The sequence below is a fragment of the Clostridia bacterium genome, assembly GCA_017620395.1.
In the GTDB taxonomy this organism is placed as follows: Bacteria; Bacillota; Clostridia; order Oscillospirales; family RGIG8002; genus RGIG8002.
The window spans coordinates 1-115,343 of sequence record JAFZQJ010000022.1 but is presented as its reverse complement, the minus strand read 5'-3'; the positions used below and the strand labels follow the sequence as shown (position 1 = coordinate 115,343).

The 115,343-nt window shown below is 53.7% G+C and carries 94 protein-coding genes and 2 tRNA genes (1 of these 96 running past the window's edge); 47 read left to right on the top strand and 49 right to left on the bottom strand.

The genetic code is table 11. From position 1 onward, the window contains the following. A protein-coding gene (gene gltA, locus J5441_04580; GenBank protein MBO4934430.1) for an NADPH-dependent glutamate synthase crosses the window boundary here: on the top strand, nucleotides 1-217 show its final stretch. The gene continues 1,166 nt to the left of window position 1, outside the view; the window shows 217 of its 1,383 coding nt (coding positions 1,167-1,383); the start codon falls outside the window, past its left edge; it ends in the stop codon at nucleotides 215-217. Nucleotides 218-286: 69 nt separating this feature from the next. On the opposite strand, the gene J5441_04575 is transcribed toward gltA, so the two are convergent. Further along, nucleotides 287-1,426: a citrate transporter gene (locus J5441_04575; GenBank protein MBO4934429.1), complete on the bottom strand. Its 1,140-nt coding sequence runs from the start codon at nucleotides 1,424-1,426 to the stop codon at nucleotides 287-289. Between the two features lie 183 nt (nucleotides 1,427-1,609). Here J5441_04575 and J5441_04570 point away from each other — a divergent pair, with 183 nt between their 5' ends. Continuing rightward, nucleotides 1,610-2,911: a hypothetical protein gene (locus J5441_04570; protein MBO4934428.1), complete on the top strand. Its 1,302-nt coding sequence runs from the start codon at nucleotides 1,610-1,612 to the stop codon at nucleotides 2,909-2,911. Continuing rightward, nucleotides 2,912-5,068, top strand: coding sequence for an RNA-binding transcriptional accessory protein (locus J5441_04565; protein MBO4934427.1), 2,157 nt, complete (start codon nucleotides 2,912-2,914; stop codon nucleotides 5,066-5,068). It begins immediately after the preceding gene. A 52-nt stretch (nucleotides 5,069-5,120) separates the two neighbouring features. Here the strand turns inward: J5441_04565 and J5441_04560 are convergent, their stop codons facing one another. The 12 genes from J5441_04560 to J5441_04505 form a co-directional block, all read right to left on the bottom strand. Continuing rightward, nucleotides 5,121-5,645 carry a SpoIIIAH-like family protein gene (locus tag J5441_04560; protein MBO4934426.1) on the bottom strand — a complete coding sequence of 175 codons (525 nt, stop codon included), beginning with the start codon at nucleotides 5,643-5,645 and terminating at the stop codon, nucleotides 5,121-5,123. A gap of 35 nt (nucleotides 5,646-5,680) precedes the next feature. Then, a complete protein-coding gene (locus tag J5441_04555; protein ID MBO4934425.1) occupies nucleotides 5,681-6,241 on the bottom strand; it encodes a hypothetical protein in 561 nt (186 codons plus the stop codon). A 5-nt stretch (nucleotides 6,242-6,246) separates the two neighbouring features. Then, nucleotides 6,247-6,726 carry a stage III sporulation protein AF gene (locus J5441_04550; protein ID MBO4934424.1) on the bottom strand — a complete coding sequence of 160 codons (480 nt, stop codon included), beginning with the start codon at nucleotides 6,724-6,726 and terminating at the stop codon, nucleotides 6,247-6,249. A 2-nt stretch (nucleotides 6,727-6,728) separates the two neighbouring features. Beyond that, on the bottom strand, nucleotides 6,729-7,841 hold the full coding sequence (locus tag J5441_04545; GenBank protein ID MBO4934423.1) for a hypothetical protein: 1,113 nt from the start codon (nucleotides 7,839-7,841) through the stop codon (nucleotides 6,729-6,731). 1 nt (nucleotide 7,842) lies between these two features. After that, nucleotides 7,843-8,232 (bottom strand): stage III sporulation protein AD, encoded by a 390-nt coding sequence (locus J5441_04540; protein ID MBO4934422.1) that lies wholly within the window; start codon nucleotides 8,230-8,232, stop codon nucleotides 7,843-7,845. Continuing rightward, nucleotides 8,232-8,426, bottom strand: coding sequence for a stage III sporulation protein AC (gene spoIIIAC / locus J5441_04535; GenBank protein ID MBO4934421.1), 195 nt, complete (start codon nucleotides 8,424-8,426; stop codon nucleotides 8,232-8,234). The genes J5441_04540 and spoIIIAC overlap by 1 nt, the downstream gene beginning before the upstream one ends. Before the next feature lie 13 nt (nucleotides 8,427-8,439). After that, nucleotides 8,440-8,898, bottom strand: coding sequence for a hypothetical protein (locus J5441_04530; protein ID MBO4934420.1), 459 nt, complete (start codon nucleotides 8,896-8,898; stop codon nucleotides 8,440-8,442). Continuing rightward, entirely contained in the window at nucleotides 8,885-9,727 is an 843-nt protein-coding gene (gene tadA, locus J5441_04525) for a Flp pilus assembly complex ATPase component TadA (protein MBO4934419.1), read from the bottom strand. The genes J5441_04530 and tadA overlap by 14 nt, the downstream gene beginning before the upstream one ends. Before the next feature lie 153 nt (nucleotides 9,728-9,880). Then, the gene (locus J5441_04520; protein MBO4934418.1) at nucleotides 9,881-11,980 is read right to left on the bottom strand and encodes a beta-propeller domain-containing protein; all 2,100 of its coding nucleotides are present in this window, start codon (nucleotides 11,978-11,980) and stop codon (nucleotides 9,881-9,883) included. Nucleotides 11,981-11,998: 18 nt separating this feature from the next. Continuing rightward, the gene (locus J5441_04515) at nucleotides 11,999-12,487 is read right to left on the bottom strand and encodes a sigma-70 family RNA polymerase sigma factor (protein ID MBO4934417.1); all 489 of its coding nucleotides are present in this window, start codon (nucleotides 12,485-12,487) and stop codon (nucleotides 11,999-12,001) included. A gap of 99 nt (nucleotides 12,488-12,586) precedes the next feature. Next, on the bottom strand, nucleotides 12,587-14,575 hold the full coding sequence (gene ligA, locus J5441_04510) for an NAD-dependent DNA ligase LigA (GenBank protein MBO4934416.1): 1,989 nt from the start codon (nucleotides 14,573-14,575) through the stop codon (nucleotides 12,587-12,589). Between the two features lie 121 nt (nucleotides 14,576-14,696). Next, on the bottom strand, nucleotides 14,697-15,011 hold the full coding sequence (locus J5441_04505; protein MBO4934415.1) for a helix-turn-helix transcriptional regulator: 315 nt from the start codon (nucleotides 15,009-15,011) through the stop codon (nucleotides 14,697-14,699). Between the two features lie 137 nt (nucleotides 15,012-15,148). Between J5441_04505 and J5441_04500 the strand changes: the two genes are divergently transcribed. After that, on the top strand, nucleotides 15,149-16,306 hold the full coding sequence (locus J5441_04500; protein MBO4934414.1) for a hypothetical protein: 1,158 nt from the start codon (nucleotides 15,149-15,151) through the stop codon (nucleotides 16,304-16,306). Nucleotides 16,307-16,395: 89 nt separating this feature from the next. Here the strand turns inward: J5441_04500 and spoVM are convergent, their stop codons facing one another. The 4 genes from spoVM to J5441_04480 all read right to left on the bottom strand — a co-directional run bounded on the left by spoVM (nucleotide 16,396) and on the right by J5441_04480 (nucleotide 20,448). After that, entirely contained in the window at nucleotides 16,396-16,476 is an 81-nt protein-coding gene (gene spoVM / locus J5441_04495) for a stage V sporulation protein SpoVM (GenBank protein ID MBO4934413.1), read from the bottom strand. A 49-nt stretch (nucleotides 16,477-16,525) separates the two neighbouring features. After that, entirely contained in the window at nucleotides 16,526-16,669 is a 144-nt protein-coding gene (locus J5441_04490) for a hypothetical protein (protein ID MBO4934412.1), read from the bottom strand. 132 nt (nucleotides 16,670-16,801) lie between these two features. Continuing rightward, nucleotides 16,802-18,439, bottom strand: a complete 1,638-nt coding sequence (gene gltX, locus J5441_04485; GenBank protein MBO4934411.1) for a glutamate--tRNA ligase — start codon at nucleotides 18,437-18,439, stop codon at nucleotides 16,802-16,804. A gap of 14 nt (nucleotides 18,440-18,453) precedes the next feature. Beyond that, nucleotides 18,454-20,448: a class I tRNA ligase family protein gene (locus J5441_04480; protein ID MBO4934410.1), complete on the bottom strand. Its 1,995-nt coding sequence runs from the start codon at nucleotides 20,446-20,448 to the stop codon at nucleotides 18,454-18,456. A gap of 235 nt (nucleotides 20,449-20,683) precedes the next feature. Here J5441_04480 and J5441_04475 point away from each other — a divergent pair, with 235 nt between their 5' ends. The 9 genes from J5441_04475 (at nucleotide 20,684) to J5441_04435 (ending at nucleotide 30,953) form a co-directional block, all read left to right on the top strand. Then, entirely contained in the window at nucleotides 20,684-22,084 is a 1,401-nt protein-coding gene (locus J5441_04475; GenBank protein MBO4934409.1) for a trigger factor, read from the top strand. A 41-nt stretch (nucleotides 22,085-22,125) separates the two neighbouring features. Then, nucleotides 22,126-22,707, top strand: a complete 582-nt coding sequence (clpP, locus tag J5441_04470) for an ATP-dependent Clp endopeptidase proteolytic subunit ClpP (GenBank protein MBO4934408.1) — start codon at nucleotides 22,126-22,128, stop codon at nucleotides 22,705-22,707. A 26-nt stretch (nucleotides 22,708-22,733) separates the two neighbouring features. Further along, complete coding sequence (gene clpX, locus J5441_04465; protein MBO4934407.1) at nucleotides 22,734-24,044, top strand: ATP-dependent Clp protease ATP-binding subunit ClpX; 1,311 nt, start codon at nucleotides 22,734-22,736, stop codon at nucleotides 24,042-24,044. A 61-nt stretch (nucleotides 24,045-24,105) separates the two neighbouring features. Further along, complete coding sequence (gene lon / locus J5441_04460) at nucleotides 24,106-26,445, top strand: endopeptidase La (GenBank protein ID MBO4934406.1); 2,340 nt, start codon at nucleotides 24,106-24,108, stop codon at nucleotides 26,443-26,445. Beyond that, nucleotides 26,442-27,026, top strand: coding sequence for a YihA family ribosome biogenesis GTP-binding protein (locus tag J5441_04455; GenBank protein ID MBO4934405.1), 585 nt, complete (start codon nucleotides 26,442-26,444; stop codon nucleotides 27,024-27,026). The genes lon and J5441_04455 overlap by 4 nt, the downstream gene beginning before the upstream one ends. A gap of 1 nt (nucleotide 27,027) precedes the next feature. Continuing rightward, nucleotides 27,028-28,329: a diaminopimelate decarboxylase gene (gene lysA, locus J5441_04450; GenBank protein ID MBO4934404.1), complete on the top strand. Its 1,302-nt coding sequence runs from the start codon at nucleotides 27,028-27,030 to the stop codon at nucleotides 28,327-28,329. Nucleotides 28,330-28,519: 190 nt separating this feature from the next. Next, nucleotides 28,520-29,089 (top strand): RNA polymerase sigma factor, encoded by a 570-nt coding sequence (locus J5441_04445; protein MBO4934403.1) that lies wholly within the window; start codon nucleotides 28,520-28,522, stop codon nucleotides 29,087-29,089. Then, nucleotides 29,079-29,972 (top strand): hypothetical protein, encoded by an 894-nt coding sequence (locus tag J5441_04440; protein ID MBO4934402.1) that lies wholly within the window; start codon nucleotides 29,079-29,081, stop codon nucleotides 29,970-29,972. The genes J5441_04445 and J5441_04440 overlap by 11 nt, the downstream gene beginning before the upstream one ends. A 60-nt stretch (nucleotides 29,973-30,032) precedes the next feature. Beyond that, nucleotides 30,033-30,953, top strand: coding sequence for a hypothetical protein (locus J5441_04435; protein MBO4934401.1), 921 nt, complete (start codon nucleotides 30,033-30,035; stop codon nucleotides 30,951-30,953). A 65-nt stretch (nucleotides 30,954-31,018) separates the two neighbouring features. Here J5441_04435 and J5441_04430 read toward each other — a convergent pair whose 3' ends face one another. From J5441_04430 to J5441_04380, 11 genes are all read right to left on the bottom strand, one after another. Further along, entirely contained in the window at nucleotides 31,019-31,693 is a 675-nt protein-coding gene (locus tag J5441_04430; GenBank protein MBO4934400.1) for an ECF transporter S component, read from the bottom strand. Next, nucleotides 31,690-33,315: an ATP-binding cassette domain-containing protein gene (locus J5441_04425; protein ID MBO4934399.1), complete on the bottom strand. Its 1,626-nt coding sequence runs from the start codon at nucleotides 33,313-33,315 to the stop codon at nucleotides 31,690-31,692. The genes J5441_04430 and J5441_04425 overlap by 4 nt, the downstream gene beginning before the upstream one ends. Then, complete coding sequence (locus tag J5441_04420) at nucleotides 33,288-34,166, bottom strand: energy-coupling factor transporter transmembrane protein EcfT (GenBank protein MBO4934398.1); 879 nt, start codon at nucleotides 34,164-34,166, stop codon at nucleotides 33,288-33,290. The genes J5441_04425 and J5441_04420 overlap by 28 nt, the downstream gene beginning before the upstream one ends. Beyond that, nucleotides 34,163-35,980, bottom strand: a complete 1,818-nt coding sequence (locus J5441_04415; protein ID MBO4934397.1) for a DUF4430 domain-containing protein — start codon at nucleotides 35,978-35,980, stop codon at nucleotides 34,163-34,165. The genes J5441_04420 and J5441_04415 overlap by 4 nt, the downstream gene beginning before the upstream one ends. 16 nt (nucleotides 35,981-35,996) lie before the next feature. Further along, a complete protein-coding gene (locus J5441_04410) occupies nucleotides 35,997-37,658 on the bottom strand; it encodes a DUF4430 domain-containing protein (protein ID MBO4934396.1) in 1,662 nt (553 codons plus the stop codon). 310 nt (nucleotides 37,659-37,968) lie between these two features. Beyond that, nucleotides 37,969-38,793 carry a phosphatidylserine decarboxylase gene (locus tag J5441_04405; protein MBO4934395.1) on the bottom strand — a complete coding sequence of 275 codons (825 nt, stop codon included), beginning with the start codon at nucleotides 38,791-38,793 and terminating at the stop codon, nucleotides 37,969-37,971. Nucleotides 38,794-38,807: 14 nt separating this feature from the next. After that, entirely contained in the window at nucleotides 38,808-39,554 is a 747-nt protein-coding gene (locus tag J5441_04400; protein ID MBO4934394.1) for a CDP-alcohol phosphatidyltransferase family protein, read from the bottom strand. Next, nucleotides 39,538-40,629: a flippase-like domain-containing protein gene (locus tag J5441_04395; GenBank protein ID MBO4934393.1), complete on the bottom strand. Its 1,092-nt coding sequence runs from the start codon at nucleotides 40,627-40,629 to the stop codon at nucleotides 39,538-39,540. The genes J5441_04400 and J5441_04395 overlap by 17 nt, the downstream gene beginning before the upstream one ends. Beyond that, entirely contained in the window at nucleotides 40,619-41,347 is a 729-nt protein-coding gene (locus J5441_04390; protein MBO4934392.1) for a phosphatase PAP2 family protein, read from the bottom strand. Before J5441_04390 ends, J5441_04395 begins: the two co-directional genes overlap by 11 nt. Nucleotides 41,348-41,504: 157 nt before the next feature. Further along, nucleotides 41,505-42,782, bottom strand: coding sequence for a glycoside hydrolase family 125 protein (locus J5441_04385; protein ID MBO4934391.1), 1,278 nt, complete (start codon nucleotides 42,780-42,782; stop codon nucleotides 41,505-41,507). 83 nt (nucleotides 42,783-42,865) lie between these two features. Then, nucleotides 42,866-42,942: transfer RNA gene (locus J5441_04380), tRNA-Pro, on the bottom strand. Between the two features lie 312 nt (nucleotides 42,943-43,254). Here J5441_04380 and J5441_04375 point away from each other — a divergent pair. The 6 genes from J5441_04375 to guaA all read left to right on the top strand — a co-directional run bounded on the left by J5441_04375 (nucleotide 43,255) and on the right by guaA (nucleotide 48,218). Continuing rightward, entirely contained in the window at nucleotides 43,255-43,524 is a 270-nt protein-coding gene (locus tag J5441_04375; GenBank protein ID MBO4934390.1) for a zinc-ribbon domain containing protein, read from the top strand. A gap of 135 nt (nucleotides 43,525-43,659) precedes the next feature. Further along, nucleotides 43,660-43,854: a DUF1858 domain-containing protein gene (locus J5441_04370; GenBank protein ID MBO4934389.1), complete on the top strand. Its 195-nt coding sequence runs from the start codon at nucleotides 43,660-43,662 to the stop codon at nucleotides 43,852-43,854. A gap of 110 nt (nucleotides 43,855-43,964) precedes the next feature. Then, nucleotides 43,965-44,642, top strand: coding sequence for an SAM-dependent methyltransferase (locus J5441_04365; protein MBO4934388.1), 678 nt, complete (start codon nucleotides 43,965-43,967; stop codon nucleotides 44,640-44,642). Further along, on the top strand, nucleotides 44,642-45,421 hold the full coding sequence (locus tag J5441_04360) for a Nif3-like dinuclear metal center hexameric protein (GenBank protein ID MBO4934387.1): 780 nt from the start codon (nucleotides 44,642-44,644) through the stop codon (nucleotides 45,419-45,421). Before J5441_04365 ends, J5441_04360 begins: the two co-directional genes overlap by 1 nt. A 9-nt stretch (nucleotides 45,422-45,430) precedes the next feature. After that, entirely contained in the window at nucleotides 45,431-47,143 is a 1,713-nt protein-coding gene (locus J5441_04355) for an NFACT family protein (protein ID MBO4934386.1), read from the top strand. A gap of 91 nt (nucleotides 47,144-47,234) precedes the next feature. Continuing rightward, on the top strand, nucleotides 47,235-48,218 hold the full coding sequence (guaA, locus tag J5441_04350) for a glutamine-hydrolyzing GMP synthase (protein MBO4934385.1): 984 nt from the start codon (nucleotides 47,235-47,237) through the stop codon (nucleotides 48,216-48,218). A gap of 30 nt (nucleotides 48,219-48,248) precedes the next feature. Here guaA and J5441_04345 read toward each other — a convergent pair whose 3' ends face one another. From J5441_04345 to J5441_04320, 6 genes are read right to left on the bottom strand one after another with little or no spacing between them, the layout of a single operon-like run. Then, entirely contained in the window at nucleotides 48,249-48,899 is a 651-nt protein-coding gene (locus J5441_04345; protein MBO4934384.1) for a sugar O-acetyltransferase, read from the bottom strand. 5 nt (nucleotides 48,900-48,904) lie between these two features. Further along, nucleotides 48,905-50,137 carry an aminopeptidase gene (locus tag J5441_04340; protein ID MBO4934383.1) on the bottom strand — a complete coding sequence of 411 codons (1,233 nt, stop codon included), beginning with the start codon at nucleotides 50,135-50,137 and terminating at the stop codon, nucleotides 48,905-48,907. 10 nt (nucleotides 50,138-50,147) lie between these two features. Further along, nucleotides 50,148-51,014, bottom strand: a complete 867-nt coding sequence (locus J5441_04335) for a 4-(cytidine 5'-diphospho)-2-C-methyl-D-erythritol kinase (GenBank protein MBO4934382.1) — start codon at nucleotides 51,012-51,014, stop codon at nucleotides 50,148-50,150. After that, nucleotides 51,011-52,183 carry an aminotransferase class I/II-fold pyridoxal phosphate-dependent enzyme gene (locus tag J5441_04330; GenBank protein ID MBO4934381.1) on the bottom strand — a complete coding sequence of 391 codons (1,173 nt, stop codon included), beginning with the start codon at nucleotides 52,181-52,183 and terminating at the stop codon, nucleotides 51,011-51,013. The genes J5441_04335 and J5441_04330 overlap by 4 nt, the downstream gene beginning before the upstream one ends. Beyond that, entirely contained in the window at nucleotides 52,183-52,662 is a 480-nt protein-coding gene (locus tag J5441_04325; GenBank protein ID MBO4934380.1) for an Lrp/AsnC family transcriptional regulator, read from the bottom strand. The genes J5441_04330 and J5441_04325 overlap by 1 nt, the downstream gene beginning before the upstream one ends. A gap of 23 nt (nucleotides 52,663-52,685) precedes the next feature. After that, entirely contained in the window at nucleotides 52,686-53,543 is an 858-nt protein-coding gene (locus tag J5441_04320; protein ID MBO4934379.1) for a histidinol-phosphatase HisJ family protein, read from the bottom strand. A 153-nt stretch (nucleotides 53,544-53,696) separates the two neighbouring features. Here J5441_04320 and J5441_04315 point away from each other — a divergent pair, with 153 nt between their 5' ends. The 23 genes from J5441_04315 to J5441_04205 all read left to right on the top strand — a co-directional run bounded on the left by J5441_04315 (nucleotide 53,697) and on the right by J5441_04205 (nucleotide 81,688). Then, on the top strand, nucleotides 53,697-55,088 hold the full coding sequence (locus J5441_04315) for a hypothetical protein (protein MBO4934378.1): 1,392 nt from the start codon (nucleotides 53,697-53,699) through the stop codon (nucleotides 55,086-55,088). 41 nt (nucleotides 55,089-55,129) lie between these two features. Continuing rightward, on the top strand, nucleotides 55,130-56,470 hold the full coding sequence (locus tag J5441_04310) for a hypothetical protein (protein ID MBO4934377.1): 1,341 nt from the start codon (nucleotides 55,130-55,132) through the stop codon (nucleotides 56,468-56,470). Between the two features lie 13 nt (nucleotides 56,471-56,483). Then, nucleotides 56,484-57,827 (top strand): hypothetical protein, encoded by a 1,344-nt coding sequence (locus tag J5441_04305; protein ID MBO4934376.1) that lies wholly within the window; start codon nucleotides 56,484-56,486, stop codon nucleotides 57,825-57,827. Nucleotides 57,828-57,837: 10 nt separating this feature from the next. Next, entirely contained in the window at nucleotides 57,838-58,485 is a 648-nt protein-coding gene (locus tag J5441_04300; protein MBO4934375.1) for a hypothetical protein, read from the top strand. 54 nt (nucleotides 58,486-58,539) lie between these two features. Continuing rightward, nucleotides 58,540-58,746, top strand: coding sequence for a 4Fe-4S dicluster domain-containing protein (locus J5441_04295; protein ID MBO4934374.1), 207 nt, complete (start codon nucleotides 58,540-58,542; stop codon nucleotides 58,744-58,746). 16 nt (nucleotides 58,747-58,762) lie between these two features. Then, a complete protein-coding gene (locus tag J5441_04290) occupies nucleotides 58,763-59,827 on the top strand; it encodes a 3-methyl-2-oxobutanoate dehydrogenase subunit VorB (GenBank protein MBO4934373.1) in 1,065 nt (354 codons plus the stop codon). Continuing rightward, on the top strand, nucleotides 59,824-60,579 hold the full coding sequence (locus J5441_04285; GenBank protein ID MBO4934372.1) for a 2-oxoglutarate oxidoreductase: 756 nt from the start codon (nucleotides 59,824-59,826) through the stop codon (nucleotides 60,577-60,579). The genes J5441_04290 and J5441_04285 overlap by 4 nt, the downstream gene beginning before the upstream one ends. Further along, nucleotides 60,576-61,109: a 2-oxoacid:acceptor oxidoreductase family protein gene (locus tag J5441_04280; GenBank protein MBO4934371.1), complete on the top strand. Its 534-nt coding sequence runs from the start codon at nucleotides 60,576-60,578 to the stop codon at nucleotides 61,107-61,109. The genes J5441_04285 and J5441_04280 overlap by 4 nt, the downstream gene beginning before the upstream one ends. After that, on the top strand, nucleotides 61,106-62,257 hold the full coding sequence (locus tag J5441_04275) for a 2-C-methyl-D-erythritol 2,4-cyclodiphosphate synthase (GenBank protein MBO4934370.1): 1,152 nt from the start codon (nucleotides 61,106-61,108) through the stop codon (nucleotides 62,255-62,257). The genes J5441_04280 and J5441_04275 overlap by 4 nt, the downstream gene beginning before the upstream one ends. A gap of 134 nt (nucleotides 62,258-62,391) precedes the next feature. Continuing rightward, nucleotides 62,392-62,595 (top strand): hypothetical protein, encoded by a 204-nt coding sequence (locus J5441_04270; protein ID MBO4934369.1) that lies wholly within the window; start codon nucleotides 62,392-62,394, stop codon nucleotides 62,593-62,595. A gap of 1 nt (nucleotide 62,596) precedes the next feature. Beyond that, entirely contained in the window at nucleotides 62,597-63,724 is a 1,128-nt protein-coding gene (locus tag J5441_04265; protein MBO4934368.1) for an aminotransferase class V-fold PLP-dependent enzyme, read from the top strand. Nucleotides 63,725-63,826: 102 nt separating this feature from the next. After that, on the top strand, nucleotides 63,827-64,669 hold the full coding sequence (gene cdaA / locus J5441_04260; GenBank protein ID MBO4934367.1) for a diadenylate cyclase CdaA: 843 nt from the start codon (nucleotides 63,827-63,829) through the stop codon (nucleotides 64,667-64,669). After that, complete coding sequence (locus J5441_04255; GenBank protein MBO4934366.1) at nucleotides 64,669-65,958, top strand: hypothetical protein; 1,290 nt, start codon at nucleotides 64,669-64,671, stop codon at nucleotides 65,956-65,958. The genes cdaA and J5441_04255 overlap by 1 nt, the downstream gene beginning before the upstream one ends. Nucleotides 65,959-66,076: 118 nt before the next feature. Continuing rightward, a complete protein-coding gene (gene recJ, locus J5441_04250) occupies nucleotides 66,077-68,089 on the top strand; it encodes a single-stranded-DNA-specific exonuclease RecJ (GenBank protein ID MBO4934365.1) in 2,013 nt (670 codons plus the stop codon). Next, a complete protein-coding gene (locus J5441_04245; GenBank protein MBO4934364.1) occupies nucleotides 68,082-70,241 on the top strand; it encodes a bifunctional (p)ppGpp synthetase/guanosine-3',5'-bis(diphosphate) 3'-pyrophosphohydrolase in 2,160 nt (719 codons plus the stop codon). Before recJ ends, J5441_04245 begins: the two co-directional genes overlap by 8 nt. A gap of 16 nt (nucleotides 70,242-70,257) precedes the next feature. Further along, nucleotides 70,258-71,700, top strand: coding sequence for a coproporphyrinogen dehydrogenase HemZ (hemZ, locus tag J5441_04240; GenBank protein ID MBO4934363.1), 1,443 nt, complete (start codon nucleotides 70,258-70,260; stop codon nucleotides 71,698-71,700). Further along, nucleotides 71,693-72,625, top strand: a complete 933-nt coding sequence (locus tag J5441_04235) for a hypothetical protein (protein MBO4934362.1) — start codon at nucleotides 71,693-71,695, stop codon at nucleotides 72,623-72,625. Before hemZ ends, J5441_04235 begins: the two co-directional genes overlap by 8 nt. Beyond that, nucleotides 72,618-73,646 carry a tRNA preQ1(34) S-adenosylmethionine ribosyltransferase-isomerase QueA gene (gene queA / locus J5441_04230; protein ID MBO4934361.1) on the top strand — a complete coding sequence of 343 codons (1,029 nt, stop codon included), beginning with the start codon at nucleotides 72,618-72,620 and terminating at the stop codon, nucleotides 73,644-73,646. The genes J5441_04235 and queA overlap by 8 nt, the downstream gene beginning before the upstream one ends. A gap of 8 nt (nucleotides 73,647-73,654) precedes the next feature. Further along, on the top strand, nucleotides 73,655-74,791 hold the full coding sequence (gene tgt / locus J5441_04225; protein ID MBO4934360.1) for a tRNA guanosine(34) transglycosylase Tgt: 1,137 nt from the start codon (nucleotides 73,655-73,657) through the stop codon (nucleotides 74,789-74,791). A 44-nt stretch (nucleotides 74,792-74,835) separates the two neighbouring features. Continuing rightward, a complete protein-coding gene (locus J5441_04220; GenBank protein MBO4934359.1) occupies nucleotides 74,836-76,437 on the top strand; it encodes a DUF3794 domain-containing protein in 1,602 nt (533 codons plus the stop codon). A gap of 14 nt (nucleotides 76,438-76,451) precedes the next feature. After that, nucleotides 76,452-77,930, top strand: a complete 1,479-nt coding sequence (spoIVA, locus tag J5441_04215; GenBank protein MBO4934358.1) for a stage IV sporulation protein A — start codon at nucleotides 76,452-76,454, stop codon at nucleotides 77,928-77,930. Nucleotides 77,931-78,041: 111 nt separating this feature from the next. After that, nucleotides 78,042-79,850, top strand: a complete 1,809-nt coding sequence (locus tag J5441_04210) for an ABC transporter ATP-binding protein (protein ID MBO4934357.1) — start codon at nucleotides 78,042-78,044, stop codon at nucleotides 79,848-79,850. Continuing rightward, entirely contained in the window at nucleotides 79,847-81,688 is a 1,842-nt protein-coding gene (locus J5441_04205; protein ID MBO4934356.1) for an ABC transporter ATP-binding protein, read from the top strand. The genes J5441_04210 and J5441_04205 overlap by 4 nt, the downstream gene beginning before the upstream one ends. A 335-nt stretch (nucleotides 81,689-82,023) precedes the next feature. On the opposite strand, the gene J5441_04200 is transcribed toward J5441_04205, so the two are convergent. The 5 genes from J5441_04200 to murC all read right to left on the bottom strand — a co-directional run bounded on the left by J5441_04200 (nucleotide 82,024) and on the right by murC (nucleotide 89,520). After that, nucleotides 82,024-83,316 carry a family 10 glycosylhydrolase gene (locus J5441_04200; GenBank protein ID MBO4934355.1) on the bottom strand — a complete coding sequence of 431 codons (1,293 nt, stop codon included), beginning with the start codon at nucleotides 83,314-83,316 and terminating at the stop codon, nucleotides 82,024-82,026. 1 nt (nucleotide 83,317) lies between these two features. Continuing rightward, nucleotides 83,318-85,615 (bottom strand): 4Fe-4S binding protein, encoded by a 2,298-nt coding sequence (locus J5441_04195; GenBank protein MBO4934354.1) that lies wholly within the window; start codon nucleotides 85,613-85,615, stop codon nucleotides 83,318-83,320. A gap of 40 nt (nucleotides 85,616-85,655) precedes the next feature. Next, nucleotides 85,656-87,317 (bottom strand): polysaccharide biosynthesis protein, encoded by a 1,662-nt coding sequence (locus tag J5441_04190; protein ID MBO4934353.1) that lies wholly within the window; start codon nucleotides 87,315-87,317, stop codon nucleotides 85,656-85,658. 61 nt (nucleotides 87,318-87,378) lie between these two features. Continuing rightward, nucleotides 87,379-88,143, bottom strand: a complete 765-nt coding sequence (locus tag J5441_04185; protein ID MBO4934352.1) for a type III pantothenate kinase — start codon at nucleotides 88,141-88,143, stop codon at nucleotides 87,379-87,381. Between the two features lie 15 nt (nucleotides 88,144-88,158). Continuing rightward, a complete protein-coding gene (gene murC / locus J5441_04180; GenBank protein MBO4934351.1) occupies nucleotides 88,159-89,520 on the bottom strand; it encodes a UDP-N-acetylmuramate--L-alanine ligase in 1,362 nt (453 codons plus the stop codon). 143 nt (nucleotides 89,521-89,663) lie between these two features. Here murC and J5441_04175 point away from each other — a divergent pair, with 143 nt between their 5' ends. The 3 genes from J5441_04175 to J5441_04165 all read left to right on the top strand — a co-directional run bounded on the left by J5441_04175 (nucleotide 89,664) and on the right by J5441_04165 (nucleotide 92,242). Further along, entirely contained in the window at nucleotides 89,664-90,809 is a 1,146-nt protein-coding gene (locus J5441_04175; GenBank protein ID MBO4934350.1) for a hypothetical protein, read from the top strand. Between the two features lie 284 nt (nucleotides 90,810-91,093). Then, nucleotides 91,094-91,633, top strand: a complete 540-nt coding sequence (locus J5441_04170; GenBank protein ID MBO4934349.1) for a hypothetical protein — start codon at nucleotides 91,094-91,096, stop codon at nucleotides 91,631-91,633. A gap of 33 nt (nucleotides 91,634-91,666) precedes the next feature. Further along, complete coding sequence (locus tag J5441_04165; protein MBO4934348.1) at nucleotides 91,667-92,242, top strand: dipicolinate synthase subunit B; 576 nt, start codon at nucleotides 91,667-91,669, stop codon at nucleotides 92,240-92,242. A gap of 37 nt (nucleotides 92,243-92,279) precedes the next feature. On the opposite strand, the gene J5441_04160 is transcribed toward J5441_04165, so the two are convergent. From J5441_04160 to J5441_04150, 3 genes are all read right to left on the bottom strand, one after another. Next, a complete protein-coding gene (locus J5441_04160) occupies nucleotides 92,280-94,217 on the bottom strand; it encodes an AAA family ATPase (GenBank protein MBO4934347.1) in 1,938 nt (645 codons plus the stop codon). A 165-nt stretch (nucleotides 94,218-94,382) separates the two neighbouring features. Beyond that, a tRNA-Pro gene (locus J5441_04155) sits at nucleotides 94,383-94,459 on the bottom strand. A gap of 67 nt (nucleotides 94,460-94,526) precedes the next feature. Next, nucleotides 94,527-95,549 (bottom strand): galactose mutarotase, encoded by a 1,023-nt coding sequence (locus J5441_04150; protein MBO4934346.1) that lies wholly within the window; start codon nucleotides 95,547-95,549, stop codon nucleotides 94,527-94,529. A gap of 138 nt (nucleotides 95,550-95,687) precedes the next feature. Here J5441_04150 and J5441_04145 point away from each other — a divergent pair, with 138 nt between their 5' ends. Then, nucleotides 95,688-96,857, top strand: a complete 1,170-nt coding sequence (locus J5441_04145; GenBank protein MBO4934345.1) for a cation transporter — start codon at nucleotides 95,688-95,690, stop codon at nucleotides 96,855-96,857. 13 nt (nucleotides 96,858-96,870) lie between these two features. Continuing rightward, nucleotides 96,871-97,068 carry a hypothetical protein gene (locus J5441_04140; GenBank protein MBO4934344.1) on the top strand — a complete coding sequence of 66 codons (198 nt, stop codon included), beginning with the start codon at nucleotides 96,871-96,873 and terminating at the stop codon, nucleotides 97,066-97,068. Between the two features lie 54 nt (nucleotides 97,069-97,122). On the opposite strand, the gene J5441_04135 is transcribed toward J5441_04140, so the two are convergent. The 7 genes from J5441_04135 to J5441_04105 form a co-directional block, all read right to left on the bottom strand. Further along, complete coding sequence (locus J5441_04135; protein MBO4934343.1) at nucleotides 97,123-99,936, bottom strand: alkaline phosphatase; 2,814 nt, start codon at nucleotides 99,934-99,936, stop codon at nucleotides 97,123-97,125. After that, the gene (gene folD / locus J5441_04130; GenBank protein ID MBO4934342.1) at nucleotides 99,929-100,789 is read right to left on the bottom strand and encodes a bifunctional methylenetetrahydrofolate dehydrogenase/methenyltetrahydrofolate cyclohydrolase FolD; all 861 of its coding nucleotides are present in this window, start codon (nucleotides 100,787-100,789) and stop codon (nucleotides 99,929-99,931) included. Before folD ends, J5441_04135 begins: the two co-directional genes overlap by 8 nt. Then, the gene (locus J5441_04125) at nucleotides 100,789-101,709 is read right to left on the bottom strand and encodes a prolipoprotein diacylglyceryl transferase (GenBank protein ID MBO4934341.1); all 921 of its coding nucleotides are present in this window, start codon (nucleotides 101,707-101,709) and stop codon (nucleotides 100,789-100,791) included. Before J5441_04125 ends, folD begins: the two co-directional genes overlap by 1 nt. Before the next feature lie 30 nt (nucleotides 101,710-101,739). Further along, nucleotides 101,740-102,810 (bottom strand): endonuclease/exonuclease/phosphatase family protein, encoded by a 1,071-nt coding sequence (locus J5441_04120; GenBank protein MBO4934340.1) that lies wholly within the window; start codon nucleotides 102,808-102,810, stop codon nucleotides 101,740-101,742. A gap of 37 nt (nucleotides 102,811-102,847) precedes the next feature. Further along, nucleotides 102,848-107,566 (bottom strand): leucine-rich repeat protein, encoded by a 4,719-nt coding sequence (locus J5441_04115; GenBank protein ID MBO4934339.1) that lies wholly within the window; start codon nucleotides 107,564-107,566, stop codon nucleotides 102,848-102,850. A 58-nt stretch (nucleotides 107,567-107,624) separates the two neighbouring features. Further along, nucleotides 107,625-112,391, bottom strand: a complete 4,767-nt coding sequence (locus J5441_04110) for a leucine-rich repeat protein (GenBank protein ID MBO4934338.1) — start codon at nucleotides 112,389-112,391, stop codon at nucleotides 107,625-107,627. Between the two features lie 77 nt (nucleotides 112,392-112,468). Then, the coding region (locus J5441_04105; protein ID MBO4934337.1) for a carbohydrate binding domain-containing protein at nucleotides 112,469-115,343 on the bottom strand (2,875 nt) is incomplete at its 5' end.

Genomic DNA, 115,343 nt, shown 5'->3' with positions numbered 1-115,343 from the left:
GCTCGGCACGACGCCGAACCCGCTCATCAGAAGCACGACCGCGGGACTTGACACCAACCGCCGCGGCTGCATAATCGTCAACGAAGAGACGATGGAATCGAGCAAGCCGAACGTCTACGCTGGAGGCGACGCCGTCACCGGCGCGGCTACGGTCATCCTCGCGATGGGCGCGGGCAAAAAAGCCGCCGCCGCCATCCACGAGAAGTTGAGCAAATAATAAAAGGCGTAATAATAACGGCGCGTTTCACTTGAAACGCGCCGTTGCTTTATCTCATTCTTCTTGTTTTCACAGCAGTTTTATCACGCTCATGAACGCAATCAGCGCCGCGAGGAAGCCGAAGTTGAACGCAGAAAACTTCGCGATATAGCTCCACGTTTTTCCGGGGTTGTGCTTTACGTATTCGCGGAAGGTTATCAGACTCGCGAGCGAGGCGATCAGCGTGCCGACGCCGCCGATATTGACTCCGACGAGCAGGTCGGGGTAGTTCGCCGTGAACTGCGAGAGCAGTATCGCCGATGGCACGTTGCTTATGCACTGGCAGCTCGCCGCGCTGAAAACGAGCGTGTTCCGGTCGAGCAGCGACGAGAAAAAACCGCGTACCGCGTCTATCCGCGCCATGTTGCCGGCGAAAATGAAGAAGAAAACGAATGTCAGCAGCAGGGGATAGTCCACCTGAAGCAGCGCTTTTCTGTCAAAGACGAGCAGCGCCGCCGGAATGACGATCAGCCCTATCCAATAGGGTATTCCTCGGAAAACTATCGCTATCGAGAGGGCGAAAAGCGCAAGATATACCGTCGTTTTTACCGGGTCGAGCTCAACCTTTTCATCCGGTATCTCCAGTCGCTCCGGCCGCACGAAAAAGACGCAGCAGAGCGTTATCAGCGCGATCGAGACCGCGAACGGCGGCGCCATTATCTTCATGAACTCCGTCGCGGGAATGTTGAACTTCGTGTAAAGATAGAGGTTCTGCGGATTGCCGAACGGCGTGAGCATACCGCCAAGGTTCGCCGCGATATTCTGCATTATGAATGTGAACGCCATATACTTCTCTTTGCCGGTCGTCGTCAATACGAGGTATCCGAGCGGCAGGAAGGTCAGCAGCGCCATGTCGTTCGCTATCAGCATCGAGCCTATGAAGGTGATATAGACGAGCGCGAGTATGCACTTGCGCGCGTTTCTGAAAAAATGCACCGCCTTCCGCGCCAGCAGGTAGAAGAAGCGCACGTTCTTCAAAGCGCATACGACCGCGAGCACGCAGAAAAGGCAGGTCAGCGTCTTATAGTCGAAGTAGCGGGCGTATTCGGCGTCCGGCGGGACGATGACGCTCGTGATAACGGCCGCAATAAAAGCGACGAACATAACGGCGTTCTTTTTGACGAACGCCTTCGTCGCCGCGGCGATATTAGGTTTTGCCGTTGAGTCCATCGGTATCGGTCACTGTCCGTTTAAGATTTTAACATAGAAAAATTACCACCGTTTGAGTCAAATGTCAAGAGGATTTTTCGACACGTTTCGCATTTTTCTTCATGCGCGGACCGACGGCGATTTCGCTTGACTTGCCGCCGCGTTTGCGGTAAAATATTATCATCGATAATCAGGGGTGTTATTATGAAATTAGCCGAAATATTCTGCGACGGGATGGTGCTGCAGCGCGACAGGGAAATACGCGTTTTCGGCAGCGGAAAAGGCGAGGGTAAGGTCGACTTCCTCGGCCGCGAAACGCGCTTCACCGCCGACGGCGGTTTCGTCGTGACGCTTCCCGCGGCTTCCGCGGGCGGCCCTTATGAAATGCGCGTCACGCTCGGCGGCGAAGAAGCCGTCATCCGCGATATCCTCGTCGGCGACGTTTACCTCGCTTCCGGGCAGTCGAACATGGCGCTGTTGCTCGGAGAGATCGGGCAGGAGGCGTACGCGGAAACGGACGCCGTCAGATACTTCAAGGAGCCGCATTTTCCGGACGATAACCTGAATCCGTGGCTCGACTTCAAAGGCTGGGAAAAGTGCGGAAAAGAGGCGTCGAAGGGCTTCTCCGCCGTCGCCTACTACTTCGCGGCGAAGCTGAACGCCGAGACCGGCGTTCCCGTCGGGATCGTATGCAGCAGCATCGGCGCTTCCACCGTGGACGCGTGGACCTCGCCCGAGGTGGTGAATACGCCGGAGTATCAGGCGCTCGTCGCCGTGCGGCACAACGACTTTTTTGAGTATAAGTTCAATCAGAACTGCTGGCTTTACCGCCACAAGCTGCAGCCGCTTATCCCGTATTCATTCGCGGGCGCGCTCTGGTATCAGGGGGAAAGCGACCGCCGCGTCGAGGAGGCGCGGAACTACGATAAGATGCTCGCCGCGCTGATAAACGACTGGCGCGGACGCTTCGGATACGAGCTGCCGTTTTACTGCGTGCAGATAATGCCGTTCAACGAGCCGGAGAGCGAGCCCGCGTGGGCGGTCATACGCGAAGGGATAGAGAAGGCGTCGAAGTCGCTGGATAAGACGTATATGGTCACTCTCTTCAACACCGGCGAGGCGGATAACATCCACCCGACTAAGAAACGCGGCGTCGGCGAGGCGCTCGCGAACGCCGTGTTGTGCCGTCAGTTCGGGCGCGAAGTAGAATACTGCGGTCCGGTGCTCGAAGCAGTCTCCGTCGCGGACGGGGAGGCGAAGCTGACCTTCTCCCACGCGGACGGCCTGCGCTTCGAAGGTGCGCCGCGCGACGTTTACGCGCTGCTGCCGGATGGCGAAGCGCCCGCGGAGTGCGCGATTGCCGACGGCGCGGTTTTCGTAAAGCTGCCGCCGGACGCGGCAGGCGTTTCGATGGGCTTCCGCAACGCGCCGGAGCACAATCTTTATAATTCAAGCGGCTACCTCGCGTCGCCGTTCAGATACTGTTTTCAGAAAGCGGAGAAATAAATGAACTATTCCGAAGTGATCGCAAAGCAGTTCGACGTAAAAGAAGAATACGTCGGCAACATAATCGCCCTGCTCGACGAGGGCAACACGATCCCCTTCATCGCGCGCTACCGCAAGGAGGCGCACGGCACGATGGACGACCAGCTCATCCGTCAGATCGCGGATAAACTGACATATCTGCGCAACCTCGACGCGCGGCGCGAGGAGGTGCGCGGACTTATAACGGAGCAGGGGAACATGAGCGACGAGATCTCCGCCGCGCTCGACAAGGCGGCGACGCTCGCCGAGATCGACGACATCTACCGCCCCTTCCGCCCGAAGCGCAAGACCCGCGCCTCCGTCGCGAAGGAAAAGGGGCTTGAACCCTTAGCTAAAGAGCTTCTCGCGGGGCAGAGCTCCGCCGCCGATCCGCTCGGGCTCGCCGCGAAGTATATCGACGCGGAAAAGGGAGTCGAAACCGCCGAAGACGCGCTTCAGGGCGCGAAGGACATAATCGCCGAGGACGTTTCCGACAACGCCGAGGTGCGCCGCCGCGTCCGCAACCTCGTGATGCTCGGCGGGCGGCTGGATTCCAAAGCCGCCGACGAAAGCGCCGAGAGCGTCTACGAGCAGTATTACGACTTCTCCCAGCCGGTCCGCGACGTCGCCGGACACCGCGTCCTCGCGGTCAACAGAGGCGAAAAAGAGGGCTTTTTGAAGGTCTCGATCGGCATGGATGACGAGAAGCCGCTGAATTCGATAAAATCGCTTTACGTCAGAGGCGAAACGCCCTGCGCCGCCGCCGTCGCGGAGGCGTGCGAGGACTCCTATTCGCGCCTGATATTCCCGTCGATAGAGAGGGAGATACGCGCCGAGCTGACCGACTCCGCGTCCGAAGGCGCGATAAAGCTTTTCGGAACGAACCTGCGCCAGCTGCTGCTTCAGCCGCCGGTCAAGGGCAAGGTCGCCATGGGGCTCGACCCCGGCTACCGCACCGGCTGCAAGGTCGCCGTCGTCGACGGCACCGGCAAGGTGCTCGACACCTCCGTCGTCTACCTCACTCACGGCGAGGCGCAGGCGGAAAAGTCGAAGCGCATACTGAAAGACCTCATCAAAAAGCACGGCGTCGAAATCATCGCGATAGGGAACGGTACGGCGTCGAAAGAAACAGAATTGTTTACCGCGAATCTGCTTCATGAGTTGACAAATAAAGTATCGTATATGGTGGTCAGCGAGGCGGGCGCATCGGTCTATTCGGCGTCCAAGCTCGCCGCCGAGGAGATGCCGGACTTCGATCTGACGCTGCGCAGCGCCGTTTCGATAGCGCGGCGCCTGCAGGACCCGCTCGCCGAGCTCGTCAAAATCGAGCCGAAGGCGATCGGCGTCGGGCAGTATCAGCACGATATGCCGCCGAAGCGTCTGGACGAGGCGCTCGACGGCGTGGTCGAGGACTGTGTCAACAGCGTCGGCGCGGAGCTCAACACCGCTTCGCCCGCGCTCCTTTCGCACATCGCGGGGCTCACTCCCGCGGTGTCGAAAAACATCGTCGCATACCGCGAGGAGAACGGCCGCTTCAAGTCCAGAAGCGAGCTGAAAAAGGTCCCGAAGCTCGGCCCTAAGGCGTTCGAGCAGTGCGCGGGCTTCCTGCGCGTAGCGGACGGCGCCGACCCGCTCGATAACACCGGAGTGCATCCGGAATCCTACGCCGCCGCGAAGGCGCTGCTGAAGCGCTTCGGGCTCACGCCCGCGGACGTCGCGGCGGGCAAAGCCGCCTCCGCCGCGGAGTCGCTCACTCCCGCGTCGATCGCGAAGCTCGCCGCCGAGCTCGGCGTCGGCGAACCGACGCTTGCCGACATAGTCAAAGAGCTCGCCAAGCCCGGGCGCGACCCGCGCGACGAGCTTCCACCGCCGCTGCTCCGCACGGACGTGCTCGCGATTGAGGACCTGCACGAGGGCATGACGCTGAAGGGTACCGTCCGCAACGTCATCGACTTCGGCGCCTTCGTCGATATCGGCGTCCACCAGGACGGGCTCGTCCACGTTTCGCAGATCAGCGATAAGTTCGTCAAGCATCCGTCGGAGGTCGTCTCCGTCGGCGACGTCGTGACCGTCCGCGTGCTCGGCGTCGACCTCAAAAAGAAGCGCATCAGTCTTTCCATGAAGGGAATAACCGAATAGTATAAAAGACGGTCTTCGCTGCAAGACCGTCTTTTATCGTAGATTATCGCGCTTATTTCACTTCGACTATCCTCACGTTTGCGAGCTCCTCGCCGGTCTCGCCCGTGACGATCTCGGCGATCTGCGCGGCTTCGGCGGGGAGGAGGCCCGCTGACTGCACCATCACCTTGACTCCGTCGTCGCCGATCATTACGACGCATTCGGCGAAGCCTTTGGCTTTTATCAAGCTCTCGATATTCGCCTCGGCCTCGATGCGCCTTGCTATCGTTGAAGCTTCTGCGGCGGCGTCCGCCTTCGCCTCGGCGTCCACGTCCGCGCTCGCGGCTATCGCGTCGAGTATCTCGAGCGAGCTTGCGCGGGACGCCTCGCGCTGCATACGCGCTGCCGAGAAGAACTCGTCGAAGTTGCCGTTCGCCGTGCCGTTGACGAGCTCGGCTTCGCCGATGACCTTGACCTCCTGCGAGTCGTTTTCTCTGACGGCGGCGCCGGTATCCGTCAACTGCCAGTTGAGGAACAGCGCGGTCCCGAGCGCGAGCACCATCGCGGATAATACGATCCATTTCTTCTTTTTGAACATAATGATTCTCCTTTTCTGACGCCGAACGGCGAATGCTAACTCATTTTCAGGACGCAGATCTTGTTCGCGGGTATGCCGAGCAGCGCCCTTACCGCGTTGTATACGCTTTCTCTCACCTCCGGGCTGCCGGCGCCGCGGCAGACGACCACGACTCCCGTCACAGGCGGCGAAAGCGACGAAGCGAGCACCGGACTTTCGCTGCCGTCGGAGTTTTTCACGATGACGGTGTCGAAGTCGGATGAGCGCGTGTATTTCGCGTCGCCGTCGTTTTCGTCCGTCTCCTTCGCGTCGGTCTGGAAATAGTATTCCGCCGAGCCGTCGAGCGTGAGCATCACTTGCGTTTTTCCCGCGCCGTTGATGGCGGAGATGATGCTTTCCAGCCGCTTTTCAAGCGCGGCGACGTAGGCGTCCGCGTCGAACGTTTCCGCGGGCGAAGGCGGCTTCGCGCTCTTCGCCGCCGATCCGGACGACGAGAAAAACAGGAGGCACGCGACCGCGGCGACGGCCATGACCGCGAGGCCTTTTTTCGTTTTCAGCGCCTTCTTCAGCTTCGCGCCCGATACGACGCCGACGACGCGTTTCTTTTTATCCGACATTGCTTTCACCTTTCTATTTCAACGGAGGGCTCAACGCCGAAAACCTCCGTCACCACGCGCATCGCCTTGCTTCGCTCCGCGGCAGTAATGTCAGAGCGGAGCGTCAGCGCTACGTCGTAAAGCTGCAGTTCGCCGTTTTTCTCCGTAACATATATATTCACGTCAGACGGGCTTATGCCGTTTCGTTCGAGAATATCGCGCACGGATTGCGAAAAACGCTCCCGCGCGAGCTCCGTGCGCTGCTTGCGCTGTGTTTCCGCGAGGTCTTCGTAATGCGGGGGCAGGTCGGTATCCGCGGCGGCGATTATATCGCGGTAGTCGCCGGAAAGCTTCAGCAGCGGCGCGGTCAGCACGAGCAGCACCGCGACCGCCGCGGCGATACGCGCCGGCTTCGCGACTCGCTTCGCGGGCAGCAGCAGAAACACCGCGCCCGCCGCGAGGACGGAGAATATGACGCCGGTCGCGTATATGCGGAACTCCTCCATTGTCACACCTTCAATCTGACGAGTATCGCCACCGAAACGGTTATCGCTACCGCGGCGGCCGCGAGCAGCGCGGCTGTCGCCGTGACGGTCTTCCGCGCCGCGCCTGTGAGAGCCGCGACGTCGTCGTTCCCGAAGGACGCGGCGGCGAACTCCGCGAGCCGAAGCGCCGCCGCCCAGACGAGCGCGGTGAATAGCGGCTTCGCGAAGGCGACGGCTATCACGACGAGCGCGAGCCCGCCCATGCCGCCGCGTATCAGCTCCGCCGCGCCGAAGACGGTCTCCGAAGCGTCGGATATTATCCCGCCGACGACGGGGAGCGCGCCGGAGACGGTGACCTTCAGCGCCTTGTGCGTCAGCCCGTCGAGCGAAGACGTGATGCCAGACTGTATGCCGATAAACGTCAGATAAAGCGTCAGCGCCGCGCCGATGCCCCACAGCGTGAGATTTCGCACGCTTGAGGCGAGCTTTTCCGTCTTCAGCTCCGGCGCGAACGCGCCGACCGCGGATAAGGCAAGCGACGCGCAGGCGACGGGGAGCAGCACCTTGCCGCCGATTGCGGAAAGCGCGTTCGAGAGCCCGAGCATAGCGGCGTTCATAAATCCCGACGAGACCGGCATCCCGCCCGAGACGGTCAGCGTTGCGAAAACGGGCAGGGAAGCGGTCATAAATATGGAGCATTCCGTCAGCGTCTCGGCGGCGGAAGCGGCGAGCGAAGCGATCGGCGCGATGACCGCGATCCCCGCGCCCGCGGTGCATACGGAACGCAGTATGCGCCGCTTTTCGTCCGCGAAGACCGACGCGATAAGCACCGCGCCGAGTATCGCGCCGAGCGAACGCAGGGGCGCGGATACCGCGCCGAGCAGTCCGTCTTTGACGACGTCAAACAGCGCGCTGATCGTGAACTTTTTCATTCCCTCGGCGGGGTGCGCGGGGTCGATTCCAAGCTCCTCGAGCGCGTCCGCGGCGGCTTCCGGCACCGCCTCAGCGACCGAAGCCGTATCCGCGGCGTCCTCCTGCCGGCGTACGAGCTCGTCCTCCGTCAGCGCGTGAACGCGCGCGGGCAGCAGAACGAGCAGAGCCGCGAGCAGTATTATCAAGCATAAACGTCTTTTCATTTCAGCCCTTTATCAGCGCCGCGACTAGCGACGCGAATTCACGCAGCAGCGGTATCGAAACGGCGAAGGCGGCGAGCCGCCCGAAGGTTTCTACACGCGCCGCGAGCGCTGTTTCTCCCGCGTCGCGGCAGGTGTCGGAGGCGAACTCCGTGACGAAGCAGACGCCGACGCATTTGAGCAGCGTGCGCACGCTGAGGGCGGACATTCCGGAAGCGTCCGCGAGCTCGCGGAAGAAGCTTATCGCGTCGAGCGCGACGTCGATGAGTCCGGACAGAATAAACGCCGAAACTCCCACTCCGGCAAGCAGCGCGAGCTCCGGCCGGTACTGCTTCAACAGAACGCATATCAGCGCGCCGATGACGCCGATCGCGGCGACCGTGTAAATATTCATCAGAAACCGAACATCGTCTTTATCATGGCGAAAAGACGGCTGATTTCACCCGAAATCACGACGAGCACGACCACGAGGCCGGCGATAGTCGTCAGCATCGCCTGTTCCTCTCTGCCGGAGCGCACGAGGAGCTGATTTAATACGGCGGTTATTATCCCGACCGCCGCGATCTTGAAAATGAGGTCAACGTCCATCGAATTGCCTTCCTTACGCTAATATGATGATTGCCGCAAGTCCGCCAAGCCCGCCGAGCGAGAGGCAGAGGCGGCCTTTTTCGGCCTTTTCGCGTTTCGCATTTTCGGCGGCGTCTTTCCAGAAGTCTCGGAAGTCGTCCGTCAGCGCGAGCTGCCGCTCGAGCGTGCCTTCGCCGAGCGCGGATATGAAAGCGCGGAGCTTTTCCGCCTCCTTCTCGCCGAAGGGGAAGTCCGCTCCGTCAAGGTATTCGAGCAGCGCGGCCTCGTCGCCGCCGCAGGGGAAGGGCAGCTCCGCCAGAAGCTCGCGCTTCAGCGCGTGGCGGTGCATGATTGCGGAGCGCATGCGTCCGGCGGAGGCGGCGAGCGCCTCGGCGGTTTCGGGGCGCGCGGAGATGCGGCGGCTGCGCCGCAGTCCGCACCAGAAGACTCCCGCGCCCGCGGCGCAGGCGGCGGCGAATCTAAGCGTCAGCAATTACCGTCACCCTTTCTATAACTCCGACCGCGCCGGCTTTGAAGAACGCCGCGCGGCGGAAACAGCCGCTTTCCGCGAGCCGCCTGAAGCGGCGGGAGCGTTCGTTCCCGTGAACCGCCGCTACGACGTCGACTCCGCAGTCTGCGCATTCGATCAGCGCGTCCGTTTCGCCTTCGCCGACCTCGTCGCATACGATGACGTCGGGGGAAAGACAGCGCAGCGCAAGCTCGGCCGCGTAGGTCTTCGGGTAGCCGTCCAGAACGTCCGTCAGCGGCCCGACGCCGGCGGACGGAACTCCGTCAGCGACGGCGGCGATCTCGCCGCGCTCGTCTATGACGCAGACCTTGCGCCCGCTTTCGGAGAGCCGCCGCGCCAGATCGCGCAGCAGGGTAGTCTTGCCGCAGGCGGGCGGACCCGCGAGCAGCAGGCCGCCGTCTACGCTCCCGCCGAGCGCGGCGAAAAGCCCGTCCGCCGCGCCTTTTACCTCGCGCGCGAAGCGCAGGTTCAGCGATCGCGCGTCCTTGACAGAAATTACCTTTCCGTCCTCGGCGACCGCGGTGCCGCATACGCCTATCCGGCAGCCGCCGACGGTGAAGTATCCGCGCTTTATCTCGCTTTCGTAGGCGTACGGCGCGCCGCCGCAAAGCCCGGAAAAGAGCTTACGGAACTCGCCGCGGTCGATGCTTCCGACGCGTCTGACGCCGCTTTTCGCGACCGCCCAAACGCCTCCTCCGGCGAAGACGCGCAGCTCGAATAATTCGTTTTTCAGCGCCTCCGCCGCGCCGCGAAACCGCGTCGGCAGAAGCGATATGATTCCGTCAGAGTCCATACACTCACCCCGTTTTTGTAAATGATATGCCGGGGCTCGTCCGTATAGAACACTTGTCCGTAAAAAGCGCGCAACAAAAGAGCGTAACAAAAAGACGTTCCTTTTGGAACGCCTTTTTGTAAAGGAGAAATTTGAAAAGCTTGAACGCGGGTATCAGAAGGTGAGATTGCCGAGCAGCTCGCCGGTGGAGTAGTCGTTGATCTGGATCATATCGCAGGAGATCGTCACGACGTTGTCACCGATGAATATCCCGCGGTTGATATTGAATGTTCCGCCGTCCTCGTTGAACTGCTTTATCATACTGACCATCGAGATTTTCTTTCCGCCGCCCATGGAGAAGACGCAGAAGGAGTTGCTGTCGAACTCGCCGTAGTCGTAGATGTTTTCCTGCTCGCCTTCGAAGCGGAAGAGCTCTACCGGGATACCGAAGACGTCGCGACTCGCGTAGTAGGCGAGCGCCTTGTGATCCCATTCGACCGTGGACGTCGTGCCTCTGTCGCCGAGGTAGTAGGTGTCGATCTCAGCCATGTTATCGGGATCGGTGACGTCGAAGAGCGCGATCTTCAGCCCCTGATAGTACGCCATGTCGGCGTCATCGCTCTCGGCGGTGGCGTCCTGGCCGATGCCGAGCAGCGTGTTGTCATTATAGACGTGCATGTATTCGCTGTAGCCGGGGATCTTCAGCTCGCCGGTGACGACCGGATTTTTCGGGTCGCTTAAGTCGAAGGCGAAGAGCGGGTCGACGGTGCGGAAGGTGACGACGTAGCCGGTCGCGCCGTTGAAGCGGACGGACTTGATGTATTCGCCTTTCGCGAGTCCGGTCAGCTCGCCGAGCTTCTCGAGGTTTTCGTCGAGGATCGTGACGGCGTTCTCGGTGTAGAACTCTACCGTCTTATCCTCTTTCGTCGTATATCCCTCGTAGGTGGTGGCGACGCGGAGGTTGCCCTCGTATTCGTCGGCGGCGAACTGGTTTATCATGCTGCCTTTGACGCTGCCGGAGGCGGTGAAGGCGAGCTCGGAGCCGCTCATCGTGAACTTGTAGATATTCGTCGTGATCGCGGCGTTTGAAACCGCGCCTTCGGCGTCGTCGGCTTTGTAATCGTAGCGCGTGCCGAAGATATACATCGCCTTCGCGGAGGAATAAACGGTTCCGCCGTCGCCGAGGACGGTGACCGTGCCGGCGGGCTCGCCGGCGTCCTTGACGTTGACCGCGCCGAGCGTTATGAAGCTCGTGCTGTTATCGGCGATATAGATGCAGTCGGGCGCGACCGGAGTGATTGTATCGTCCGCCGCGCTGTCGCAGCGGCAGGGGACGACGGATTCGGGCTTGCCGTCGTAGTTTCCGGCGTAGACGCTCTTTCTCGTCACCATATAGACGTAGTCGCCGATGCGGCGGGAGCTGACGTAATAGCCCTCCTGCGTGTAATAGCGGACGCTCTCGGGCTTCGCGGGATCGGAAACGTCATAGACCGCGATGCCGTACTGCGAGTCGGCGCGCATGGAGAAGTAGTAGTCGGTGAAGAGCTTGTCGTTCCCGTAGTCCTTCTTCTCGGCGGTGAAGACGACGGTCAGCAGGTCGTCCTCGAGGAACATATCTGCAACGTGGGCATAGCCGTAAACGCTGTTGTCGAGCAGATCGTCAACGCGTATAGTTGACGATTTTGCGATTTCGGAAGGCGTCCTCACATCGAAAACGACGACGCGTCCTTCTTTGGCGACGTAGACGAACTTGCCGTCCGTCTTGACGATATCGGCTTCGTCGACGCCGTCGACCTGGACGTTCGTCTTGCTGTAGCCGCCGTCGGTTCCTTCCGGCAGCGCAGGCGCGAAAGCGCTTTCTTCTACGCCGCCGAGGGTAAGGTATTCGGGATTGCCGGCGTAATTGAAATCGTCGCGAATGGTGTCAGTCGCTGTCGCCGATTTATAATACATACCGTCGAATATATTGCGCGAATCGGCGCGGTCCTTCGCCCTGGTGAAGACGGCGTCGAGGTCGTCGTAGGTCGCGCAGCGGGTGAGCTCCGGCTTGCCGCCGGAGACGGCGACGCTGTTCGATTTCGGCACGACGTAGACCGCGGTCAGCGAAATGCCGACTACGAGCAGCAGCGAAAGCGCCGCCATGGCGAAACGGAACGCGGGGCGCTGTGTGAAGCGCGGCTTCGCAGTTTCCGCAACCTGCGGAACGACCGGCGTGTCGGGCGTTTCTGCCTTTGCCATCGCGCGGTATTCATTCTTGAATCTGTTGAAGTTCATAACAAAACCTCCCAATCGTTAATTCAGGTCGGCGAGCAGCGGCTTGAGCTTCTTGACTATCTGCGCGTACTGCCAGCGGACGGTGGACGGGTTCGACGAAACGATCTGCGCGATCTCGCGATGCTTGAAGCCGCCGAGCACCTTCAGATCGAAGATCTCGCGCTCCTCATCCGAGAGCGTTTCGAGCGCGCCGCGTATCATCACCGATCTTTCCGTATCGGCGGAGGCGTCGCCGGCGTGCACTTCCGGCAGCTCCTCGGGAACGGTGCGGCTTTCGCCGCGGACGTGGTCGAGCGAACGGAACTTCGCGAGCTTCACGAGCCAGCCGCCGACCTCGTCGGGGATGCGGCCGTTCTTTTCGCAGTTGTCCATTAGCTCGAGGAAGACGGACTGCATGACGTCTTCGGCGGCTTCCTTCGAGCGCGTCACGCGCAGCGCCGTGTAATAAACGACCACGCGGTACTTCTCGTAGATCGCGGAAAACCGCCTTGAAGCGTATTCGGTCACGTCTCATCACCTCCGGGCGTCCGGTTTGTTTCGTCTGACGTCCATATAACGACGGGGAAGTTGTTTTTGTTGGAAATATTTATATAATTTTTGAAAAAATCACTCGAGCATCTTTTTGAACTCGTCCTCGCTTATGATCGGAACGCCGAGATTCTGCGCGTTCGTCAGCTTGCTGCCGGGGTTTTCGCCGGCGAGGACGTAGGTCGTCTTCTTCGATACGCTGCCGGAGACCTTGCCGCCGCGGTCGGTGATGAGCGCGGAAGCGGCGTTTCTGTCCATCGAGGGCAGGGTGCCGGTCAGCACGAAGGTCATACCCGCGAAACGCTCGTCGACGTTCGCCTTCGCGTCCTCGGTCAGCTTGAGTCCGGCTTCGCGCAGGCGGCCGAGCAGGTGGCGCGTACCCTCTTTCGCGAAGAAGGAGACGACGCTTTCGGCGATGACTCCGCCGATCTCGTCGAGCTGCGTCAACTCCTCGGCGGTAGCGGCCTCGAGCTTTTCGAGCGTGTCGTATTTCTTCGTGATGATCTTCGCCGTCTGGAGCCCGACGTTGCGTATGCCGAGCGCGAAGAGCAGGCGCGCGAGCCCGGCGTCTTTGGAACGCTCCGCCGCCGCGATAAGATTCGCCGCGGAGGTCTGTCCCATGCGCTCGAGCGCGGCGACCTTGTCCGCCTCGAGATAGTAGATATCCGCGGCGTTGGAGATCAGCCCCTCCTTGACGAGCAGCTCCGCGAGCGCTGGCCCGAGGCCGTCTATATCCATCGCGTCGCGGGAGGCGAAGTGTATGATGTTGCGCAGGCTCTGTGCGGGGCATTCCGGGTTGACGCAGCGGACGGCGACTTCTACTCCGTCGTTGACGACGGTCTCGCCGCAGGCGGGGCAGACGGACGGGAATTCGTATTCCGGAGTCATCGGCGGACGCTTGGAGAGGTCTACGCTGACTATCTCCGGGATAATATCGCCGGCTTTGCGTACGATGACGGTGTCGCCGATGCGTACGTCCTTTTCGTGTATATACTCGCGGTTGTGCATCGTCGCACGGCTGACGGTAGTTCCGGCGAGGCGGACGGGATCGAGCACGGCGGTAGGGGTGAGCACGCCCGTGCGGCCGACCTGTATCTCGATGTCGCGCAGGATCGTCGGCTTTTCCTCCGGCGGATACTTGTATGCGATCGCCCAGCGCGGCGCCTTCGCGGTCGTGCCGAGCGCGCGGCGCTTCATGAAGTCGTTGACCTTTATTACCGCGCCGTCGATGCCGAACTGCAGGCTGTCGCGCATTTCGCCGATGGCGGCGATGTGATCGAGCGCATCGTCGATGTTTTTGCAGAGCTTGCGGTTCGGGATCGCGGGGATTCCGAGCGAGGCGAGCCAGTCGAGCGACTGCGAGTGGTTCTCAGGCGTGTAGCCGCGGACTTCCTCGACGTTGAAGACGATGATGTCGAGCGCGCGCTTCGCCGCGATCTTCGGATCGAGCTGGCGCAGAGAGCCGGCGGCGGCGTTGCGCGGATTCTTGAAAAGCGGCTCGCCGAGCTCTTCGCGTTCCGCGTTGAGCTTGTTGAAGGTGGCGGCGCTCATATATATCTCGCCGCGTATGCGCAGGTATTCCGGCGCGTTGGCGAGTTTCAGGGGCAGAGAGCGTATCGTCTTGACGTTCTGCGTGACGTCCTCGCCGACGACGCCGTCGCCGCGGGTGGCTCCGCGCACGAGCACGCCGTTTTCGTATTCGACGGCGACGGAGAGCCCGTCAATCTTCGGCTCAACGTCGTATTCGGCCTCGCCGCACGCCTCGCGTACGCGGCGGTCGAACTCGCGCAGCTCGTCGAAGGAGAAAGCGTCCTGCAGACTCTGCAGCGGCGATGCGTGGGTGACCTTCGCGAACTCGTCCAGCGCCTTGCCGCCGACGCGGACGGTGGGGGAGTCGAAGTGGCGCAGCTCGGGGAACCGCTCTTCGAGTCCGGCGAGCTCGCGCAGCAGCATATCGTATTCGTAATCCTCGACGGCGGGATCGTCCAGCACGTAGTAGCGGTAGCTGTAATCGTTCAGCGTCGCCGTCAGTTCGTCTATTCGCTTTTTGGCTTCGGAAGCGTCCATAAAACTCCTCTTTTCGCGTTTGCGTTCATACAAAGATATTATAACATATCCCGCCGGATATATCAACGGTTATTGCTCGCGAAAAACGAAAAAAGCGGCTCGCGTGAGCCGCTTTGGATTATTATTTTTTATATGATTTGATTATTTTCAGCACCGCTTCTTTTTGCTCTTTTGAAAGCGAGATCCATTTTTTGAAGAGTTCTTCCTGTTCCTTTGTCAGATACACGGGTGACTCTGCCGAAGGATCAGCAAAGAACTGCGACATTGATATTCCGAGTCCGTTGCATATCGCTTCAATTGTCGGTATTGTCGGCGCTGTGTTTCTTATGAAAATGTTTGAAATCGTACTTTGAGACAGGCCGCTTAACTTTGCGAGCTTATACTCGGTTATGTTCTTCTCGTCCATCAACTGCCTTATTCTTGCCTTGGCGTCCATATAATCACCTCTCTATTGAGTTAATTGTAATATTATATTGAGCAAGAAAATAGTCAAAATATGTATTGACAATAATACTCAATAGAGTTATAATATCAATACGCGTAAAGCGACATCAAAAATATGGAGGAATACTTATGAGCATGAAACCTATGACCTATTCAGATGAGCCGGAAGTCAAAGCGTTCCATTGTAAAAACTGCGGAGCGCCGCTTGACATTCCGAAGAACGCAAAGGGGGTTGTTGTTTGTCAGAACTGCAACACAGAGAATGTGATTGCGAATCTGGTCAAAAACATGGCAATCCTCGAGAAAGAAAACATCAGCTGCGGCATATCGCTGGATTCTAAAAGCGGATATGAGTTGCAGATATGTATGAAGAAAGCACTTACCAGCGATTCGTGCGTGCCTCTTGATATTTTGGAAAAGACTGTCGTCAAAAAGGAAGAACATATAATGATTCCGGCGTATTATTTCCACTGCAATGCGAGCGCGCCTTTTTCGTATGAAGCCGGTACACAAAAAGAAAGATACAATTCTTCAAAAGGGCAGATGGAGAAATATACAGAATGGCAGCAGGCCTTTGGTCAGGCTTCTGCTTCTGCCGATCTGGTGGCTCCCGGGAATAAAGAATATGAAGATGTGTTCCATAAGTTGTACAGCGATTTATCACCTAAAGATTTTGTGGATATAGAGTCTCTCGAGTATCCTGCCGACGCCGTGATTCTCTCGTACGATTACCCGCAGAATGCGGCGTTTGATAAGTATATTAAACCCGAAATGGAAGACCGTCTTCACAAAAATGCGGAGAAAAGCATGCATGGTGAATGGCGCGGGATCAGTATGACGGGCGGAATATTCGACAAGAGCGATATGACAAGAGTTATTATCGGCCTGTATCGTTTGGTTTGTGAGTACAATGAGAAGGAATTTACGGTTTTTGTTTCTTCGGATAAAAATAGATTTGTATGCGATTCGCTTCCGCAGGACAAGGATAGGGTCCGTAAACTCAGTGAATTGTATCAAGGTATAAGGGACGCGAAAAAGCAGAGACTTAAAAAGCTGCTGCCGTTTGCAATACCGATTGTCGTTTCCGTTATACTCGGCGTCGTTATTAATCCAGCTATTCTTTTGATAGGAATTGTTGCTTCTATAATTGCTATGATTATTTACAATAAGAAAGTGTTGGCCCCTGTCGTAAAGGCAGGCAAGGAGAGGTTAAAGGAATTTGAAGATGAGGTCGAGACTGTAAGGGAAAACTTTAAAGGTAGTATTCAAGGAATTCAAAAGTTCTAATAAAAAAGAAACAAGGACAAAACAATCGAAAAAAGCGGCTCGCATGAGCCGCTTTTTTCGTACCGTATTCGCGCTTGTCAACGGGCGCGTCAGGTCTCCTTTTTGATGCCGAAAAGCTTTCTCAGCAGTCCCGCCAGCACACGCGGGCTTTTCACCACTACAACCTTCATAATCTGAAACTCCGTTCCGCCGTCGCGCGCGGCAATTCTTTCTCCGCCGTCAGCAGTACAGCGAGAACAGGCCGCACAGAAAAAGCAGGCACGCCATCACTGTCACCGTGACCGCGGAGGGCAGCAAGGTCAGAAAAATAACGCAAAGCCCCATTCCGAGCGCGATATACCCGATGACGTTTTTAGGGCCCATAGCCGTCGACCTCCGTTCGATATTACATTATACGGGGAAGCGGCGGAAATGTTCCGGAATGTTGCCCGAAAAAACCGGTTTTGCCAAAAAAAGAAGACGCCGCGCGGGCGTCTTCTCGCTTTACCGGTTTATTCAGAGGCACTCTTTGACGCGCCCGACGGCTCTTTCTTCGCCGAGCAGCTGCATTATGCTCCAGAGGTCGGGGGTGTTGCGGTGGCCGGTAACGGCTACGCGGAGCACCTCCGCGACGTCGCTGACGCTGCCGGGGAAGGCGTCGGGGTTCTCCTTATACGCTCTCATGTCGGTGGCGAAGCCCATCGACGCGGCTATCTCCTTGACCTTCGTGAACCACGCCTGTCCGTCGTCCGAATGGTCGTAAGAGGCGAGGAACGCGGTGAGTATATTTTTGCAGGTCTCCTTATCGAGCGGGAAGTCGCGCTCCGGCTTGAAGGTCTCGTCGAAGTAGCAGGAGACGACCTCCTTCGCCTGGCTCGCGCAGATGAAGTCCTTGCGGCGCTTCTTGCCCGCGCCCATGCAGAGATCGAGCACGCCGAGCGCGTAAGCTTTATCCGCGAGCAGCTTAGCGAAGTCGGGGTCGTAGTTGTTCGCCCATTCGAGCAGGAAGGAGTAGAACTCCTCGCCCGTCAGTTTGGAAATGACCGTCTTGCTGACGTCGTCGAGCTTGGCGATATCGAAGAGCGCGCCGGACTGTCCCATCTTGCCGATGGAGAACTTGAAGTCTTCAAGCGGCGCGTCGGGGTTTTTCAGCATCCATTCCTCGAAGTTTGAGTTGAGCAGAGTCATAAGATACGTCTTGACGGCGAGCGGGTGATAGCCGAGCTTGCGGTAGTATTCGAGCGCGAGCTCGGGATCCTTGCGCTTTGATAACTTGCGCTTCGTGCCGCCGTCGAGCTTCATCAGCTGCGCGTGGTGGCCGTATTTCGGCGGCTTGAAGCCGAGCATACGGAAAAGCTCGAGGTGGATCGGCAGGGAGGAGAGCCATTCTTCGCCGCGCAGCACGAGCGTGGTATGCATAAGGTGGTCGTCGATGACGTGCGCGAAATGATAGGTCGGGATGCCGTCGGATTTGAGTATGACTTCGTCGCGGTTGTTAGCGGTGACGCTGATCTCGCCCTTGATGCTGTCGCGGAAGGTGAACTTCTGCGTTCCGTCGCCCGCGGATCTCATTCTGATGACGTAGGGGAGCCCCGCGTCGAGCTTTTCGCGGATCTCTTTGTATGAGAGCTCGCGGCAGCGCGCCCATTCGCCGTAGTAGCCGGGAGTGAGCTTCTTTTCGCGCTGCAGGTCGCGGATCTCGTCGAGGTCTTCGGCGGTGCAGAAGCAGGGATAGGCGAGCCCCTGCGCGACCATCCGCTTGACGAACGCCTTATAGACCTTCTCGCGCTGACGCTGATAGAACGGGCCGTAGGTCTTGTCGCCGTCCATCTCCGCGCCTTCGTCGAAGGTGATGCCGAAATAACCGAGCGTTGTGATGACGGCTTCGACAGCGCCCTCGACCTTGCGTTTCAGGTCGGTATCCTCGATGCGGAGGTAGAACACGCCCTTGCTCTGGCGTGCGATACGCTCGTCCGCGAGCGCGGAGAAGAGGTTGCCGAGGTGTATGAAGCCTGTCGGGCTCGGCGCGATACGCGTTACCTGCGCGCCTTCGGGAAGGCCGCGTTCGGGATAGAAACCGGCGTAATACTCCGGCGTGGTATCGATATCGGGGAAAAGCTCTTCGGCGAGCTTTTTGCATTCGTTTTCCTGCATTGCGTTTTCCTCCGTTATTTCGTCTCGAACTGGCTCGGGTGCTTCGCGAAGAAGTCGAAGCGCGGCTCGAGCTCGGCGAGCTTGTGGTTTTCCTTATCCTCGCAGAAATAGTAGACGTTCTCGAAGACGTGATCCCAGCTGAAGAAATCCTCGCCGAAGCCGAGGAGCTTGACGAGCAGCTCCGTGCCGTCGGGCGCGACGGGGTGGACGAGCACGGCGCAGACGCGCAGCATGTGGAACGCGTTGACGAGCGTCTTGCGGCGCAGTTCGGCGTCGTCGTTCCTGTCGGCGTCGCCCATGTTCTTCGCCCAGTACTTGTTGCAGTCGCGGATGTACTTGTCGAGTATCGCCATGACCGTGTGCAGCTCGCACTTATACATCGCCTCCTCGTATTCGAGGATGACGCCGTTCGCTTCTTCAACTACGTCCGCGTCCGGTTCGCCGTAAGGCATAACGCCGCCGTAATACTTCTGCGTCGTGTAGAAGCAGGAGCGGCAGAGGCGGTTGAGGACGTTGGTCAGCAGATTGCCTTCCTTGAGCGCGGGATCGCTGTCGGTCGGGTTCGCCTTCGGGTTGTACGGCTTCGGCTGGAAGCTGACGCTGCGCAGTCCGAGCCCGAGCGCGAGGAAGTGGGCGCGGAGCTGTTCGGCGGTGTAGTGGTCGAGGAGCTCGGCGGCCATCGGCGGCTTCACCTTGCCGCTGCTGCTGGCCTTTTTATCGAGGAAGAGTATGTGATAGTTGGCGACGAGCGTCGGGAGCGTAAGTTGTCCCTCGGCGGGCTCGGTGGTGAGATTATCTTTGCCCTGCTGCGCCATGAACATCGCCATTTCGGCGATGCCGTAGAAGTAGATGTTGTCCTGCCCGATGAACTGGAAGACCTCGCAGTCCTTGGAGAGCCACCATTTCTTCCATTCATCGTCCGGCGCGCCCTTCGATTTCAGATACGTTTTCGTGAAGGAGATCGGCGCCCAGAGGGATTCCGGCCATACCCAGACGGTCAGCCCGCTTTCGCCTTCGAGCGAGGGCGCGGGAACGCCCCATTCGATGTTGCCGGTCAGGCGGAAGGGAACGAGCGTTTTGCCGGTGCGGAAGCGTATTCCGTTCTCGGTCAGTATCTCGCAGGCGCGGTCGCGCACCGTCAGTTCGTCGAATTCAAGCACGAAGGAGGTCTTGCCTTCTTCGGAGCGCATCACGTGCTCCGGCAGGGAGGCCTTCAGCGCCTCGTAGTCGGGGAGGTTTTCATTCTTGACGTATATGACCGGAGGGATAAGGAATTCGTTGATAGTGTCGGAAACTATGCGGCGGACGTTGCCTTTGTCCTTCAGCCCTTCGGTGTACTTCCGCATCAGCTCGCGGAAGTCGGTCAGCGAGAAGTACCAGTTCGTGACGTCGCGCATCTCGGGCGTTTCACCGGTCAGCGTGCTCTTCGGCGCGATGAGGTTCTCCGGCATATACTGGTGGCCGAGGTCGCACTCGTCGGCGTAGCCTTTTTCGGAGGCGCAGCCCTGAACGGGGCAGCGTCCGACTACCTGTCTGCCGTTGAGGAAAACGCCGAGCTTCGCGTCGTAAAACTGCGACGTGACGAGCTTTTTCAGCCAGCCGTTTTCATAGAGGTTGCGTATGAAGCGGTCGGAGACCTCGCGGTGGAACTCCTTCGCTTCTCCTAGCCCGGAAGCGGCGAAAAGGTTAAGCGATATCTCGTAATCCTCCAGCGTCTTCTTCTGGTTCTCGTGGTTGCGGGCGACGAAGTCTTCTATCGTGCCGCTGAACTCTCCGTCCTCGCAGAGCTTGCGGTAGCCCTCGGCGATGGGGGAGCCGTAGCAGTCGGTGCCGGAAACGAATATGACGTTATCCCTGCCTATTCTGTCGCGCAGGAAGCGTGCGTAGGCGTCGGCGGGCACGAATACTCCGCCGATGTGGCCGAAATGCAGGCTCTTGTTTCCGTAGGGCATTCCCGCGGTAATGACGGCGCGCTTCGGGAAGTGCGGCCGTTTGATGCTGTCTTCCATAATTACCTCCGTGAGAGTGGATGTGCATATATGTTAATATTATAACGATTTTGCACGGTTTTGCAAGAGCAAAATGCGCTTCAAATCAAAAAAGAGAGGTGAAAAATGGGGGTTTGGTATTGACATATTTTTCTTCTTTGATATAATATAATGGTTTTTATAGTGAGCGAGTATGCGTTTGCGTACCGCTTTCGGGACGTCAACTATTATTAAATAATAATATCCGGAGGAAAACATGGGACTCAAAAACAAGAAAGAAATCGAAAAGAACGTCGTCGAGCTCGAGATCGTCGTAACTCCCGATGAGTTCAAGGACGCGACCGACGTCGCTTACAAAAAAATCGTCAAGGAAGTCAAGGTCGACGGCTTCCGCCAGGGCAAGGCTCCGAAGGGCATGATCGAGAAGAAGTACGGCAAAGAGATATTCTACGAAGAGGCCGTTAATTTCATATTCCCGTATTCCTACGACGCCGCCGTCAAGGAAGCGGGCATAACCCCGGTTTCGCAGCCCGACGTCGAGATCGTCGGCGACGTTACCGACGACGGCTTCACCTTCAAGGCGAAGGTCACCGTCAAACCGGAGATCTCGCTGAAGGCGTACAAGGGGCTGAAGGCGACCAAAAAGAAGGTCACCGTCACCGCCAAAGAAGTCGAGGAAGAGCTTGAAGTCCGCCGCGAGAAGGTCGGCAGACAGGTCGCCGTCGACGGTCCTGTCGAGAACAAGGACACCGCGGTCATCAACTTCGAGGGCTTCGTGGACGGAGTCGCGTTCCCCGGCGGCAAGGGCGAGGAGTATCCGCTCGTCATCGGCAGCGGCAGCTTCATCCCGGGCTTCGAGGAGCAGCTCATCGGCGTCGAGAAGGGCGGCGAAAAGGACGTCGTCGTGACCTTCCCGAAGGAGTATCACGAGGAATCCCTCGCCGGCAAGGAAGCCGTCTTCAAGTGCAAGGTGCTTGACATAAAGCGCACCGAGCTGCCCGCGTTCGACGACGAGCTCGCCAAGGACATCAGCGAGTTTGACACGCTCGAGGAGCTGAAGGCCGACATCAAGGAGCATATCAAGGAGCACAAGAACGAGCACGCCGAGGCCGATTTCGAGGAAGAGCTCATGAATAAGCTTTCCGACAACATAATAGGCGATATTCCGGAAATAATGTACGAGAACGAGGTCGACTACATGGTCGAGAACTTCGAAGACCGCCTCAAGACGCAGGGCATCGACCTCGACAGCTACATCAAGTACACCGCCACCTCGCTCGAAACCCTCCGCGAGAACTTCGCCCCGCAGGCGAAGCAGCAGGTACGCATCCGCCTCGCGCTCGAAACCGTCGCGAAGGAGGAGGGCCTGACCGCCTCCGAGGACGAGCTCGAAGCCGAGTATAAGTCCATCGCGGATTCCTACAAGATGCCCGTCGACAGGATCAAGGCGATAATCCCCTCTGACGGACTTGAAAAGGACATCGTCGTCAGAAAGGCAATCGACTTCGTGAAGTCCGCCGCCGTCGCCGGCGCGGACAAAGCCGAAGAGAAGCCCGCTAAAGCGGAAAAATCTCCCGCGAAGAAGCCCGCGGCAGAGAAGAAGCCCGCCGCGGAAAAGGCTCCCGCGAAGAAGTCCTCCGCCAAGAAGGGCGAATAATCAGGCGCGCAGACGCGCTGTTACAGAAAGGAAGAATGAGAATGAGTTTGGTACCGATGGTAGTGGAGCAGACCAACCGCGGAGAAAGGTCTTACGATATATTCTCCCGTCTGCTCAACGACAGAATAATCATCCTCTCCGACGAAGTCAACGACGTTACCGCGAGTCTCGTCGTTGCGCAGCTTTTGTATCTTGAGGGCCAGGATCCCGATAAGGACATCAGCCTTTACATCAACAGCCCCGGCGGCTCCATCAGCTCCGGAATGGCTATCTACGACACCATGCAGTACATCAAGCCCGACGTCGCGACCATCTGCGTAGGCATGGCCGCGAGCATGGGTGCGTTCCTTCTCGCCGCCGGCGCGAAGGGCAAGAGGTTCGCGCTTCCGAACTCCGAGATAATGATCCATCAGCCTCTCGGCGGAGCGCAGGGGCAGGCGACGGACATCAAGATCCACGCCGACCACATCATACGCATCCGCGAAAAGATGAACAAGATGCTCGCCGAAATGACCGGCCAGCCGCTTGAAACCATCACCGCGGACACGGAACGCGACAACTTTATGACCGCCGAGCAGGCCCGCGAATACGGCCTTATCGACAAGGTCATGGACAAGAGATAAGCCGGTAACGGCGGAACGGAGACGAAATGGCTGAAAACAAGCAGGGCGGAGGCCCGATATGCTGTTCCTTCTGCGGCAAGGAAACGACCAAGGTCGACAGAATGATAATGGGCAACGGCGCGTATATCTGCGACGAGTGCATTCTCGCGTGCCTTGACATCATCTCCGACGACATCGACGTTGAGCTCGCTCCCAAGCGCGGAAAGTCCCGTGAAAAGTATACCCGTCCGGATAAGCTTCCCACGCCCGTGGCGATGAAGCGCAAGCTGGACGAATACGTTATCGGGCAGGACGCCGCGAAGGTCGCGCTTTCGGTAGCGGTCTATAACCACTACAAGCGCATCTTCTTCAACGGTGAAGGCAAGGTAGACCTGCAGAAGAGCAACATCCTTATGCTCGGCCCGACCGGCGTCGGCAAGACGCTGCTCGCGCAGACGCTCGCCAACGTGCTTAAAGTTCCGTTCGCGATCGCGGACGCTACGACGCTTACCGAAGCCGGCTACGTCGGCGAGGACGTCGAGAACATCCTGCTGAAGCTCGTGCAGGCCGCCGATTACGACATCGAAGCCGCCGAACGCGGAATAATCTATATCGACGAGATCGACAAGATCGCCCGCAAGAGCGAGAACCCGTCCCTGACGCGCGACGTCAGCGGCGAGGGCGTCCAGCAGGCGCTGCTGAAGATCGTCGAGGGCACCGTTTCAAACGTGCCTCCGCAAGGCGGCAGAAAGCATCCGCAGCAGGAGTTCATCAAGCTCGACACGAAGAATATCCTCTTCATCTGCGGCGGCGCTTTCGACGGCATCGAGGACATAATCGAGAAGCGCAAGTCAAAGTCGATCCTCGGCTTCGGCTCGGACATCAAGAGCCGGAATTCGATCGACCGCTCGATAATCCTCCGCGACGTCGAATCCCACGATCTGATAAAATACGGCCTCATTCCCGAACTCGTCGGCAGATTGCCCGTCGTGACCTCGCTCGATCAGCTTACCCGCGAGGACCTCGACAGAGTGATCAAGGAGCCGAAGAATTCAATCTACAAGCAGTACGTCGAGCTTTTCCGTATGGATAAGGTCGAGCTCGTCTTCGACGATTCCGCCTTCGAGGCGGTCGCCGACCTCGCCATTGAACGCAAGATAGGCGCCAGAGGCGTCCGCGCGATAATGGAGGGCGTGCTGCAGGAGTATATGTTCACGACTCCGTCCGACAAGACGATATCGAGGATAACCTTCAACGGCGGCTGCGTCAGAGGAACCGAAAAGCCGGTCGTCGAACACCGCCAGCACCAGGCGAGGCAATCATCCGTAACGCAGAATCTCAACACGGAGGCCTCCTGAGCGGAATAAATAACGCGGGGCAAGCTGATACTTGCCCCGCGCCTGTTTTTACGGTGAAACTATGAACGAAAACAACGAACCGAGAATAATACGCGATATACCGATGATCGCGCTTCGCGGAATGGTAATGTTCCCGAAAACCGTTATGCACTTCGACGTCGCGCGTGACGTTTCGCTCGCGGCGCTGAACTACGCGATGGAGCACGACTGCGATATCTTTCTCGTCGCGCAGCGCGACATAACCGTCGACGCGCCTAACGAGAAGCAGCTCTACGCCGTCGGGTGCATCGCGCGCATAAAGCAGATACTGAAAAATCCCGAGGGCGGCATCCGCGCCGTTGCCGCGGGCTTTTCGCGCGCCGAACTGTGCGGCATAACCGTGCGTAAGCCGTTCCTGCGCGCCGACGTCGCGCTTTGCGAAACTAAGCCCGTCAGGAGCAGCGCGGTCCGCGTCGAAGCGCTCCGCCGCAGCGCGATGGAGCTGTTTGAGGAATACTCTGAGCTCGTGCCGCGCATGGCGCCCGACCTTTATATGAACGCCGTCGCGACGACCGACGTCGGCGAGCTCGCCGACTTTTTCGGCGAATACCTCTACTTCAAATATGAGGACCGTCAGACCATACTCGACGAGCTCGATCCCGTCAAGCGCATAAAGCGCGTCGTGGCGATATTCGAGAAGGAGATAGACATCCTCGAGCTCGAGAACGACATACACTTCCGCGTCAAAGAGCAGATCGACAAAAACAACCGCGAATACTACATACGCGAGCAGATCCGCGTGCTGAACTCCGAGCTTGACGAGGATGAAGACCTCGACGAGTGCGACGCCTACGAGGACAAGATCAAGGCGCTGAAGCTCTCGACCGAGAACGAGGAGCACCTGCTGAAAGAAGTCGACCGCCTGCGCAAAATGCCGGTCGGCTCGCATGAGGGCACCGTAGTGCGCACCTACCTCGACACCGTCATCGACCTGCCGTGGAATAAGTTTACTAAAGAGAAAAACGACCTCGCCGCCGCGAAGAAGCAGCTTGACAAAGACCACTGGGGCCTCGACAAGATCAAAGAGCGCATTCTTGAGTTCCTCGCCGTCAAGCAGCTCGCGCCGGACATAAAAGGGCAGACCATCTGCCTTGTCGGACCTCCCGGCGTAGGCAAGACCTCGCTGGCGAAGTCCATCGCCAAAACGCTTAACCGCAAATACGCGCGCATTTCGCTCGGCGGCGTGCGCGACGACGCGGATATCCGCGGCCACCGCAAGACCTACATAGGTTCTATGCCCGGCCGCATCATGAACGCCGTCAAGCTCGCCGGAAGCAGCAACGCGCTGATCCTTCTCGACGAGGTCGACAAGCTCTGCAGCGACTTCCGCGGAGACCCCGCCGCCGCGCTGCTCGAGGTGCTCGACGCGGAGCAGAACAACGCCTACCGCGACCACTATATAGAGCTGCCGTTCGACCTGAGCAACGTAATGTTCATCACCACGGCGAACACGACGGACAGCATTCCCGCGCCGCTGCTCGACCGAATGGAGCTCATCGAGCTCGACAGCTACACCCGCGAGGAAAAGCTGAATATCGCGAAAAAACACCTGCTCCCGAAGCAGATGAAACGCCACGGCCTCAGCCGTTCCGTCTTCTCGGTGACCGACGGCGCGATACTCGAGATTATCGACTTCTACACCCGCGAAGCCGGCGTCCGCGAGGTCGAGCGCGAGCTCGCAGCCGTCTGCCGCAAGGCCGCGAAGGAGTACCTTGAGAACGGCAAGCGCATTAAGATTGACGAAAAAGCCGTCGGCCGCTACCTCGGCGTGCGCAAGTTCCGCGAGAGCGATTTCGCCTCCGAAGGCGCGGTCGGCACAGTCAACGGCCTTGCTTGGACCTCCGTCGGCGGCGTGCTGCTTCCCGTCGAAGTCAGCGCGCTCGATGGAAGCGGTAAGCTTGAACTGACCGGTCAGCTCGGCGACGTTATGAAGGAATCCGCGCGCACCGCGGTCAACTTCATCCGCTCCCGCTGCGACGCGCTCGGCATAGATAAAGATTTCTACAAGACGAAGGATATACACATCCACGCTCCCGAGGGCGCGGTGCCGAAGGACGGACCCTCCGCCGGAATAACAATCGCGCTTGCGCTCGCGAGTGCGCTTTCCGGCCGCAAGGTCGCCGGCGGCATCGCAATGACGGGGGAGATAACCCTGCGCGGCAGGGTGCTGCAGATCGGCGGGCTGAAGGAGAAGTCGATGGCGGCGTACCGCCACGGCATAAAGCGCGTTATAATCCCGAAAGATAACCTGCCCGACCTCGAGGACATATCGAAAACGGTCAGGGAAGCGACCGAGTTCATCCCCGTGTCGCATATGGACGAGGTGCTCGCGCTCGCGCTTGAAAAGGACGTGAGCGAATGATAAAGTGGCAGAACGCATGCTTTGAGACCTCCTGCGGCGCGCCTTCGCAGCTGTTCGCGTCCGACCTGCCGGAGATCGCGTTTTCCGGCAAATCTAACGTCGGCAAATCTTCGCTCATCAACAAGCTTCTTGGCAGGAAATCGCTGGCGAAGACCGGCTCCGAGCCGGGCAAAACGCGCACCGTCAACTTCTTCAATATAGACGGGCAGCTCCGTTTCGTCGACCTGCCGGGCTACGGCTACGCGAAGGTCTCCAAAGAGATAAAGGAAAAATGGATGAAGCTGATGGACGCTTTTTGGCAGAGCGAACGCGACCTGCGGCTCGTGCTTCAGCTCATCGACCTGCGCAACGGGCCGAGCGCGGACGACCTCATGATGCTCGACTTTCTCAACTATTACGGCTACGATTACGTCGTCGCGGCGACGAAGGCCGACAAGCTCTCCAAGCGCCAGCGCGCCGAGAACATAGAAAAACTGCAGTCGATAAAACAGCTCTCCGGTGTGAAGATCGTTGAATTCTCAACCTTTGAAGACGCGGGGAAGAACGAACTGATCGCAATGATCGAAGAAAAGGTGAAGTAAAATGTTCGTATCCGATCACGCAAAAGTCAACGCCGCCGGACACCTCGCGTTCTCCGGCGCCGACACCGTCGCGCTCGCGCAAAAGTACGGCACACCGCTTTACGTCACGTCGCTCGACGGCGTGAAGGCGTCCTGCGCGGAGTTCACCGCCGCGCTTCAGAAGCATTACGGCGGCAGGGGAATGATTCTCTTCGCGAGCAAGGCGAACTGCAACAAGGCGGTCTGCAAGACGGTCTCCTCCTGCGGCTTCGGACTCGACGTCGTTTCGGGAGGCGAATTGTATACCGCGTTGAAAGCTAACGTCAACCCGGAGAAAATCTGCTTCCACGGCAACAACAAGACGGAATCCGAGCTGCGCCTCGCCATTGAAAGCGGCATCGGCAGGATCTTTTCCGACAGTATGAGCGAGCTCGACGATATCGAGCGTATCGCCGCCGAACTCGGCAAAAAGGTGAAGGTGCTCGTCCGCGCCAACCCCGGCGTCGAAGCGAGCACGCACGAATACATTATGACCGGCCAGGTTGATTCCAAGTTCGGCCTCTCGATCGAGAAGGGCGACGCGCTCGCCGGCGTGCTGAAGGCGCTCGCGAGCGAGCATATCGAGCTTGCGGGCATCGACTGCCACATCGGCAGTCAGATATTCGAGGTGCTGCCGTTCGAGGACGAGGCGGAAATGCTGATGCGCTTCCTCGTGAATATCCGCGAGCTTACCGGAGTAACGCTCCCTGAGTTGAACATCGGCGGCGGCTTCGGCGTGCGCTACGTTCCGTCGGACGATCCGCTTTCCGCGGACCGCATAATCGGCGCCGTCGCGGCCCGCGTCAAGCGCTTCTGCGAGGAAAACGACTTCCCCGAGCCGTTCCTGATGTTCGAGCCGGGCAGGGCGATAGTTGCGAATAACGGCATAACGCTCTACACCGTCGGCTGCGTCAAGGAGATCGAAGGCGTGCGCAACTACGTCAGCGTCGACGGCGGAATGTTCGATAACCCGCGCTACGCGCTCTATAAGGCGCGTTACACCGCCTGTGTCGCGAACAAAGCGTCCTTCCCGTCGGATTACCACGCCGCGATAGCGGGCAAGTGCTGCGAAAGCGGCGACCTCATCGGCAGGGATATCGAGATCCAGCGCCCCGAACGCGGCGATATCCTCGCCGTCTTCACCACCGGCGCGTATAACTACTCGATGTCGTCGAACTACAACCGCAACCCGCGCCCGGCGATGGTCGTCATCGAGAACGGCGAAGACCGCCTCGCGATCCGCCGCGAGACCTACGCCGACCTCACCGCCTTCGACGAGGAATAAGCGTCGCAGAATAAAGCGTAACAGAAGACAGTCACTTTGCCGTGGCTGTCTTTTTTTACGCAAAACCGGCTGATGTGCGGCAAGCTCGCAATTTCACTATTTTTATGCTATAATAAAAAAGCGGAAAAATTTGTGACCAAACAAGTGTATTTTCTGTGTATTAGAGTGAAAGGCCTTTCAGCAAAGGGGAATGGAGTGCGGCGTGAACGACAAGAGCATAGTCGCTTTATTTTGGAACAGAGATGAGAGCGCGGTCGCGGAAGCGCAAAAGGAATACGGCGCTTATTGCCGATACATAGCGGAGAACGTGCTGGGTGACGAACGCGACGCCGAGGAATGCGTCAACGACGCGCTTCTCTCCGCGTGGAACAGCATACCTCCCAAACGCCCGGAAAACCTGAAAGCGTATCTCGGTATGCTCGTCCGCAACGCCTCGGTGAACAGGCGCCTGCGCAATAACGCGAAAAAGCGCCTGCCGAAGTCGCTCGGCTCGCTCGATGAGCTCGGCGAGATCGCGGCTTTCCGCGACGTAGACGGAGAGGTCGGCGCCCGCGAGCTTGCGAGCTTGATCTCGGATTTCGTCCGCTCTCTTGGAACGACCGAACGAAACGTATTCATCCGGCGATACTGGTATTACGATTCGATAGACGAGATATGCAAGCGCTGTGGCTTCGGCAAAAGCAAGGTCAAGATGATGCTCAAGCGCACGCGGGATTCACTCGCTGAGTATTTGAAAGAGGAAGCGGATTATGAATTATGAGCTTATAAATGAAACGATAGGGCTGATGGATTTTGACCTTATCGAAGCGGCGGACGAAGCCCCGCAAAGCGCGGGCGCCGTGCGCGTTACGCCGTTTGTGAAAAGGCCGTGGCTGAAGTGGGCGGCTGCTGCGGTCGCGATAGCCGTGATCGCCGCCGGAACGCCGCTCGCGCTGAAAGCGATCGGTTCCTTCCGCAGCGAAAACTTCGTCGCCCCGAACGGCGGCAATTCCGGTATAGTCGCTCCCGTCGACAGCAGCGAATCCGACAGCTCCGAGCCGGAAAGCAGCTCCGAGCCTGATAGCGAAAACAACGCCTCGTCGGAACAAAGCGGCGAAAGCCGCTCCCGCGGCAGCGAAGCGCCGAGCGGCTCCTCGGCCGAGAGCCCGGATGATCCAGCGTCATCCTCCGAAACTCCCTCCGGCAGCGACGTCCCCGAGCAGCCCGAAGGCGATTTCGTGAAGGATAATATGCCCGCGGTCACATACCGCATAAACGGCGAATACAAGACCTTTGATTATCAAAGCTCGACCGCGGTCGTCGATTCCGGCAGCAGTTACGTCATCGACCGTTACGTCGGATCCGACGGCAGCACGGTTTCGGTCGACGCTCTTTCAGGCGGCTTGATGAGATATGACTCGAGTGTTAATCAAAACCAATCACATTTCGCTAATGTAATAAGCAAGAAAAAAGCCGTTGAAATTGCAAAAAGCGTTGTAGCTGATACGGATATCGCAATGGACGTGCTCGAGAACGCCGATATTTCAGATTATTTTTTAAGCGGGAAACGCTATATTACTTTTGCGGTTGAAGAGGGTAAAGTGGAGGTTTGTCTTGATAAAAAGGGCGGATTGTGCTATTTGGTCATAGATAAGAAGTATTAGAGTTATCGGACGGTGCACCATCCTTTAACGATATTGATTATTAAGAAAGGAGTGATAATTATGAAAAGACTGTTCAAACGCTTGATTGCGGTAGTGCTTTGTTTTGCGCTTATGGCGGCGGTCGTTCCCGTGACGGCGTTTGCGGAAGGCGATGGTTTTACGCCTCTGGAGGATCAGTGGTATAAAAACTATGAAAACACTGTCTTTCATCCCGGAGAACTCAGGTTGTATCTGAAGGGCATATTCATCGGGGATATTACCGAGTTGTTTCCCGAGCTGGATATTGAAGAATACGAACTGACCGGCAGATATCCGGCAACCGATACCGAGATCGTTCCGCCGAAGAATTACGGCAAGCAAAGGACTGTATATCGCGTTAAACTTCGTGAAAAAACTCGCGAAGCAGTCCTAGAGGCGATGGCAATTCTGAACGATAATCAGTATCTCTTTGCGGCGAGACCGGTGCTCGGCGGTATAACGCCCGGCCGAGTGATAGTAACGCTGAAGGAGCAGTATTACACTTATGAAGGCCCCGGTGGCGATCCTTATCCTGATCTTCGCGATATACTTCCGGAAATAGAGATCGAGTCGTATGGGGATTCCGTGCTTTCGATAATCACTGCGCAAGGAGAAGTGCCGAAGGAAGAGGTGAAACCGGATTATCTTTCGCGCGTAGGAATCACTTTCGCCGTTTCGCTGAAAGAAAAAACAGAAGAAGCGTCTGTTGGCGCGGCCGAGTTACTTAAGGATAATCCTTATGTTGAAAGCGCGCACACAAGCGCGTCTGCAGTATGGGCAGGTGAACCCAGTGTATCTTTTGAGTATTCGGTATCGGATGCGCTGCGTGTTCTTCGCGTCGCTGCGAAGCTTGCTGAACCCACGCCGGGAATTGCCTCCGCCTTTTATGACAAAGACGGCGACGGCAAAGTTACGGTCGCCGACGCGCTGATTGTTCTCCGCATATCCGCGAAGCTTGCGTAGGTTCCGTTTCGGTCAACAGATTAAAAACGTCCGCCTGGGTCACAGGCGGACGTTTTGTTGTTTATTTATATTCCGTATTTGATCTTCAATCGCTCTATCTTTTTGCCTATAGGTTTCGCGAGGAGCAGCAGGAAGATGACGTTCGATACCGCGTAAATTATCGTGAACGGCAGGGAAGTGCCGATCTTCGTCGCGTATACGGCGAGGTTGAATTCGTTCGTGTACCACATCGCCGTTTGAATATCCATTATCAGCGAGAATATCACACCCGACAGCGCGCCGTAAACGCAGGTAATTATCAGATTCCTGCGAAGCAGAGGGGCGAGCAGGCCGGCGAAGAGTCCGACGAGTCCCCACGCGAGCATCTGATACGGCGTCCACGGGCCCTGCCCGAAGTAGAAGTTCGATATCAGCGCGGTCATCGCGCCGCAGATAAAACCCGCTTCGCCGCCGAAATACATCGACAGCAGTATTATTATCGCCGTTACCGGCTTGAACGCGGGTATGACCGCGAAAACGAGCCGTCCCACGATCGACAGCACGCACATTATCGAGATCACGATAAGCTGCCTTGCGCTGTTTTCTTTTTTCTCAAACGAAATGAAGAGCGCCGCGAGCGATATGACGACGATAACGAGCGAGAGATAGGCGTAACTCTTATCGGAAAAGACGGTCGCCGCGAGCAGTACGCTTATCGGTACGGAAAGCAGCAGGATCGCGATCGAGAGCTTCTTTCTCATGCCGGCTTCCTTCCGTTTATTCTGCAAAGCTTCACGACGTCGTCCGCGGTTACGGCGCGGTCGTAATGCCCGCGGCTCATTCTGCTTGCGGCGGTCGTATAAAAGTTGTTTTCCGAGAAGAAGGTTTCGGGGTCTTCGACTGCGGCGACGGAGCCGTTGAAAAACAAGGCGCATCTGTCCGCGCAGGAGGCGGCGAATTCGACGTCGTGCGTGACGAGCAGAGTAGTCACGCCGTCTGATTTTAGCTTGCGGAGTATTTCGATCACGCGCCTTTTCGCCGCGGCGTCGACGCCTTTCGTCGGCTCGTCGAGCAGAAGCAGGCGCGGCTTGAGCAGAAGCGTTTTCGCGAGCGCACAGAGCTGCTGTTCGCCGCCGCTCAGGTCGTAAGGATGCTTATCCAGATAAGGCGTCACGTCGAACGGGAGCGAAGAGAGTTCTTCGCTTATTTCTGCGAGGTCATCGCGTATCGTTTCATGCAGGAAGACCGTCTGCACGTCCTGCGGCAGCATCGCGACGCAGTTTTTGTATAGCTCTCCGCTTTTATAGGCGGAAATCTTTTTGCCGAAAACCTCGACTTTGCCGGAATAGGCTTTAAGCAGTCCCGCCGCGACGGATAGTGCCGTCGTTTTACCTGAGGCGTTATCGCCGAGGAGGCAGTATATTTCGCCTTCTTTCACGGAAAGATCGAGATCGCAGAGCACGTCGGGAAGCTCTCTTCCGTAGCGGAAGAAGACGCGTGAAAAACGCAGCGCTTCTTCGCCGGAAGTACGCTCCGGCGCGGGCAGTTCTTTGGTTTCGTTGCCGTATTTCTCTATAAACGCGCGGCCTTCCTTGACGGTCAGCGGGTATTCGCAGTCCGCATCGAGCGCCTTGCAGACGCGCACCGCGCAGGGCATCGCGGCTTCCATAGAGTCGCTCTTGTCCATTCCCGCGGCGACAGAGCGCGGCTCTCCGTACGCGATAAGCCTGCCGTCTTTAAGCTCTATCGCCTTGTCCGCGGCGAGAAAGAGATCTTCGAGGCGGTGCTCGGAAATGATTATCGTCAGAGAAAGCTCGCGGTTGAGTTTGGCAAGAGTCGATATGAATTCGGACGCGGCGATAGGATCGAGCTGGCTCGTCGGTTCGTCGAGAAGCAGGAGTTTCGGCTGCGTTACCATAACGGAAGCGAGGTTGAGAAGCTGCTTCTGACCACCGGAAAGCTCGGATACGTCGCGCAGGAACCAGTTGCCGATGCCGAAGTAGCTCGCCATTTCGCTGATGCGGCGGTTTATCGCGCTTTTTGAAGCTCCCGCGCTTTCAAGTCCGAACGCAAGTTCGTGCCATACCTTGTCGGTGACGATTTGAGTTTCCGGCTTCTGCATAACGAAGCCGATTTCGGTCGCGGCGGTTTTGGCGTCAAGGCCGGAAAGCTCGGTGCCCTTGTAAAGTATGCTGCCGGATTTTTCGCCGGCAGGTGAAAGCTCGCGTTTCAGCATACGCAGAAGCGTGGTTTTGCCGCAGCCCGTCTCACCGAAAAGCACAATGAAATCTCCGGCGTTTACGCTGAACGAAACGTCGCTTAGCGCCTCGCGGTCGCATTTCGGATATTTAAATGTCAGATTCTCGACGTTAAGTATCTCCATTTGAGTATCTCCGTTATCTCCAGGACGGCGGGCAGAAGCGCAAGCGCCCCGTAGGAAATATATGAAGCGACTATCAGCGTTGTCGTTTCGGGAAGCGCGACGTTCGGATAGAATTGCATTGACAGTCCGCCGACCGCGGCGAAGGTTATCGCCGAAGCGGCGAGAAGTACGGTTATTATCGTGAAGATTATATCCGAAGCGTGATACTTATAAAGAGTGAATGACGTCCTGTGCTTCAATCCGTAGCCGCGCGCTTTCATTGAATCGGCGGTGTCGATCGAGTTTTCGAGCGACCAGGTGGTGAGTATCGAAAACACGCGCGCGGAGCCTTTCAGCTTGTCCGTGATGTTATCGGCGGTATAAAGTCCCATTGCCGTCTGCGCAGCTCTGATCTTTTCGTGCTGCTTTTTGAAAAGCGGGATATACCGCAGCGCGGAGCACAGTATGACGGAAGTCTTAGGAAGCACGCTTCCGACAAGATACAGCAGCTTTTCACCGGTCATTACCGCGGAAAACGAACGGAACCAGATCAGTATTCCGATTATCATTACCGCCGAGACCGCGCCGTATATGACGGCCTCAAGCGTTACCGGCTTGTTGTTGATAAAAAACAGCTCGGTGTCGCCGTTGTGCGAAATAAGCGGGTTTATAACGGTTATCCCGAAGAAGAGGAGGGAATAGAGCAGTATTCCGCTTTTTTCTCCGCTTTTTCTGACGCATATGAGGCAAAGCGTTGCCCCGAGCAGAGATAGGGCGAGTATAACCGGGTCGAGCACGAACATCGGCAGCAGTATTACCGTCAGAAAGTATATGAAAAGAGCCGTCGGGTGAAGGCGTTTGATATCGGTCATCCGTTTTCAGCGTCCTTTCCGAGATCGAGGGTGTAAACCCATTCGATAACGTCGCCGTCCTTGATATCGTAGCTGCCGCAGCCGACGTCCGGAGTGTATTTGTTCACGCGGTAGATCCAACCGGACAAAGCGCCGTACTGCATCTCCGAGAAACCCGCGATTGAGCTTACGTATACGCTCAGAACCCCTCCGGCGTTGCCCGTGTAATTGATTTTTATCTGATTTGCGCGGGTTACCGCGAGCAGTGCGTCGAAGACCGTGTCGCCTTCATTGATAACGTATTTAGTCGGCTTGAGGATGTATCCGTCCTCGGGTATGTTCTCTTCAACACCCTCGAGTATGCGGCAGCTGATGCTGATAGTGACGGTATTGTCACCTTCACCGGCGCTGCTCAAGTTGACGGAATAGTAATCTTTGACGGAAGTGAAGTTGAGAAGCAGAACGCCGCAGATGAGCAGGATCGCGACTACGGCGATAGGTATGACATTCTTTAGCGACGCTTTTTTCTTGATCGCAAGAATCACGCAGACGGCCGCGAAAAGAAGCCCTATCGCGCCGCAAACGTAGAACTTATAAGAGACGTTGCCCGTCGTATCGCTTGGATCGGAACCGGAAGAAACGCTTCCGATAATTGATTCCGACGAGTATTCCGAGGACGAGTAAAACGAGCTGTCGCCGATCGATTGGCCGGAAGAGGCCTCATCGGACGAGGCCTCGGAATCGGACTCCGTACCGTCGCTGCCGTTGCCTGAGCCGCCTTCGGGCGTTGACCCTCCCGGCTGTGAAGCTTCCTGATTGCCCGAGTTGTCACGGTTATCATCGGAAGAGTCATGATCCGGAGTTACGACGGACGGCGGGTCGGGCTCTGCTGTGGCGGGCTTTTTGAACGAAAAGAACGAAGACTTTCCGGAGGAGAAGCGTTCAGCGGCGACGATCGCGCGCGCCGCCTGCTCGGTCGCGATATTATCCCGCTTTGCGATTTCCGTTACATGGCAGTATGAGCCGTCTTGAAGCTGATAGCGGCGAAGACCGTCGTAAGCGGTCGCGCCGTTTTTTATAAAGCGCGAGTCGGATGCGGGATCAATGCCGAGCGACGTTAAGGCGATTATGACCTGCGCGGTACTCTCGCAGCTGAGCGTGTTCCGGAAGCCGCGGAAATCTCCGTTGTCGGTTTGTTTCCCGGAAAGGAAGCCGAGGGCTCTTTCTACAGCGGACGCAACGTTGCTTCTGCTTTTGTACGGAGCAAGCGCCTGAAGTGCCATAGCCGTCATATCGACGTCCGACGGGCCGGAAAGAGTCCAGCCGTTATCGGACATCTGGCTGCCGAGTATTTCATCTATCAAGCCTTCTCTTTTGTTCTTGGTGCTTTCGTATCCTCCGCAATCAAGAAGGATCAATTCAAAGAACAAGGCGTTTATAGTGTTGTTTTTTAATTCCGCTTCAAGGGCGGATCCGACAAAATCGTTGTAAATTCCGGCGGCCGTGTAAGCAATCGCGATACGTTCATAATCGGTGGGTTTGGTCAGGGCGTTTGCGGAAGTATAAGCGTCAAGCGCTGCCGCGTATTTGTTTCCGTTCAGCGAACCGTCGTGCCTCATAAGGTCGATGAACAGCCAGTCCGCGTCGTGCGTACCGACGTTTTTCGAAAGAACGTTATCAATATATCCCTGAAGCGATCCGCCTTCGTTCGCGAGCAGGGAAAAGAGCTTTGAGCCTTGTGATGAATACGCGCTTGCGGGCAAGGCAAAGCCTGCCGCGATAACGAGTATCAGCAGCAGGCATGCTATACATTTTTTGAAAAGCGTCTTTTTCAAGTCGGACTCCGTCAGATTATTTTATAACTCTTTCGGTGTCGCCGTGCATTACGCCGGTCAGACCGGAGTCGGGTTTGCCCGTGCCGGGTTCGTCACCGCCGGGCTGTTGGCCGCCGGGAGCGGGAATAAGCTTCGCGGCGATGCGCAGGACGTAGAGCGCGTCGGAGACGGTGATCTCGCCGTCGCCGTCCATATCGCAGATCGCGAGCGCTTCACCGGTGACGGGAACAAGCTTTGCGGCTATACGAAGAACCCTTAAAGCGTCGTTGACGGTAATCTCGCCGTCGTCGTCCATATCGCCGGGGAGGATGTTTGCCGCGGGAAGCTCGGGGATGTCGATCTCGGCGTCGGGAGCGAAACGGAGGATGAGCGGCAGACCGTTTTCGGCTTTTTTGTCAATAGAGATCGAGTACTTGCCGGCGGGCAGGAGAGCGTTGTCAAATGCGATTTTCCCATCTTCGTCGGTGGTGAACGTGACCTCTCCGATGGTGACCGTCATACCGACGACCGGGTTGGCGGTAACGATGGGATTCCAGTCGCCGTCATACGTCGTGTCGTTGCTGGTAAAGCGGATAACTCCGCTGTCGATTTCGGCTGCGTCGATAACAGGGTACTGCATACCGACTCCGTAGGGATCGCCGTAGTAGAAAAGGACTGAGTCTCCGTCTGCGAGATTGACGCCGTTTATTCCGGTTGCGGCTTCGATTCCGTTGACGGTGAACAGCCAGCCGTCCCAGCCGCTGAAGGTGCCCGCGGCGTCACCGTTGATGCTTGTAATGTAAGGGGAGGCGCCGTCGGCTCCGACTACGGTCAGATTTTCGTTCTGTTCGTCGGCGTAGACGATCATATCCTGAACAGTGAGACTATCGGACGTGTACGATACCGTGACGTCGTCATAGAAAAGGTTTTCGTTTATGCCTTCGATGCGAAGCTTGACGGTCATCGTTTTGGGTTTCTCGGGTACGGAAACTTTATAGTCGGGCGCGAGGCGCAGGACGAGCGGAACGCCCTTGTCGCCCTTTTTGTCGATCGAGAGAGAATGCTCGCCGGCGGTGAGATACTGTTCCTCTATTGTGATCTTTCCGTCTTTGTCGGTAACGTAAGTAACGGGCGTTTCGCCGCCGAAGACGACGGTCATATCGGCAACGGGGTTTTCGGAAACAACGGGGTTCCAGTCGGAATCATAAGTTGTATCCATGCTCGTGAAGCGGATAACGCCGTTCGCGATATCGGAAACGTCGGGAACAGGGTACTGCATACCGACTCCGTAAGGATCGCCGTAGTAGAAGACGACGCTGTCGCCTTCTTTCAGATTGTAATTGTTGACTCCGACGGGCGGCTCCTCGCCGTTCACGGTGTAGAGCCATCCGGAATACCCGCCCATCGCGCCGGCAACGTCGCCGTTGATGTCCGTTATATACGGGGCGGACCCGGTCGCGCCGACGACGGTAATGGCGTCGCTGTTATTGTCGGCGTATATGATCAGATCCTGAACGGTGAGGTTCGCCGAGGAATATTGAATAGTCAGCGTATCATAGTAAAAGTTCTGCGCCGCACCTTCGATGCGAAGAGTGACGGTCATCTGATGCTGCGCGCCGGCAAATACCGCCATAGGCAGCGCGGCTGTAACTATAGCGAGGGCGAGCAGAACGGTCAGGATTCTCTTGATGTGTTTCATTGTTTTTTCCTCCATTTATAAAAGCCTTTTCCGCTGTTTGAGCAGAAAAGGCGTATAACAAAACAAGACCGATTGAATCGGCGGAATGTTCACGCTCTTCGCTGCCCAAAAGCGTTCTCCGATAAAACGGAGCCGAACTCTCTTCCGGTAGGCGACCCGACTTGTGACGTTTCCGTCAGATACGGTAATGGCTGTTGCGGCGGATTCTCACCGCGCTTCTCCCGGGCCGGAAGAGTATTCAGTTTACGACTGCATTATAGCAATACCGGATGTGTAATTATATGACGATTATACAACTTTATATAAAAATCTACTCATTTTGACACGAGCGTCCGATGCGTTGTCCCATCACGACCGGGATCTCTTCTCCGGAATCGAGCTTAAACGCCCCGTCAACTGAAGCGCATCCTTTTTCGAGAAGGAGAATTACGGTGCTTCCTCCGTATAAGAAACGCCCTTTTTCTTCGCCGCGGCTGAATTCGTGAACGCCGTGATAGTTGTCGATCTTGCCGACGAGCATGGCGCCGACCTCTATCTGCACGGCGTCTCCGAAGTTTTCGGTGTGCATCAGAGTGTATTCGCGGCAGTTCTCGATAAACACGGGCAGCGCTTCAAGCGCCGTAGGCCTTACCGTATGCAGAAATCCGGGGATAAAGACGTTATCGTCTTTTTTGCCGCCGTCGAAATAACAGTAGCGGTGATAGTTATCAACACAGAGACGGAATACGAGGCACAGACCGTCTTCGAATCTTCGCGCGAGATTATCGTCACGGAGCAGGGAGGATACCGTGTATCTGCTTTGCTTGACCGGAAGCACGGTATCGCCGCTTATGCTGTAAGCAGTCAGCAGTCCGTCGCACGGCGAAATAAGCGAGTGAGGATCCGTATCAATCGGACGGTATCCTTCGCGTATCTGTCTGCAGAAGCAGTCGTTGAAGCATTTGAAATCATCGGCGTAGTACTGCGACAAGTCTATGTTGTTCTTCGTGACGAACTTATTAATCAAATGCTTGGAGAGGCGGGAATCCAGATATTTGCCGCAAAGACGCGAAAGCCATCTGCGCTTGATAATTTTCAAGCACAGACGGCCGAATGCGTTGTTATAAAGGATTCTTACGGATTTGCTTTCGCCCATGACGGCTCACTTCCTTAATTGAAGATAAGCAGTATAGATATCGCAATAAACTCGATGGCGCCGATGGCGACCATTATCAACACCTGCTTCATCGTCGGTTTTTTGAAGCTGAACTTCGCAAGGAAGAGATAACCTGTAATCAGCATAGTAACGAAATACAGGGGAGTCAAATCGACGCCGAGCGTGAGGTCGAAGATATAGCGCAGAAGGAGAACGGTGGGGAAGATGAGGGCGGACGAAGTTACGGGAAGTCCGGTATACGTCGTCGGGGAATCCGGTGCGGTCTGCATGCGCTCGTCTTCTTTGACGTTGAAATATGCAAGGCGTATCAGAGCCGCGAGCGAGAAAAGCACGAGTACGGCGATAATGGCGATTTTCAGCGCGATGAAATACCATTCGACTCCGCCGAAAAGCTCTTTAAAAATCGCGGGAGGTTCGACCGCGGAAGCCTGCGGATATATACCGCGGAAAAGCGGGGAGGTGTTAAGCGCCGCGTATCCGATGCAGGCGGGAAGAACGCCGAAAGCGACGACGTCGGAAAGCGAATCGATCTGTATTCCGAACTTGCGCCCGCTGTCAGTGCGGTCCTTTTTTGTTCTCGCTACCTTTCCGTCAAACGCGTCGCAGAGTCCACAGAACAGCAAAAAGAACGCCCCTATGTACGGATGGCCGTTGCCCGTCAGGGATATAATCGTGCCGAGCGTAGCGGACGCCAGCGACAGATACGTCAGTATGACGGTGTAGTCATATATTCCTATCATTGTTTTTTCTCCCCTTGAAATAGATGTAAAGCATAAACAGTCCGCATGCGAACACACAGATGTAGAATGAAAGCGTTCGGCTCAAAAGCTCGAGCGTTCCCGGCGTTACAGGCGATTTTTTTATAAGATTGCTGAAACCGTCAATCATCAGATAGTCCGTAACGCCGATCGAGCCGGGTATCGGCACAAAGGTCGAACCAAGCAGAACGTAGATCTGCATTACGAAGATATTGAATATCTCGGCTCCGCGTCCTCCCAGCGCGATGAACGTAAACATCGTTACCGAGATGACCGAAGCGCGTTGCAAAATGTTTATTCCGAGCACTTTGGCCATCATCGGACGCTTGCCGTGGAGATACTCCGCGTATTTGTCGTATTCAGCCATTTTGTCGCTGAAGGTGTTTTGCAGCTTGTCCTCGTCGCGTATGATATGCAGCTTCGCTATGAAGTGGATCAGCCGTCTGCCGATGCCGTGAAGGAGTTTTTTGTTTTTCAAAAGTATAAGCACCAGCAACGCGAGGGTGAACTGTATGACGGTGCCGACGATTATCATAATACGGGACACAACGCTGAACTTCATAAACAGCGAAGGCCGTGCGATAAAAGCGAAGATGCCGAGCACCGCGATTGAAAGAGTGTACATCAGCAGGTTGACGAGAAGCGCGATCGCGGCGAATACTCCGGGGATACCGTCCTTTATCATTACGTACGCCTGCGCAGGCTGACCGCCGGTCGCGGACGGCGTTATCGATGAAAAGTAGAATCCGGTTGAAGAGTAGAGCAGTCCGCTTTTCAGGCGTCTTCCGTATCCGAAGGAACGGCATATATACATCAGCGAAAGCGCTTCAAACAGAATATATCCAAACGTGCCGCATACCGCCGCGACGATCCACGGAGCAGAAGCGGAGGTGGCGCTTTTGAAAAACTCGCTGAAATGAAAGTTGCGGTTGAAGGAAGTTACGGCAACCACGCTGAGCGCCGCTATGACTATAAAGAGAATAGACCACAGAACGCGGTGAGAGCCGCGCTGTTGCTTTACGTCGTTCTCGCTTTCGTTAGTCGGGCTATTGCTCAAGTGACATTTCCTTTCGGGCGTCTGTTGCGAGGCGCTTTTTGTTAATGGACGCAAAGATCCGGTCTGCGCGTGTCAAGCGGCAGATGAGAAGGCCGATCTCGGCGACCAGCACGCCGGCCGGTATGTCTATCAGAACGTGCTGGTGTATCAGTACGGTTGAAGCAAACACGAGCATCGTGAATACGAAGGAAACCGGCGCGTACCACTTTCTGATACCTTTCAGATGGAGCGACCCTCGGAAACACATCCAGCTTTCGAGGCAATGGAGCGACGGGAAGAGGTTGATCATCGGAGTATCGATGAAATACATCCAGCCGACAAGCGTATAAAACGGACCGGTCTGCGTTATTTCCGGCCGCGTCATCATCGTCGGGTAGAGTATAAATACCGTCAGAGAAATGAACTTCGCGATGATCTCTCCGGTCATGAAGCGATAGCAGAGTTCTTCGCTCTCCCTTGCGATAAGCGTGAAGCCGACGACCCATTGCACGTACGAAAGCACGTATATGATTATGAATACGGGAACGAGCGGGACGTCAACGCCGAGAAATATCAAATTTACGTTTGCCGTCGTATCTTCCGCAAGCATATGCGGAGGACCGATAACGCCGAGCAGTAAAAGCAGCTTCGGCAGGTAATAGGCAAGCATATTGAAACCCAGTACGGTCCAAAGGGGAATGACCGCGTATTTCGGGAATATCTTCCTTAACAGCTTCATTTGCTCCTCCGGTTAAACAGACGCTGTAAGATTATAACTGTATATTCAAAGAAAGTATATCAAATTATGATGATAATATCAAGACATTTTTATAATCATTTGAAAAAATGCGTTTGTATTATTATGCTCACGCCGGAGCGGAAAAACGCATTCATATTTATATAATACCGCCGTCTATGCATTTTTCAACAAACTCGGCGAACAGCGCTTCCGGCCAGGTGAACCATTCACGCGTGTAGTTGCATGGATTGTCAACGTCGAATCCTTCGTGAAGGTGACGTTTTCCGGCGTCGGTGGAAACGATCATATCGAGCATTTCGCGTTTTTCGACGTCGTCGTTAGAGGTCAAACCCTGCATTGCAAGCGACATATGCCACACATAATTATGAGGGGTGTGCGGCGAACCGATGCCTCTGGCGTATTTACCGCAGTAGTAATAAGGGTTATCCGCGCTTAACAGGAAACGGCGGGTGTTGAGATAAATCTCATCGTCGGCGGCGGAATATCCTATATACGGTATAGACAGCAGACTGGGCACGTTTGCGTCGTCGATCATGGAGTAACGGCCCATTCCGTCGGTTTCGCACGCGTAGATCCTGCCGTATTTTTCGTGCTCAACGATGCAGTAGTTCCGTATCCCGTCGTCTATTTCATTTCGTAGCGCGTCGCATTCGGACGCGAGCGATTCGTTGCCGCAAACGCTGCGGAGCATTTCCGCGGCGTAACCGAGAACGACAGTTGCAAACATTTCGGAAGCGGTTAGATAACCGTAAACGCAGTCGTCGTCGCTCGGTCTGAAGGCGGAACGCGTCATACCGGTATACGCTGCGGGCGCGCCTCTGCCGCCGTACGGAAAGTCGTCCGGGGTGAGTCCGTCTTCGAGACGAATGAAGTAATAAGGCGAATTCTCTTCGTGCCGCTGCTCGATCCTCCACTGATCGATAATGATACGCATTACGGATTCAAGTTCGTTCTTTATTATTTCGGTTTTGCCGGTCTGCTTGTAATATGAATAAAGCAGGCGAATGGGATAGCAGAGGGAGTCGACCTCATATTTGCGTTCAAACACCCAAGGATTGTTTTTCGGCAGATCCTCAGTATGGCCTTCGCCGTTAGGTTCCTGATTGAACGCGTTGGCGTACGGATCTATCCTGATATACATAAATTGTCGTTTGATCACGCCTTCGATAATTTCGGCGATTTCAGGATCGTTCGCGAGGGCGACGTAATGATATACCTGGGCGGATGAATCCCGCAGCCACATCGCCGGTATATCGCCGGTAAGCACGAAGTACGTTCCGTCGTCGCATTTACGGACGGCGGTTTCAAGAGTGCTTGCGCAGCAGTTTCGGTAAAGTTCGCAAAGTCTCTCGTTGTTTTTGATTTTGGAAGAGTAAAAGTCAATTCTCTTAATAAGAGAAGTGGGCAGTTTCATATCGTTCACCTCATAATCATTGATTTGTCGTTGCGTATTATAATAAAAATCGGGTATCCGCGTTGTAATGCGCGGACACCCGATGGTCCGAGTGACTGGAATCGAACCAGCGGCCCCTTGAACCCCATTCAAGTACTCTACCAAGCTGAGCTACACCCGGATTCGGTCAACGGCATATAGTCTATCACAGCTTTGGTGAAAAAGCAAGAGTATTTTTCAATTTTCCGCTTAATAATTTTGTTCTTTTCAGCTTTAGGATTGCGAATCAACGCCGATATTACTGATAATTCGTTGATTTTCTACACATTTTTTTCATATTTTATTAAAAATTACTTGACAAAAGTTCTTAACGGGTATATTATTAGTAAGCTTGACAACAAGCAGAGAGTGCCCAGATGGGAATTGAACTTCTTCATTACTTCCGGTTCACGTCCGATTTTGAGCAAAAACCAATTATTTTTGGAGGAGAAACATGTACGAAGACAAGACCTTGGTATGCAAAGATTGCGGAGCCGAATTCGTGTTCACCGCCGGTGAGCAGGAGTTTTACGCGGAGAGAGGGTTCCAGAACGAGCCCTCCAGATGCAAGGAATGCAGAGCTAAGCGCAAGAGCGCAAGCAGAGAGATGTTCGAGACGACCTGCTCTCAGTGCGGCGGTGTTGCCAGAGTTCCTTTCCAGCCCCGCGACGACAGACCGGTTCTGTGCAGCGAGTGCTTTGCCAAGAGCAGAGAGCAGCAGTAATAATTGCTCTCCATACCAAGTAGCATAGATTTGCTTACAAGGTAGAATAAATGCGTTCCGTTTTTTTCGGAACGCATTTACTTTTTTGAAACAGTGTGGTATAATATTACTACACAAAGGAAAGGAAGTGCAATTATGGTTGATAAGAATTGGGTTATCGGAACCGTTCTTGATAAGTATCCCGATACTGCGGAGCTGTTTTTCGGCATAGGAATGCATTGTCTCGGTTGCCCCGGCGCAAGAAGCGAAACCATCGAGCAGGCCTGTATGGTTCACGGCGCCGATTGCGACGCGCTCATTGACGAAATCAACGCTCTTATAGGAGAATAATCAAACCCTGCCGAAAGCCGCCTGAACGGCGGCTTTTTTTGTGTATTTTTTTATTGAAAGCGCAGGCGCATTATGCTATAATAGTCTTGTAAAACATCGGAGGAATTCAGATGAAACTGCCGCCGCGACTTGAATACGTTTTTTCTTTTACCGAAAAATGCCGCTTAGCCGCCGATATCGGCACGGATCACGGCAAGATTGCCGCGGCGCTCGTGCTTTCCGGCCGCGCCGAACGCGTTATCGCGAGCGACGTAAACGCCGGTCCGCTTTCTAAAGCGGAGGAGCTTTCCGTGAAGCTCGGGCTGGCCGATAGGATCGAGCTACGCCTCGCGGACGGTCTCGCCGGCATGGAAAACGCCGGAGTCGATCAGATAATAGTCGCGGGTATGGGCGGCGAGCTTATCGCGTCAATAATCGAAGCCGCGCCGTGGGTTAAGAAACCGTCCGTGCGCCTCGTTCTTCAGCCGATGACGACTTCGCCGGAACTGCGCCGGTATCTCGCTTCATCGGGATTCTTCATCAAGAGGGAAGGCGCCGTCATTGAAGACGGCAAGCCGTACGAGGTGATTGCCGCCGTATATACTGGGGGAAAACGCGATTGCGTTCCCGAAGAAGCCGAGATCGGAGGATACTTCGAGGGTGAAGCGCAAGCCGTGAGGGCGCTTCTCGTCAAGAAGCGAAGCGCACTGGAAAAGCGTCTCATCGGTGCCGAAAGAAAGAACGACGGCGAGGCTGACGTTATCAATCGCTTAATCAGCAGGATAAATACACGTTTGGAGGAACTGTAATGGCTTCTGTCGGAGAAATACTCAACTTCTTATGGAAAGCGGCCCCGCCTGAACTCGCCGAGGGCTTTGACAACGTCGGACTCATAGCGGGCGACGAAGAAGTCAACGTTACAAAAGCGCTACTGGCGCTCGATATCACCGAGGAGGTTATCGCCGAGGCGGTCGAGCAGAAAGCGCAGCTTATCATAAGCCATCATCCCGTCGTTTTCGGGAACGTCAAACGCTTCACGCCTCAGGATTACGTTTCAAAACGCGCGTATTCGCTCGTCAGAGCCGGTATTTCCGCGATATGTATGCACACCAATCTCGACGCCGCCGACGACGGAGTGGGCGAGACGCTGGCAAAAAAGCTCGGACTGACGGATATCCGCGAAATCGAAGGCACCGGTGAAAACGGCAACTGCGGACGCATCGGCTTCCTTGAAGAACCCGTTGAGCCCGAATGGCTCGCCTTGCGCGTGAAAGACGCGCTCGGATGCGACGCGGTGAGGTACGTCGCCGGCGACAAAAAGATCTCCGTGGTCGCCGTTATCGGCGGCAGCGGCGGCGACTTCGCGGAGCTCGTGATGAATTCCGGTGCCGACGCTTTCGTTACCGCCGACGTGAAGCATCACCAGTTCATTTACGCAAAAGACAGCGGATTGACGCTGATCGACGGCGGGCACTATGAAACGGAGTATCCTATTATACCGGAACTGAAGTCGCGCCTTGAGGAGGAATTCACTATGGTCAAGTTCGTTCTCTCCGAGCGCGGAAACGTAATTAAGACTCTATATTAAGGATTTGAAATGGCACTTGACGCTGCGTTTTTGAAGTTAATATGCGCCGAACTGAACGAGCGCGCCGCGGGTGCGAAGGTGGATAAAGTCTACCAGCCCGAACGCGACGAGTTCGTCTTTTTCCTGCGCGGATTCCGCGAAAACATGAAGCTTCGTATATCTGCTTCGTCGGCGAGTCCCGCCGTGTACTTTACCGAGCATTCAAAGGATAATCCGAAGCAGGCGCCGACGCTTTGTATGCTCGCCCGTAAGCTTTTCATAGGCGGCAGATTCGTCGTCGCCGAGCAGCCCGGTATGGAGCGCGTCATTACGCTTAAATTCGATTGTACCGACGAAATGGGCGATAAGGTCGAACGCCGCGTCGTCGCCGAAATAATGGGGCGCAGCAGCAATATCCTGTTCACCGACGGAGACGGAAGGATAATCGAATCCGTCAAGCATTCCGGCGCGGATCCGGACGCCGTCCGCTGCATAATCGCCGGTATGCCATACGCTATGCCGCCCGCGCAGAATAAAGCCGATCCGTATTTGCTTACCGGGGAATCTCTGTCGTCGATCCTGTCCGCGTCCGACGAATCGCTTTCGGACGCTTTGCTGCATAACATCGCAGGCTTTTCTCCGATAGTCTGCAGGGAAATCGCGTTCAGAGCCTCCGGCGACGCCGAAACTCCCGCGTCGCACGCTGACGCCGGAAAAGTATACGCGGAACTCGGCAGTCTGCTTTCGAAGCTCGAAAACGGCGGGAATCCTTCAGTTGTGTGCCGCGCCGACGGGACCGCGGCGGATTTCTCTTTCTTTTCGCCGTCCGTTTACGGCGTCGCGATGGAAATCAAAAGGTTCGACAGTCCGTCTGAACTGCTCGATTTCTTCTATTACGAACGCGACCGCGCCGAGCGGCTGAAGCAGCGTACTTCCGAGCTTTCGCGGCTCGTCTCGCGCAGCATCGAGCGGGCGGTCAGAAAAGCCGCGGCGCAGAGCAGGGAACTCGCGGAATGCGAAAACGCTGAAGAACTCCGCGTGCGCGGCGAATTGATTAACGCCTATCTGCACGAGATAAATCCCGGATCGTCCGTCGCCGTAGTCAAAAACTATTACGATAACTATAACGAGATACATATCCCGCTCGACAGCGCTCTTTCTCCGCAGCGCAACGCGCAGAAGTATTTCCGCGAATACCGCAAAAGCTATACCAGAAAGAAAAAGCTTGCCGAACAGCTCGAACTCGGCGAAGCGGAGATCGAATGGCTCCGCTCGGTAGCGGACGAGCTCACGCTCGTTGAAACTTCCGAGGATATTTCGCGTATACGCGAGGAGCTCGTGTCCGAGGGGTATCTGCGTCCCGCGCCTTCCAAAAACGCCAAAAAGCCCGCCAAAAGGCCGGAATTCTCTTTTGAGTGCGTTACCACTTCCGACGGTTTCAAGGTCTATTACGGGAAAAACAACCTCCAGAACGACGCGCTGACCATGCGTTTCGCATCAAACAGCGATTTATGGTTCCACGTCAGGGAAAGCTTCGGCGCTCACGTCGTGCTTCGCCTTGAGGGAAGGGAACCGACCGAAACCGCCGTTTACGAGGCTGCGAAAATCGCCGCCGCGCACAGCAAATCCGCCGAAGGCACGAAGGTTTCGGTTGACTACACGGAAATCCGCAACGTAAGAAAGCCGAAAGGCTCGAAACCGGGTAAAGTCTTCTACGTAAACTTCAAGACGATAATTGTGTAAAATTTTTACAAAAAATCGCGCCGTTTCTATTGAAACGGCGTTTTGAATGTGGTATAATTCGTCCATATTTTTAATAAAGGGGTAGAGATAAATGAGCGGAAACGTGCGTCCTGCAGAAATGAAAAGAATCGAAACGAAAGAACTCGCCGAACAGTTCATTCAGCAGCAGATCAAAGAGCTGCGCGAACAGATCGGCGACAAGAAAGTCCTTCTCGCTCTCTCCGGCGGCGTCGACTCCTCCGTGGTCGCGGCTCTGCTGATCAAGGCGATAGGCAAGCAGCTTACCTGCGTTCACGTCAATCACGGTCTACTCCGCAAGGGTGAGCCGGAACAGGTAATCAAGGTGTTCCGCGATCAGATGAACGCCAACCTCATCTACGTTGACGCCGTCGACCGCTTCCTTGATAAGCTCGCGGGCGTTTCCGATCCGGAAACCAAGCGCAAGATCATCGGCAAGGAGTTCATCGACGTCTTCGCCGAGGAAGCTGCAAAGCTGGACGGCATCAAGTTCCTCGCTCAAGGCACTATCTACCCGGATATACTCGAAAGCGACGGAGTAAAGGCGCACCACAACGTCGGCGGTCTGCCGCCGGAGCTCGATTTTGAGCTCGTTGAACCCGTTAAGCTCCTTTTCAAGGATGAAGTCAGAGTCGTCGGCGAGGTCCTCGGGCTCCCGCACGGCATGGTCTACCGTCAGCCGTTCCCGGGCCCCGGACTCGGCGTCCGCTGCACCGGCGCGATAACCCGCGACCGCCTCGAGGCGCTTCGCGAAGCCGACGCGATAGTTCGAGAGGAGATCGGAAAACTCCCCGAAACGCCCTGGCAGTATTTCTGCGTGATTCCCGACCTTCAGTCGACCGGTATTAAATACGTTGACGGTCAAGGCAAGCGCTATATGGGATGGGCGGTCATCATCCGTGCGATCAACACGATTGACGCCGTGACCGCCGCTGTGCCGGAGATACCGTTTGCCGTCCTCTGCAAAATGCGCGATCAGATCGTCAAGATCCCCGGAGTCAACCGCGTCCTTTGGGACATCAGTGAAAAGCCCGTCGCCACGATAGAATACGAATGATCGGATAGTATAGTCAACGACCGGTCGGAGTCAGCTCCGACCGGTCGTATTGCTTAGATTGTGTTTGTTGTACAGTTCGCAATCTGAGATGCGCAGGTCTTTGAAGTAAAATTCTTTATCGCGTTCGCCGATGGGGCGGAGGACGCGGCAGGGAACGCCCACGGCGACCACGTTTGAGGGAATATCCTTCGTTACCACGCTTCCGGCGCCTATCACGCTGTTGTCGCCGATGCTCACGCCGGGCAGAATAACGCTTCCGGTTCCGATCCAGCAGCATTTGCCGATATGAACGGGCGCGTTGTACTGATACTGCTTTTCGCGGAGCTCCGGAAGAATCGGGTGCGCGGCGGTGCAAACGGTTACGTTTGGTCCGAACTTGGTATTGTCACCCACGTATATATGGGTATCGTCAACCAGCGTCAGATTGAAATTAGCGTAAATATTGCTGCCGAAATGGACGTGCTTTCCGCCGAAATTAGCGTGAAAAGGCGGCTCGATGTAGCAGTTTTCTCCGATCTCCGCGAACATCTCTCTGAGCATTTCCGCGCGCTTGTTCAGCTCGGTCGGACGCGTCGCGTTGAAGTCGTACAGCTTGTCAAGACACGCGATCTGCTCCTTGAACAGATCTTCATCCATAGGATAATAAAGCTTTCGGGAGTGCATTTTTTCTTTGATATCCATATCCGTTACAGAGCGAAATTACCGTCGATAAAGACCGGCGTTTCTTTGCCGTCCGCGCCGACGCCGACGATCGAAAGGTCGGCCGTTCCGACCATAAAGTCCTCGTGCGTGACGGAGGAGTTGAGTCCGGCGGCGTTCAGCTCTTCGCGCGACATGGACGCTCCGCCCGTGACGCAGGGATAAGCGTCGCCGAACGCGAGGTGGCAGGAAGCGTTTTCGTCAAAGAGCGTGTTGTAAAACAGCGTTTTCATATCGGATATCGGCGATTTGAAGGGGACGAGGGCGACTTCGCCGAGGTAACTCGCGCCTTCGTCGACAGCGATCGCGGCTTTGAGGATATCTTCGTTTGTCTTTGCCGTCGCGTTTACTATCCTGCCGTCTTTGAATTCCATAACGATGCCGTCGATGACGTTGCCGTCCTTGACCAGCGGCATAGAGGCGACGACTCTGCCGTTGACTCCGTCGCGCTTCGGCGCGGTGAAGACTTCTTCGGTCGGCATATTCGCGACGAAGGCCTGTCCTTTGGTCGTAACTTCGCTGCCCCCGAGCCATACGTGGTTATCGGGCAGTTCTATCGTCAGATCGGTGCCTATGGAATTAGAGTAGCGCAGCTTTTTGAAGGCGAGGGAAGTGAGCTTTTCACATCTCGCAGCGAGCGTAGCGATATGCTCGCGCCAGCGCTCGACCGCGTTTCCGCTGCCGTCGATGCGAAGCGCGGAGAATATCTTGCTCCACAAGTCGTCGACGGCTTCTTCGTCGGACAGGTCGGGCGATACTTTTTTCGCCCACGATACAATCGGAATCGAAGCGACGCACCACGGGAAGTCGTTGCGCATCTGCATATTGCGGTAGTCTTCCATAGCGGCGCCCGCGACGCGCTCCCATCCGAGCAGGCGGGCGGGATCGACGCCCTTCATGCTTTCCGGGTCGGACGCATAGATTGCAAGCTTTGCCGCGCCGTCGTCCGCAAGATCCATAAGGAAGTCGCGTCTCCATGACGGGAATGATTCAAAAACCTTGTCTTCGGCGCGAAGGAACTTCTCGCGCGCGAGGTAGTCGTCAGACCAGTTCACGACCACTTCCGCGCAGCCGGCATCGTAGGCGGCTGTTGCGCAAAGGCGCACAAACTCAGCGCAGTCGACCGGTGCGTTGATGAGAAGGCGCTGGCCTTTTCGGATATTCACGCCGACTTCAACGAGAAGCCGCGCGTATTCCGTGAGCATTTCTTTGTTAATCATAGATATCACCTCAAAGTATCGTCACGCCGGTTTTTGAAGGCGTGGTTATATATGACAGTATCGGCTTGTGGAGGCGCTTTTTGCATTTTTCCGCGATGATGCGCGAATCGAAAACGCCGAAGACGGATGTTCCGCTGCCGGACATGCAGGCCGCTTTCGCGCCGTTTTCGAGGAACTTTTCGGCGATATGCCCGACTGTGCCGACGCAGCTTTCGGTTATCGGCTGAAGCTTATTCGCCATATGCAGGCACAGTGTGTCGAGGTCTCCTTCGTTGAGCGCGTTGACGGCGGCGGCGTTATTTACTTCGGGAAGCGCTCCGCTGTATTCGTCATATAACGCGAACGCTTTAGGGGTAGACATTCCTCGCAACGGCTTCGCGATGAGAATATAGCAGTCGGGCATATCGGGAAGCTTCGTTATTATTTCGCCGACGCCTTCGCAGAGCGCCGTGCCGCCCGTAAGGCAGAAGGGGACGTCCGCGCCGAGTTTCAAACCAAGCTCTTTTAGTTCGTCAAGCGAGAGCCCGCAATCGAAGAATTTATTCAGACCGACGAGCACCGCCGCGGCGTCCGCGCTTCCTCCGGCAAGTCCGGCTGAAACGGGTATGCGCTTCTTCAGGTCGATATGCACGTTGTGCGGCAGCGACATGGCATCAAGAAACAACCTCGCGGTCTTGAACACGAGGTTGTTTTCGTTTACGGGTATGCGCGTGCTTCCGGATGAAAAGAGGATTCCTTCGGAAATGCCGTCGATGGTTATTACGTCCGCGAGCGCGACCGACTGCATTATCATCGAAAGAGAGTGGTATCCGTTATCCGTGAAGCCCGTCACGTCGAGCGTGAGGTTTATTTTCGCGTGAGCCTTGAGAGTTATCATTTCTTCAGTTCGGCAATGAACGCGCCAATCCTTTCGAGAGCTTCAACAAGGTGGTTGACGGAGTAAGAATAGGAAATGCGGACGAAACCTTCGCCCGAAGCGCCGAAGGCGTTTCCCGGTACGACCGCGACCTTCTTTGAATGGAGCAGACGGGTGCAGAACTCTTCGCTCGTCAGCCCGAGTTTTGAGACGTTCGGGAAAACGTAGAACGCTCCGAGCGGCTCGAAGCAGGGAAGCCCGAGCTTGCGGAGTCCGTCGACAACAAGTTTGCGGCGCATATCGTAGCTTTCGCGCATATGCGCGATATCTTCGTCGCCGTCGCGCAGCGCCTCTATCGCGGCGTACTGCGCGGACGTGGGCGCGCACATGATGCAGAACTGATGTATCTTCAGCATCTGCTTGAGTATCGGCGCCGGAGCGCAGGCGTAGCCGAGACGCCAGCCGGTCATCGCGTACGCTTTCGAGAATCCGCTGACAAGCACGGTACGCTCGCGCATACCGTCTATCGAGGCGATGGAAACGTGACCTTCGCCGGTATAGGTGAGTTCGCCGTAGATCTCGTCGGATAGGATCATTATATCCGTTTCGCGCAGGAAACCCGCGAGAGCTTCGAGGTCGCTTTTGCGCATTACCGCGCCGGTCGGGTTGTTCGGGAAGGGAAGTACGAGCAGTTTGGTTTTTGGCGTAATAAGCGGCTTAACGTCGTCGACTGTCAGCCGGAAGTCGTTTTCCTCACGCGTGGGAACCGGAACGGGAACGCCGCCCGCGAGTGACGTTATCGGCGAATAACAGACGAAGGACGGCTCCGGAATGAGAACTTCGTCGCCCGGAGAAACCAGCGCGCGTATCGCTATATCTATCGCTTCGCTGCCGCCTACGGTAACGACGACTTCGGATTTCGGATCGTAATTTAGCCCGAAGCGCCGCGAAAGGTAGCGGCTGATTTCATCGCAAAGAGGAGCAAGGCCGCGGTTGGCGGTGTAGAACGTCTTGCCCGTTTCAAGCGAATATATGCCCGCTTCGCGGATGTGCCACGGGGTCATGAAGTCGGGTTCTCCGACGCCGAGCGTGATAACGTCGTCCATCTCGGCGGCGATGTCGAAGAATCTTCTTATGCCCGAGGGTTTGATTGCGCATACCGCGGGGTTGAGAATCTTATCGTAATCCATCAGAATAAGCCTTCCTCACGGACGGGCGGCTCGTTTTCGACGAAGACGACGCCGTCGTCCTTATATTTCTTCAGCATAAAGTGCGTCGCGCAGGAAAGTATCTGCTCCAGCGGCGCGAGGCGGGAAGAAACGAAGGTAGCGACGTCCTTCAGCGTCTTTCCCTCGACGACCGCGAGGAAATCGTATGCGCCGGAAACCAGATACAGGCTCTTAACCTCGGGGAACTGGAAGATACGCTCGGCGACGGCCTCGAAGCCGTGTCCGCGCTGAGGAGTGACCTTGATCTCTATAAGCGCGGTGGTGGTGTCCTTTTCGGTTTTGTCCCAGTTGACTACGGCGGAGTAGCAAACGATGGTCTTGTTCTTTTCGAGTTCCGCAACGGTTTTCGCGACCTCGTCGACGCTCATTCCGAGCATACTGGCGAGTTGTTCGTTTGTCAGTTTGGCGTTGCTTTTGAGCAGTTCAAGCAGTTTCAGCATTTTGTTTTCCTCCGTTTCATATATCAGAATTCAACGAGCTTAGGCTTGCGGTCGTTATAGACTGTGTAATGAGTAAATCCGGCGGCTTTCGCGATATCGACTGCGGCGTTGAAGTCCGCGGCGACGACGTCTGCGGTGTGTGCGTCGGAGCCGAACGTGATCATTTCGCCGCCGAAAGACTTATAAAGACGCACGAATTCCGGCCAGGGGTCGGTGAGCCTGTAATCGTGGTTACGGACTCCGCCGGTGTTGATTTCGAGAGCTCTTCCGGTATCCGCCACAAGTCGCAATATACGGCTTATCTCTTTATCAAAGAGCGAAAGGTCTTTAATTCCGAGAAATCCCTTGTAGCGCATGGGATAGGTCAGATGCGCGAGCACGTCGAAGTCGCAGGTCTCGCACATTTCAATAAGCTCCTCGAAGTACATCCTCAGCATGCCTTCGGGATCGGGAAGGGCGTCCATAAAGTAGAAATCGACGTTTCCGCGGATATTGTGCATCGACCCGAGCAGACAGTCGAATTTGTAATTGTCAAGCAGATGGCGTTCATCGTCGTGATTCTGCGTCGCTTCGCCGACCTCTGCGCCTCTTTTGACCTTGAGCACCGGCTCGAATTCAAGAGCCGCCCGCTCTATAGAAGCATAGGATGCGGCGAGGACGTCGCGGCATTCCTTGTATCCGCAGTCGTAATGGTCAGTTATACATATTTCGGAAAGTCCCGCCTTGACCGCGGCGGAGCAGACGTTGAAGATATTTTCCTTGGAATCGGGCGAAGCTTCCGTGTGCGTATGATAGTCCGCGAGCCTCTTGATTTCATCGGTCGCAAAGGGGGACGGAAGCGGCGCGGGATTCGTTCTTTCGATAGTTGCAAGCGTACTCATAAAAACCTCTAAAAACTTGATTTTATTATTGAAAAGTGCATTTCAGCGTGATATAATGAGATGATAGAGTAGGCGAAAGCGTATTTCTTTGATTTGTTAAGTATATTATAAGCGCCGAATCCTCATTTTGCAATACCAAAAGGAGATTTTGGAATGAAAAGATTCTTTTCCGTCATAATTGCCCTTTCGCTGGTTGCGTCGCTTTTCATAATCGCGCCGGTAACCGCGAAAGCGTTATATAAAGTGAAAATCGCCTGCATAGGCGACAGCATTACCGACGGCGGCTTTATACCCGGATACGGATATCCCGACGGACAGGGGCTCGACGACCCTCGCTGCTATCCGAAGCAGCTTGAAGCCCTTCTCGGTGAGAATTACGAGGTTAAGAACTTTGGCGACAGCGGCAGAACGCTGATGAGCACCGCCGATTATCCTTATATTTCCGCTCCCGGAGAATTGTATCGCGAAAGCCTTCAGTACGATGCCGACATCGTTCTTATTATGCTCGGCACTAACGACGCCAAGGTTACAAATGATCCGAATACGACAAACTGGAAAGAGGATAGCCCGCAGCAGTTCAAGACCGATCTGGAGGCGCTTATCGAGGTTTATCGCAACCTGCCGAGTCATCCGACGGTTTACGTTCTGACTTCGCCCACCGCGTTCAACGGCGGCAATTACAACATTGTTCCCGCCAACGTTGACACGATAGCGGAACTGCAGCGCGAGGTTGCCGCGGATCTCAACGCTCCTCTTATCGATATGCACGCGCTCACGGCTGATATGGGTTCTTATTTCAGTGATAATATCCACCCGAATCAGGCGGGATACGCCCGTTTGGCGCAGCTTGTGTATAACGAGCTTGTGCCGACTTTCGCGGCGCCTTCCGCGCCTGTCGACGTCAGAGTCGTGAGCAACGGCAGCGGCAGATCGATCCTTTCCTGGACGACAGGCAACAAGGGCGGACTGCCTACGCTATATTTCAAGGTCTACATAGACGGCGAGTTCGTCGCGGATTTCGAACGCACGACTTATACCGCGAAAAACCTCACAAACGGCAGCGTATATGATTTCAACGTGACAGCCGTCAATTCGCTCGGCGAATCCGTTTTTTCGGAAACCGTGCAGCTTCAACCTACCGCGCAGGACCCTAAAGTCACCGGCGTTACCGACGGCGCCGTGTACGACCTCGCCGAAGGAGCTCCGGCCGCAAGCTGGAAGGTCGCGACTTCCGCGACGCTCGACGGCGTTGAATACGTCAAGGAAACCGCTGTAACGGAGCTCGGCGAGCATACGCTTGTCGTCACAAACGACAACGTCGTCGTCACAATAACGTTCACTGTCGTAAACTCCGCGTTTACACCCGGAGATATGGACGGAGACGGCGTTATCACCGTCGCGGACGCGCTCAGAGTTCTGCGGATCGCCGCGAAGCTCGCCGAAGAGACTGCCGAAGCGATCGCGGTAGGCGATATGGATTGCGACGGAAGTATTACCGTTTCCGATGCGCTTATCGTTCTGCGTATTGCGGCCGGACTCGCTTGATAAACCCGCTTACCCGTCTGCGTTGCGAAGGAGAATGATTTATGAAAAGATTATCGGCTTTTTTAATCGCCGTCTCCGTTGCGTTATCCGTATTGGTCGGATTCCCGGTTGTTTCAAAAGGGCTTTATAAGGCGAAGATCGCCTGCGTGGGAGACAGCATTACATACGGTTACGGACTCGACGATCCGCGAAGCTACCCGTCTCAGCTCGGGGAGCTTTTGAAGGACAGCTACGAAGTGAAGAATTTCGGCGCCGGCGGTAAAACGCTGATGAGCACCGGAGACACTCCTTATACGCAATATATCGAGTATCAGCCAAGTCTCGATTATGAAGGCGATATCGTTCTGATAATGCTCGGCACGAATGACGCCAAGTATTATAACTGGGATCCGGATTCTTCTCCGGCCGTTCTGAAGCGCGAACTGAAACAACTCGTTCAGACTTACCGCGATCTGCCGAGCAAACCCGCAGTGTTCATCATGACGTCCCCGACGCTTTTTGAGGGTTGCCACTTCCATTTCATACCGTCTAATGTTGATACGATCGCGCAGCTGCAGCGCGAAGTCGCCGAGGAGATCGGCGCTCCGCTTATCGATTTGCATACCTTCACGGCTGATATGGAGGAGTACTTCGAAGATAAGATCCACCCGAATGCCGAAGGCTACGCTTTGATTGCGGATTATATCGACGACATAATCCTCGCATATGAAGGGACGCTTCCGGGAGCACCGAAAGATCCGTATGTTTTCAGGAATTCAAGCGGAAGATCCACCGTTATGTGGAGCACCGGTCCGAAGGGCGGAGTGCCGATACTATCTTTCAACGTATATCTCGACGGCGTGTTTTACGCCAATAAACTCACTAACAGCGTCACCGTAAGTAAACTGACGAACGGTCAGACTTATGAGGTGACTGTTACGTCGGTGAATGCTAACGGCGAATCGGCGCATTCCGAGGCCGTAATCATCGAACCGACTGCAGACAATCCGGGCGTAACCGGCGTTGAAGATTCTGCCGTGTACGACCTTGCCGACGGTGCGCCGAAGGCCGGTTGGAAAAAAGCCACGTCCGCAACTCTTGACGGCGCTGATTACGTTAAAGACACCGAGATTACGGAGCTTGGCGAACACACGCTCATCGTCACCAACGATAACGTTGTTGTCACCATAAGATTTACCGTAATCAATTCCGCGTTTTTGCCCGGCGATATGGACGGCGACGGAGAAATCACCGTTTCTGACGCGCTTCGCGTCCTTCGTGTTGCCGCAAAGCTTGCCGACGAGACGGCTGACGCGCTCCTGATCGGCGATATGGACGGTGACGGAGAAATCACCGTTTCTGACGCGCTTCGCGTCCTTCGTATTGCCGCAAAGCTTGCGTAAAGGGGAGGAAGTCATGAAAAGGGCGTTATCTATACTGATATTTATTGCGATAGTAATTTCCGTATGCGCCGTTGCTCCGTTCACCGCCGGAGCCGCCCAAACAATTAAAATCGCATGCGTGGGCGACAGTATCACGTACGGCTACGGTTTGACGAGCGAAATGAGCTACCCGTTCAAGCTCGGAACATACCTTGGATCGAACTACGAGGTAACTAACTTCGGCGAGGGCAGCGCTACCATGCTTTCAGACGGTAAAAAGCCGTATATCGGTCTTGATATTTATCAGCAGAGCCTGCAGTACGATTGCGACATAGTCGTTATCATGCTCGGCACGAACGACGGCAAGGAGTTTAACTGGGAAGGCAGTAATCCGAAAATAAACAAGTTCAAAAGCGAGCTTTCCGATCTGATTGATACTTACCGCGCGCTTCCTACTCATCCGACCGTCTACGTAATGACGTCACCCACGGTTTTTGAAAACGGCAGTTACGGTATCGTTCCCGCAAGAGTTGCTGAGATTTCCGGGCTTCAGAAGGAAGTTGCGGCGGAAAAAGGATGCCCGGTGATCGATATGCACTCGCTTACCGCCGATCAGAAGGACAAATTCCGCGATGATTACGTGCATCCGCTCGAATCCGGATACGATTTTATTGCGCAGAAGGTGGCGGAGCATATTCGGGCTTATCCCGGGCGTGCTCCCGGAGTACCGCACGATCTCGGAGTGAGAGACGGCGCAAAAAGCACGATAGTTTCGTGGGAAATGACGGATAAGGGCGATCTGCCCGCGATTTCTTTTAACATCTATGTAAATGGCGAGCTTGCGGCGACAAGCTCAGGACAGGTCGCGAGGATAGGGAAGCTTGTCAACGGACAGGAATATGAGATCCGCGTTTCCGCCGTCAACGCCGCCGGAGAATCTCCTCTTTCGGAGCCGGTGCTTGCGCATCCTACCGCCGCCGATCCGAAGGTGACCGGAGTTGAAGACGGCGCCGTGTACGACCTTGCGGACGGAGCCCCTTCGGCGAGTTGGAAAAACGCCACTTCAGCGACGCTCGACGGAGTTGAATACGTAAAAGGCACGGAAATTGTTTCCGTCGGCGAACACGAGCTTGTTGTGGTGAATGATAACGTCGTTGTAACCGTTCGATTCACTATTGTTAATTCCGCATTCAGCGCCGGAGACGTCGACTGTGACGGCGAAGTAACGGTCGCGGACGCGCTCAGCGTGCTTCGCGTCGCCGCCAGGCTCGCGCCTGAAACGCCCGAGGTGCTTCGCATTGCCGATATGGACGGCGACGGATTTATCACGGTTTCCGACGCGTTGAGAGTCCTTCGCATAGCCGCGAAGCTCGCGTGAGGAAACGCTCATGAGTATATACGTAATAAGCGGGCATTACGGAAGCGGCAAGACGAATATTTCGATCAATCTTGCCTATAAGTTTCTCAAACAGGGAAGCGTAGCGATATTCGATCTCGACGTCGTCAATCCGTACTTTCGAACGGCGGATTTTACGGAAAAGATGCGCGGCGACGGGATAACCGTCGTTGCTCCCGTGTTTGCGAATACGAATCTTGACACCCCCGCCTTGACCGGTGAGTTCAGCAATATCTACACCGGAATCTACGACAACGTCATCGTGGACGTCGGCGGAGACGATTCCGGAGCCTTCGCCCTGGGGCAATACGCCGAAGGAATAGCGAAAAGCGGTTCATGGCAGCATTGGTACGTCGTCAACTTTATGCGCACGCTGACGTTGACAAACGCCGATAACATTGAGCTTATGCGCGAAATAGAGAACGCGGGCAAGCTGCCGTTTACCGGAATAATAAACAACACAAATCTCGGCGCCGAAACAACCGCCGAGCTCGTCAGAGAATCGGTCAAAAAAGCGAAATCTCTTTCCGAGGCGTCGAATCTCCCGTTGCTTTATACCTCCGTTGACGACGGAATCGAATGCGGAATCGTCGATTCGCCTGTTATAACGATTAAAATAACGACCAAGCGTTATTGGTAAGGCCACAACGATCAAGATCGTTGACATAGACTCAATCTGAAGGGAAGTAAGAAAATGGCAAAAATCACAGTAGACGAAAACGTCTGTAAGGGATGCGGTCTTTGCGCGGACGCCTGTCCGAAAAAGATAATCAAGCTCTCTGACAGCAAATTCAACAAAAAGGGCTATCCCGTCGCGGAAATGACTGACGAGGGAAGCTGCATCGGCTGCGCTTTCTGCGCGACCATGTGCCCTGATACGGCTATAACTGTCGAAAAGTAGAAAGGAAGATGACAGAATGAGCGAAAAAGTATTGATGAAGGGCAACGAAGCCGTTGCAGAATCGGCGATAAGAGCCGGCTGCAGACACTTCTTCGGCTATCCGATAACGCCTCAGACGGAAGTTGCGGCGTATTTCGCGAAGCGTATGCCCAAAATCGGCGGAACGTATCTCCAGGCGGAGAGCGAGATCGCCGCGATAAACATGGTGCTCGGAGCCGGCGGCTCCGGCGCGAGAGCGATGACTTCTTCGTCTTCGCCCGGAATCAGCCTTAAAACCGAGGGTATTTCTTATATCTGCGGTTCCGACGTTCCGTGCGTTATTATGAACATCGAGCGCGGCGGCCCCGGACTCGGCGGAATACAGCCCTCTCAGTCCGACTATTATCAGGCGACGAAGGCTCCGGGCCACGGCGATCTTCACGTCATTGTCCTCGCTCCGTCCGGAGTTCAGGAGATGGCGGACATCACCTATAACGCCTTCGATCTCGCGGAAAAATACCGTATGCCTTGCCTTATCCTCGGCGACGGCATACTGGGGCAGATGATGGAGCCCGTGGAGCTTCCCGAGCCAAAGGAAGTCTCGGCGGCCGATAAGCCCTGGGCCGCCTGCGGTCACGGAAACAAGCGTGAGCACAATATCATCAACTCGCTTTACCTCGACCCCGCGGAGCTTGAAAACAAGGTGAGAGCGAGATATGAGCGTTACGCGCAGATAGAGGAAAACGAGGTCCGTTTCGAAGAGTATAAGACCGAGGACGCCGATATCGTCATAACCGCGTTCGGCGCTACCTCCAGAGTCGCCAAAAGCGCGATCAATACCGCGCGCGATATGGGAATAAAGGCGGGACTTATCCGTCCCATCACGCTTTGGCCGTTCCCGAAAAAGATCATAGCGAAGCGTGCCGAAACGGCAAAAGCGTTCCTTTCGGTCGAAATGAATATGGGGCAGATGGTCGACGACGTCCGTCTCGCCGTCAACGGCAAAAAGCCCGTATACTTCTTCGGCCGCACCGGCGGAATCGTTCCCACGGCGGAAGAGATCATCGCCGAGCTTGAAAAGATCAACGGAGGTGCGAAATGAGCGTAGTATTCAAAAAGTCAAGTATGCTGACCGATGCGCCGCTGTCGTATTGCCCCGGCTGCACTCACGGAATAATCACACGCCTCGTCGCGGAGGTCGTTGACGAGATGGGACTCGCCGGCGATACCATCGGTATCGCGCCGGTCGGATGCTCCGTCCTCGCGTACAACTTCTTCTCCTGCGATATGATCCAGGCGCCTCACGGACGCGCTCCGGCAGTCGCTACCGGCGTTAAGAGAGCGCATCCCGACAAGACCGTTTTCACCTATCAGGGAGACGGAGACCTTGCCGCGATAGGCACCGCCGAAACGATCCATTCCGGTGCACGCGGAGAAAATATATGCATTTTCTTCGTCAACAACGCTATCTACGGCATGACCGGCGGTCAGGTGGCTCCTACCAGTCTTCCGGGACAGGTCACGCAGACCACGCCTTACGGGCGCGACGTCAAGTATTCCGGCAACCCCATCCGCGTATGCGAAATGATGGCTACGGTTACCGGTACGGCTTATGTTGAAAGAGTTGCGGTCGACTGCGTCAAGAACGTCCGCCACGCAAAGGAAGCCATACGCAAGGCGTTCACCATGCAGCAGGAGAAGAAAGGGCTTTCGCTCGTCGAATTCCTTTCCACCTGCCCGACGAACTGGGGGCTCACCCCGGTCAAAGCGCTTGAGTGGCTTCGCGAGAACCTCATGGCGTATTATCCGCTCGGCGTTTATAAAGACGTCACCGCAGAGGAGGAAGCGAAATGATTGACACCAGTATCATAATCGCCGGTTTCGGCGGGCAGGGAATACTCTTTACCGGCAAGGTGCTCGCTTACGCGGGAATGGTTGACGGCATCAATGTTTCGCACCTGCCGTCATACGGTCCCGAAATGCGCGGCGGCACCGCCAACTGCACCGTCTGCCTCTGCGAAGAGCCCGTCGCTTCTCCGCTCGTGACGCGCCCCGATATGATCATCGTCATGAATCAGCCCTCTTATGACAAGTTTAAGGGCAGCGTGAAAAAGGGCGGAAAGATATTCCTCGACAGCTCGCTCATTTCCGAGTGGGCGGAAGTTGAAGGCGTGGATACTTTCGCTGTTCCCGCGACCGAGCTTGCGAGAAACAACGATCTGAAAGGCCTCGCCAACATGATAATGCTCGGCAAGGTTCTTAAAGAGACCGGCATTTTCGGCGTTCCGGAAATCGAGGCCGGACTTAAAAAGGCCGTTCCCGAGAAGAAGGCGCACCTGATACCCTCCAACGTCAAAGCCGTCGAACTCGGTATGTCGCTATGACCGGACGTATCGGAGCGGTTATCGCCGCAGGGGGAAGCTCGAGCCGTATGAACGGCCCGGATAAGATGTTCGCACGCATCGGCGGGATACCGGTGATTGCGCGAGCCTGCCTTGCCTTCGAGGCGAACGGTAACGTTTCCGAAATCGTTGTAGTTGCAAAAAGTGATAACGTCGCCGCCGTCAGGGAAATCCTTGACGGCTGCGGCATTTCAAAGCTGAAGGCGGTCGTCGCGGGCGGCGAAACGCGCACTGAATCCGTCAGAAACGGCGTGAACCGGCTTTCCGATTGCGAGTATATCGCTATCCACGACGGCGCGCGTCCTTTTGTATCGCAAAAACTGATTAATGAATGCGCGGAAACCGCGTATGAACACGGATCTGCTGTTCCTGTTATACCTTCTTTTGACACTCTTAAAACCGTCTCGGACGGAGTCGTTACCGGAACAGTAGACAGAAGCGCCGTTTACCGTGTGCAAACACCGCAGATCTTCAAAACGGAGCTTTACGTCAAAGCGCTTGACAAGTTTGCCGACAGCGGATTCACGGACGACTGCGCCATGCTTGAAGAGGCAGGTGAAAACGTCGCAGTTTGCGGCGGCGACGAGGAGAATATCAAAATCACCGTGCCGTCAGACTTGAAATACGGTACATTCCTTGCGGAAGGGGATAATAAAGTGATAAGAACCGGTTTCGGATATGACGTACACCGCCTCGTCGAAGGCAGAAAACTTATCCTTTGCGGAGTCGACGTTCCGTTTGAAAAAGGGCTGCTCGGACATTCCGACGCCGACGTTGCGCTTCACGCGCTTATGGACGCGCTTCTCGGCGCCGCTGCGCTTGGCGATATCGGAAAGTTTTTTCCTGATAACGACGAGAAATACGCCGGCATCAGCAGTATAAAGCTGCTTGAAACAGTCGTTGACAATCTCGCGTCAAACAAGTATACAATCCATAGTATTGACATAACTATTGTCGCGCAGCGGCCGAAGATATGTTCATATATTGACGAAATGCGCCGCAACGTTGCTTTTGCCTGCAGGATCGACGTCGGCTTCGTCAGCGTAAAAGCGACCACCGAAGAGGGACTCGGATTCACCGGCGCCGGTGACGGGATTTCGGCTTATGCAGTTTGTTCAATAAGCAAATAAACGTTTGAAACGGTACTTGATTACGCCGTTCGCTTGAGCGTTATGCTCTGCGAACGGCGTTTTTCCGTTCAGTCGGTTTGCGCGTGATGATTTCTCATTCAAGCGCCGCGCATATAATGGATGGGTGATGATAAATGAAAAAGATATTATTCAGATCGATGTCCGCGGCTCTCAACGCCGCTGACGTATTAAAATCACACGGTATAGTATCGCGTCCCGTCAGAGGCGGTAACGCAAAATGCGGATGCTGCGTCGAACTTGTGCTCGGCGGCGGTACGTTTTCCGAGGCGGAGCGGATACTCGACGCACACGCCTTCAGATTTGAAGCGAGTGAATGACTTGATTTACTTTGATAACGCCGCGACGACCTTCCCGAAGCCGCCGGTTGTTTGGAATACCGCGCTTTATACGGCGCGGAACAGATGCGGAAATCCGGGCAGAGGAGGACACGCGCTTGCCCGCGCTGCCGACTCTGAGGTCTATCGCTGCAGAAAGGCGCTGAAAGAATACTTCAACGCGGCTTCAGTACAAAACGTGGTTTTTACCCAGAACGCAACCACCGCACTGAACACGTGTATCTTGGGGCTGATAAGACCGGGAGACCGCGTTATAACTACCGACTATGAGCATAATTCCGTCAGACGTCCGCTTCACAGTCTCAATAACGTCAAAGTCATAAAGGCTTGCGTTGATTTTGATAACGACGACGCTACAGTTTCCGAATTCGGCAGACTTATCGGCGAAGGCGCGGATTGGCTTGTCGTTTCGCACGCGTCCAACGTCTGGGGGAAAACGATACCTCTTCGCGATATCTGCCGCATTGCGCGTTCGCGAGGAACCAGGGTTATAGTTGACGCGGCGCAGACGGCGGGCTATCTGAAAATCGACGTTTCGGATTATTGTATAGATTATCTTTGCGCGCCCGGGCATAAAGGCATGTACGGTCCGCAGGGGACCGGCTTTATAATTCTGAACGGCAAGACGCCGAAGCCTTTGTTCACCGGAGGGACCGGCAGCAATTCTTTGTCTGCCGAACAGCCCGATTACCCTCCTGACGCACTTGAAAGCGGCACTCTGAACGTTCCTGCGATCAGCGGGCTCTGTCAGGGAGTCGGATTCCTGACGTTTGTCGGAACAGATAAGCTGCACAAGCGTGAAATGTCACTTGTGCGAAAAGCTTATGCGGGATTAAAACGTATAAAAGAAGTAACGCTTTACACTTCCGAGCCGACAAATAGCGACGCGCCGGTTCTTTCTTTTAACATTGGCGCCAAGACGTCATTTGAGGCTGCCGAGCTTTACGACAGACACGGGATATGCCTCCGCGCCGGCTATCACTGCGCGCCTGACGCGCATGAAAAATTCGGAACTATGGCATACGGAACCGTCAGATTGAGCGTCGGAGCGTTCAATACCGCCTCTGAAATTGATAAATTCCTTGAAATTACGCAAAAAATCTCAAAATAATCAACAAATATAATTGCGTGTTGGGAAAAAGTATGATAAAATATAAGCGGGAAGAGTCCGGATACAAACGGGCAATTAAAGCGAAAGGATGACAAGTCGAATATGACGATACAACTATTCGGTCTTTCACCGATATATGTTCAATGGAACGATCTGCTCGATATACTGATCGTTGCATTCGTCGTATACAAAGCAATCAAGCTTTTCAAAGAAACGCGGGCAATTCAGCTTCTGAAGGGCGTTGCTCTGCTGGTGGCCGCGTTTTTTGTTTCGGGCTGGCTCGAACTGAGAAGCTTGAACTTTATTCTGAGGAATACGCTTGAGATCGGCTTGTTTGCGCTTATAGTTCTTTTCCAGCCGGAGTTGAAACGCGCTCTTGAAAGACTCGGCGGACGCCGGCTTCGCAAATTCTTCGGTTTTCGTTCGTCCGGCGAGGAAGCGGATATAAAAACCCTGAATATGATCGACTCTCTCTGCGAGGCGGTAGGCTACTTCAAGGAGACAAAAACCGGCGCGCTAATAGTTATAGAGAGAACGACGCCTATAGGGGATATAATCGCTACGGGAACCGCTATCGACGCCGAGATCTCGGCACGCCTTCTCGAAAACATTTTCTATAAAGGCGCGGCTCTCCACGACGGAGCCGCCGTTATCCGGGACAATAAGATTTGCGCCGCGGGTTGTCTGCTTCCGCTTTCACAGAATATGTCTATCAGCGCTGAACTCGGCACTCGCCACCGCGCCGCGATAGGCATGAGCGAAAACAGCGACGCGGTTGTGATAATCGTTTCAGAGGAATCCGGTTATATATCCGTTGCGCTTGGCGGAGGTCTTCAGAAGAACCTGTCAAAAGAGCAGCTCAACTCTAAGCTCAGAACGATGCTCCTTCCGAATACCGGCGAACGCGGAAGATTCTTCCGCTCGCAGAAAGGGGGCAAGCAATAATGAAGACCGATATTAAGGCGAAAATCAGATCCTGGTTCACCAAAGACAAGATACTGCTTTACGTACTGTCGTTTGTTGTTGCTGTTGCGCTCTGGGCGGCGATTATTTTCTACGTTGACCCGGATACAACCATTGTTATCCATGACGTTCCGGTCAACATCAGCACAAGCTCGCAGGAAGCGGTTTCGCTTTCCATTGTTTCGGGCAAGATAGAAACTGTCGATATCGAAGTAAAAGCTCCCCGAAGTCAGGTCCCGTCATTAAGCGCTGACAGCTTTACGGCTGAGATCGATTTGTCCGGAGAAACAAAATCAGGCACTTATGAAAAAGCGATCGAGGTTTCATCCGGCAGCGAATTTGTTAAAATTATTTCCGTTTCCCCGGCTTCGACGACAATAGTGCTTGACGTTACTGAGAGCAAGACGTTTACGATAGAAGTGGACGACGGCGGTTATGCCGCTCCGGAGGGGTATTATATCGCTTCTCCGTCGCTTTCTTCGAACAGCGTCAAGATTACGGGACCGAAGGCTGTTGTCGATAGTATCGACAGGGCGGTAGTAAATGTTGAGATAGAAGAGGAAAGCGTAGGAATAATCGTATTCAAGGACTGCGAAATCAACTTCCTTGATAAGGATATGAATAAGGTCGATATAGAATCAGCCGCCGCGGATATAGACAGAGTGACGGTCTCCGTTCCTATCATCAGATGGAAGAAAGTGCCTATGAAGCTTGATTTCATAAACGCTCCTTCGCTGACGGGCAACTTCTATGATTTGACTTATTCAATAGGCGACGAGAAGTATCATAAGCTTGACGATATTGAGATCGCCGCGACTGACGGTGTATTTGATGATATAACCGAAATCAATATCGGCGCCATTGATTTCTCGAAGATTTATACAAAGAGCTACACGACCGAGTTTACCGTTGAAATGCCTTCTGGAGTAACGAATATTTCCGGAATAACGACCGTCGGCGTTACGATTGAGTTTTCGAGCATGACGACTGACAGCATTACGCTGATGCCTGATCAAATAGTGGTAAAGAGCGTACCGTCAGGGAAGACCGCGGAGATAACGTCCAAGTCTATGCGCGTTACAATCTGCGGAGCGTTTGATTCTGTCAGGCTTGCCAAAGAAGGCGGCGTTCGCGCGACTGTAAGCTTGCCCGCAACCGCCGCGGGAATACGCGAATACCCCGTATCGATAGATTTCGGAGAACTTGAGAACGTTTGGGTCTATGTTTCTGAGGGCGCGTCGGTCCCCGCTGTGAACATCGAGATCAAATAGCACGCCATAATACAACGTCATCTCTCGCTCTTTAAGGGCGGGAGATGATGTTATACTCCGGCGGGATAAATCCTCCCGCGTGATTCTGTTAATGAAGTTTGAATATAAGAGGGAAGTTATGCGAAAAAACTGGATAGTTAAATCCGCTGACAAGAATGCGGAACGTTCGTTCATGTCGGATTTGGGACTGTCGCGTGTGACTGCAAGCGTATTGGCTTCGCGTGGATTCAGCGACGTTTCGGAAGCAAAAGAGTTTCTGTCTCCCGAAATCGCTTATACCGATCCGATGCTTATGACGGATATGGATAAAGCCGTTGAAAGAATTCGTTCGGCAATAAGCTCGCGTGAAACGATCGGCATTATCGGAGATTACGACGTCGACGGCATCACCGCGACAGCGATTCTATATAAGTACTTTACCCGCGCCGGCGTGAATACTGTTTATCATATACCCTCCCGTGAAGGAGAGGGGTACGGCATAAGTAAAGACACTCTCGGCACTATGAAGGAGCGCGGCTGCAGTCTTGTGATTTCCGTGGACTGCGGTATCACCGCGGTTGAAGAAGCCGAATATGCTCGTTCGATAGGTCTGGACATGATCGTTACGGATCATCATGAGGTCGGGGAAGTCATTCCTGACTGTGTTGCCGTAATCAATCCCAAGCGTCCGGGCGATACCTATTCGAATCAGAAACTTTCGGGCGTAGGTGTTGCATATAAGCTCGTCAGCGCAATCGGAGTGAGCGATCGTGATGATGAGTACATAGCTTTCGCTGCGCTCGGTACCCTTGCGGATATGATGCCCGTTTCGGGAGAAAACAGACGCATTATAATCAACGGGATGCAATACATTCAATCCGGTGTGAACGTAGGACTTACGGAGCTTATGAACAAGGCCGGTGTATCGCCGTCGCGCTTTAATTCTTTCTCCGTTTCGTTCATTCTCGCGCCGAGAATGAACGCTGCCGGCAGAATGGAAAGCGCGGAAACAGCATTAAAACTTCTTCTTGAAGACGACGCATACACCGCGGGACTTATTGCGGAAAAGCTCTGTTCCCTCAATAAACAGCGTCAGGAAACAGAGGCGGAAATATTCCGCCAGGCTATATCGATGATAGACAGTGACGACAGCTATAAAGATGATAATATTATCGTGCTTTTCAACGAGAATTGGCATCAGGGCGTTATCGGCATTGTTGCAGCCAAAATAACGGAGAAGTATGAAAAACCCGCGATTCTGTTTACTCTTGCAAACGGAACGGGTAAGGGCTCGGGAAGAAGCGTTTCCGGATTTTCAATACATAAGGCCGTATCAGAATGCGCGGAAATGCTGACCAACTTCGGCGGTCATGAGTACGCGGTCGGTCTCGGGATAGAAACGGGCAGGATTCAGGAATTCAGAAAAAGAATCAACGATATAACGTCTCATATAGAAATACCAGTGAGGCGGCTTGAGATCGACGCGGAGATTTATCCGGAGGAGCTTTCGATCGCCACCGTGCGGGATATAGGGGTCCTTGAACCATACGGAGAAGGCAATCCGCAGCCCGTTTTCGTTATACGCGACGCGAAGCTGACGTATATGAAGGTCGTGGGCGAAAAACACACCCGCGTCACTTTCCGTTGCGGGGTAAACAGTTTCGACTCGATATTCTACAATACTCTTCCGGAAACGCTTGACGTTTCGACCGGAGATACGGTCGATATTGCGTTTGCGCTCGGCATTAATGAATATAACGGTCAGGAAAACCTGCAGATTGTTGTTAAAGACATTTCATCTGCCGGCACGTTCGATGAGGATATGGAGCGTTTCAGGAAGGTTGAAACAAGCGGCGTGCTTGAGGACGGTAATGACTTCCCGTGTTTTTCCGATTTTGAGCGTGTTTACAGGGCGCTTCTTAGATCCGGAAACGGCTCGCTTCGTCCGGATGCATTTGCTGCCGAACTTTCCGTCGGCGGCGAAAAAATCTCAACTCTCAAGCTTCTGATTATCCTTTCCGTATTTTCAGAGCTTTCGCTCGTGAATATATCGAATAGCGGTTCTTCGCTTGAATACAGCGTTATAAAGGACGCGCCGAAGACCGAGCTGACTCGTTCAGAACTACTGAGGAGACTAAAGCAAAATGACTGAATTAGAAACTATGTGGAAGCAGCTGGAAGATAAACTGCGTTCCACGGGGCTCCCTTATGAATATGACAGGATCAAGCTTGCATTTGAAACTGCAGCCAAAGCTCACGGTGAACAGCGCAGAAAGACAGGCGAGCTTTATATTCACCATCCTGTCGAGGTTGCCGTAATTCTCGCGGATATAAACCTTGATAACGAAAGCATAATGGCGGCTCTGCTCCATGACGTTGCCGAAGATACCGATATGACGATCGAGGATATCCGCAAGATGTTCGGCGATCAGGTCGCCGAGCTCGTCGACGGAGTTACAAAGCTCGGACAGATCTCGTATTTCACTTATGTCGAGCAACAGGTCGAAAATATGCGCAAGATGCTTATCGCGATGGCGAAGGACGCCCGCGTAATCATCATAAAGCTCGCCGACCGGCTTCATAACATGCGTACTATCGAAGGACTCGATCCCCAAAAGCAGCGCGACAAGGCAAAGGAAACGATGGAGATTTTCGCGCCGCTCGCTCACCGTCTCGGAATACAGCGCGTGAAGCACGAGCTGGAAGACAGAGCCGTTCACGTTCTCGACCCCGTAGGATGCCGCGAAATCGAAGAAGCGCTCGAGGAGCGCAGTCAGTCCCGCGACAAAATACTTGAGTCCATACGCCGCAAGCTCGAAGACCGTCTTTCAAGCTCCGGAATAAAGCTGCACATCGAGGGCAGACGCAAAAGCGTATATTCCATCTACCGCAAAATGTTCATGCAGGGCAAATCTCTGGATGAGATATACGATATTTTCGCTTACAGAATCATCGTTGATACAGTCGCCGACTGTTATGCGATACTCGGCATCGTTCACGACGAATTCACGCCTATAACCTCACGATTCAAGGACTATATTTCCACGCCGAAGCCGAATATGTATCAGTCTATCCATACCACTGTTGTCGGCAGCGAAGGTATTCCGTTTGAGGTCCAGATACGCACTTGGGAGATGCACTATACGGCTGAATACGGAATAGCCGCGCACTGGAAGTATAAATCCGGGGAAAAGAATACGAAGGATATCGAGGAGCGTCTTGCATGGGTAAGAAGGCTGCTTGAGAATCAGGAAGACGACGATCCGGAAGACGTTATGCAATCGCTGAAGCTCGATCTTTCGCTCGACGAGGTCTTCGTTTTCACGCCGAAAGGCGACGTCATAAACCTTCCCGCAGGCTCGTGCGTTATTGACTTCGCGTACGCCATCCACAGCGGCGTCGGCAACAGTATGGTCGGCGCAAAAGTCGGCGGAAAAATCGTTCCGTTCGACTACGTACTTCAGAACGGCGATATTGTTTCGATAATAACCACGTCCGCCGAAGGACACGGGCCAAGCCGCGACTGGCTGAAGCTGATCAAGACAAGCGAAGCGAGAAACAAGATACGCCAGTGGTTCAAAAAAGAGCGCCGCGAGGAAAACATAGAGCAGGGAAGATCCATGCTTGAGGCGGAGCTTCGGGCGAATCTTGTGAGTATTCCCGAAGAGAGCAGAGAAGACTTCCTCAACGGAATAGCGCAGATATATAAGTATCCGAACGCCACGGAGCTTTATAACGCTATCGGATACGGCGGGATCAGCGTATCGCGAATGATTCCGAAAATCAAAGAGGAGTTCACCAAGCAGTTCCGCGACGTTGAGATTCAGTCTCATACGGTTTCCTCTCAGAAAAAGGTTTCCGGCGGCGTTATCATAGAAGGACTCGACAACTGCCTCGTTAAGTTCGCGAAATGCTGCAACCCAGTTCCGGGCGACGACATAATAGGATTCGTCACACGCGGATACGGCGTTTCTGTTCACAGAAAAGACTGCCGCGTCATAAACGACCACATAAAGAGCAACGGCAATGAACGGATTCTACGCGCGTCCTGGGCCGCGAGCGCGAACGAGCGCTTCATCGCCTCGATTAAAATAGTCGCGCACGACAGATACGGACTTCTTGCCGATATAACGCAAATCTGCGCTCAGATGCACCTGCTGCTGACCTATGTCAATTCGCGTCTTTCAAAGGACGGCTCGGTCGTTACCGATATAACGCTCGAGGTTGAGAGCTCTTCGCATCTCGAGCAGATTTGCTCCCGACTCGAAAAAATCAGCGGAGTAAGCGAGATAAAGAGAGTATAGCCATCGGAGAATACAGATGAAGTTTGAACATATAGGACACACCTATATACAATACGCCGAAAACGTCGCCAGATTATTTTTCAAAGACAACGCAGACGCAACAATCAAAACGAAGCTCTCGCGTGGGGGCGGCGAAACGCGGCTGACCGCGTCGGTTTACTTCGATGGTAAGACAGAAAGCGCCGCGATTATTGTTAACAACGATTCGCCCTCTTATATCAAGGATTGTAAACACGGGCTCGGGGTATGCGTATATAACGCCTGCCGCAGTTTAACCGGAAAGGATATGCCTTTCGGAGTGCTCTGCGGAGTACGTCCGGCAAAAATAGCGACCGATATCCTGCTTGCCGGAGGAACCGAGGAAGACGCATACGGTCATTACGTTAACGACTTAAAAGTCTTTCCCGAGAAAGCGCGTTCCTGCGTAGCCGTCGCGGCGGAGCAGAAGGATATCCTCGCGGAAAACACCGAGAATCATTGCAATCTTTACGTATCGATTCCGTTCTGTCCGAGCAGATGCGGTTACTGTTCTTTTGTCAGCCATTCCATAGAAAGAGCGGGGAAGCTGCTTGAGCCTTATATCGATCTTCTGCTTCGGGAAATAAGCGCTACGGCGGAGCTCGTCCGCGACGCGGGACTTGAAAACCGCGCCGTCTACGTCGGCGGCGGAACGCCGGGTATTCTCACGGTCGAGCAGATAAACCGTCTTTGCGACGCCGTCAACACGTACTTCGGCGGGTACTCGGAGTTTACGTACGAATTCGGCAGGGCGGACGTGGCGTCTCAGGAAAAGTTCTCCGCTCTCAAGCGCGCCGGAGTTACGCGTATATGTATAAACCCTCAGATACTGTCGGATGAAGTGCTTGAAAAAAACGGCCGCCGGCATACCGTAGCGCAGTTTTACGAGGCTTTTGCCGCGGCGAGAGATGCGGGGTTCGACAACATCAACTGCGACGTGATCGCAGGGCTTCCGTATTCAACGACCGAGCTTTTCGCCGATACCGTCAGGCGCCTTACCGCGCTCGGAGCCGACGATATAACGATGCACACGCTTGCCATCAAACGCTCATCCGGATATTACGAAAACTCGCTCAGCATTGATGACGCGCTCGCCGCGGATTCTTTCGCCGCGGCCGAAGCGATCATTCACGAAGCCGGATACCGCGAATACTATATGTACCGTCAGAAACGGGCCGGCGCAAATCTCGAAAACAAGGGCTATGCGCTTCCCGGTAAAAAGAGCGTGTACAACATACTTATGATGAGCGACGCCGCCACGGTTTTTTCCGTCGGCGCGGGCGGTATAACCAAGATCGTCGCGGACGGGGGAAAGACCATAAAGCGCATATGCAATTACAAGTATCCGTACGAGTATATTAACAAACCCGAAAAAACAGAGGACAATCTTAAGTTCATAAAAAGCTTTTATAAATCACGCGGAGGGAAACAAGATGTCTGATAAAATCATCGACTTGAAATCAGTGATAGCGGCGTATAACAGCGATCCGCAAGCCTGTATCGCGGAAGCTGAGAACAATTACGTCTCCCAGCTGAAAAACATATCCCAAAGGATCATAAACAGCGATCCGCGGCGCGACGTTCTGCTCATTTCGGGGCCGTCGAGCTCCGGCAAAAGCACGACCGCCGAGAATCTCAACAAATTCCTCACCGCCGGCGGTGTGGATTGTATCTCCATGTCCACAGACGATTTCTTTTTTGACAGGGATGAGATGAACGCTTACGCGGCGGGATTCGACTTTGAATCGCCGACGATCGTCAACGAACTGCTTATGCTCGATAAGATAAACGAGCTGATAACGCGCGGAGAGGCCTATATTCCGCGTTTCGACTTTATAAGCGGCCGGAAGGCATACAAGTCGCATAAGGAAACTCTCAGCGAACACGGCGTTATAATCATCGAGGGGATACACGCGCTCAACAAGGACGTTATCGAGATGGGAAAGGAATTTGACACCGTCAGAGTATACGTTTCCACCGCTTCGAGCGTAGCGTTCGGCAACGAAACTATCTCCGGAAGCACGATGCGCCTTGCCCGCCGTATCGTTCGCGACCATAAATTCAGAGGATCGCACCTCGAACGCACGGTCGATATGTGGGAAAGCGTCTGCGCCGGAGAAGCCAAGCATATCGCTCCGTATATGCCGACCGCCGATTACGTTATTGATACGCTTCTTCCTTATGAGGCGTTTATGTTCAAGAACGAAATGACGGAGCTGATAAATAAAGCTTATCGCAAATACGCTCACGATCCCGATATCGAGGCGCTTGCGAGACTTTACGATATTTGCCCCGAGGGCGACCGCGATCTCGTTCCGTACGATTCGCTCCTCAGAGAGTTCATCGGCGGAGGAATATATGGCTGATTTGAAGCGTTCCGACTACTACTATGATTTGCCGGAGGAGCTGATCGCCCAAACCCCCGCCGAAAAACGCGATTATTCCCGGCTCATGACGGTAGACCGACGCACCGGCGAAACGGGCGACAGGCATTTTTTCGATATAATCGACCTTCTGAACCCCGGAGATTGTCTCGTGCTGAATAATACCAAAGTGATTCCCGCGAGGATATTCGGAAAGAACACCGCCGGACGGGAGTTCGAAGCTCTGCTGCTCCGCGACAGGGGAGACGACGTCTGGGAATGTCTGCTCCGTCCGGCGCGAAAAGCAAAAGAGAACGAACCGATATTCTTCGGCGGCGGGCTTACGGGAAAAGTCGTCGGCGTTATAGAAGACGGCAATCGCCTTGTCAAGTTTGACTACGACGGTATTTTCAACGAAATACTCGACCGTGTCGGTACCGCGCCGCTGCCGCCGTATATAAAGAGCCGCGCCTCCGATCCGTCGCGCTACCAGACGGTGTACGCGCGGTTCGACGGATCCGCCGCCGCTCCGACCGCGGGGCTTCATTTCACGGACGAACTGCTTGACAGGATCCGCGCAAAAGGCGTCGATACGGCGTTTCTGACGCTTCACGTGGGCCTCGGCACGTTCCGTCCCGTAAAAGAAGACGACCTTACGAAACACGTTATGCACAGCGAGTGGTACGAGCTGCCTGAGGATGCCGCCGTTAAAATCAACGCCGCCAAAAAGCGCGGCGGCCGCGTCGTTTCCGTCGGGACGACAAGCTGCCGAACGCTCGAAACCGTCGCGTCAAAGTTCGGCGAAATACGCGCAGACAGCGGGGAGACGAGCATCTTCATATATCCCGGCTACGAGTTCAAATGTATCGACGCGCTGATAACCAATTTTCACCTTCCGGAGAGCACGCTTATAATGCTGGTTTCCGCGTTTTCGAGTCGCGAGATTATACTTAACGCATATAAAGAAGCAGTTGAAAAGAAATACAGATTCTTTTCGTTCGGTGACGCTATGTTCTTGTATTGAGGTATTAAATGGCAAGTTTTACACTGTTGAAAACCGAAGGTAGCGCACGCCTCGGCCGATTTGAAACCGTCCACGGAACGGTGGAAACGCCGGCGTTTATGAACGTCGGCACCGCCGCTGCGATAAAGGGCGGACTTTCGACTGCCGATCTCGAAGAGATAGGATGTCAGGTCGAGCTGTCTAACACGTATCATCTGCATCTGCGTCCCGGCGACGAGGTGATAAAAGCGCTGGGCGGCATACACAAGTTTTTTAACTGGAACCGCCCCGTGCTCACAGACAGCGGCGGATTCCAGGTGTTTTCGCTCGCGCCCCTGCGTAAGATAAGCGAAGAAGGTGTGGCGTTCGCCTCACATATCGACGGACGGAAGATATTCATGCGTCCGGAGGACAGCATGAGGATACAGTCAAATATTGCGTCCACTATAGCGATGGCGTTTGACGAATGCGTCGAGAACCCCGCGAAGTATGACTACGCGGCCGTTTCCTGCGAGCGCACCGCGCGCTGGCTCGCGCGCTGCAAAGCCGAAATGGAGAGGCTGAATTCGCTTCCGGACACAATTAACAAGCATCAGCTTTTGTTCGGCATCAATCAAGGCTGCACGTTCGACGATCTGCGCGTATCTCATATGCAGCAGATCGCCGAAATGGACCTCGACGGCTACGCGATAGGCGGACTGGCGGTAGGGGAGACAAACGATGAAATGTATCATATCATCGAACAAGTCGAACCGTATATGCCGAAGGATAAAATCCGCTATCTTATGGGCGTCGGCACTCCGGCTAATATAATCGAAGGCGTCGCGCGCGGCGTCGATCTCTTCGATTGCGTTATGCCCGCCAGAAACGCGAGGCACGGTCATCTATTCACGCATAACGGCATAATCAACCTCAATAACGCCAAATACGTTACCGACGCTTCGCCGATAGAGGACGGGTGCGGATGTCCGACGTGCCGCAGATATTCCAAGGCGTATATCCGCCATCTTTTGAGGGCAGACGAAGCGCTCGGAAAACGCCTTGCGGTAATTCATAACCTTTGGTTCTATAATCATCTTATGGAAGAAATCAGAGAGGCGATAGCAGACGACCGTTTTTCATCATATGCGGCCGCGACACTTCCGAAGGTTTCTGTCAGAATCTGAATATTGTCAGTGTGATACCCGCGGATTTCCGCGGGTATTTTTGTTTGCAAAAAAGTAATAGCTTCGTCCTACGGGCAATATATTTTTCTTACAAGGCACAAATACGCTGTAAGGAGGATTATGCTATGGGCCTGTTGTTCGAAAGCGGCGATATCGATATCTTAGAGCCGGTTTTGGAAGAAAAAAACGAGTGCAGACTTGAAACGGAAGTCTATCTGCCGGATTATCTGCCGGACGTTCAGAAAATACTGAGAAGTGAAATAATACCGCGTGTGTCTTCGAGAGATATACTTGCGGGGCGTATTACCGTTGAAGGAGAAGCGGAGATACGCGTTTTTTACAAATCCGCTGAAAACGGGATCGGTTGCGCGGTGACGCATAAGGAGTTTTCTCATACGTTTGCCGTGAGCGAACCTGACGCGGACTATGATATTTCAACTGAAACCGTCGGAAGCATCAACTCCGTCAGGGCATCCGGACCGAGAAAGATCGCGATTAAAGCTGAAATAGTAACGTCGTTAGTCGCCGTGAAAAAAGCTGTTCTGCAAATCGTCGAAAGTGTTTCCGAGGGCATAGAGGTTCGCAAAGAACGTATTTCCGCAATCTTAAACGCCGAGAGCGCGGAACGCGAGATCCGTTTTACCGAAGAGTTGGAGCTTCCCGAAACGCTTCCGGAGGTATCCGCGCTCCTTTACACGGACGCCGCTGCATATCTGAAGGATACGTCCGTTTCAAAAGGCAGATGCGTTATCAAAGGCGATTTGATAATAAAGCCCGTGTTTGTTACTCCGGACGGAAAGCCGGTCGGCGCCGAGTTCAAGTTTCCCGTAAGTCAGATAATCGACATCCCGAACCTTGACCCGGATTATATATGCGATGCAGAACTGCAGATTGCCGGTGTTTACGCCGAGTCGGAAGAAAACGCCGATAACAAAAACAGGATAATTGACTGCGAGATAGTTATCAACGTGATACTCCACGCTTATAAAACCGGAGAATACGATATCATTTCTGACGTTTTCTCGCCATGCCACACTCTGAACGAAGAATACGCAGACGAAAAGTATCTGACGTGTTTTGACTACTACAGGGACGAAAAATCAGTGAGGTGTGAAGTTGAAACTGAGAGCGGCATTGAATCGGTAATCGGCGTTTACGCCTCACACAGAATTATGCGCGTCTCAGTTAACGACGGATGCCTTAAGGCTGAAGGGATCGTAAATGCGGATGTGATATATAATTCCGACGAAACCGGAATATGCTCAAAAAAAGCAGAACTGCCGTTTGAATTCTCTTTCCCGTTTAACTGCGATTCTCAGCTCCGCTGCGAAACAAGCGCCGCGATCGGATCTGTCGGCTATATAATTACCGGCGAGAATCTTATTGAACTCCGCTGCGACGTCGCAATCAAGGCAACCGTTTGTTCTGAAAAAAAGCTCCGCGCTGTCGCCGAATTCACAGTATCAGGTGAAAAGGATTCATGTTCTCGTTACCCGATTACTTTGTACTATGCCGAGAGCGGCGAATCGGTTTGGGAAATATCAAAGAAATACGGAGCTTCTTTCAGTGAGGTCCTTGCAGAAAACGGACTTGACAACGACGAGATAGCAATCGGGAAAATGCTTATCATTCCATTAAAGCTGTGAAAGGAGCGGTAAAAATGATAAACACCAATATATACGCCGATATTGCCAGACGTACTTCCGGAGACGTTTATATAGGCGTCGTCGGGCCGGTGCGAACAGGCAAATCGACGTTTATCAAAAAGTTTATGGAAAAGCTTGTTATTCCGAATATCACTGATGAAGTGAAAGCGGAAAGAGCCACCGATGAGCTGCCGCAGAGCTCGGCCGGCCGTACAATAATGACAACCGAGCCGAAGTTTATACCAAATGAGGCGGTCGAAGTCAATTTTGCAGGGAATACGAGCGCACGCGTACGTATGGTTGACTGCGTCGGATTTATCGTCCCGGGAGCGCTTGGATACACAGAAGAGGATTCCCCGAGAATGGTAACGACTCCCTGGTTTGATGAGCAGATACCTTTTGAAGAGGCTGCGGAAATCGGCACTAAAAAGGTAATCAGCGATCACTCGACTATCGGCATAATGGTTACAACGGACGGCACTATAGGAGAACTGCCTTATGAAGAATACCGTGATGCGGAAGAACGCGTGGCAGCTGAATTAAAAGCGCTTGATAAGCCGTTTATTATACTTCTGAACTCCGCCTTTCCAAACGATCCGGATACTGTTTCTCTCAGGCAGCAGCTTGAAAGAAAGTACTGCGTGCCCGTTCTGCTGATGAATATTCTCGAGCTGCAGGATGATCAAATAAAGGAGATCATTGAAAAGGTGTTGCTTGAGTTCCCGGTAAAAGAGATCGCCGTTTCAATACCGCGCTGGGTCAACTCGCTTCCTTCGGATCATTGGCTTCGAACGTCCGTCTATTCGGATATTAAGTCAAATATGCTGGCGGTAAGGAAGGTGAGGGAAGTAGCAGGCGCTGTCGAAGCGTTGGCAAGAAATGAACACATTTCGCAAGCTGAGGTAATCTCCATTGACCTCGGTACCGGTTCCGGCACTATCGACCTTAAACTGCAGGAGCAGTTGATTTTCAGAGTAATAAGCGAAAGCAGCGGTGTGGAAATAACCGATGAATCCGCGCTTGTCGGGCTTGTTATGGAAACTTCGCGCCTCAAAGCCGAATACAGTAAATTTGAGGACGCACTCCGCGAGGTCGAATCCACGGGTTACGGAATTGTAACGCCTGCAATATCGGATATGCAGCTCGAGCCTCCGGAAATCGTTAAACAGGGGGGGAAATACGGTATACGTCTGAAGGCGTCCGCGCCTTCCATTCATATGATGAAGGCGAACGTTCGTACGGAGGTCGCGCCGATCGTCGGATCGGAGAAACAGTCCGAAGAACTGGTAAACTATCTGCTTTCCGAATACGAATCCGACCCCGAAAAAATATGGGATTCCGATATATTCGGCAAGTCGCTTCACGAGCTGGTGAACGAAGGGCTGAATAACAAGATTTACCGGATGCCGGCCGACGCAAGGTTCAAGATTCAGGAAACGCTCCAGCGGGTCATCAACGACGGCTGCAACGGTCTTATATGCATTATACTGTAGGACAATTACTCATAAAGGCGCGGGCACGGATGCTTCGCGCCTTTATTTGTGTTGACAAATCGTATTAATAATATTATAATACGCTTATAAAGAGAAAGCGAATCGCGTCTTATGGAAAACAGAAATAAAAAACGTAAAAGTATGCTCAGCCGCTTTATGAAAGGTGCGGCTGGCTTTTTTGCGCTTACAATGATCGCTTCCGTAATGGTTACGGTGCTCGACGCAGTTTTTCCGCAGGTCATAAGGTACACCGTCGACTCCCTTATCGGAGACGGACAACCCGGCGCAGTAACGGGATATATAGCCTCTGTTTTAGGCGGCCGCGACTATTTGCGCGCAAACCTCTGGGTAATTGCGCTCGTAATCCTCGTAACGGCGCTGCTGAACGCGTTTTTCCGCTATCTGACGCGAGTCGCGAACGCCCGCGGATCCGAGACGCTGGCAGAGAATATGCGCAATACTCTGTTTATGCACATTCAGAAGCTGCCTTTCACGTGGCACAACAAGAATCAGACCGGCGATATTATCCAGCGATGCACTTCGGACGTTGACACGTTCCGTAACTTTGTATCCGAGCAGCTTGTCAATATGTTCCGCATCGTGTTCCTTATCATATTCTCTCTGTTTATGATGTTCTCCATGAATGTGACCCTCGCTCTCATAGCCTTGGCTTTCGTGCCGATCGTCTTGTTTTACACAAACTATTTCCGTCACAGGATCCGCAATAAGTTTACCGAAGTCGACGAGCAAGAAGGCGTTCTTTCCGCCATGGCGCAGGAAAACCTTACCGGCGTGCGCGTCGTCCGCGCCTTCGGCAGGGAAAAGTTTGAAAAAGACAAGTTCAATAAGCAGAACGAAAAATACACGGGACTGTGGGTGCAGCTCGGTAATATACTCGGCTGGTTCTGGGGAATCGGCGATCTTATGAGCTGCCTTCAGGTTATGGCGATAGTATGCGTCGGGACAGTCTTTGCGGTAAACGGAACGATAACCACCGGCGAGCTTATCGCTTTTATTTCCTACAACGGCATGCTCGTATGGCCAGTAAGAGGTCTCGGAAGAATAATTTCGGAAATGAGCAAGGCGCGCGTCTCCATAAGCAGATTGCGTTATATTATGGATTCGGAAGAAGAAACCGACCGCCCGGGAGCCGTCGAGCCCGATATGCACGGCGATATAGTATTTGAAAACGTCTCTTTCGCGTACAACCCGGAAAAGCAGGTCATTAAAAACGTCAGCTTTGAAATTAAAGCGGGAACCACGCTCGGCATACTCGGCGCTACCGGGTCCGGCAAATCGACGCTTATTCAGCTTCTCGACAGACTTTATCCGCTTCCGGAAGGCGGCGGTCGGATCACGATCGGCGGCGTGGATATCAACGATATCAAAGCGTCTTGGCTGCGCAAAAACGTCGGACTCGTTCTTCAGGAGCCGTTCCTTTTCTCGCGTTCAATAGGCGAGAACATTGCTTTGACGGACGCGGACGCTTCTGAAGAGCGCATCGAGCACGCCGCTTCGATAGCTAGCATCGCCGGCGACGTCAGCGAAATGACACAGCGATACGATACGATAGTAGGCGAGAGGGGAGTCACCCTTTCAGGCGGGCAGAAGCAGCGCGTGGCAATAGCGCGGACTATTATGCTCGATACGCCTATCATCGTCTTTGACGACTCGCTTTCAGCCGTGGACACGGAAACAGACAAAAAAATCCGCGAGGCGCTCCGCGACAAGACGGAGAATAAAACGGTCATACTTATTTCTCACCGCATAGTGTCTTTAATGGAAGCGGATAAAATACTCGTTCTCGAAAAGGGCGAGGCGGTTCAGTTCGGCACCCACGCCGAGCTCGTATCGGAGGATGGGATCTATAAGCGCATATATGACGCTCAGTCGTCGATAACGGAGGAGGGGAGCGTATGAGCAAAGAGCAGACAAAAAGCCCGTACGACGTGAAACTCCCGCTCTTCGGGTTAAAGAAGATTTTTCCATACATACTGCGGCATAAAAGCTTATTGATCACCGTTGCGGTCGCTATGGGGATCACGTCGTTGGTGGATATAGTCCTTCCGCTGTTCCAGCGCTACGCCATAAACAACTATATCGCGAATAACACGCTGAGCAGAATATGGCTGTTCATACTCGTATATCTCGCCGTAATAATACTGCAAACGATGACTACCGTAGTTATGCTCAGGAAGGCCTGCAAGGCTGAAATGCTGATCGGACGCGACTTGAAGCGCGACGCCTTTGACAAGCTCCAAACGCTTCCGTTTTCATACTTCAACCGCAACTCCGTCGGATATCTCCATTCCCGCGTCATGAGCGACACCGCAAGAATAGGCGAAACCCTGTCATGGCATCTCGTTGACGGCGTTTGGGCCGTTATCTACATCGTCGGTTCGTTCATAGTAATGTTTTCGCTTAACTGGAAGCTTTCGCTTATCATTCTTGCGGTTGTGCCGGTCGTGACTTTTATCGCCGCGGTCTTCCAGCGCAAACTTGTTTACGCGAATCGAAAGGTAAGAGAGACAAACTCGCAGATCACCGGCAAATATAACGAGGGAATTACCGGCGCAAAGACAACTAAATCTCTCGTTATAGAAGATAAGATGTACGACGATTTTTCAGAAACTACGCGCGCGATGAACCGTATTTCGACGAAGGCGGCGCGTTTCAGAGGTCTTTTCGTCGCGACTACGACGTTTTTCTGCATGTTCGCGATAGCGGTAGTTATGTGGTACGGCGGCAAGCTTTCAATCGATCAGCTGATGGAAATCGGCACGCTTTCCGCGTTCGCCTCATACGCGATCGGACTCGTCGACCCGATTCAAAACATCGCGCATATAATCGCCACGATGATAAATATGCAGGTCAATATCGAGCGCGTGACGCGTCTCATTGAGACTGAACCCGAAATCGTCGATTCTCCCGAAGTTATTGAAAAATACGGCGACGCTTTCGAACCCAAACGCGAAAACTGGGAACCCCTGAAAGGCGATATCGAGTTCAAAGACGTCTCGTTTATGTATCCGGACGGCGACGAATACGTCCTTGAAAACTTCAATCTGAAAATCGCCGCGGGAACAACGGTTGCTATCGTAGGAGAAACCGGCGCCGGAAAGAGCACTATCGTTAATCTGGTATGCCGATTCTATGAGCCGACGTCCGGACAGGTGCTAATCGACGGGCGTGATTACCGCGAGCGTTCGCAACTTTGGCTTCACAGCAATATCGGTTACGTGCTTCAGACGCCGCATCTGTTTTCCGGCAGCGTGCTGGATAACCTGCGCTACGGCGATCCGGACGCCGATATGGAAACGATTAAAGCCGCCGTACGCAGCGTTCAGGCGGAAGAAATAATCGAGCGCATGGACAACGGATACGACAGCGACGTCGGAGAGGGGGGAGACCTCCTTTCGACCGGCGAAAAACAGCTCATTTCCTTCGCCAGAGCGATAATCGCCGATCCGCGCATTCTGATACTTGACGAAGCGACTTCTTCGATCGATACGCTTACGGAACAAAAAATACAGAACGCGCTCGAAAAAGTCCTTGTCGGCAGAACGTCGTTTTTGATCGCTCACAGACTTTCTACGATAAGACGGGCGGATATCATCCTCGTAGTAAAAGACGGCAAAATTATCGAAAGAGGCACTCACAAAGAACTGTTTGCGCAAAACGGGTATTATCACAATCTTTACGCGCAACAGTTTGATAAAGAAGCCGCCGAACAGATATTGAGAAGCAATCTGAACTGATAATATCAATAATAAGAAAAACCGATCCGGATAAACGGGTCGGTTTTTTTATACGAAAATACGGAGGGAAGAGGTTTTAACCGCCTCTTGAAAAACATTAGCAATTATACAAAATGAATATTTTGTATAATACGATGTAGGTTTTCAGCGGTTTTTAAGGCTTCGAGCGCTTGATTGCGCGTTTTCGCGCCTTCACGCTCTCGATTATTCAAGTTCTTATTATTTATATTGTTTTTAATTCTATGGAATCATATTTTTGTTTTCTTAAATGAATTATCTAATGAATTAATCGTCTGATTTTAACATTATATTACTCAAGTTATTATTTGGAATCTTTATTCGTTTTTCCACGCTTTTATTTCAGCCGCGCACATTCTTACGGCGTCGCTTTCCGCGGCTAATTGCTCGTATCCGTAAAACGCTGTTCCTGAGGCGTTTGCTTTCTCCCGAACGTACCGTAGCTGCTCTGAGACCTGCGTTATTCGGTCCCATCCCGGAGTCTCGGTCTCATACAGTCTGTACGCGGCTATTCCCGGTATCAATTTGACGCTGGTTCCTTTAACGGTTTCAGACCACCATTCATACACGTTTTTGAACGGAGTTTTTTCGCTTTCAAAACTCCAGTAAATCTGCGGACAGATATAATCGATATATCCGCCGTCGATCCATGCGGTCGCGTCCGCGAATAAATCATAATATCCTTCAGTGGAGGCCTCGGTAGCGGATCCGCCGTTGAAGCCGTCGTCGTTGGCCCAGATCCCGAATGGCGAAATCCCGAATTCGAGCCTTTGGTTGACAATCTTCAGAGAGGTATACAATCCTTTCACAAGCTCGTTTACACAGTCTCTGCGCCAGTTTTCGAGCGTTTTCCCGTCGCCGTACCGCTCATACTGCGCAGAATCGTCAAATTCGAGTGTTTTGCCGTCGTGTTCTATCGGATACGGATAAAAATAATCGTCCATATGAACGCCCGCGATATCGTATTTCTCCGCTATTTCGACCGCGCCGTCGATTATCAGCTGCCTTACCGCCGGAATCCCGGGGTTAAAATACAACGCGCCTCCGTACCGTACGACCCATTCCGGATGTTTTCGCGCAGGGTGATTTTCGGCGAGCGAATCAAGGTCTGTTTTCGGATATTTGAGCGATCCGACGGTAACGCGATAAGGATTTATCCACGCGTGCACTCGAATATCCTTTTTCTTCGCTTCATTTATGAACAGTTCCAGCGGATCGCATCCGGGATCATTTCCCTGAATGCCTGTCAAAACGCCAGACCACGGGAATATTTCGGATTTATAAAGCGAATCCGCACTCGGACGAACCTGCAAATATACCGTATTAAGTCCCAACGAAACGCATTTTTCGCATATTTCCGCAGCCTCCGACGCAAGCTCATCTGACGTCATATTCTGTTTGGTGGGATAATTAAGATTATAGACCGACGCGATCCATACCGCGAAGGTCTCCCCTTTTTCCCCTGCCCGTTCGGTCTCCCCTTCCGGTATGGAAAAAGAGGCGCTGTTAAACGCCTCTTTAACGGATTTTGAAGTAAATACATACGGAATAAGCGCCGCCGCGACGCAGAACAACGCTATAACAAGAACAAGTACGCCGTTTCGCTTCATATCAATAGTAGGCTTCTCCGCTGTAATACTGATAAAGCATATTATAGTAATCGTCCATCGCCTTGTTATAATTCGCGTGGATATCGGCAAACGGAGCGTCCGCAGACGCTGCCTCATACTGTTCCGCGAAGTTCGCGACTTCAACGTCGGTTTCGCACCCCATGAATCTCGCTGCCTGCTCAACGGTTCCGCTGTCGAGCAGCTTTCCGAGCGTCATTTCGAGGTCGACGGTCTCGGGTGTATACCCGTAAACCGCAATCATATCGGGGAATTTGTCAACGCCAGTTTCTTCGGCGTCTTTCGCGAAGGATTCTTTATAGAACGAGAGCTTTATCGCGTTATAGAATTCGGAGTATGATGATCTCAGAGTTACGCTGTCGTCAAGATGATACGTCTCTTTAAACTCGGATAACGTAGTTCCGTCCTGCTGAAGCATCCACTGTACCGTGAATCTGCCGGCGGCAAGATACTGAGCGAGATCTTTTTCATATATACATTCGGTGATTTGCTCGTAATAGTTACTGACCGGCTGTCCCTTTGCTCCGTAAGAACATTCGTACCAGCTTCCGTACTGCGCAATATACGCGTTCCATTCGTCGGCGTTTGCGTTCATATACTTGTAGTACTCGTCGTATATCTCAAAATACCGCGCGCTGATCGTACCAAACTTATCCTCCGGAGAAGCTCCGAAATAAGCGGCAAAATCGCCGATCTTTTCCGGATCGAAGCCGAGGTATTCCGCGCTTACGCTGATAGGCGCCGCGTCAAGTATTTCACCGATGGATTCTCCGAGCGGAACGTCGGAAGACAAACCGAAGAAGCGGATTATCTCATTGTATTCGTCGACGCTTTTTTCTTTAAAATACGCGAGCGTCATACCGTTGCTGAACTCGGAATAGGTAGATTCCTCGGTAACGGAATCGTTAAGCTGATACTCGGTTTTGATCTCGTCAAACGTCTTGCCTGAAGCGTCCATAAGCTGCTTCACGGAAAAACTGCCGTCCGAAGGCGCTTCAGGAGCAAGTCTGACAGAGTCGTATACAGGCTCTTTCGCGGGACCGCCGCGATCGATTTTTATAAAATTAAACGCAAACACGCCGCCGAAGAAAACCGCAAAGGTTATAAGCAATATGATAATAGGATGCGATTTCGCCTTGAAATACTTCGTCTGAAGAGCGCCCTTCTTAGGGCACGCTGCTACGCAGCGCTGACATGATATACATTCGGCGTAATCGATATTTCCCACGGCGGACGCAACGTCGATTCCCATAGGACAAGCTTCGGAGCATTTGCCGCAGTTGATGCAGTAACAGTCGCCTCGCTCGTCGCAATCGTCGCACTTGGGTGCGGATTCGCCGTCGTAATCGTCATATACGCCGCATTCATCGGAATCGTCGGTGTCATCATCAATATCGTAATCGAAAGCGTCGGGATTCTCATTACTGTCGTCTGTATCTTCATCCGCGACTCTTTCCGCTTCTCCCGCTTCATAATCTTCGGCTTCTTCGAGAGCCTCCGCCTCTTCGCCGTCGACCGGAGCGCCGAGCTCTTCAGTCAGCTCGTCAGAACCGGTTTCAAGCGCGCAATCGGCGCATTCAGGCTTGACGTTGCGGAAAATGTGCAGACCGCTGAGACTGCCGAAAACGGCGTACAGCGCGCCTAACGGGCAGGCATACTTGCAGTAGAATCTCTGGAAGAAAAACGATCCCACAAGTGAAATAACGAGCACAACAAGGCTCGCGATATATCCGCTCACTATAAGATTATTCGAAAGCAGGCTCTTGAACGCGATCCAGGGATCGACGTACGAAAACGCGTCCGAACCCTGCGCAAGGCCGAGAAAGCTCTTAAAGAACTCAAACCCGGTAAAGTATGCAAGCAATACGGAAAGAACAAGGAAAACGTATTTCAGCGCTCGCAGCGCCTTGTCGACTTTCTGAGGTATCACGGGGCGCTTTTTCAGCACCTTTGCGCCGAGGTTGCCGACGAATTCCTGCAGCGCTCCGAAAGCGCACAAAAAACCGCAGAAAACGCGATTCAGCAGTATCGCAAGCAGAATTAGAAACAGGAAAAAGACGCTTGCGGACGCAAACGGATTGGAGAAAAACTCAAGCCCCGTGAGCGAATTGAGAAAAGTACCGAACGCCTCAAACGGGCACAGAGCGTGAAAGGCCGGCACCTCCGCATAACGATTGATAAACCCGTGTATGACAGCCTCCGCGACCATATACCCGAGTATCGCCCCGAGTGATACGTAACGAAGAACAGTAAACACCTTCATTGATTTTTGTTTTTTCATTACTTTCACCTGTTCCCTGACTTTTAAGCAAGCGACAATACTATTTCACAAGCTTGTTTACAAACTTCATCATAAACGGTTTTTTCAAGAAGCCTCCGATGATCGGCACGGTCGAAAGGTCTCCTTTGTCTATAGCCTTGAACTTCAAAGCGAAAACGAAATAGGTCAACCCGCCGGCAATTACGCATATAACTGTGATAACCGCGTTGGTCGCGTAGCCGTAGTATCCGTATCTTTCGAGAAGATATCTTCCGCCGAACATAATTCCGAAGACGACCGCCGACATAGCCGCGGCCGCGGCAAACGGGTTGAACGCAAGCTTCGCGAGATTCAGTTTTATTCCTGTTCTGCGAACGACGGCGATATAGTCGAGAACGAGCACGAGCGTGTAGCAAACGTAAGTGCTGACTATCGCGCCCATAATGTTGAGCCGTGTGGAAATCAGCACGTAGTTTAGCGCGAGCTTGACCGCAAGTCCGATAGTCATATTGATCGGCGCCGTTTTGAAGTCGCCGTTACCCTGCAGTATCGCGGTCAGCACCTGAACGACGCTTACTATGATTATCGACCATACGCCGGAAATAATCAACAAATGCGGATCGACTACGCCCTCCGGGCTGAATCTATTGCGCGGGAAAAGCAGGTATATAATCGGATTCGCGAGTATCGCTAGTCCGGCGCACGCAGGCATTGATATAAGAAACGACGCCCTGACTGAGTTCTTCATTTTTCGTTCGAGCAGCGGCTTGCTGTTCTTTGCGACGACCTGTGAAATGCCCGGCAGTATCGTTGCGGGCAGCGTTGCCACGATGCCCAGAACTATATTCGTCGTTTTGTGATACTGAGTCGAGAAAATCCCGTAAATCGTATTTCTCAGCGTTTCGTCGCCGAATCCCGCGGCAACCAAGCGGCGCTTGATAAAGCTGACGTCTATAAGATTCGCAAGGTACACCATCGCGGCGCCGAGAACTATCGGAACCGCCGTGGTGATTATTATTCTCACAAGTCTCATATTGCTTTCTCTGGCAAGAGTCTTGTTTTCGATATAATCCCTGTTCGCCTCAGCTTTTATCGGCTTATAATGCCTGCCGAGTATGAAGAGAAGATAAAGAGAACTGCCCAGCGCGCCAAGGAACGTTCCGAGCGCACCGCCGCCGGCGCCGTAAACGAGCTGCATTCCGGCGTCCATCCCCTGCCCTTTTGCGTATTCGATGAATAAGTAGGCAAGCAAAGGAGTCGTCACCGCGTTTATGACCTGCTCGATTATCTGCGAAACGCTCGTGTAGGTCATATTCTTCTGCCCCTGGAAGAAGCCGCGGATAGCGCCCGAGAAGGAGCTGAACAGTATCGCCGGCGAAAGCAGCAGTATCGTCATCCACGCGTCCTTGGTATCAAGAATCTTATCCGCTATCGGACGGCAGAAAATCGCCATCGCCCCGCCGCAGATTAGCCCGACAAGAACCAAAAGTCCGGCGGCATACTTAAAAGTACGCAATGAATCGTAATAACGCTTCTCCGCGTTGAATTTTGCGACCATACGCGAAATCGCAACCGGGATACCCATATACGTTATCTCGAACAAAAGCGTATAAACGGTGTATCCGGCGCTGTAAATGCCGTTACCTACGTCGCCGAGGAATCCTGTAAGAATTGGAATATAGAGTATGCTCAAACAACGGCAAATCAGATTTGCCGTTGACATGAAAGTGAATCCTTTTGCAGTTGATTGTTCTTTGATCATAATACCTGTTTTCAGCGACTGATTATGAATTGCGCTTGTATATTTCGAGCAGTCCGTACAGCATCAAATCGGGATCTACGGCGATTTTGTTTTTACAGTGAGGAATAATATAACTGCTCATTCCGCCTGTAGCGACGACGGTGAAACTCCGCCCTTTTTCCTCAGAAATACGTTCGATCATTCCGTCAATAAGCGAAGAAGCGCCGAACACAACACCGGACTTCATAGAATCGATAGTGTTCTTGCCTATCACGGCCGCGGGAGCTTCAATATTGATATCCGGCAACTGAGAAGTCCTGTCGGTCAATCCGTCAAGCGCGGTACGTACTCCTGCGGTAATAACACCGCCGAGAAACGTACGGGTTTCATCAACTACCGAAAAAGTCATCGCCGTGCCGAGATCTATGATAATAACGGGCAGAGTGTATCGCGACGCCGCGCCGGCAGCATTGGCCACCATATCGCTTCCGAGCTGAGCGGGGTTATCTATCATAATATTTATGCCTGTTTTAAGCCCGGCGGCAACGATGACGGGTTTGCAGGAAGTAATCTTTTCAACAGCTTCGCTGATTCTGTTTGTCAGTTTCGGAACAACGCTTGAAATTACGCATCCGTCTATTGCCTCGGGATCTATTCCGTCAATATTGAACAGATTCAGAAACAAAACGGAATACTCATCGGCAAGGGCGTCCTTACGAGTGAAAACACGCGATGAAGAAATAAGTTCGTCACCGTTAAAAACGCCGAGAACCGTGTTGGTATTACCAATGTCGATAGCAAGGAACATTGTCAACTCACTTCCTTAATTCTGGTTGATAATCATTTTGGAAACGGCATTGATGTCTCCCGCGCCCATTATTATAATCATATCGTCGGGTCCGGCTTCAGAGCGCAGATAATCGGCAATTTCCCCAAAGCTTCCGGAGGAAAAAGCACCTGGTATAAGATCCGCCACGTCGTCGGACGAAATGCCGGTAGTATTGGTTTCGCGTGCAGGATATATCGGGGCGAGCAGCACGACGTCCGCGATAGAAAGCGCCTGAGCCATCTCCTCTTTGAACGCTTCGGTCCTTGAGAATGTGTGAGGCTGAAAAACGCATATAACGCGCTTCTTGCCAAACAGTTTAGCAGCTTTGAGCGTAACGGACATTTCATGCGGATGGTGAGCGTAGTCGTCGTATACATCCGCTCCGTTGCATGTTCCGACAAGATGGAAACGTCTGTCCGCGCCTGTGAAGTCGTAAAGGCCGCTCACTATCGAGCGCATATTCACACCGACGGAACGCGAGAGCGCAATTGAGGCGAGCGCGTTTTCAACGTTAAATATTCCCGGCACTGAAAGCTTGACTCTGCCGATATTCTCTCCTCTTTCGATGACGTCGAAGGAGGGGTGTCCCGCGTCAAACGTGATGTTTTCCGCATGGTAGTCGCCTTCGTGCAATCCGAACGTAACCGCTTCCCTGCCCGCCGCTTGAAGAGCTTTCATCGCGTTAGCGTCAGCGCCGTTGATTATAACAGTCCCGGTCGTTTGAGAAATAAACGAAGTAAATGAGCGAATGACGTCCTCAATAGTCGGAAAATAGTCCGTGTGATCGTGTTCGACGTTAGTGATCACCGAATACTTAGGAGTTAGATTCAGGAACGAATCGACGTACTCGCATGCTTCGCAAACGAACCAATCTCCGTTTGATGCGCGTGCGTTGCTGCCGAGCGCCGGTATGACACCTCCCGCGCAAACACAAGGATCAAATCCCGCTTCTAAAAGAATGAGGGAGATCATAGACGTAACGGTAGTTTTTCCGTGAGTACCCGCGACGGCGACAGATTCGGGAAATTCACGCTGGACGCTGCCGAGAAGCTCAGCGCGTTCGACGGTCCGAACACCTTTTTGTTTAGCCGCGAGCAGCTCGGGATTATCCGCTTTTACCGCGGCGGTGTAAACGAGAAGATCGCAGCCGTCGACAAACTCGGCGCAGTTGCCCTTTTCGACCGTAACGCCGAGGGATTCAAGCCGTTCGGTTATCGGAGACGTGTTGATATCCGAACCGCTGATCTTATATCCGCGGCGTTCGAGTATTTCAGCAAGGGCGCTCATGCCTATCCCGCCGATACCGGTAAAGTGAATAGAGGATACGCCTTCAAGTACGTTGTGATTATTATCCATTTGATTACTTCCTATCGAATCGGCATTCTGCCACTGATTAGCATTTTTTATATTATATTACATTTCTTCAAATAATTAAACCCCTAATTTCATTTTTCTTCAATTTTACGCAGAAATATGATATAATCCCTTTGGTGATAGATATGTTCCCTATTCCAGAGTACGCCGCAGAAATAATCGCTATCATAAAGAACGCCGGCTACGAAGCTTATGCCGTAGGCGGCTGTGTTCGTGATGCGTTGCTGGGAACGGAGGCGGCCGACGTTGACGTTACTACGTCCGCGCCGCCCCAGATTATACAAGAGTTATTTCCGCATTCCGTTCTCACGGGCGGGAGGTTCTTCACGGTCACCGTATTATACAACGGCGGCAAGGCCGAAGTTACGCCTTTCAGGAGCGAAGGAAGGTATTCGGACTCAAGAAGGCCGGACAGCGTAACCTTTGCTTCGGATCTGTTAGAAGATTTGAAGCGCCGTGACTTCACAATGAATTCGGTGTGCTTCGACGGCGAACGCATAATCGATCCGCTCGGCGGCAAAGACGATATAGACGCGCGTATCATACGATGCGTCGGGAATCCCGCGCAGCGCTTTGACGAAGACGCACTTCGGATAATGCGCACATTCAGGTTTTCCGCGCAGCTCGGCTTCAAGATAGAGCGGGAAACTCTTTCAGCGGCCCTCGTGAGCTCGCATAAGCTCAGAAGCATCAGCGTTGAAAGAATTCGTGACGAACTGTTCAAAACTGTGATTTCTCCCGCTCCGGAACAAATAGCTCCTCTGCTTGATTGCGGAGCCCTGAGCTTCTTAAATCTCAATTCCTCGCCGATGCTCAATATGATTAAGAAACTGAATAGCGACCTCCCGACACGGATGTCTGCGTTTATAAATATGTGCGGGAGGGATTCCGCGGGAATATTAAAACTCACAACGCGCTTAAAACGATTCGTCCGCGGCGTTTTTGAAGCGCTCGACTCGCTTCCTTCGCCGACGGATACGGGCGTTAAACTCGCAATGAGACGTTTCTCGTCGGAAGTTTTCGTTACTGCGGCCGAAATCGCAAATAAGATTTACGGAAAGAGCGCCGAGTATTCCAACATATGCCGCCGTGTGATTGAAAACGGAGAGCCGTACCGCGTTTCGGACCTCGCGCTTAACGGTACGGACCTGATAAAAGCCGGAGTACCGGAAAAAGAAATCGGCGCAAATCTCGAACGCATGCTTAACGAAGTGATAAAATCACCGGATATGAACACACGCGATTCGCTTATGAAGATTATTACCGAATAACGCCAACCTCCTCCCTTTTTCATAGAATGAGGTGAGGAGGTATTATTATGGATCGAGTTATTGAAATTGCGGTAGTAGGAAGCGACGCGCGCTTGTACTACTCCACTGAACACTTGCGAGTTAAAGGAATAAAAGCCGTTCAGTTCTCCGACAATGCAATCCCGAGCGGCGTGCGTTATTATTTGTTTGCCCCGCCCGCCCCGTTTCGAAAACTTTCAGATGTCAGTTTCGCAAAGAACGGAGCAACGGTTTTCGCCGGAGCGGTCGACGAGGATTCAAAATCGATGATAACTTCTCAGGGCGGGATTGTTATCGATTATTGTAAAACTGACTGTTATGCATATGAAAACTCCGCGCTGACAGCCGAGGCGGCGATAATGGTATACGTCGGCGCGTCCGCAACTTCTCTGAGAGGCGCAAAAGCTCTCGTTTCGGGTTTCGGCAGGATAGGCAAAGCGCTCTCCGCGCTGCTGAAAGCGCACGGCGCCGACGTAACCGCTTCCGCAAGAAAGCTTCAGGATATAGAGCTTATTCGCGCATACGGCTGCAAGCCTATGGAAACAGCTGCGATCCGCGGCGAATACGACGTTGTTTTCAATACTGTTCCCGCAAACGTCTATACACGTGATATTATCGACCGGACAAAAACGGATTACTACGTTGAACTCGCATCCGCGCCGTTCGGCATCGAAAGCCGCGACATATGGGGAACCGGAACCAAAGTAATACTCGCTTCGGGTCTTCCGGGCAAGGTGCTGCCCGTATCCGCAGGAAAACTTATTGCCGACACCGTATGCACGATTATGGAGGAGGCGCGAATATAATAATAACAAACGTATACCGAAAGGAAATCCTATATGGAAAAGATACGCGTCGGATTCGCGCTCTGCGGTTCCTTTTGCATGCTGCGAAAAACGCTCTTACAACTGCCGCGGCTGAACGAATCCGGATTTGATATAACTCCGATTATGTCTGAAACTGCATTTGATACAGACACGCGCTTCGGAAAAGCAGAAGAGTTCAGGGAAATACTGAGAGAAGCAACGGAGAAAGATATCATACACACCGTCGCTCAAGCGGAGCCTATCGGACCCAAAAAACTGCTCGACTTGTTGATAATCGCTCCCTGCACCGGCAATACGCTCGGAAAACTGGCCGGCGGAATAACCGACACAGCTGTCACAATGGCGGCAAAGGCGCATCTGCGAAACAAGCGTCCGCTGCTGATTGCTGTTTCGACAAACGACGCGCTTTCCGCGTCGGCCAAGAATATCGGCGCATTGCTTAACACAAAGAACGTCTATTTTGTTCCGTTCAAGCAGGACGATCCCGAAAACAAGGAAAACTCGCTCGTCGCGGATATGAGTCTGCTGCTCCCCGCTTCCCTGGCCGCGCTGGAAGGCAAACAGCTTCAGCCGATTATTCAATCATAACGCAAAACCGGACCGCTTTCGCGGCCCGGTTTCATTATCAGAAGCCAATCCGTTTTTTCTGTTCGAGCTTCTCGCTGAACTCTTTCTCTGAGCTTGCCGCGATAAAGTCGTCGCGTGAAAGCGTTATCTTGTTCGCTCCAGCGTGAGATGCGCGGAGAGCGGCCTTCGACCACGTTCGTTCGTAGAGATTGCGAACGAAGCGGGCGTTCGCGAATTCGCGCGATGAAAGCAGTTCGTCCGAAAGCGAGCGGAAATACTCGTGTGCGCCGTTTTCGAATTCCGGCGTGAAATCGAAATGCTTCCGAACCATAAGCATAAATATTTCAAACAACTGCTCACGCGTGTAATTCTCAAAAGTAATCGCATAAGGCATACGGCTGCGAAGACCGGCGTTGCCCTTCATCAGCGTTTCCATATCGTCGGTATAACCCGCCATTATAACGAGCATATCGTCTCTGTGGTTCTCCATTTCGGAGATCAGCGTCGTCAGGGCCTCCTTGCCGTAATCGTTGGTATGAGTGTCGTCCTGATACAGCGCGTACGCCTCGTCTATAAATAGCACGGAGCCGTAGGAATCACGGCATACGGCCGCCGTTCTCGCTGCGGTCTGGCCGACGTATTCGGCGCAGAGCGAGCGCGCCGTATACTCCATAAACGCGCCTTTTCTCAGCAGACCTTCCTCACGGAATATCTGACCTATAATGCGGGCGACGGTTGTCTTTCCCGTTCCGGGCGCGCCGAGGAAGCGCATATGTATACAAGGCCTGTCAAGGCGCTCGTCTGCGGCAGCAAGCTTCACCTGCGAAACGATTTCTTTAACTCGCTCGGTAATCTTCTCCATGCCGATCAGCTCGGAAAGCTGTTCATAGCCGCTCTTATCCGTCTTTTTGACGGCGGCAAAGCCGTAAACGTCGTCGGGAGAAATAGTCGAGCCGTCGGCGGTTTCTCCGTTCGCTTCATTCAGCGAATCGTGCGCGGCCTTTTGAAGGACAGCTTCCTGCGCTATCTTTTCAACGGTCTTGAAACCGTAAAAGTGTCCGTCGCGTTTCTCCTCTCTTACTCTGTCGAAAAAAGTTTCGGCAAGCGAGTCGTCGATCGTGTATCCGTACTTTGTAATGACGTCGTAAAAGCATTCCATAAGCACCGCGTCATGAAGCGGAGGTATCTGAACGACTCTGAACGAAGCGACGTCGGAAAGTATTGCCGCTACGTTATCCAGCGCCTTCTTCTCCAAAAACGGGATGCGGAATACGAACACGAATTCATTCTGCAGCTCGTGCAGCTTTTTAATGAAATCCCTCAGCTCGTCGAGTTTGTCATCGCCGAGAAAGTAGCTAATATCCACACCTATAACGTTATAGATGTTATCTTTTAATATTTTCTTAAGGTCGTTCGCCGTGTCGTACGCGGTGCATGTTCCGTTTTCCGTTCCTCCGCCGATACGGTATTCGGCGTAATTTGCGCGCTTCTTATCCGGATCGTCATAAACGCTCATGCGGTTAAGATAATCGCCGAAAGAAGAGAGCAGAGTCGTAAAACCGCATCCGGAATCGATCGCAAAAAGATAGTTCTGCCTGCGAAGGGCTTCAAGCGCGCCTTTCTCGCGAAGAATCGCTATCTGCGCGGTCAGTTCGGTCGTCATCTGCTGATAAGGGAGAACGCCGTAGTATCCTTTATAGATCGCCGCCATAAGGTCGGCGGCGTCGTCTCCGGTATCCGGAGTTATCAAAAAGCTCATATCGCCGGCGTTTTCGGGGCATTGCTCCTTCCAGACGTACGAAAGCGCTTCGAGGCATTCTTTTCGGGATTCTGCTTCAACGCGCAAAACCGAGAAAGTATAGCGAAGAAGAAGTCGTTCAACGGTCATCTTTTCCTGCAGCGCCGAATAATAGAGGTCGAGCTGTTTTTGCCCTTTCATTATGCAGTCTAAAGCAAACGAATAAGTCAAGGAAGCGCGGACAATATACTTACTCATACCGTTCCCCTTTCGGATTCGATAACTGTATTATAATTCTATCATCTTTTGCGTGATAATACAAGGTGTTTTTGCAGACAAAGAAAATACGGATTGCGGCACGCTTTTATTCCCTGCGGAGTTTTTATACACAAAGAGACCGCCCGAATGGGCGGTCTCTTTGTGTGGTCGGAGTGACGGGACTTGAACCCACGGCCTCTTGGTCCCGAACCAAGCGCTCTACCAAACTGAGCTACACCCCGATCGACTGTTGCGCGACGCAACAGTTGATATTATGACAAATTTGAAGCAAAAAGTCAAGTGATTTTTCTATTTTTTCGAAAAAGCGTAGACGGTTTCGGATTTCCACTCCTCGCCGCTCTTTAACACGGCGGACGGGAACTGCGGTTTATTCGGCGCGTCCGGAAATCCCTGCGTTTCAAGGCAGAACGCCTGACGGCGGAAATACGGCGCTCCGTTCTTCCCTGTTCCCTCGCTCTCGCCGAGGAAATTCGACGTGTAAAGCTGCATTCCGGGTCGATCCGTACGGCACTCCATGCATATGCCGCTCTTTTCGGAAAAGGCGCACGCGGCAGCGCGCATGCCCTCCCCGTCGATAACGAAGTTGTGGTCGAAGCCCGCGCCGATTCGGATTTGCGGATCGTCCGCGTCTATTCCGTCTCCGATCCTCTTGAATTCTCTGAAATCAAACGGTGTACCTTCAACGTTCATAAAGCTGCCGTCCGGTACGCACAGATCGTTCAAAGGCGTTATTTCGGAAGCGTTGATTTTCAGATACTGACCGAGCGCGTCGCCTTCGCCGTCGAGATTGAAATAGCTGTGATTCGTCAGACTAATGACGGTGTCTTTATCAGAAACGGCTGAGTATTCAATGCGCAGTTCGCCGTCGGAAAGCGAGAAAGCGACCGAAACGCGCAGCTCGCCGGGGTATCCCATATCCCCGTCCGGCGAAACGTGGGTAAAAACAACCGTCGGCTCAGCGCCGTCCGTCACTTCATAACTCCATATCGCTCTGTCGAATCCGACCTCGCCGCCGTGCAGATGCACCTTTCCGGAGTTTCTGCCGACGTCGTATTCAACGCCATTCAGAGTGAATCTGCCGGCATTTATGCGGTTGGCGAAACGGCCAACGGTCGCCCCCTGATACGCGGTGCACTTTTCATATCCCGCGGCGTCGTCATAACCGAGCACTACGTCGACGCCGCCGACAACGATCGACTGAACGCGCGCGCCGTAATCGAGAAGCGTTACGTTCAGAATTCCGTTGTCGAGCGTTATCGCTGTTACGTTCCTTCCGTCGCTAAGTATTCCGAAATCTCTTTCTATTATCATATCGCATCTCCATAATCGTATTATAATGATATGTTACCTTAAAACCGCGCGCGTTTCAAGTGTTTTTTGATACTTGCGGCGATTATTCTTGATGTTAAGCCGAAAACGTGGTATAATCGCTTTTACGGAGGCGAAAGTATGACTGCATTGCTTTCCAGATTATTCATACAAGACAGAGAAAACGTTACTTCCCCGAAGGTCAGAGGAGCATACGGTATGCTTTTCGGCGCGGTCGGGATATTTCTCAATATAATCCTTTTCGGCTTCAAACTCGCAGCCGGATTGATAAGCGGATCTATCGCTATAACGGCAGACGCGCTGAATAACATAGCGGACAGCGGCTCTTCAGCGGTAACCCTGATCGGATTCAAGCTCGCCGGCAAGAAGCCGGATCCTACACACCCGTTCGGTCACGGCAGGATTGAGTACATATCCGGACTCATAGTCGCGATGGCGATACTGCTGATGGGATTCGAGCTCGGCATCACTTCAGTACAAAAGCTGTTCAATCCGGGTGAGATAGACTTCAGTGCTATCATAATAGTTATTCTTGCGGTTTCAATCGCCGTAAAATTCGGCATGTTCCTCGACGGATTGCACATCGCCAAGCTGATCGACTCCCCCGCTATCAAGGCTACCGCAAAAGACAGCATCAGCGACGCTGTAACGACTACCGTCGTCCTGATCAGTACGATCCTATCGCGCTTCACGGACTTCAACGCCGACGCCTGGGGCGGCTGCATAGTCGCGCTGTTCATTCTCTACTCCGGCTTCGGCGCCGCAAAGGATACGATAAGTCCTCTTTTAGGGCAAAAACCGGACAAAAAACTCGTTGACGATATTAATAAAATAGTCTCATCAAATCCCGCGGTGCTCGGAGTACACGATCTTATAGTTCATGACTACGGCCCCGGAAGGCTGATCGTTTCCCTTCACGCGGAAGTGTCGGCCGCAGCTGATATGCTCGAAACGCACGATCATATCGACAATATCGAACGCGAGCTTGCTGAAAAACTCGGCTGTCACGCGGTAATCCATATGGATCCCGTCGTTACCGGCGATGAAGCTGTTGCGGAAACGCGTGACAAGGTCGATGCATTGCTGAAGGAACATATTGACGGGCGATTGAGCATCCACGATTTCCGTATGGTCGTAGGCCCGACGCATACCAATCTTATCTTTGACGTTGTCGTACCGTTTGACATCAAGGTCGGCGACGGCGAACTGGAACGCGAAATCAATGTATTAATAAAAACGCTCGACGAAAACTACTTCGCCGTTGTTGATTTCGACAGAGCATACGTGTGAGGTTACAAACAGGATGGATAACAAAGAGAAAGCCGAATTAATAGCTGAGCATTTTTCAGCGCTCGCACGGCGTACGGAGATCGAAACAGCGGTCGAGTATTTCGAACGTTATGCCGCATTCGGCGATGAATCAAGCGATCCGCATATAAAGTCCGGCGAGCTGCGCACGCCTCCGATGAACGAGCTGTATAAGGGGATATCGGACCGATAATAAAACACAACGCCCGAAGGATAATCCTTCGGGCGTTAATTGTGTCATCAGGTATCAGAGGGCGCATTCAGCACGGAGAGCGAGAAGCGCATCCGCAACGTCTACCCTACCATCGCCGTTAAGATCGGCGTTATCAACGACAGCCAGTCCCGCGGCCGCACGAAGTATTGAGAGCGCCGAGGGTACGCTCGGATTCGCGGATTTAACGGGAGCGTTTGAGAGAAGGTCAACGCCTTCGATTCTGACTACCGCGCCGATGGCGGCATTGATGAATTCGACCTTTATGCTGACTATTTCGGAAGGCGCGGCAGGAAGCGCGAAGCAATAATTCCCTTCGGAAATAAGTGCGCGTTCGATCATCGCCGCGGTTTCTCCGTCGGCAGTAGCAACAGTCATTCTTACCGCAAAATCATCATTGGTGAAATCCGGATGGAGCGAAGCGAGTCTGAAGCGAATCGCTCCGTAATTGCCGGAAACTTCCGGGATATTTTCAAACATGACCGACGCATTGGCAGAGTCACCGTAAACATAGCCAATATAAGGCTTTGTACCGGTATTGTCATTCTCGCCCTTTGCCCAGAACGTCAAGGTATAGTCGGTGTTCGGGCTCACGGTGATTCCGGTCTGTTTTGCGGTCTTTGCGTTCTTTGCGGCAGCCATCAGGCGCAACGCGCGGCTTCCTCCGTGGGCGTCGTTTGTGATAAAGCTGTCGTTATAGATTATCCACGGATCAACGGCCGCGTCTTCAAAATCGCCGTTCTTTACCAATACTTCACCTGCGGCGGGAGCGGGCGTAACAGCGAGGTCGTCTATCAGAAGCGAACTGCCGTCGGGCGAATTACCGGACGTGAAGCTGAGATATACCTTTGTATAATTCCTGCTGTTGAAATTAACGGTGTACTGCGTCCAGCTGCGGGATATTTCGACAGATTTGGTCGCAAGTCTGGTGTCGGCATTGCCGCAGAACGTATCGAGCATGCCGTCGGAAACGGACGCAGCGGCACAGGAAACGTCGAGCGAATCCTTGTTCGCTTCAACAAGTCCGAATTCTTCCGAGGAGAGAGGAATCGGAACAAGAGCGTCGATCTTCGAAATCAAATCGAGCTTTGCGGCATATCTTTCTTCTCTTGTCACCGCGGATTTGAAAGTCTCAAACGAAGACGAAAAAGCGGCGAAGCTTGCGGAGGTATATTCAAACGGATCCTTACCGTAAGAGATGCCCAGCAGCTCTGCGTAACTGATTCCCGTGTCTGTCTTATAAGCGTGTATGGAGTCGAGCTTGACAGTCGATTTTGCAGAGCAGCCCGCCGTAGAGAGTCCGAACGTGTCAAGACCGACGGCGTTTTCCGCAGATATTGCAGGCTCAAAACTGTCAAAAGGAAGGAGTATCTCGCCGTACTCGTTCTTCATAGCTTCACTGAAGTCCGCCGACGCGGTAAAGGTACTTCCCTTACCTACCGTGAGAGTAAAGGCATTATCCTCAAGCCCCGAAGCGCTGAGAACGAAACCGTCATAAGCGGAAAGATCAGTGCTTCCGCCGTTCTTCAGCTTAAAGGGAGACGCGAGCGGCGTCGTAACCGTAAGGTCGAATCCGACTCTCGCGTTGGCCATAACGACAAGAGAACCTTTGGAAACCATCGCGGTGACGGCGGAGTTGTTGGAAGAAGTCGTGTTGAGCGTTATGCCGTTGACGTGACTATTCTTCTTAATATTGGTAAAAGACCACGACGAGAAGGAATTCAGTTCATCAACGGTATAATCGTTAACGGCGGAGGTCTGTTCAGCGCCCTGCGCAAAATCATAAACTCCCATAGACGCGGATATAAACTTCGGGACGTCTATGCTCTTGTGTTCGCCGGTAAGCGCAGAAGCGTTTTTGCCGTAAGTATAGAGCGCGGTATTCAGCGAGCTTGTGCCGTATTTCTTGAAGCACGAGTTAGTCGTGTTCCCCTGATTCGGACGGTCATTGAGCGTCAGCTGACCGGCTTCAACGTCGCCCGCGACAACAAGAAGAGTATCGGGGTGCTCGTCAACATAAGCCATTGCGACGCCGACGGCTTCGTCAAACTTGACAAATTCCTCGACCATCTTATTCATATTTCTCTCGAAACAGTACTTATCGATAAGTCCGCCCTCGGCAACAATGAAGAAGCCGTCAGGGTTGCCGAGCAGCTCCGTCGCCTTCGTGAGCATTGCGGAAAGCGAAGGCACCTGATAACCGGTATCAAAAGAATAGTTGCTGAAAGCGCCGATAATCTTTTTATCGGGCGTAAGTTCGGAAAGTCTGCCGGGCGAGGTCACGTATTCATAGCCCGCGGCCTTCATTTCCGCCCTGTAATTATCGAAGTATTTCGAGCCGCCGCCGAGGAAAAGGTCGAAACCGCTGGCAATCTCCTGACGGGCAACTCCGTAAAGATCGGATTTCAGCGGATTGTGCACCGCAAAAGCCGCGGGAGTGGCGTCGTTAAGGTATTTATCCGTAATGATACCTATCTTCTTGCCGGCGCTCTGCAAAGCCTCGGTAATAAGCGTAGCAGGATTACCCTCGTGATCTATACCGAGGTTAAAATTCAGCGTTTTCTTACCCGTAGAAAGAGCGGTAGCGGCAGCCGCGGGATCCGATATGGCGTTATCGGAGTTTGTGGTATCAAGAGTTCCGGAATACGTAAGATTCAACAGGTTGAGCTGCCTTCCGGATTTGATTCTCGCGGCGTTAACATGCGCGGGACTTATTCCGCTGCCTATGAGCAGAATAACGTTCTTTGCCGTCAGGTCGGGCTGCGGCGCTACCGCGTAAACGCCTATACCGGCAAACAGCGTCAGCACGAGCGCAAACGCGACGATTAACGATGCTGATCTTTTAAGCATTTTCTTTTCCTCCTTGGACTTTAGCTGCATTTACAGTATTTTTCAATAACATAACCCTTGTCATCGGGCCGACACCGCCCGGAACGGGAGTGATGAACGACGCTTTTGCGGCGCAGGAATCGAAATCGCAGTCGCCGCAGAGCTTGCCGTCTTCGCCTCTGTTGATGCCGACGTCTATTACGACGGCGCCGTCTTTGATCATATCCCCCGTCACAAAGCCCGCCTTGCCGATCGCCGATACGAGTATATCCGCTCCGCGAGTTATTTCAGCAAGATTCTTTGTACGCGAGTGACAAACGGTAACGGTTCCGTTCGCCTGCATCAGAAGCATCGCCATCGGCTTGCCGACGATATTGCTCCTGCCGATAACAACGCAGTTTTTGCCTTCAACCGATATACCGGAGAGCTTTATAAGTTCCATACAACCCGCAGGCGTACACGGAACGAATGAATAGTCACCGGTCATTATCCGGCCTACGTTATAATAAGAGAAGGCGTCAACGTCCTTTTCGGGAGCAATAAGCTGCGTTATCTCGGTTCCGTCGAGTCCATGCGGTAACGGAAGCTGCACGAGTATTCCGTGGACAGACGCGTTGTTATTGAGCGACTTAATGATGTCGATCAACTCACACTTTTCGGTATTCGCCGGGAGCGTTATACTCTCCGACAGTATACCGACGTCTTCACAGTCGCGCTTTTTATTGCGCACGTAAACATGCGAGGCGGGATCGTCACCGACGAGGATTACGGCGAGCTTTGGCTCCGTTCCCCCGCTCTTCAGTAAAGATACCTCGGCTTTGATTTCTTCTTTAAGCTTTGCGGCAAGTGATTTACCGTCAAGAATAGTAGCCACTAATCAGTATCCTCCGGTATGTTGATTATCAGACTGTCGTCGTGCTCCGGCAACCGTTTGACGCGTTTTTTTCTTCCGCCGCTTTTGATGCGGAATACTATTATCAACACAACCGCGGCAACGAATGTGGCGGCAGCGATGACCTGCGACACGCGGATATTGGCGAAAAGGATAAGGCTGTCGGTGCGAAGCCCCTCGACGAACATCCGCTCAAATCCGTACCAGGCGCAGTACAGGAGCGCCACTTCTCCGTCGAACTTCTTGTATTTATTATAAAAGAGCCACAGAACAATCACGCCGAGCAGACACCAGAGCGATTCGTACAAGAACGTCGGATGCACGGGTTTTGACGAATCAAGCAGAATGCCGAATCTGTCTTTAACTTCAACGGCTTCACTGCGAATATTCTCAGCGATAATGTTGCCCGTCATCCCCCAAGGGAGGTCTGTGTTAACGCCGAAGGCTTCCTGATTGAAGAAGTTGCCCCATCGCCCGAGAGCTTGACCGATAAGCAGCGCGGGAGCCGCAATATCCGCCAGCTTAAAGAACGGCTGCTTCTTCACGCGGCAATAAACGAATGACGCAAGCACGGCGAGAATAACTCCTCCGTATATCGCGAGCCCGCCTTTCCAAATATAGAGAATGCTTATCGGATCCTTTATATATTGATCAAGGCGGAACAAAACGTAATACAGACGCGCTCCGATAAGTCCGAAGACCATAGCGATAATAGCGAGATCGATAAACGTATCGCTCTTGAAGCCCTGTTTTTTGCCCTGAACAAGAACGTAAACGATCGCAAGCGCGAATCCGAGCATAATGCAGAGCGCGTACCACTTAATCTCGATTGAACCGATCTTAAAAGCGGTAGGCGAAATGTTTATCGTTATTCCCAGCTTTGGAAAGCTTATATAGTCCATTATAACTCCTCCGGAGAAAAATATCAACTACTAAAAAGTTTCTATCAGTTTCGCGATATATCGCATAATGATAAGGGCGTCGGAAACGGTAACGCTTCCGTCGAGGTCAACGTCCGCGGCTTTGCGCTGGTTCGCGGTAGGCTTCTTGATTCCAAGGGAATAACGAAGCGCGAGAAGCGCGTCCTCAACGTTGGTTTCCCCGTCTTTATTCGGGTCTCCGAGGGTGTAAGTCGGCTTCACGACGGGAAGCTTGATATCCGCAATCAGCGGCCAGTGGTCGGAAGCGGCTCTGATTTGCTGATCCCTGACCTGCGCGGTGTAAAGGCATGTTGCCTCAACGCTGCAAAAGATGTGGTCGACGCAACCGCTTATGGGGTTAGGATCGGCGTCAAACAGAACGTTGCTGTTAGCGATATTCTGATACGGTACCTCGTCGATCGTAGTGTTCATATCGCCGGTAGAAATAAACGGGCACTTGTTTTTACTGAGCCAGCTCTGCGCTTTTTTAATGAGCTCGCCCGCCTGAATGGTTCTCTGCGGAGTGTTGTCTCCGCCGGATCCTTCCCATCCGGAATTCAGATGAGTCGAGCTAACCGCGAACTTCCTGCCGTCGACTTTATTTTCCAAAAGAGCAATCGCCATGTGACGCATTTGAGCGGCGTTAGAAACCGAATACTTAAACAACTCTGTTTTTACAACATTATACTTAGTCTTGTCGTACAAAAGCAGCGAACAGTTTTCATCATCGCCTTCATCGTTGAGGTCCGGATAGACAAATTCATACTTATCTCCGAGCAATTCGCGAATACCGATATGCCACAGCTTCGAGCACTCCTGAAGACCTACGACGTCCGGTTTATAATAATTGACAAAATCGGCAAATAGTTCGGGGCGGGTACCGATTTTCCACGGGCTCCAACTGAAGTCTTCCTGCGCGACGAGCACGTTATACGAAATGATTCGTATATCCGCCCCTTCGACGAGCTGCTCGGGATACGTCCCGACGTAGTCGTCTTTTGTTTCGGCAACCGCGCCGGCCGCAGGGAACGCGGTCATAAAGAGCGCGACCGAAAGCAGAATTGCAATCAATTTCATTTTCATTATAATACCTCCAGAGAATAATGAGGATAAAGCACAACTAATCAATCAATCCGGCAGCCTTGCGGAGTATCCAAAGAGCATCGGAAACGGTAATTACGCCGTCCCCGTCGATATCAGCGGCTTGGAGCTGGTAGCCCTGCGGCTCTGCAAGCCCGACGGAAATACGCAGCGCGGCGAGTGCGTCCGCGACGGTTATCTCCCCGTCTTCGTCAAGATCCCCCCTAGTGTAAGGAGGAGGCGTAGTGTCGACGACGGTAAACCTAACGGTAGTTGAATACTCGTCGTATCCGTTCACGACCTTGAGTTCATATTCGCCGGGCTCGGTCAAGTCGGCTTCTCCGTAGCGGCGCTCGCCGTTGAGATACGCGATATGCCCGCAGTTCCAGGACGCGTGCACCTGATCGGTGTAAAGGTCGTAAGTCGCTCCGTCCTCGACGCCGGTTATAACGGGAGCGCCGAGCGGTACGAATTCGAACTTGGTCGGATTGTTTTCGGCAAACGTCTGCGCATACGAACCCTCAACGCCGTAGAGCTTGACAATCTTTCTGTTTCCGCCGAAAAGCGTTCCGCTTATAGATGTGACGCTCTCGGGGATATAGACGGATTCCATAAGGTATTGTGTGCCGAGATTGGCGCTTACGCTCGTCGTGCCGTCTCTCACGATAAGCTCTCTCGCGCGGTAGTTTCCGTTAAGCGCGGTGGAAGAAAAGGACGTTCCGTTCCCTACCGTCACGGTGCCGACGCCGGTGTTGCGGAATGCGTAAGTATTGACCGAAGTGCCGTCCGGAATATCCGCGGCGCCGAGCAGTTTGCAGTCGTTGAACGCGTACTGCCCTATCGTTTTAAGCGATGACGGGAACTCTATTTCGCGCAGCGAGCTGCACGCCTGGAAGGCGTACTGATCGATCTTCGTAAGAGTATCAGGCAGTCTGACGGTCATATGGTGCACGGTTCTGCCGTAGCCGGCAAAAGCGTACTGCCCGATAACCGTCACGGGGTATCCTTCTATTTCGTCCGGAATGACGACGTCGCGCAAACCGGAGATACAGTCGGTTATCGTGACCTGATCGTTATTGATAGAATACATAAACTCATCGGTCGCTGTTTTCGTCCCGTCGACGGTAAAGTCAGCCGAAGCGAACGATTTTCCCCGCGCCTCGTCAATAAGCTGCACGCGGTAGTTTCCGCCTTCGGTAATACGAACCCTGATAAGGCGTGTTAGTTTTAGATAATTAGCGTCCGCTTCAAGCGAAAGCAGATTATCTTTATCAAGAGGAATTATCACTTCCGTATCGTCGTCGAGATTCTTCACCCTGACGGACGGATGCTCATAATAAGGCGAGTTGACGGTTTCAAGGTAAACGTAGCCGTTACGGTTTATGGTAACGGTATCCGAGAACTCGTGACCGTCCGCCGAAACTCTGATGAAATCGTAGATAACCGTAGGTCTCGGACCTGTCGCGGTCATCATCCTGTCTATCATGTGAGGCGTCGCGTACTTCATGTAGGCAACCTTCGAGGCGATCTTGTAATACGGCGACGAGGGACTCAGCCGCGCGACTGCGGCTTGCAAGTCAGATTTGTCATACTCCTTCGGAAGCGCCCACTTCTGCAGCGAATGCGGATAGGTGCGCTCGCCGAAGAAAACGTATGAGCTGTCCGGCGTGAATTTAATGCGCGAAACTATATACCCTTCGAGGTTAGCGTCGGTGTTTCCGGCTTTCAGCGTTTCGAGATACGTGCCGTCGGACGCAAAGACCTTGGCGCCACCGTCGTAAGACGCGACAACTATATATTTGCCGTTCGGCGAATACGCCGCTTCTCTGATAACGTTGCCGAAACCGCCAAGCAGCGAAACGAGTTCGCCGCTTTCGACGTCGAATAAACGTGCAGCGCCGTAGGTGGAGGTGCAGAGAATATTCTTATCGTCGGGCGAAAACTCGAGGCGTCTTACCGAGCCGGTGTTTACGTTGTTGAGTTTCTTTATAAGCGCCTTGCTCCCGACGTCCCAAAGGCAGATGACTCCGTTATCGTCGGAGGTGGCGAGCAGACTTCCGTCCGAGGAGAAATCCGCGCCGCGGATCGCCCTGACGTGTCCGTCGGTAATGTGCGCGTATTCGGTCCAGTCGGAAACGTTGTAAACAAACGTACCGTTGCTCGTTGTCGTAACCGCAGCCTTTGAACCATCGTCGGTAATCGCTATGAAGCGCGGGTCGCTGCCAACGTCGATTTCCTGCAGCTTAGCGCCCGTATCCGCGTCGAAAACGCGGAACTTCCATTTCCCGGTGCCGCTTGAATACTTCTGGGAACCGCCGTTGAAACCGCCCACAATCAAAGCGCTGCTATCTTTGGTGAAAACAACGCTCTCCTGAATGACCGTGCCGTTGTATATCCTGCGCGGCGCTTTTGTGTAATCCGAGGTATCGAAAATCGCTATATTGCCCTGCGTGGACGCGACCGCCAGCTTGCTGCCGTCGGGAGAATACAAAACGCGCAGCGCTCTGTCAAAGCCGGTGGAAAGCACGTGCTTCGTCACGTTCGTGACCGGATCCATGATATAGACCTTCTTCATGTGGTCGGCGGAGGCGATCTCGGTGCCGTCGGGCTTGACGTCCGTCGGGAAGTTGATGTCCCAGTAATCGTTGATGGCGACCGCGTTGAGACCGGTGGAATAGTTCACGCTTTCCTCGGTCGTGTAGTCTTCGGTGCCGTCGGTCAACTCGCCCGCCTCAAGGAAGCAGCGGACGTAGTCGACGTCGATGACGTATTCTTTCTCGGCGCCCCAGGATTCGTCGACTATATTGCTCGGCCAGCCGTCATTTTTAGGCGTCCTTGCGCGCGGGGTGTTATTGAAAACAATGTATCTGGCAGTATCGCCGAATGCGAATTTCTTGCCCTCGCTGTTGTAAAGAAGCGAATTGTACTGCATTCCGTCGAAGTAGTACCTGATCATATCACGGTCCATTTCAAGACCGTAGGTGTGGTAATCGTCGCTCAGGTACTTCTCGCCGTAGCCGTTTATATTCATATATATAACTTTGGCCCAGTCCTTTTTGCCCTCGTCATCCGTCCAGTGAACGGTGCCGATGACCGTGCCGTTTTTGGCTATATCATCTTCGACGACCATTTCCATTATGTCGACTTCGCCGGCGCCCATATTCATCATATCTGTCGGCATAAGCCAGAACGCCGGGAACTGACCGGTGCCGTACGCCAGCTTTGCGCGGATCTCGATCTTGCCGTAGCCGAACGCGAATTTGCCGCTGGTGTTCATATAAGTACCGGACATTTCATAAGCGTCGTATCTGCCGTATCTGCCCTTGAAATGCATATTGCCGTCGGAAACGTCGATAAGGTCGTCGTCATCCGGATAAATGGCACCGTCGGAATAACCGTCGTTCACGTTCCACTTGGTGCGGTCGAGCGAATCGCCGTCGAACTCGTCGCTCCAGCTTTGAACGTATTCTTCTTCAACGACTTTATACAGATAGAACTTTTTATACGTCGAACCGGTAGTGGCTTTAACGGTTTCACCCGAAACGGTTAACTTTCCGACATTGCGTACCTGAATAGTCGCCTTTCCACCCGTAATGCTGATAGACCACTCCTGGCGCGTGTTATTGAGGTTCGGTTCTTTCGCCTCGATACTTGTGCCGGATTCCGAAATCGTAATCACGTTGGTGCTCGATTTATTGATTATCCTGAAAGTACCGTTGCCGGAGGGAGACATTGAAAGCTGCCACATCTGCGTGCGATCGCCTTCCCTGTTTTCCTCAAGCGAATACTTGAGCGAGCTGTCTTCGATTGCGAGAGTGTTATCTCCCCATCTAATAGCCGTTTCCGGAACGGGAGGCCCGAGCGTTATCGCCTTGCCGCCGGTTGCTTCAATTATTTTATAGTACGCGTTATTAACTATCTGATTGCGTGAGGTTATCTGCGTCTCGGAATAAGCGGTCGCCGCGCTGCTTTCAAGTATCTCGTTATAAGCGTTCAGATCCGCAACTAAGAACGACGTACCGTTCGACTCTATACGGATATAGTTCATGCTGCCGTCCTTAGCGAGCGGAGAATCGCCGGTAGTAGTAAAGATTTCAAACGGGATATAGATATATCCGAATCCCCATACAACAATATCCGAGGCTGTGTAAATATAATTATCCACACCCGAACGCAGACCTATCGTAATGCTGAAAACGTCCCCGAATTCCGGATCGATCCACAGTTTCAGACCGTCCGCCTTCGACATATCAAGGCCGAACGGAGACTGCCCCGCAACACCGCTTCTTGACGCGCCGTTGGAAAGGACGGTCCCGTTTTCGTCACCTCTTACGGAAACGGAAAACTCAACGCCATCCGGTTTATGCTCACCGTCGAGAACGGGAGTCGATGAGGACTCGTTCATAGCGGCAAGATCCTCGGACGTCCAGCCATTGAAGCCGTTAAGCGGAATAAGCTCGACGTCATGCATCGGCTCGAGCATATTTTCGGCGTGCTTCAGCTCTGTAAACGCGGCTTCGAATTCTTCGCCAGTCGCAAGGTCGTTATACATAACCAGAGTCGCCTCGTATCTCTCGATGCGATCCGCAAGATACTTTCTCGACTGCTCGCTGTAACCTTTATATAAAAGGGATCTGGCGTAAGCATATTCGTCGATCGCTTTCGGTTCGTCAGCGCCGACGGTCACCGCCGACGAAAACGGCAGCATCGAAAGCGCGAAAGCGAGCGTAAGCAGTATGGCAATGAGTCTTCTTTTCATGGTTTACCTCCGTTTCTTTTGCGGGAAAGACGAAGTAATAATTTGAGTTGATTGACGATTATTGTTCAAAGGGATCGTCAATCTTCGCGGCGACGCGAAGGATGCGGAGCACGTCGGAAACTGTCACTTCGCCGTCTTTGTCAGCGTCGGCGGCTTCCGCTTGATAGCCCTCCGGCTCGGCAATCCCGAGCGCGATGCGCAGCGCGGCGAGCGCGTCGGTAACGGTGACTTCACCATCGTCGTCAATGTCGCCGATCGTGTACGGCGGAGGCGTAGTATCGACGACTGTGAAGGTCACGGTCGTCTTATACTCGTCATAGCCGTTTATAACTTCGAGCGTGTACTCGCCGGGCTCGGTCACGTCGGCGTGTCTGTAACACGCTTCGCCGTTGAGGTATCCGATGTGCCCGTTTTCCCAGGTCGCCGAAACGGGCGCTTCGTAGAGATCGTAGGTCTTGCCTTCCTCTACTCCGGTAATCGTCGGCGCGCAAATCGGTACGAAGGTAAACTTCGTCGGATACGACTCGGCGTAAGTCTGCGCGTAACTTCCCGGGACGCCGTAGATCTTTGCGATATACTTTGTGTGCAAAGAGCTTGTGTCAACGAAATTGTATATGCCTCCGGTTATCGAGGTCACGCTTTCGGGAACGTAAACCGCCTCTAACAGATACTGAGAAGAAATACTCAGGTTAACGTTCTCGATACCGTCAGCAATAATTATCTCGCGTACTCTGGACATTCCCGAAAGAGAACTGCTCGCAATACCCGATCCGGAGTTGAGCTTTATAGTTCCGACGCCGGCGTTGTTAAAAGCGTTGGAACTGACTGTCGTGCCGGCGGGGATATCGACGACGCTGAGCAGTCTGCATCTGCTGAAAGCGTACTGTTCTATCTTTTCAAGTCCTGCGGGGAACTTTATCTCACGCAGAGACCAGCAGTTATAAAAGGCGTAACTGCCGATAACCTTCAGCGTGTCGGGAAGCGTAACCGCCATATGCATAACGTTGGTTCCGTAGCCGTCGAAGGCATAAGAACCGATCTTGGTGACAGGGTACCCCTCTATCTCACTCGGAACAACGACGTTGCGCCTGCCAGAGATACACTTCGTTATCGTGACTTCTCCGTCCTTTATCGAATAGAGGAATCCCTCCGCCGCGCTTTCTTCATTGACGGCAGCGCTTGCCTTCGGGAACGCCTTGTTGGAATCGAGGTCGACGAGTTCGAACTCGAAGGAGCCGGCTTCCGCCATCTTGACCTTGAAATCGTAACTGCAATACGCCTCAATTTCGTCGTTTTCATTATAATCCATAAAGAATCCGGCGTCGTCCGCGGAAATAAGCTCGCTTGTGCCGTCGTCGGTATTTGTGACCTTCAGCGCGAGATCCGCGTATTCCGGAGACGCCCCTGCGGTAACGTAGACGAAAGCGTTTTTATTGACGGTAACGCTCGGCGGCATCGTGTATCCGTCGGGAGAGACGCTGATGAATTCGTCGGTCTTCGTCGTTCCGCCAATGCCGGTATACGCCTTGTAGATCATCTGCGGAGTAGCATACTTCAAGCCGGAAATCTTCGCCGCGTAAGCGTATTCGGGCGTGGTTTTGTCCGCGCAGTCGCTCATGGCGAGCTTAAGCTGCGTTTTGTCGTACTGCTTCGGGAGGTCCCACTTCTGCACCGAGTAAGGATCGGTGCGGGTGGAGAACATAACGTAATCGTCCTCATAAGGCGAGAACTTGATTCGGGAAAGGATGAAGCCTTCGCCGTTCTCGTCAGTCTCACCCGCCTTCAGCGTTTCGAGATATGTGCCGTCTGCGGCGAAAAGCTTCGCCCCGCCGTCGTATGAGGCGACGGCGATATATTTGCCTTCCGTAGAATAGGTCGCTTCGCGGATGACGTTGCCGAAACCGCCGAGCAGCGAGATAAGCTCTCCGCTCTCGACCTCGAACAGACGCGCGGCGCCATAGGTCGCGGTCGCGAGGACGTTCTTATCGTCCGGCGAGAAGACTACGCGTCTTACCGAGCCGGAGTTGACGTTGTTGAGCTTCTTGTTGAGCGAAAGATCGGAAACGTTCCAGACGTTTATGACGCCCTTGTCGTCGGAAGTCACGAGCAGGCTGCCGTCCGAAGAAAAGTCGGCGCCGCGGATCGCTCCGTCGTGGCCTTCGGTTATATGGCCGTATTCACTCCAGTCGGAAACGTTATAAATGAACGTGCCGTTGCTCGTGGTCGTTACCGCCACCTTAGAACCGTCGTCGGTTATCGCTATGAAGCGCGGATCGCTGCCGACGTCTATATCCTGCAGCTTCGCGCCCGTGGCAGCGTCGAAAACGCGGAAACGCCATTTTTCCGTCTTGCCGTTGGTCTGGGGGTTGTAATATGCCTGCGAACCGCCGTTGTAACCGCCGACTATCAGGTATTTACTGTCCGGCGTAAACAGAACGTTTTCCTGAATAACGGCGCCGTTATAGATTCTGACCGGCGTGTTATCGTAATTGGAAGTATCATAAATCTGTATGCATCCCTGCGTGTTTGCGACAGCGAGCTTCGTGGCATCCGGCGAATACAGAACGCGGAAGGATCTGGTGTACTTAGACATCGCAGAAGCAAGGTTGATGTATCTGAGCGTTTCTCCGGTATGCGGATCGAATATGTAGAGATTGGCGAAATGATCCGCAGCGGCGCCTTCGTTGCCGTAGCAGTTGATATCCATCGGCATATTGATATCCCACGCGTCGTTGGTGGCAACGGCCTCTATGCCGGATGAATAGTTGATGCTGTCGTCAGTCGTGAAGTCGACGGTATTATCGCTCATTTCACCGGCTTCAAGATAGCACCTGACGTAGTCTATCTTGGTTTCGTATTTATCCTCGAGACCCCACGCTTCGTTAACGATGCTTGCACCGTCGCCTTTGGTGGAATTATTTATAATGATATATCTCGCGATGTCTCCGAACGCGAACTTCTTACCCTCGCTGTTTAACACAAGCGAATTGTACTGCATTCCGTCAAAGTAGAATCTGACCTGATCGTGATCCATCTCCACGCCGTAGGTATGGAACTCATCGCTGAGATACTTTTCTCCGTAGCCGTGGATCTTCATATAATGGGCTTTTGACCAATGGGTGTATCCGTCGTCACTCGTCCAGTGGATAGTGCCGATTTGAATGCCGTTATCTCTAATGTCATCAGTAACGACAATCTCCATGATGTCGATCTCGCCGCCGCCCATATTCATCATATCGGTAGGCATCATCCAGAACGCCGGGAACTGACCGTTGCCGTAAGCGAGCTTCGCGCGTATCTCGACCTTGCCGTAGCTCAAAGCGAACCTGCCGCTTGTGCTCATATAAGTTCCCTGCATTTCAAAAGCGCCGTATCTGTCGGGTGTGACGGTCATATTCAGCATGCCGTCCGAAACTTCGAGCTGCTCGTCGTCATCAGTGTGCATGGTTGAAACCGTTCCGCCGAACCAGAAGCCGTCGTCGACCGACCACTTCGATCTGTCGAGCTTGTCGCCGTCGAATTCGTCGCTCCAGCTCTGAACGTATTCGGTCTCTACGACCTTGTAAAGCTCAAACTTCTTATAAGTGCTGCCTGTCGTCGCTTTTACGGTGTCTCCCGCGGTAGTGAGCTTGCCGACGTTGCGGACTTGAATGGTCGCCTTGCCGCCGGTGATGCTGACCGACCACTCCTGCCTGGCCTCATTGAGAACCGGTCTGGGATGAGCGAGGCTTCCGCCGGAAGACGAAATTTCGAGCGCATGCGTGCAAGATTTGTTGATAATACGGAACGTGTTATTGCCGGAAGGAGAAAGCGAGAATTGCCACATTTGCTTACGATCGCCTTCCCTGTTTTCGTCAAGATAAAGATCAAGATTGTCATCGTCCACGCCGATGCAAAGTTCCCATTGAGTTGCCGTTTCGCTGATCTCCGGTCCGAGCGTAACGGCTTTGCCGGAGGTGGATTCGATGATCTTGTAATAAGCGTTGTTCTCCAACTGATTGCGCGAGGTTATCTTCGTCTCGGAATAAGCGGTCTTCGTGCTGCCCTCGAGTATCTCGTCATAAGCGTTGAGATCGGCGAACTTGAAAGAAGCCGCAGCGCCGGTTCCGATGCGGAGATATCCTAAATCGGTTTCCTCTTTGACCGCGGCGCCGTCGACCGTGGAGAACGCGTCGAACGGTATCATGACGTAACCGTCCCCGTCCGCCCAAAAACTCGCGGAATACGCGCGGCTCATATCGGATGAACCGACGGTTATTTCAAACTCGGCCGGCGCTACCACGGAGATCCAAAGCTTGAAGCCGTCGGCGCGCACGAGGTCTGTTCCGAACGGCGAAGCGCCTATAATGCCGTCGCCCGCCGCGTTCGAGTTGGAAATATACGCGGAGCCGTCTCCGCTTACGCTGACGGAGAAATCAACGCCATCCGGCTTATTTACGGCGTCGACGGAACGGGAAGAAGAAAACTCGTTCATCTGCGCGAGAGCGGCTTCATTCCAGCCGGATACGCCGTTCATATCTATAAGGCTGAAACCGTACATCTGCGAGAGAGAGTCCTCCGCGGCGATGAGGATTTCAAGCGCGGCGTCAATTTCATCCTGCGGAGCCGTCTCGTCAAAGAGTACGGCCTCGGCTCTCTGAACACGGTCCGCAAGGTACTTACGCGACTGCTCGCCGTAGCCTTTATTCAAGAGAACCTTCGCAGAGGTAATCTCCGCGTCAAGCGCGGACGTATCCGCTGCGGACGCGGGAATGAGGCCCGCTATCGAAATCAGCGAAGACGCAACAGCGAGCGTAAGGATTAACGCGATAATCTTTTTTCTCATGGTGATTCCTCCGTTTTTCAGCGTTCGGATGTAAGGATATGCGGGAAATATCAAAAACTAACGTTTTGCAGCGGTTGTCAGTCGAGTCTCGCGGCAATGCGGAGAATACGCAGCGCGTCGGAAACGGTCACGGTGCCGTCGGCGTCAACGTCGGCAACGCCGAGCGCGTCTCCTTCCGGCTGATCGGCAAGGCCGACAGCCATACGCAGCGCCGCAAGAGCGTCCGCTACGGTGACTTCGTCATCGCCGTCTATGTCACCGATGAGCACGTAGGCGATTATCGTGACGTCAAAGGTGTCGGTGAATCCGTTGTAAGTTACCGTCAGGGTCTGCGGTCCTACGACGGTGTTGTCGAAGCCCTCGACCATTTCGGCCGTGAGAGCGACTTCTTCAGTCGAGCCGTTATCGTAAGTGACCGTTACCTTTCCCCCGGACAGGTCGAGCTCTTCTCTGCCCTCAACGTATTCGACCTTGTCGGGAGCGGTGACTTCGATGCCGGTGATCTGCGGCATTGCGGTCAGTTTGAAATCGCCGATGAGCGGATAGTGATCGGAAGTTCCCTGGAGGTCCGCGTCCGTCACGCGCGCGGTGAAAAGGCATTCGGTGCCTACGGTATGGAAAATGTGGTCGACAACGCCGGGGTCCGGATGATCGTCGGCGTCGACAAATACTCCGCTGTTGACGATGGTATTATAAGGAATATCGCCGGCCGGGCAGTTCATATCGCCGGTGGAAATGAAGGGGCAGTTCCACTGATTGATATATTCTCTCGCCTTAACGACGAGCTCGCCCGCCTGAACGTTTCTTTGCTCGGTGTGATCGTCGTCGTCCCAGCCCGGATCGAGATGAGTGGAGCTGACGATAAATCTTCTGCCGTCGCTGATGCGCTCGAAAACGCCGATGTCGATAAGGCGGAAGCGCGGGCTGTTGCCTATCGTGTAGGAATACACTTCGCTCGCGATAACGCGGAGCCTGGTCTTGTCATATATGATCGGACTGCAGTTCATACCCGCCTGACCGCCGAAATCGGGGTTGAGGAACTCATAGGTATCGCCGAGCAGACGGTTGATGCCGTCGTGCCACTTCTCGGAGCATTCCTGCAGACCTACGACGTCGGGCTTATAGTAGTCGATAAACGCCTTGAACTTCTCGGGCCTTTCGCCGATAACCCAGGGGCTCCAGCTGAAGTCTTCCTGCGCGACGAGCACGTTGAAGGATACGATTCTGATATCGGCTCCCTCAACGAGCTGCTCGGGGTATTCGCCGAAGTAGCCGCTGCCGTCTCTGTGGATAATTTCAACGTCGTCGATGTATATTGCGCTGCCGTCGGGCGAGCTGCCCGCGGAGAAGTTGACGTACCAGTCGGAATAGTCGCCGCTGTTGAATGCGATTGCGTAGCGTCTCCAGTCGTCGGTCAACGCTATCGAATTGGAGCAAAGCTTCTCCTTGTCGCCGAAAACGTAGCTGTGATACTGCTTCGTTCCGCCGGATTCGGAATCCCACTTCGCCCAGAAGATCAGGATATACTCGGTGTTCTTTGTGAGGATCAGACCGGTCTGCTTGGCAACGCTCTGATAGTAGCTGCTTCCCATCAGGCGGAGCGAATGCCCGCCTTCGTGAGCAACGTCGCTGAGAGCGGTCGTGCCGCCGGTGGTCCACGGAGAATACCCGTTCTCTTCAAATCCGCCGTTTCTGATAAGAACCTCGTCGGGCTTCTCTTCAAGCACGACGTCGTCGATTATCATGCCGGCTCCGTCGGGCGAGCTTGAAGCTGAGAAGTTGATATAGCAGGAGGTAACGTCGCCGCTGTTGAAGGAGATTGTGTGGAAAGTCCATTCAGCGGGTATCGCTATGTACTCGCTCACGATCTTGGTTCCGCCCGCGTCATAAACGCCGGCGTGGTAGCCCTTCGAGCCCTGAGCGTTCTGATCGCCCTTCGCCCAGAAGGAAAGGATATAATCGGTGTTCGGCTTTATGGTGATACCGCTCTGCCTCGCGGCTTTCGCATAAGAACCCGTAGCAAGAAGGCAAAGCGCCTTTTCGCCCGAATGAGCGTCCGCGGTGACAGCGGTGTTCTCGTAAAGCGTCCAGGGGTCTACGGTCGCGGCTTCGAAATTGCCGTTCTTAACAAGCGTCGTATCTACAGAAACTTCCATAGCAAAATCATCAACTACCACGGCGCTGCCGTCTGGCGAGCTGCCGGCTGAAAAATGAATGTAACACTCGGTAAAGTCGCCGCTGTTGAATCTGACGGTATAGAGCGTCCAATCATTAGTGATATCTATCGTCTTGTCGGTAAACTTGTTATCCTGTCCGGAGCTTCCGCCGAAAACGTAGGCGTGATAAGGTTTTGCGCCCGTGCTGCTCCCGGCGGCTTTAGCCCAGAAGGTGTAAACGTAATCGGTATTCGGCTCGATCTTCAATCCCATCTGCCTTGCGACCTTCGCATAGTAAGAGGAGCCGGAAAGGATCAGCGCCTTGCTTCCGGTATGAGCGTCGGAGGTTATCGCGCTGCCGTTGAAGATCTCCCACGGATCGATGTCGGCGTTCTCAAAGCCGCCGTTCTTGATGATAGCGTCGTCAACGATAATCTTCTCTTCCATAAACAAATCATCGATGACGATAGCGGTGCCGTCGGGCGAACTGCCGGTCGAGAAATTGACGAAGCACGACGTGAACGCGCCGCTGTTGAACTCGATCGTGTACTTAGTCCATACGGCGGTGGGAGAGAAAGAATTATCCGCAAGCTTGTTGCTGCTGTCGCCGAAAACGTAGGCGTGATATCCCTTGGAGCCGGTGTTGTCGGAAGCGGCCTTCGCCCAGAAGGTGAAAACGTAGTCCTTATTCGCCTCGATAGCTATGCCGTTCTGTCTGGCGACCTTGGTGTAGTTCGCGGAGCCGGCGGGAGCTTTAAGGCAGAGCGCCTTGGCGCCCTCGTGCGCTTCCGCAGTG

What these genes read in the sequence shown, in the direction of transcription:
- J5441_04540 (MBO4934422.1), bottom strand. Translation starts at nt 8,232, where the DNA reads ATGAATATTTACACGGTCGCCGCGATCGGCGTCATCGGCGCGCTGATA.
- clpX (MBO4934407.1), top strand. Translation starts at nt 22,734, where the DNA reads ATGGCTGAAAACAAGCAGGGCGGAGGCCCGATATGCTGTTCCTTCTGC.
- J5441_04135 (MBO4934343.1), bottom strand. Translation starts at nt 99,936, where the DNA reads ATGCTTAAAAGATCAGCATCGTTAATCGTCGCGTTTGCGCTCGTGCTG.
- murC (MBO4934351.1), bottom strand. Translation starts at nt 89,520, where the DNA reads ATGGATAATAATCACAACGTACTTGAAGGCGTATCCTCTATTCACTTT.
- J5441_04300 (MBO4934375.1), top strand. Translation starts at nt 57,838, where the DNA reads ATGAGTATATACGTAATAAGCGGGCATTACGGAAGCGGCAAGACGAAT.
- J5441_04355 (MBO4934386.1), top strand. Translation starts at nt 45,431, where the DNA reads ATGGCACTTGACGCTGCGTTTTTGAAGTTAATATGCGCCGAACTGAAC.
- J5441_04505 (MBO4934415.1), bottom strand. Translation starts at nt 15,011, where the DNA reads ATGGACGCCAAGGCAAGAATAAGGCAGTTGATGGACGAGAAGAACATA.
- J5441_04195 (MBO4934354.1), bottom strand. Translation starts at nt 85,615, where the DNA reads ATGAAAAAACAAAAATCAATGAAGGTGTTTACTGTTCTTCGTTACGTA.
- J5441_04425 (MBO4934399.1), bottom strand. Translation starts at nt 33,315, where the DNA reads ATGGAGATACTTAACGTCGAGAATCTGACATTTAAATATCCGAAATGC.
- J5441_04210 (MBO4934357.1), top strand. Translation starts at nt 78,042, where the DNA reads ATGGAAAACAGAAATAAAAAACGTAAAAGTATGCTCAGCCGCTTTATG.
- lon (MBO4934406.1), top strand. Translation starts at nt 24,106, where the DNA reads ATGAACGAAAACAACGAACCGAGAATAATACGCGATATACCGATGATC.
- J5441_04150 (MBO4934346.1), bottom strand. Translation starts at nt 95,549, where the DNA reads ATGATAATAGAAAGAGATTTCGGAATACTTAGCGACGGAAGGAACGTA.
- J5441_04420 (MBO4934398.1), bottom strand. Translation starts at nt 34,166, where the DNA reads ATGACCGATATCAAACGCCTTCACCCGACGGCTCTTTTCATATACTTT.
- J5441_04565 (MBO4934427.1), top strand. Translation starts at nt 2,912, where the DNA reads ATGAACTATTCCGAAGTGATCGCAAAGCAGTTCGACGTAAAAGAAGAA.
- J5441_04405 (MBO4934395.1), bottom strand. Translation starts at nt 38,793, where the DNA reads ATGGGCGAAAGCAAATCCGTAAGAATCCTTTATAACAACGCATTCGGC.
- J5441_04280 (MBO4934371.1), top strand. Translation starts at nt 60,576, where the DNA reads ATGATTGACACCAGTATCATAATCGCCGGTTTCGGCGGGCAGGGAATA.
- recJ (MBO4934365.1), top strand. Translation starts at nt 66,077, where the DNA reads ATGCGAAAAAACTGGATAGTTAAATCCGCTGACAAGAATGCGGAACGT.
- J5441_04115 (MBO4934339.1), bottom strand. Translation starts at nt 107,566, where the DNA reads ATGAAAAGAAGACTCATTGCCATACTGCTTACGCTCGCTTTCGCGCTT.
- tadA (MBO4934419.1), bottom strand. Translation starts at nt 9,727, where the DNA reads ATGGACTCTGACGGAATCATATCGCTTCTGCCGACGCGGTTTCGCGGC.
- J5441_04330 (MBO4934381.1), bottom strand. Translation starts at nt 52,183, where the DNA reads ATGGATTACGATAAGATTCTCAACCCCGCGGTATGCGCAATCAAACCC.
- J5441_04200 (MBO4934355.1), bottom strand. Translation starts at nt 83,316, where the DNA reads ATGAAGCGAAACGGCGTACTTGTTCTTGTTATAGCGTTGTTCTGCGTC.
- J5441_04570 (MBO4934428.1), top strand. Translation starts at nt 1,610, where the DNA reads ATGAAATTAGCCGAAATATTCTGCGACGGGATGGTGCTGCAGCGCGAC.
- J5441_04555 (MBO4934425.1), bottom strand. Translation starts at nt 6,241, where the DNA reads ATGTCGGATAAAAAGAAACGCGTCGTCGGCGTCGTATCGGGCGCGAAG.
- J5441_04270 (MBO4934369.1), top strand. Translation starts at nt 62,392, where the DNA reads ATGAAAAAGATATTATTCAGATCGATGTCCGCGGCTCTCAACGCCGCT.
- ligA (MBO4934416.1), bottom strand. Translation starts at nt 14,575, where the DNA reads ATGGACGCTTCCGAAGCCAAAAAGCGAATAGACGAACTGACGGCGACG.
- J5441_04325 (MBO4934380.1), bottom strand. Translation starts at nt 52,662, where the DNA reads ATGCTGAAACTGCTTGAACTGCTCAAAAGCAACGCCAAACTGACAAAC.
- J5441_04245 (MBO4934364.1), top strand. Translation starts at nt 68,082, where the DNA reads ATGACTGAATTAGAAACTATGTGGAAGCAGCTGGAAGATAAACTGCGT.
- J5441_04125 (MBO4934341.1), bottom strand. Translation starts at nt 101,709, where the DNA reads ATGGACTATATAAGCTTTCCAAAGCTGGGAATAACGATAAACATTTCG.
- spoVM (MBO4934413.1), bottom strand. Translation starts at nt 16,476, where the DNA reads ATGAAGGTTGTAGTGGTGAAAAGCCCGCGTGTGCTGGCGGGACTGCTG.
- J5441_04385 (MBO4934391.1), bottom strand. Translation starts at nt 42,782, where the DNA reads ATGAAACTGCCCACTTCTCTTATTAAGAGAATTGACTTTTACTCTTCC.
- J5441_04445 (MBO4934403.1), top strand. Translation starts at nt 28,520, where the DNA reads ATGGAGTGCGGCGTGAACGACAAGAGCATAGTCGCTTTATTTTGGAAC.
- J5441_04500 (MBO4934414.1), top strand. Translation starts at nt 15,149, where the DNA reads ATGAGCATGAAACCTATGACCTATTCAGATGAGCCGGAAGTCAAAGCG.
- J5441_04165 (MBO4934348.1), top strand. Translation starts at nt 91,667, where the DNA reads ATGGAAAAGATACGCGTCGGATTCGCGCTCTGCGGTTCCTTTTGCATG.
- J5441_04490 (MBO4934412.1), bottom strand. Translation starts at nt 16,669, where the DNA reads ATGGGCCCTAAAAACGTCATCGGGTATATCGCGCTCGGAATGGGGCTT.
- J5441_04575 (MBO4934429.1), bottom strand. Translation starts at nt 1,426, where the DNA reads ATGGACTCAACGGCAAAACCTAATATCGCCGCGGCGACGAAGGCGTTC.
- J5441_04145 (MBO4934345.1), top strand. Translation starts at nt 95,688, where the DNA reads ATGACTGCATTGCTTTCCAGATTATTCATACAAGACAGAGAAAACGTT.
- J5441_04440 (MBO4934402.1), top strand. Translation starts at nt 29,079, where the DNA reads ATGAATTATGAGCTTATAAATGAAACGATAGGGCTGATGGATTTTGAC.
- J5441_04160 (MBO4934347.1), bottom strand. Translation starts at nt 94,217, where the DNA reads ATGAGTAAGTATATTGTCCGCGCTTCCTTGACTTATTCGTTTGCTTTA.
- clpP (MBO4934408.1), top strand. Translation starts at nt 22,126, where the DNA reads ATGAGTTTGGTACCGATGGTAGTGGAGCAGACCAACCGCGGAGAAAGG.
- J5441_04175 (MBO4934350.1), top strand. Translation starts at nt 89,664, where the DNA reads ATGTTCCCTATTCCAGAGTACGCCGCAGAAATAATCGCTATCATAAAG.
- J5441_04310 (MBO4934377.1), top strand. Translation starts at nt 55,130, where the DNA reads ATGAAAAGATTATCGGCTTTTTTAATCGCCGTCTCCGTTGCGTTATCC.
- guaA (MBO4934385.1), top strand. Translation starts at nt 47,235, where the DNA reads ATGAGCGGAAACGTGCGTCCTGCAGAAATGAAAAGAATCGAAACGAAA.
- J5441_04190 (MBO4934353.1), bottom strand. Translation starts at nt 87,317, where the DNA reads ATGTCAACGGCAAATCTGATTTGCCGTTGTTTGAGCATACTCTATATT.
- J5441_04110 (MBO4934338.1), bottom strand. Translation starts at nt 112,391, where the DNA reads ATGAGAAAAAAGATTATCGCGTTAATCCTTACGCTCGCTGTTGCGTCT.
- J5441_04410 (MBO4934396.1), bottom strand. Translation starts at nt 37,658, where the DNA reads ATGAAACACATCAAGAGAATCCTGACCGTTCTGCTCGCCCTCGCTATA.
- hemZ (MBO4934363.1), top strand. Translation starts at nt 70,258, where the DNA reads ATGAAGTTTGAACATATAGGACACACCTATATACAATACGCCGAAAAC.
- J5441_04360 (MBO4934387.1), top strand. Translation starts at nt 44,642, where the DNA reads ATGGCTTCTGTCGGAGAAATACTCAACTTCTTATGGAAAGCGGCCCCG.
- J5441_04345 (MBO4934384.1), bottom strand. Translation starts at nt 48,899, where the DNA reads ATGGATATCAAAGAAAAAATGCACTCCCGAAAGCTTTATTATCCTATG.
- tgt (MBO4934360.1), top strand. Translation starts at nt 73,655, where the DNA reads ATGGCAAGTTTTACACTGTTGAAAACCGAAGGTAGCGCACGCCTCGGC.
- J5441_04400 (MBO4934394.1), bottom strand. Translation starts at nt 39,554, where the DNA reads ATGATAGGAATATATGACTACACCGTCATACTGACGTATCTGTCGCTG.
- J5441_04520 (MBO4934418.1), bottom strand. Translation starts at nt 11,980, where the DNA reads ATGAACTTCAACAGATTCAAGAATGAATACCGCGCGATGGCAAAGGCA.
- J5441_04550 (MBO4934424.1), bottom strand. Translation starts at nt 6,726, where the DNA reads ATGGAGGAGTTCCGCATATACGCGACCGGCGTCATATTCTCCGTCCTC.
- J5441_04340 (MBO4934383.1), bottom strand. Translation starts at nt 50,137, where the DNA reads ATGATTAACAAAGAAATGCTCACGGAATACGCGCGGCTTCTCGTTGAA.
- J5441_04335 (MBO4934382.1), bottom strand. Translation starts at nt 51,014, where the DNA reads ATGATAACTCTCAAGGCTCACGCGAAAATAAACCTCACGCTCGACGTG.
- J5441_04185 (MBO4934352.1), bottom strand. Translation starts at nt 88,143, where the DNA reads ATGTTCCTTGCTATCGACATTGGTAATACCAACACGGTTCTCGGCGTT.
- J5441_04560 (MBO4934426.1), bottom strand. Translation starts at nt 5,645, where the DNA reads ATGTTCAAAAAGAAGAAATGGATCGTATTATCCGCGATGGTGCTCGCG.
- J5441_04140 (MBO4934344.1), top strand. Translation starts at nt 96,871, where the DNA reads ATGGATAACAAAGAGAAAGCCGAATTAATAGCTGAGCATTTTTCAGCG.
- J5441_04255 (MBO4934366.1), top strand. Translation starts at nt 64,669, where the DNA reads ATGAAGACCGATATTAAGGCGAAAATCAGATCCTGGTTCACCAAAGAC.
- J5441_04170 (MBO4934349.1), top strand. Translation starts at nt 91,094, where the DNA reads ATGATAACTTCTCAGGGCGGGATTGTTATCGATTATTGTAAAACTGAC.
- spoIVA (MBO4934358.1), top strand. Translation starts at nt 76,452, where the DNA reads ATGATAAACACCAATATATACGCCGATATTGCCAGACGTACTTCCGGA.
- J5441_04545 (MBO4934423.1), bottom strand. Translation starts at nt 7,841, where the DNA reads ATGAAAAGACGTTTATGCTTGATAATACTGCTCGCGGCTCTGCTCGTT.
- spoIIIAC (MBO4934421.1), bottom strand. Translation starts at nt 8,426, where the DNA reads ATGGACGTTGACCTCATTTTCAAGATCGCGGCGGTCGGGATAATAACC.
- J5441_04205 (MBO4934356.1), top strand. Translation starts at nt 79,847, where the DNA reads ATGAGCAAAGAGCAGACAAAAAGCCCGTACGACGTGAAACTCCCGCTC.
- J5441_04295 (MBO4934374.1), top strand. Translation starts at nt 58,540, where the DNA reads ATGGCAAAAATCACAGTAGACGAAAACGTCTGTAAGGGATGCGGTCTT.
- J5441_04305 (MBO4934376.1), top strand. Translation starts at nt 56,484, where the DNA reads ATGAAAAGGGCGTTATCTATACTGATATTTATTGCGATAGTAATTTCC.
- J5441_04235 (MBO4934362.1), top strand. Translation starts at nt 71,693, where the DNA reads ATGTCTGATAAAATCATCGACTTGAAATCAGTGATAGCGGCGTATAAC.
- J5441_04285 (MBO4934372.1), top strand. Translation starts at nt 59,824, where the DNA reads ATGAGCGTAGTATTCAAAAAGTCAAGTATGCTGACCGATGCGCCGCTG.
- J5441_04390 (MBO4934392.1), bottom strand. Translation starts at nt 41,347, where the DNA reads ATGAAGCTGTTAAGGAAGATATTCCCGAAATACGCGGTCATTCCCCTT.
- gltX (MBO4934411.1), bottom strand. Translation starts at nt 18,439, where the DNA reads ATGCAGGAAAACGAATGCAAAAAGCTCGCCGAAGAGCTTTTCCCCGAT.
- J5441_04290 (MBO4934373.1), top strand. Translation starts at nt 58,763, where the DNA reads ATGAGCGAAAAAGTATTGATGAAGGGCAACGAAGCCGTTGCAGAATCG.
- J5441_04475 (MBO4934409.1), top strand. Translation starts at nt 20,684, where the DNA reads ATGGGACTCAAAAACAAGAAAGAAATCGAAAAGAACGTCGTCGAGCTC.
- J5441_04455 (MBO4934405.1), top strand. Translation starts at nt 26,442, where the DNA reads ATGATAAAGTGGCAGAACGCATGCTTTGAGACCTCCTGCGGCGCGCCT.
- J5441_04365 (MBO4934388.1), top strand. Translation starts at nt 43,965, where the DNA reads ATGAAACTGCCGCCGCGACTTGAATACGTTTTTTCTTTTACCGAAAAA.
- J5441_04480 (MBO4934410.1), bottom strand. Translation starts at nt 20,448, where the DNA reads ATGGAAGACAGCATCAAACGGCCGCACTTCCCGAAGCGCGCCGTCATT.
- J5441_04275 (MBO4934370.1), top strand. Translation starts at nt 61,106, where the DNA reads ATGACCGGACGTATCGGAGCGGTTATCGCCGCAGGGGGAAGCTCGAGC.
- J5441_04370 (MBO4934389.1), top strand. Translation starts at nt 43,660, where the DNA reads ATGGTTGATAAGAATTGGGTTATCGGAACCGTTCTTGATAAGTATCCC.
- J5441_04315 (MBO4934378.1), top strand. Translation starts at nt 53,697, where the DNA reads ATGAAAAGATTCTTTTCCGTCATAATTGCCCTTTCGCTGGTTGCGTCG.
- J5441_04430 (MBO4934400.1), bottom strand. Translation starts at nt 31,693, where the DNA reads ATGAGAAAGAAGCTCTCGATCGCGATCCTGCTGCTTTCCGTACCGATA.
- cdaA (MBO4934367.1), top strand. Translation starts at nt 63,827, where the DNA reads ATGACGATACAACTATTCGGTCTTTCACCGATATATGTTCAATGGAAC.
- lysA (MBO4934404.1), top strand. Translation starts at nt 27,028, where the DNA reads ATGTTCGTATCCGATCACGCAAAAGTCAACGCCGCCGGACACCTCGCG.
- J5441_04375 (MBO4934390.1), top strand. Translation starts at nt 43,255, where the DNA reads ATGTACGAAGACAAGACCTTGGTATGCAAAGATTGCGGAGCCGAATTC.
- J5441_04320 (MBO4934379.1), bottom strand. Translation starts at nt 53,543, where the DNA reads ATGAGTACGCTTGCAACTATCGAAAGAACGAATCCCGCGCCGCTTCCG.
- J5441_04435 (MBO4934401.1), top strand. Translation starts at nt 30,033, where the DNA reads ATGAAAAGACTGTTCAAACGCTTGATTGCGGTAGTGCTTTGTTTTGCG.
- queA (MBO4934361.1), top strand. Translation starts at nt 72,618, where the DNA reads ATGGCTGATTTGAAGCGTTCCGACTACTACTATGATTTGCCGGAGGAG.
- J5441_04120 (MBO4934340.1), bottom strand. Translation starts at nt 102,810, where the DNA reads ATGAAAATGAAATTGATTGCAATTCTGCTTTCGGTCGCGCTCTTTATG.